This window comes from Phocaeicola sp. RTP21359st1_B8_RTP21360_211022 (assembly GCF_040911965.1).
GTDB lineage: Bacteria > Bacteroidota > Bacteroidia > Bacteroidales > Bacteroidaceae > Phocaeicola > Phocaeicola vulgatus.
Window position 1 is genome coordinate 1 of the sequence record NZ_JBDFXP010000021.1, and the last position, 92,449, is coordinate 92,449.

The following is a 92,449-nucleotide window of genomic DNA, read 5'->3' on the forward strand; positions in this document are numbered from 1 at the left end:
AAATGTATAAAATAAAAAATACGGAACTCGATTTTGAATCCCGTATTTTCCATTTACACAAAATATTTTATAGTGCCAATTTGACGGGGCCTACTTCTTATTTTCCTGTTCATATCTTTCTTTAGATTCAGTATATACCTTCTGCGTGTGAAAAGAGTTGACATGAATTTTTAAACGGTTCGATCTTTCTGCTGCCGTAATAACAACATATCACATTCGTTCCTGTTGCATAAGCCTTTTCTCTTCCCTGATTAAGCCTTTTTATACGGATGTATTCTATCTCCATAGCCTTTGGAGTTGTTTCCATAAGCTTTGGAGTTATCTCCCAAGGCTATGGAGTTAACTCCAAAGGCTTGCGGAGATAAAACAAACAGGAAGAAAACCCTTAACCATAGGGCAGGAAAGGTTTAGAGATATGGATAAGATCTTTTAAGGATGAATCTGATTATAAAGTTACGCATATGTATCAAAAACTTTGCAGGAACATGAAAGAAACGTCCTCTGATCATCTCCCGCAATGGGTGTAATTCCCTTTGGCAGACTTATTTTGGTCTGTCATACAAACCATCCCTAAAAAATGACGAGTGTTTATACAGGGTATCACAAACAACCGCATGAAAAAAATCTCCACTAAGTTTCTACTGCTCCGAAACAAGACTGTTTCAAGACGATAAATAATTAAAAAGCAAAAAACGGACGTACATTCCAATAAGCTTTTTTATCATATCCTTGCAAACAGACTCTATCCCAATTAGGATATTCAGGATCATCAATGTGCCAAAGTAACATCCAGCATCTGTCTTTATCATATTGGGAACTGCAACTGAAGCCAAGTCTGTAGGTATCACTAAACTGCGGTAACGAATTACCTACTTTAGATAACTGTATAGTCAATTTATCCAGTGTTTCTTGTCCCCATCCTGTGTCGTTTAGGCCGTTACTGGTTTCATTTCGAAAATCTCTTGGAGATTTTCCACAAATATTCACCAGCATATCAAACCATTGTCCGATACTCGGTACGAACCATGGACTGCGATTAAGTCCATCAGGAATTTTGTTACTGTTTCTATATTTTCTTATTGATTCAAAAGCACTGTAACTACCCTGTACATTAGCAGTATAATTCTTCAACATTTGTTCTGTTTCAGAATAACCGTTCATATTCTTCTCAATTTCATCATCTTTTGTCATTGGAGTAATCCCTTCTTCGATTCGTTCCATTCCCCCCCAACGACCGGTCCCTAAATTTTCAAACCCCATTACATAAGCATGATTCCAACCGTTTTCATTGCATTTTATATCTGTCATTTTTTTAGAATCGCAAGTAATGACCATTCCAATAGCATTCTGATAATCATATATTTTCCCGTTTTCTTCCAGCATGCCGTCTCCGGGATGTATCTCTATTCGTTTTTCGGTTTCATTCTGAAAGACAAAATCTCCGGGATAAAGTTTTCTTTCTGTGCTTCCTTTGCCGGGTACAGGGCTGATTACTTTCAGAGTATAGCATTTCCCAGAAGCAAAAGTGATGGAACTGCCCGAATAGTTTATCTTTGTATTCGTATTATTTCTGCCGTCGGCGGTCACATAGCTTCCGGTAATTCTAGCATTTTTTTGTGATGGGACAATGGCGCAGAATTTTACAGAATCGATCTGATATGGAGTAATGCCATTCAAGTTCACATTGATAGCTGCTGAGTCTGTTCCTAAAATTCTTGATTCTTTGTGGTAAACAAAACCTGCATTTTCGGGTGCAAAACAACCTATGTATGCTTGTGGTTGCAGCACAAGCAATGTAAATTGGTGTTTAAACTGCAGGTTCAGGATTATTCCGGAAGAATTGCCGGTAGTAGGTACGCCGGTAGCAATCAGCAGGTCGCTCACAGTATGCTTTTCTTTTGTGGATTGGTCTTTCGAAGGTTGCAGTTTTTCATTCCCGGTCAACGAAGCAATAGCTTCATCTGTATCCTTTGAAACATCTAGTGTGATATTCTTCCTATATGGATAGTATGCGATGTAACTCGCTCCATCATACCAATAGAGTGTCTTGCTGTTTTCAACCGGATTCCAACTATCATTTGACACGTTATAAACCAATGGGATATTGTTAATGTCATCCACTATTGTGCCATCTTTTATGGAGAATATACCAATAGAATCACCGTCTACAAATTCTGTTTTAAGATGTTCATCTGTCACAGAAGCACGTGTGGAAGGCTTTTCGGAACCGGGAATGTTTTCAAACCCGGTTGCTGTAGCTCGAACAGTGAGAGGAGTTCCATTGTAGCAGTCCGTTCTTTTTCCATTATTTGTTTCATTTTCGTCGGTGCATGCACTACAAATCAAGAGGATGCTCCAAAAGATTATGCCGGTGAAAGATTTCATTTTTCTTTGTTATTATCTTGTTTAAAATTAGCACCTTGGTACAAGGCTGATTTTTATTTGTCCCATTAATTCGTTATCTGTTTCTCTTCTGTTCCATTTACCGTTTCAGAATCCGTGCCTCCTTCCCATGATGTGATATCATTTTCTGACATCACGGAAATAGTTTTTCTTGAGATACCGATGGTATAACTTACAGAAGCTCCCGGATTCCAAGTGTCAGTAGAAGGTAAAGATTGATTTTCTATGCGGATAGCTTGAGTAATGGCATTATTATTTCCGTCTTTTGCCGCATATTGATAAGTGATGCTGAACTGACTTCCTTTTCCGGCAGGAAGCAGGAAAAAAGTAGCTAACAATTTCTTTTCTTCCGCAATAGTATTCGGTACAGGGAAATTGGTTATGTCAGCGGTAAAAGTTTCTTTCTTGTCAGGTGATGGGAATGCCCACAGCCAGCCTTTGTCGCTATCAGTCGTAGGAGTATGATAGGTCAGTGTTCCGCTTTTTATTCCCGTAATGGAGAAAAAGGTTACGGACTTTCCCTCCGTATTATCATTACTTTTTACGTAAACATTGATCTTGGTTAGTGTATGGCGCAGTTTAAAACTTACATTGCCATTGTTTTGATTCATTACCGGAGTTGCAGCGAGAAAATCTATCTGTTTGTTTTCGGCTGTGGGAACGGTATAACTTAACATCGGAAATCCATTTGAACTCTCTTTGTCTTGAACGAAAAAGTTGCTACCTGTTGTTTCATTTATATAAGGAGCATAAGCAAAGAAACTGATTTTATCTGTTGTTGAATTGTCCGGCCAGAACTTGACCGGACTATAAGACCATGTGCCGTCTGTTTGTTTACCAACAAGCTGGTTATACATGAAATTCGGTGTTGCGGCATCTTCATTGAAATTTCCGTGTGTGAAGTAGGCAAACACACCGATCGTTTCAAGATCACTTGTTGTGCTATACTCTTTAACAGATCTCATTACCGGAACGTTTCCTGAAAAGCTGATAGGGATATTTTCTTGGGGAAATTCGTTCGTACATTCTTCCTGGGTACAAGCTCCCAATAACAAAGTTGCAGCAAGGAAAATGCCATACAATTGTTTCACCCTTATGCTTTCTGTTTTTCGATTCATGCTTCTTTTTCTATTTTATTGTACGTCCGTGCTTTTTTGACCGTAGTGACAGGGAAGAAACATTCAACCCTGTCCGGTCTGTTTTCTTTCCATAGCCAGTATGTATCATGTTTTGGCTGCAAAAGGAAATTATTTCTCTACATTAATATCAGAGTCGCTATCATCAGTCCAACCTTCCATATTATCCTCCACCGTAATCTTAATGGCATTCATCTTGATAGTCAATACGTAGGTATGTTTCGTTCCTTTCTTGAACGTATTTTTCGGTAGTGAAACTTCTTTGTTTGTTATGGTACTTGTCAGATTACTTGTGTCGGTCACTTTGGTCACGATGTCATAATTGATTTTCAGTTTTAAGTCACCTGCGTTGGCTGTACCGTTTTTGTTATTTACCGGAATAAAGTAAAGAGCTTCTGTATCTGAGAATAACGCGGTTGCATTCTGGTCATCACTTACATTGATAGAACTTTTATTATATCCCCATTGGTCGGTGGTTGTTTTATTTAAAAAATCACTCAGGTCTTGTTCTGTTGAAAAATAAGATGCGTCAGGAGATATGGCTTCCCAAGTGTCGTTATCGAATTTATAAACAGCCTTGTTGTAAAGTGTTGTACTTCCTGGATCTAACTTTAATCCCGTTACAAAAATTTTGGTATCAGTACCTAAGTTCACATCTGGCTTCACCTTGATATTGGCTATTTGGGTAAGTACGTGACTAAACTTGAACTGAACCGTTCCCTTATTACTTTCACTAGTTTGGTCTTGTATGGCAGCATGGCAGTCTGTTACCAAATCTATCATATCTTTCCAGTTATTAGAAGTCTTTACCTCAAAGGTGATTGTCGGAGCGCCTTTGGCATTCTGTCCTGATAAGGTTATTTTTTGGTCTGTTCCAACTTCCGGTTTGGATTCATAAGGCGCATAAGCAAAGAATGTTATTTTCTTATCATCTATTGGCCAAAAACGTAAATTAGTATACCCCCAACTATCAGAAGTCCATGTAGCATGTTCATTGTACATGAAATTAGGTGTTGTGTTTCCTTTTTCACTATTCCATCCCGCACTGCTTGTCTGATAGGCAAAAATACCGAAACCGGCATTTGCTTTCAATGTGGACGTTGTAGTTTCCGTTCCTCTGGTCTGTACTTCCGTATATACGTCCAACCCGATTGTCCGGTTCGTATCCGGATTCATTTCTGTCATTTCATTCTGTGAGCAACCAGCTATAGTCAGTGTTGCCATCACCATCAATAAACTTTTCACTTCCATTTTCTACTTTTTTTTAAATTAATATTATAACTACCCATATCTGTCATATATCTATATCGCTGTTCACTTCATCGTCCCATTTATCTACATCGGCGTCAAATCCTGAGCTACCTTCTGTTTTTACATTCGGCACGGTCTTTTCACATGCCATGTCAATAAAAACGCTCATAGTTCCGTCTTCTTCATCCAACCGTCTTATTGCCAAATCGTTAAAACTTTCTTCAAATATGGTCTTCCCGTCTACTAACTTTGCTTTCAGATGTAGGTTGTGTGGAATCTCTACATCGAAGCCGAACACACTAATAGTAGTGCTCAGCGTTCCTTCTGTTACCGAGCCGGAATCATAAACGGGATTGCTTAAGCGTAGCACTTGTGTTACTGTCTTTTCCGAATTTTGTCTCGAAACGAGAAATATGGATTCTGCAATGCCGTCTAGTGTGCAGGTGGCTTTTCGTATGTTGTTCATTCCTTTGATACGGATTTTAACCGTTATTTTTTGAGTCAGTTTTTTGGGGGTGAAGCGTAAGTGACAACTATTTTCGTTCCTGGTGGAATTTCGGTTACTTTGTTGGGTGATGGCTGATGAATAGTTTTCCGGCATATCAGAAGTCACTTCAAAGCCTTCGATATAATCAGCGGCAAGTTCGTCAGGACTTTCCATAATAATTCTTTCAGAGGATGATTCGTTCCTTATTTCCATCTTCTTTACATAGGCTTCTAGCGTCTGGTAGTTTTCTTCTCCTCTGAAACAGAGGTTACCAAAATCATCGAATGAACGGTTGAAAAGGACGACATTGTAACATCCTTCTTTCAAGCATAGGGTCTTGTATGTACGGTCACCCATCAGTGCTAAAAAAGGAGTGCTGCCATCGGTAGGGTAGAATATGGCGGTAGCACCATAATCCTGCTCTTTTTCATTCAGTCCTGACTGACTCCAATCGGCACTGATTGTTATTGTTGCTTCGGGCGAATAAGTCAGTTCGCGTCGGTTACAGGCAACTAACAAGAAAACAAAAAGGTAAAGGATATATAATGTCGGGGATATTCTCATTTTGCATCTCCTTTCTTTGCCTTGTGTTTGAGTAGCCATACCAGTGTATGGTAATTCCTCGAAACGGATGTATAACGATAAGTGGCTATATTTATGGCTTGAAGTACGTTCAATAGGGATATTTGCAATAATGGGCGACTAAATTCATATGAGAAAAGGATTCTTGTTTCTTTGTTTGGTAAAAGGCGGATGAGTTGTACTTTTTCCAGCTTATTAAGTAAATCTTTCCATTCTTCGTTTTGAAGGAGGAATTTGACCGGTTGCAGAACTTTGCTAGAAGAAAGGTCATGCAGTACGGCGATGGCTATTTGTGCACGTGTATATACGGATAACATGATAAACTTACTTTGTTAAGTCATTACTTACCAATAATCATAAAGACATATATAAAATGAAAACAAGTTCCAAATAAATATAGATAAATCATCTATATATCAATAATTTATATACGAGTTTTTATTTTCAGTTGTTTTCTACGTTTTCTGTTGCTTTGCTCTTTTTAGGTGCATTTTTGTTTCTTGTTTGTTTCTTGATTACGTTTTTTATTTGTACCTTTGTGATAGGAAATAACGAATAAAAGGACACAAATATGCCAAGGACCAGAAAGCCAATAAAAGTAAAGGAGCCGATTCGTCTTCGGACGAAGGAGTTGGCCAATGGCAGCAAGAGTTTGTATCTGGATATATACCGAAATGGTAAGCGGACATACGAGTATCTGAAAATGTATCTTATTCCGGAAACGGATCGTAATGCCCGCCAACAGAACGAAACGACAATGGCTGCCGCAAATGCAATCAAATCGAAGCGTATCATAGAGTTGACAAGTGGTGAAGCCGGTATCATGAATCATAAGGATAAGGTTTATCTGCTGGACTGGATGCAACTCTATAAAGAGGAACAGAAGAAACGTGGTAAGAAAAACATAGGCCAGATAAAATCTGTTACCGGTATCTTGAAAGAGTATGCAGGAGAAAGATTCACATTAAATCAGATTGACCTCACTTTTTGCCACGGCTATATCGACTATATGCTGACAAACTACCGTCCCAAAGGAAAACCCATCTCGGCTTCTACGCGTAATACCTATTACCAGATTTTCAACGGTGCGTTAAATGCCGCTGTCCGTGCGAAACGGATCTTAAAGAATCCATTCAACGAAATGGAAAAATCGGAGAAGCCCAAGATGCCGGAAAGTGTGCGTTCGTATATGACTATTGAAGAAGTGAGATCATTAATCGCTACACCAATGCAGAACGAAGGGGTAAAAAGTGCCTACCTGTTCTCCTGCTTCTGTGGACTACGTATCAGTGACATTATCGGATTGCAATGGAAAGATGTGTTTATTGACAACGGCCAATACCGCTTGGCAGTAGCCATGCAGAAGACGAAAGAACCGATTTACCTTCCGCTCTCCAATGAAGCGTTGAAGTGGATGCCGGAACGTGGGGACAAGACAGCAGACGACCATGTGTTCGATTTGCCTTCTGGTATCAACCAGCTTATCAAACCATGGGCCAAAGCCGCCGGAATTTCCAAGCGATTCACCTTTCATACCGCCCGCCACACGTTCGCCACAATGATGCTGACATTGGGGGCCGATTTGTACACTGTATCTAAATTGCTCGGTCATACATCTGTAAAGATGACCCAAGTGTATGCCAAAATCGTCAATAAGAAAAAAGACGATGCAGTAAATCTGACCAACGGTTTATTCGATTGACAATGCAATGAACATCAGATATGTAATCACTTATAAGGGTGTTGTTCCGACAGGATTCTCTTTCGGGAGCAACACTCTTATAATATATCATATAAATCCAATTTAAAATATTTCATCATGAAAAGACCTAACAATGGCCCTCTCTCTTTTTGGAGGGGAAAAACATCTGCACCATTTTGTTGCAGAACAGGATGTAGCGAAAGAATTATTCGCATTGCTCGTTGAAGCAAAAACAATGTATCTCCGTGATGTCGTGACGGGCAATAAGCAGTACTACCGTTACGTGGAGGATTTCGTAAACAGCCACCGGTATATCGACTGTGACCATGCGTTCTGCCGGAACTGCCATGAAATGAACATTCATATCGTCAAGGGGCTATTAAACGATTGCTCCCATCTTATCCGAGCATTTTTTACCGAAGCAGACTTCTCGTTCGAGAAGTGTATGGAACTGAAACGAACGTATGATACGTTTGTGCCACCATCACAGTCCGTCACGTGCTGCAAAGATGGACCGACAAGAATTTATCCTCTTTCTTTTGGATGCAATCTCACTCGTAAACAGATGATAGGTATTACAGCTTGTGCCAATGCTTATCATCTGTTTTGCGTTTCTACCCTACACGTTGAAGATATGGAAGCCCTGCTTTCCTGTAAAGAAGGATTCTGTATTCGTGTAAACAATATCCGCCATGTGGCCATCCTGTTTGATACACTCCTTGAGCACTCGTTTATCCAAGCCAAATGGCAGTCCGTTCTCAGTAATGGGCGGTTCTTGCAAACCAAGGATGGAAAAGGATTCGTTTCAGCTTCAAGCCTTTCATCCGCTCTGTCTGCCTTGCGTAACAACATGACATCAACAGGTTACGGTATCAGACGAGCCATTGGTGAACTGAGAGAGTGGTAAGAAGTGCCAATAAGCGAAGTATGTGAAAGGTAAAAGCGTGACAGTTGCCGTGATACGTGGTTACTATCACGGTACAAACTCACGCTGACCTTTGGGGTTGCCCTATCTTTGACCTCCGTTAGCGCGCTACATAACGGAGGATATACTTCATTGTCTAAATTTATAATAACTCATTTATGCAAAATAATAGATTGACATTCATGGAACGGCTGAGTGAACGGCTTACAAGCGTCGAAGCCATCCTAAAGAAATTAGATCCGATAGAAAGTCTGTTGGAACGCATCGCATTGCTGGAAAAAAATATATATACCACCAAACAGGTGTTTACCTTCCAAGAGGCTTGTATGTATATCGGAATATCCGAGAGTATGCTGTACAAGCTAACATCAGGCAAGGAGATTCCGCACTACAAGCCACGTGGCAAAATGATATATTTCGCCAAAGAAGATCTGGATGAATGGCTTTTACAGAATTATGAACCAACCGTAGATGAAGCAGCACGTATGGCAAACGAGGCCGCTGCCACACAACCTTTCTTTAATCAAAGACGCCATGGAAAACGAAAGAAGAACTGAATATAATGTGGATATGAGGCCGGAGGAGGATTTCTTATCGGATATCCTCTCCGCCTCGCAGATTCGGGCGACGGATACCTATGAAACGCCGCCACAGATTATCTGGATAGACAACTCGACCATTGCTACGCTCGGCAACTTCAGCGCATCAACCGGCAAGGCGAAATCAAAAAAAACATTTAACGTTTCGGCCATTGTCGCTGCATCGCTGGCAGGGAAACAAGTGCTGAACTACCGGGCGCACCTCCCGGAAGGTAAACGCAAGATTCTGTACGTGGACACGGAGCAGAGCCGCTTCCATTGTCATAATGTACTGGAACGCATCTTGCGGCTTGCCGGACTGCCCACTACAACCGACAGTGAAAACCTCGACTTTATTTGCTTGCGCGAATACTCTCCGGCAATACGCATTGGGGTCATCGACTACGCCTTACGTCAAAGAAAAGGATACGGACTTGTTATCATCGACGGTATCCGTGACCTGATGCTTGACATAAACAGTACCGGTGAGTCCGTGGAAGTCATTAACAAGATGATGGAATGGTCATCAAAGTATGACCTGCATATCCACTGTGTGCTACACTTGAATAAAGGAGATAACAATGTGCGCGGGCATATCGGTACGGAAATGAGCAACAAGGCGGAGACTGTACTGGTCATCAGCAAAAACAACGATTGTCCCAACGTCAGCGAAGTTCATGCGTTACACATCCGTGAGAAAGAGTTTAAACCTTTTGCTTTCACTGTCAATGAGGGTGGGCTCCCGGTTCTCGCAGAAGGGCATTTGTTTGAGAATGCCCCACATCAGAAACCGAAACAACGGACGGGTTTTATGGAACTAAGCATCGAACAGCACCGTGAAGCCCTTTCCGCTGCGTTTGGAGACAAACCTATCCGTGGGTTTGAAAATATGCTGCAAGCCATGATGACTGCTTACGAAGCAATCGGATTTAAGCGTGGGAGAAACGTAATGGTCAAACTGCTGCAATATCTGACTGACACCTTAAAACTGGTTATCAAACGAGATAAACTTTTTTATTATGACATGACACAGGCAGAAACCATGCTTTTCGATGAAGAATGAGAGCGGGCGCGGGCCTATATAATTCAGTTTAATTTAGTATTTATATATATAGGGGCGCAAACTAAACTAAACCGTTTTTGTACAAACAAGTGAAAAGAAATTTAATATGACCATAGACGAAGCAAAACGAGTGCGTATCGTGGACTTTTTGGCCCAGCTCGGCCACCGTGCGCAGTATATGAAATCAGAGCAATATTGGTATCTTTCGCCTCTCAGGAAAGAGGTGACGCCATCGTTCAAAGTCAATGACCGGCTGAATGAATGGTATGATTTTGGCGAGGCCACCGGAGGCGACCTTGTGGAACTGGGTAAGTACCTTTGCGGAACTAAAAGTGTGAGTGAAGCATTAGCATACATCAAACGGTATGTCAATGGTGTGTCGCTGCCGAGCCCCCGGGCGTTGCCCGCAACCTCTCGACCAGTGGAAACCGACATGAAGAATTTGATTATCGTGCCGCTGCGACACCACGCACTGCTCTCATATCTCCATTCACGTATGATTGATTCGGATATCGGACGAATGTTCTGCAAGGAAGTCCATTACGAACTGCGCCAGAGACGTTACTTTGCACTGGCCTTTGGCAATATATCCGGTGGATACGAGGTACGAAACCCTTATTACAAAGGATGTATCAAGAACAAGGACATTTCCTTGATACCCCAATCGCGTGGTGAGGCACAGAGCCGTGTCTGCCTATTTGAAGGATTCATGGACTTTCTGTCCTATCTAACCCTAAAACAGACGGACGATAGTGCCATTTGTATTAATGCTCCCTGTGACTACCTTGTTATGAACTCGGTCAGTAATCTGAAAAGGACATTGACGTATTTGCAAAAATACACGTATATTCACTGTTACCTTGACAATGACCTTGCCGGACAAAAGACAGTGGAAACCATAGCCGGGATGTATGGCAGATGCGTCTATAACGAATCAAACTGTTATGCCGGTTACAAGGACCTGAACGACTACTTACGTGGGAAGAAACAATGAACAACCCGCTCCCTAAGCCCTCCTTCATCACGGAGGGCTTTTTTTATATCCCGACTTTTCCTGTTTTCTTATCTAAAATCATATTTGAATATGATTTTGAAATATGATTTTTTAATTTTGAAAAAATATTATATTGAAACGATACGTTTTATAATCAATAATTTTATCTTTCAAATTATCCATTCTTATTTTGCATACACAACCAAATATAAAAAATCATATTATAAAAAATATATGGAATCATATTTTATTTTCACCATTGTCCTGACGGTTGCCTATCTCGTCTATTATGCAGTTATCATCGTGCAGGACCTTTATGGAAAAAAAGGAAATGGTAAGCCGGAAGAAGAGGTATTTGACCTCGGTGCGCCAGAAGATGAACAGAGTGTGTACGTGACGGAGAGCGATACTGGATTCAATGTGGGTAATGAGAAATATGAAACAGATGTTGCCCCTACCGCTTCGCCTGCACCACAGGAGACGGAAACCGCAGACAATAATGGCGAGATAGCCGTGGCGGAGAAGCTAAAACGCCTGAAAGCCCAAGCGGAGGAACAGATGGAAGAAACCGCGACCTACCTGTCGGACGCATACACGGCAGACGAACTGTACAAAGCGATGCTTGCCAAAGGAAAGACGGGCAACTGTCCGGAACTGGTATGGAAACCTCTCAAAGACCGATTGTAAAATGTCGAAAGCAAAAAAAATATTATGTGCACTGTGCTTTGTCCCTTATGCGGCATTCGCCAAAAGTGGCAGCGTAAACTACAGTTGGGGTGCAGACGCACTGGCAACGATGCACGACTTCGTGGTGACGATGATGCTGTACGTGCTGTACATCTGCTACGCTGTCGCCTCGGTTTTCGTAGTCGTTGCCGCGCTCCAGATCTATATCAAAATGAACACAGGCGAAGACGGCGTGGTGAAGTCTATCGTATCACTTGTCGGTGCGTGCCTCTTCATCATTGGAGCTTCAATCGTGTTCCCTGCTTTCTTCGGCTACCGCATATAGGTGGCTGATAGAAGTGTAAAATAAATTCAATAAACAAGAGTACCACAAAAATGTAATAAATATGTTTCAGAAATTCAAAAGAATGTGCCGAAAGGCAAAGAAAACTATCATGCAAGTTTCCACCAAAATAAGAATGTTAATCATTGCCCTGTTGGGAGGCATACCTGCTATGGCTCAAAGTACGGCGGGCGATTACTCGGCCGGTACGACAGCTCTATCAACCGTAGCGGAGGAAATTGTGAAATACGTTCCTGTCATGGTCAAACTCTGCTATGCCATTGCTGGTGTCGTGGCCATCATCGGAGCCATTTCGGTGTATATCGCCATGAACAACGAGGAACAGGATGTCAAGAAGAAGATTATGATGGTGGTTGGAGCGTGCCTTTTCCTGATTGCGGCAGCCCAAGCATTACCTCTATTCTTCGGAATTAACGCATAAACAGTCAGGAAATGATTAATGACGGACGTTATCCGGATTATCCGCTGTTCAAGGGGTTACAACGGCCTTTGGAGCTGATGGGATTACAAGGCCGCTACATCTATTGGGCGGCAGGCGTGGCTGGTGGAGCCATTGTGGGCTTTATCGCCGCCTACTGTCTTATGGGCTTTGTGGCCGGACTGGTCGTATTGGTGACTGTCTTATCTGCGGGAATCGTGCTTATCATCCTCAAACAGCGAAAAGGGCTGCACAGCAAAAATGTAAAACGTGGAGTGTATGTGTATGCCTATTCGCACAAAGTATGACTATAAGAAAAACCATCACGGCAATGTGTGTGGCTGATTGATTGTTGAACGCGGGCGGGTCCGCCTCCAGCCGAGGCAGACCTGCCCCTATTTAATGAACGAATATCGGAATGACCCTATATATCATTTTATTTTTCATCGCCCTATGTACGGGTATGGCCTTGTCAGTCTATACGTTCGGTACGGGTGGCAAGCGCAAGCACATCTTTCAGAATATCTATTTCTCTGTGGAAGATACAGATGGTGTGGGTGTGCTGTACACCAAGACGGGTGAATATTCCGCCGTCTTGAAAATCGAAAATCCAGTACAGAAGTATTCGGCAGACATTGACAGCTATTACGATTTCACGCATCTATTCTCTGCCCTTGCACAAACACTGGGCGAAGGATATGCCTTACACAAACAGGACATCTTCGTGAGAAAACAGTTCGCGAACGAGCCGGAGCATAATCAAGAATTTCTCTCAGCATCGTACTTCCGTTATTTTAATGGGCGTCCGTACACGGACAGCCTTTGCTATCTGACTATCACACAGGAAGCCAAGAAGAGCCGTCTTTTCTCTTACGATAGCAAGAAATGGCGCGATTTCCTCGTGAAGATTTATAAGGTTCGAGACCTACTACGCGACAGCGGTGTACAAGTGAAATTCCTGAACAAAGCCGAGGTAAGCGAATATGTGGACCGTTACTTTGCGATGAACTTCAAAGACCGTATGGTCTCGATGACGAATGTCAAGGCTGACGACGAAACGGTATCTATGGGTGATAAACGCTGTAAGGTGTACAGCCTCGTGGACGTGGACTGCGCTGCACTCCCCTCGCTGATACGTCCCTATACCAATATCGAGGTGAATAATACCGAGATGCCAGTGGATCTTGTCTCGGTGGTGGATAATATTCCGAACGCAGAAACGGTGGTGTACAACCAAATTATTTTCCTGCCCAGTCAGAAGCGTGAACTGGCATTACTCGACAAAAAGAAGAACCGGCACGCAAGCATCCCCAATCCGAGTAACCAAATGGCCGTAGAGGACATCAAGAAGGTACAGGACGTAATAGCCCGTGAAAGCAAACTGCTCGTGTACACGCACTTCAACATGGTGGTGGGCGTGCCTGCCGACACCGACCTTCAAAAATGCACGAATCACTTGGAAAACGCTTTTGGGCGCATGGGCATACATATCAGTAAGCGTGCATACAACCAACTGGAACTGTTCGTCAGTTCGTTTCCGGGCAACTGTTACAGCCTGAACGAGGAATATGACCGTTTTCTGACCCTCTCCGACGCTGCGGTATGCCTGATGTACAAGGAACGGGTGCAGCATAGTGAGGAAACGCCGATAAAAATTTATTATACTGACCGTCAAGGTGTTCCGGTAGCTATCGACATCACGGGAAAAGAGGGAAAGAACAAGCTGACCGACAACTCGAATTTTTTCTGCCTGGGGCCTTCGGGCAGCGGAAAGAGTTTCCACATGAACTCCGTCGTGCGCCAGTTGCATGAACAGGGGACGGACGTGGTAATGGTCGATACGGGTAACTCATACGAGGGGCTATGCGAGTATTTCGGCGGCAAGTATATCAGCTATACCGAGGAACGGCCCATCACGATGAATCCGTTCCGCATCAATCGGGAAGAGATGAACGTAGAAAAAACGGGATTCTTGAAAAACCTCGTCTTGCTCATCTGGAAAGGTACGCAGGGAACGGTCACAAAGACGGAAGACCGTCTGATAGAGCACGTCATCACGGAATATTACGACGCCTACTTCAATGGTTTCGAGGGCTTCACACCCCAACAGCGTGAGGACTTGCGTAAGAGCCTCGTTATTGATGACCGCAACAGCAGTGAGAAGCGGCACGAAAGCGAACGGGAACGCGCGGTCCGCATCGAGGGTATCATTGACGAGATAGAGGGCCGACGCAAGGAACTGAAAGTGGAGGAACTGTCATTCAACTCTTTCTATGAATATTCCGTGCAGCGCATCCCGGATATCTGTGAGGAAAACCGTATCACGGGCATCGACCTCTCGACATACCGCTATATGATGAAGGACTTCTATTTGGGCGGCAACCACGAAAAAACGCTGAACGAGAACATGGACAGCTCGCTGTTCGACGAGACGTTCGTGGTCTTCGAAATCGACAGCATAAAAGATGACCCGCTGCTTTTTCCTTTGGTCACGCTGATTATCATGGATGTTTTCTTGCAAAAAATGCGCATCAAGAAGAACCGCAAAGTCCTTGTCATCGAGGAAGCATGGAAAGCCATCGCCAGCCCGCTGATGGCGGAGTACATCAAATTTATGTACAAAACAGCGCGTAAATTCTGGGCCAGTGTGGGCGTGGTGACACAGGAAATACAAGACATCATCGGCAGCGAAATCGTGAAAGAGGCCATCATCAATAACTCGGATGTGGTGATGCTGCTTGACCAGAGCAAATTCAAGGAACGTTTCGACACCATCAAGACGATTCTTGGCCTAACGGACGTGGACTGTAAGAAAATTTTCACCATTAACCGCCTTGAAAACAAGGAAGGACGCAGCTTCTTCCGCGAGGTGTTTATCCGTCGGGGCACGACCAGCGGTGTTTATGGCGTGGAAGAACCGCGCGAGTGCTACATGACTTACACGACCGAACGAGCGGAGAAAGAGGCTCTGAAGCTTTACAAGCGCGAGTTACAATGCAGCCACCAAGAGGCTATCGAGGCATATTGCCGCGACTGGAATACCAGCGGTATCGGCAAGGCATTGCCGTTTGCGCAGAAAGTTAATGAAGCGGGATGTGTACTGAACTTAACCACTAAAATAACATCATAATGAAAACGAAAAGGATTTTAATCACCCTGTCACTGGGCTACGGGATAAATATGATGGGGTTTGAAAGCAGCTTGACGCGCGAACAAATCTCTGTCAGCAATCCGGAACTCACTGTTTTGTCCCTCCGGGAGTTTTGTATGCTGTCCAAGGAGAACCTGCTCCGCATGGATGACATGACACCGGACAAAGTAGCCGCCATCGAACGGTTGTTGGCAGAGTATTCCCTTCGGTTGGGTATGTCCGATGTAGAACTGGAAGCGTATTTGAACCGGTATTATGAAGAAAACCCCAAAGAAAAGGAGTTTTACGATATGTGCGACAGGCTATGTAACAGCAAACCTGTCTTCGATGAAAACAGGTTTCGAGAAGAACTATTCCGGGAACTGAACAGTAGTCCGATGAGTGAAAAAAGACTAAGTGACTTGGGATGGCTACGTTATCAGACCGTGCGCGAAACTTATCTAAACCAGCCTTTCTTTTTGAGATGGTTCGGCTCCCAAGAAGCCCGGATCAAAAGGGCCATCAAGGATACTACCATCATACATGATATGTTCTGCCGACTTGTCACGGAGAATTGTATCGAATCTGAACGGTGGTATTTCAATCACAAGGAACCGGAATACATAAAAGAGGTCTGAAACGATGAAACGGCTGTTTATCTTTTGGGTTATCCTATTGCCTGCCCTGACACAGCACGTTCACGCACAATATTACAGCGTGAACTATGACGCTCGTACCGTGGCGGCCATGGCCGCAGCATTCGGCACGGAGGCAGTAGCCGAAAGCTACTACCGCGAGCAGGTGGATGATATTCTGAAACACTATACGGCGGCAGAAGTGGCGGCAGCAGGGATATTTTCTTCCAAATTTTTGGAACACAAGGCTCTGTCCGACCTTGGCATCTGGTGCAGCAGCACGGAAAATTACTACTATCGTCGAATTTACCACATGGTGGCAGAAAAAATCATGCCGAAAATATGGGTGGTGGCGAAGCTGATGCTGCGCTCACCACAAACAGCAATCCACTGGGGCAGCTACCTGATGAAGGTGTGCGACGATACGAAGAGCCTGTGTATGCAGTTCGAAAGTGTGGTGACAAACAGCACGCTGTCGTTTTCGGACATCGCTTTTCTGGAAATTGACCGCGACATTGCCACCTTGCTGAACCTCGCGGAACTGGGCGGTACCGATTGGCAACGGATGTTGGACAACTTTACCAAAGTGCCGAGCAATTTCACGATTGAGAACTTAAAGGGCGACATTGACAACCTTTATAACATGGGCGTAGGGCTGGCAACATCAGGTATGGAGAACCTCGGTGACGCTCTACTGCAAAGTAGTGCGTTCCATGACCTGTTGGGTGGCAAAGTCAATGAAATCGGCAACCTGTATGAACACTACGGTACTCTCTTCGAGCAGGCGGAACATGACATCGGCAGTCTGCTAATCAACATGGTGGGCGGTCAGGATAGCGTGGCCGCATTGTTCAATTTCAGCAACTACGACCTCACATCGTGGATGACCGACTATATGGACAATGCTGTCGGGAACTATTACACGCAACGGTGGTATATCGCACGGCGTGATCAAGGAAGCATTTCTCTATGCGACTACTACCCACCGACAGACGACAACAGCATATTGAACGGGGGCGCATGGACACGCTTTAACACGAGTGATCCGGGATTTTATCCGAACGCTTCGCAACGGGAGCAGGCCCTCGCCAATTCAGAACGGTATGCCGGATGGTCAAGAAGCCGAGTGCAACAGCTCAACAATAGCAACGATGGCTACACCTATACTATCAATACCCGACAACAGGCCTATATCATCAGTAAGGGTAACAAGCAGACAAAGAAGGCATACGCCTACGAGATACACGTGACACAGAGTTGGAATCGGACGGAGGTGGTCTATGAGGATGTCTTCGATTCCTATTCGATGGATTTGAATACGTTCAAAGCGCAGCTCAATGCCCGCCTCTCGGAGTTCAATGACAACGAGGAAGGCTATGTCTATTACATAGCATCCGATGCACGGAACTATTATCAGGCGACGGACGCCGCAAAATTGCAGGGATGCGAAAGCGTGACCATCAGTGTAACCTGTTCAGACGGGGCGACGCTGGGGCAAGGCTCGACACAATACAAGTGTCGCAAGTGTGGCGGCTCACTGGATGCCCACTCCAAAGAGTGTGTCATGCAGACCTCGGTAACGGAGAACGAACTGGACCTTTCAGAACTGGACGCACTGATACGGGAAGCGGACAATCAAGTCGCCGTTCTTCAATCTCAGATTAGTGCCTTGGAAAAGGAAAACGCCGACCTTCTGAAAAAAATTGCCGAGGCGAGCGTGGAAGACGCAGCAGCTTACCGGCAACAATATAACTCCAACCGGACACGTATCGAGGAACTGAAAAGCGAACTTGCCGAGTGGCAACAAAAACAGAAGGAGTACGCAGATGCGAAGCAGGAAGCGGAAGCAGAGAACGATGTGCCGACAGATGATTACTACCGCCTACCGGCTATCATGCAGGATTGCAAGACAGCCTATAGCCTCACTTGGCAGGACGGAGGTACATGGAGCGGCTATACGTTCGTCCGTAAGGCGACGATGCCGAACATCAATGGTATCATTACGTTCCGTGCGACTATTTCTATCGCACGGAAGCCGAAATACTTTCTGGGTATCAAGATTCACCGTGCCATTATCCAAATCAGTTGGGAATTGACTTCGGCATACACAGACACGCACGTTGCCGATGTACTGACACTCGATCCGAACCTGTCGAACGAGGAAAAGACTAAAATCGTGAATAATCGCATATCGGAAATCGCACGGGAATATCCCAACTGTAAAATCACTACCGAGTATGCCCGTACAGAACCTATGGAAGAAGTACCGAACAGCGACGTGTACCACCTGCTTTGGTCAAGTGACCGCCTCGAAATCGCACGAGAGGTGGATTCACGTATCACGAAAATATACGCCGACCTCGTATCCTTGGAGAAGATGATGCACTACAAGCGGAACATCATCGACGTACTGAAGGATGTGCTACCGGAACTCGATACGGACGAGGGTCGTAGGCTGACACTCGTGGAAGAGTGCCATGACCGCTGGGTAGAAAACGCACGGACATCCCGAAGTGGCAGAAAGGAGGTACGGCCATGAAACGCACTATACTGATAGCCATTACGTTGCTTGCGCTACTACCCGATGTCGCCAAGGGCCAATGGACATTCGATATCGTGTCGGTGGAAGCGTACATAAATGACCACAAAAAACAACGCAGCCTGTTGCTGGCCCGAAGCACGCTGGAATACAGCAACCAACTGCTGCACGAGTACAGCCGTGAGGAGACGGGCAAATACAAGGAAGTAAATATCGACCTTGACCGCTATACCCGTGCCTTTGATGTCATCGACGTGATGTACCAGTCCCTGCGGACGGTGCTGAACGTGAAGGATACCTACAGCTCGGTAAGTGACCGTATCGGTGACTATAAGACCATGCTGGAGGCTTTCCATGAGAAAATCCTAAAACATGGGAACATCGAGCCGTCAGACGCATTGATTCTGACTATCAATGAAAAAGCAATACGGGACATCGCCAACGAGGGAGAACACCTCTATAAGTCGGTGAGCGACCTCGTGCTGTATGCCACGGGCGCAGCGGCCTGCTCGACCAGCGACCTGCTGATGGTACTGGAGTCCGTGAACAAGTCGCTGGACAGCATTGAGCAACACTTGAACCGGGCATACATCGAGACATGGAGATACATACAGGTACGTATCGGCTACTGGAAATCGAAGATTTACCGGGAACGTACCAAACGGGAAATTATTGACGGTGCTTTCGGACGATGGCGCAATGCGGGACGACTGGATTATTGACGGTAAAAGAGGAAGGAGGTAAATAATGCCATAATGATGATTATGACTTCTATACACCGAAATTGATAAGGAATATCTTAAAACGCGGGAAAAGCGTTTCGTCCTGAATGTTCGGAGAAGTACAAACAGAGAAAGAAACTTTAAGTACAAACAAGTCTATCTGGCCTATAACCAAGAGGCAAATGGACATTTGGATTAATAAAAGATGTAATGAAAAAGATCGTTTTTGAAAAAGACATTACGCTATATAAAGCCGATTGCCTTGAAGTAATGCCTCTTCTCTCAGAATCAAGTATTGATTTAGTTCTATGCGACCCACCTTTCGGAATTACAGCCTCGCAATGGGATAAGATAATACCATTCTCGAAAATGTGGGAGGAGATTAGAAGAGTGAGAAAGGATAATGCGCCTACGGCTTTATTTGGCAGCGAACCGTTCAGCAGCCTTTTACGCTGTGGCAATTTAGCCGAATTTAAATATGACTGGGTATGGGAAAAGTCAAAAGCAAGCAATTTCCTTCTTGCTAAAAAGCAACCTCTAAAAGCGCATGAGCTAATCAGTATCTTTTGTAACGGCAGAACTCCTTATTATCCAATCATGGAGGAAGGTGAGCCTTATGAGAATCGTACAAAGAGAGGAAGTAACTGGACAGGAGTAAACAAGGTACCAAATCCTACATTCAGAAATGAAAACAAAGGAACGAGATACCCACGAAGTGTGAAATATTTTAAAACTGCGGAATCAGAGGGCAAAACGATTCATGTTAATCAAAAACCAGTCGCATTGTTGAAATATCTGATAAAAACATACACGAAAGAGGGTGACACAGTCCTTGATTTTGCCTCTGGAAGCATGAGCACTGCAATCGCCTGTATTCATACGAATAGAAAATGTATTTGTATTGAAAAGGATGATATGCACTTCTTGCGGGGAGAGGAAAGGATTAGAAATGAATATAATATAAAAAGAAATGTGGAATAATCCTGGTGATTAACTGATTGAAGCACATTGAGTATTGAAAGATTAATAACAAATAACCGAAAGTAAATATGGACAGAATACTCTTACTCGTGACGGTTACAATAATTGCAACCACGGCGGCAAAGGCACAATCCGTGACCTATAACCACGATTCGCCGAAACAAAACCAAGTAACAGTAATGGAAACCGGTACGGGAGCACTCTCGCCCGACCTCTACTATTCCATACTGCACAACAAGTATAAAAAGTCGGCAGCAGTCAAGAACAAACTGTCGTTCCGCACACTGGCGGGCGTCAACCTATACAACCAAACGGACGAAGCTGAAGCCATCGACTCGGCATTGGTGAGCCGGGCAAAGATAGAAGCCTTGAACGTGGCTGACCGTCAAGCGGACATCGCATGGGTCGCTGAAGGCGATAAGGTCAACGGACAGATGGTACGGCTCAAACGAAACATAGACCGCATCTTGCCTGTCGGGGGGACATCGGAGGATAAAGACAGATGGACGGAATATTACCATATCTACCAGTGCGCCATTGATGCAACGAAAGATGCCTATATGCCCAACGCACAGCGGAAGAAAGAGTATCTGCGCATCTACGAGGATATAACTCGACAGAACGAAATCCTTGTCGGCTACCTTGCCAAACGGCAGAATACTACGATAACAAGTACGCTACTGAACGCTACCGCTGACCGTACTCTGGATAAGGAGAGTATTGTCCGCGATGCGGTGAACCGATGGCACGAATCGCGCTTTGCCGTGCGCGGCCCGCAATCAGGCAATAACACGGGCGGCAGCGGCAACGGAGATGAAACAGTAAACAAAGGGAACTGAAAAAACAAAAACGTATGGCAGACGGAAATATACTCTCGGATTTCGGTATTAATATCCTTGAAGAAGAAATTGACGATGTGATTTTTCAAACGAACGAGTTCCTGACTGATGCGACTTTTACCGGCTCGCAGGGACCGTTCTGGTGGATACTACAAATGTGCATGGCACTGGCTGCCCTGTTCGCTATTGTGATGGCAGCGGGAATGGCGTACAAGATGATGGTGAAACATGAGCCACTGGATGTGCTGAAGCTGTTCCGTCCTTTGGCTGTTTCAATCATCCTCTGTTGGTGGTATCCGCCAGCAGACACGGGTATGGCTGGCAGTGGGAGCAGTTGGTGTTTCCTTGACTTCCTGTCTTACATCCCGAACTGCATCGGCTCGTACACGCATGACCTGTACGAGGCAGAAGCCACCCAAATAGCGGACAAATTCGAGGAAGTGCAGCAACTTATCCATGTACGTGACACGATGTACCAAAGCTTGCAAGCACAGGCAGATGTCGCTCACACGGGTACCTCCGACCCGAATCTGGTAGAAGCGACCATGGAACAAACCGGAGTGGACGAAGTGACGAAGATGGAGAAAGACGCAGCCGAACTGTGGTTTACCTCACTGACGGCAGGAGTCATCGTAGGTATCGACAAAATCATCATGCTTATCGCTCTGATTGTGTATCGTATCGGATGGTGGGCTACTAACCTACTAAACACATTATCACATTATAAATAAGCGAATTAATTCTTACTTTATTAGAATGGATAACAAAAAAGCAACAATGATATAATTTATTTGTACGTTGTAGCAAATGCTCTCATTTGAATATAAACAAATGTACGCATTAATGGAGATAATGCAGAAAAACCATGAAGCATATACGACTCACTGCCACTCTCCATTTGTAGATGTGTGAAAGTAACAATCCATTAATGGACAATAGGGTATATAAAGGACAGATTTCCCGTATATTCGTCTCCTTATTCCTGAATTATGAGCGTAAGTCACATAATTATGGAGAGATATCCACCCTTTAATGGGGAGAGCTGTCGGCAAATATTTGATGGAAATGCCCCGAAAATCACAGGAGAATAGCCATACAATGGGCTGATACACAATAATTATTGGATAAACGTGGTCTGCTCCTGCAAACAGCAAGTTGTCTTTTCGTTAAACGAAAACAGGACGGTTTAACGGCGGAAACGCCGCCAAACCGCCTCCCCCCAAAAAGCTCCGGAGTCGGCTTTGATTTTCCTTATGCCATCTCTATACATTTACTTTCCAATTACAGGATTTTTCTTGAATATCCCATAAATGAGCATATAATCCCTCATCTTTTAATAATTGTTCATGTGTCCCTTGTTCTATAATATTTCCACCATCTAAAACAATAATTTTATCAGCATCACTTATTGTTTTTAGTTTATGCGCTATAACTATAACAGTTCTACCTTGTATTAAAGAATTGATTGCATACTGTATTTCCACTTCATTTTCTGGATCTAAAGAAGCTGTTGCTTCATCTAATAAAATTACAGGAGCATCTTTTATATAGCACGTGCAATTGAGATTCTCTGTTTTTCTCCTCCAGATAAGGTACATCCACCTTCACCTATCATTGTATCATATCCTTGAGGTAAATGTATTATAAAATCATGACATTGAGCTTTTTTAGCCGCCTCTATTATCTCATTATCTGTAGCATTCTCTTTACCAAATCGAATATTATTCTTTATGGTATCCTGAAATAAATATACGTCCTGAAATACCATTGAAATGCGTTGCATAAGTTTCTCAGGATCAATCTCTCGTATATTTTTGTTACCTAATAATATTACACCTTTATCAGGATCATAAAACCGAGCGCAAAGTTTCATCAATGTACTTTTTCCACTTCCAGAAGGCCCAACTATAGCAGTTAAAGAACCTTGTTTCATTGTAACACTTATATCATGTAGGATATATTTATCATTATACCCAAAAGATACATTTCTAAATATAATATCTCCTTGTTCCGGAGCATCTTGTGTTCCTGACATTTCTGGTTCATTTAGTAAATTCAAAATACGTTCACCTGCAATAGAATAATAACGGAATTCTGCAAGATTGATTAGTGCTAATGTTAGTGGGTCAAAAACTCTGGAGCCAACGATAAGGAACATCACAAAAATAGCAACAGAAAGTTTTCCTCCAATTAAAAGGTATGTACCACATAATATCATCAAAGTAAGTCCCATACGAAGAAGGGTTACAGACAACATGACAATAGGTCCAATCAGAGCTTCTGTTTTGATATTCGCACGTTTGAGATCATTAAATGCTTCCTGTAAACGGATGAACTTTATTCCAGTCATATTATATGCTTTGATAACACGTATACCTTGTAAATATTCTTCCATTCTGCTACTGGCACGTATTTTAGCCAGAATTTGAGTTTGCCCTAGTTTCTTTTGAATACTAGAAGTGAAAATAAGTATTAAAAAAGAAATAGGAAGGGATAAAAACATAGCAATAGACATCTGCCAATCTACGAACAATAAACCTAAAAAAGCAAAAATAGGCATGACCAGTGCACCAAGCAATTGAGGAAGATGGTGCGACATCCCTTGTTCTGTCATAGCAAAATCAGTTATTAACATGGAAGATAATTCTCCAGAATCTTTTTTATAAAGAAAACCTAATGACAACTTGCGTAAATGTTCGGCTAAAGCAATACGACCTTCTGCACTAATATTGTATGCTTCCCGGAAATTTGCATTATAGGATTTCTTTTCTCCAAAAATCATAAAAATTATGTATACAAACATTATCACAATCAGCCCCCATAATTTAGATATGTTTAGAGGAGTTCCAGTTCCATCAAAAGCTTTAAAAAGGGTATTTATAACTTCTATTGAAAGACAAAAGGGAACTATATTTATAAAGTTTGCAAGCATTGTATACCCCACAGGCTTGTATAAACGTTTGGTTTGTCCTATAGTAATATGTTTTATAGCCTTTGTAATCATATTATTTCATTTTTTTAGATTTAACTTCCAGTTATGTGCATTTATATAAGCATTCCACATATTTTTATATATGCCTGTAGTAACATGAAGTTCGTCATGTCTTCCTTTTTGAACTAAACATCCTTCCTTAAAAACAAGAATTTGATGAGCAGAGGTGATAGAAGACAATCTATGAGCTATGATAATAACAGTTTTACCTTTTATTAACTTTTGTAAGGCCTGTTGTATTTTATATTCATTTTCTGGGTCAGCAAAAGCTGTTGCTTCATCTAATACTAAAATAGGAGAATTTCGTAAAATAGCCCTAGCTATACAAATTCGTTGTGCCTCTCCTCCAGAAAGAAAAACGCCTCTCTCTCCGACAATCGTATCATATCCTTTAGGAAGACTTCGAATAAAATCATCACATTGGGCAGCTTGAGCAGCTTGTATAACATCCGATAAACTAGCTTGAGTATTTCCTGCTGTAATATTGGCATATATGGTATCATTGAAAAGAAACGTATCTTGGAATACAAAAGACACGATCTCCAATAATTGGGGTGAGGAAATATTTTTTATGTTTATTCCCCCTATTAAAATCTCTCCAGAGGAAACATCCCAAAAGCGAGGAATGAGATTGGCTATTGTTGACTTCCCTGACCCAGAAGGTCCAACCAGAGCTGTTACTTCACCTTGTCGAGCGATAAAAGAGATATCCTTCAGCGCTTCTGTCTTTGTCATATTTTCTCTATCTTCGTAAGCAAAACTTACATTTCTGAATTCAATATCATACGTCTGAGGTATTTGAGGAACAACTGGTTCACATAGTTTTTTTTCCTCAAATATTTTGTCTATACGTTTTACTCCTTCATTAATTTCTACAGTTCCTGAAGCTAAAAATGCGAGTTTATATACAGGGGAAGCTACTCCGGGCCCCATCACGATGAAAAAAAGATAAATTGCAGCTAATGAGATGTTTTTAGGATCAGAGGTCATTATTAATATTCCTACAGGAAGAATAAACGTGACTATTGAATTCAACAGAATAATAAATGCAATTATACCATTTTGATAGTTATTACAGCATTTTAAAGCAAATGTTTTATACGCTTCGATTTCGGCATTGAACTGCCGAAAAGAACGTATACTTTGTCCAAATATCTTTATAATTGGCATACCTCTCACATATTGAACAGCTGAAGCACTCATGCGTTCTTGGACATCAAAATAGATTTTCGTAAGTGCAGTAGCTCTTTTCCCTACAAAATTAGAAAATTGCATTCCTATACTTAAAAGTATGCATAATAGAGCGGTGAATGCCATCCAACCATTTAAAGAAAAAAAGATAATAAACATAAAAGTTATGGTTGCAAACACATTCACCAAATCGGGAATAGTGTGAGCTATAAAATGCTCTATTTTTTCGACATTTTGTTCCATGATTTTCTTTATACAACCGATAGATGTCGAATTTAAATATCCCAAAGACAACTGACCTATATGCTCTGAAAGTTTTATTTTTAACCCATATAAAATACGAAAGGCGGCTATGTGAGATAACATTAATCCCGCATACAAAAATAGTACACCCACAATCAAAGCAATAAAAGCAAGCCACCCCCAACTGATCATTAGCTCAGAATCTATCGTAGATAAATCAGAAGCATGAACAAGCAATTCCTTTAATATTTCATATATAGACCAAAATGGTATAAGTATACATAATGCACTTATAGCGGAAAATAACCCGGAGAAAAGCAATAAACTTTTTTTTTCTCCCGCAATTTCCAGTAACCTAGATAATCCTTCTTTTTTCTTCATTATTTATTTAAATATATATTGTCGTAGTTAGACAAATATTTGTCACAATAATTACCAAGTAAAAAATAGCAAACAGCCATAATTCCTGATTCATATAAGCTGGAGTTTTTTTAGCATATTCTTCATATTCTTTCTTGAAATGTATACATAATGAATATTTATTTTCTATATATACAATTACAAGATTAATACATATATAAATTATATATAAACATAATGTATGTATGGCTCCAAGCAGAAGAATAAAACTTAAATGACAAAATAGATCTCCCATTATCATCGGATTTCTCACTTTTTTATAGGGACCTTCCGTTATTAACTTTGAAGGATGCAAAAACCTATCTTTGGTTGCTTGCAGATTACAATTTACCACTTTAGTACCCCAAACAGACATAAAATATCCAATTAATGCAATAAGGATAATATTGTAAAGAACATTTTCCAACAGTATTACTTTTATGTCAAACAAAGAAAAAATGTTTAGTTTGAAGCGAGGTTGATTTAAGAAGGGCATAATATACCAAAGAATAGATATAAAAAAGCCCGAATAATACATTAATGTATATCTATTATTGCAAGATAAATCTAGTGTTTTAGACATATATTTACGATTCCCAACCTTAAATGCTATATAATAAGGAATCAACCAAAGAAATGAAATTATGGCCAAAATAATTTGGGTGGCCCAGCTAAAATAAATCATATTATTTTTGTATAATTTAAAAAATTACAAATAACCAACAATGCCATAAATAAAACTATAAATAATAGTTTTTGATCAAGGAGAACAGGGGTTTTCTTTCTATAAACTATAAGTTCTGATTTATAATATGGTTCTAAAGAATACTTAACCTGTATTTTTATCATAAAGAGATCTATAAATACATATATAGGGAATAAAATGCAAGTGTAGATTCCACCTGTTAATAACACCAAAGAAAAATGTCCTAATATATCCCCTATGATCATTGGATGTTGAACTCTTGCATATATTCCTTCTGTTAACAATTTACTTGGGGCATAAAATGCACTTTTAGTAGCTTCAATATTTTGAGAAACAGACTTTTTACCCCAAATGCCAAAGAAATATACAAACAACAGAAAAGAAACTGGAATATACAAAACATTAAAAAAAACAAATTCGCCATTTAACCAGTCATATATTCCATGCATCCTTGGTTGCTCTATAAAGGGTAATACATACCATATGAGTGCTGGATAAGTGCTCATAAAATATAACTTTTCCGGAAGCTTTGATTGTTTTTTTAATTGAGAATTATGTTTTTTGTAACCTAGTAGAAATGCGTAATAATAAACAATTAATCCACTTAATGAGATCAAACTAATTACTATGTGAATTATCAACTTTGTATTCATTGCTGTATTTTATTATTTTTATCTGTATTTAAATAAGTATTTTCTTCTATATCATTTTTCGAAGGCATTTTTACAGCTATAATTCCTGCAAAATTGTGCCATTTAATGAAAGTATCCATACATTGAAAACCGACATCAGATAGTAGACTCAAATTCTCTGTAAGACTCAATGGAATCAAAACGCCTCTCAAACTTTGAGCCTTTTTTATAACTTGTTGTTCATTCAAACCATTTTCTTGCTTAAAATCCCAATACAAGTCATTCCATATATCCTCAAACAGTGAATTTTCCGCCCTTATTTTCTCTACAAATATAAAAGCTCCACCTTCTACTAATCCATTATATATCCGTTGTAAGACTTTTTTTCTTTTCCATAAAGGTAAAAACTGTAACGTATACAATGATAAAACTAAATCTATATTAGCAAATTCATTTATTTCCTCTATATGTTGTTGTAGAAATTGAACTAATTCGCTACTACATTTTTTTCTTGCAATCTCTATCATTGGTAAACTTTCTTCGACTCCGATGAATCTCACATTCTTTTTTCTTGAATGCTTTTGTAATAAAAGAGAAATGGTTTCTCCTGTAGAGGAACCTAAATCATATACAACACTATTGTCTCTAATAAACCATTCACTTATTTCGATAACAGCCTTTTGTACTTCCTCGTACAATGGGACACTTTTTCTTACATGAGTGTCGAAATGTTGTGATACTTGTTCATCAAATTTCCATTCTCCTGGAATTGATGTTATCAAATCATCGACTAGCCCTTCTTTATTTCTCATATATCCTCCTTTTAAATATATAATTAATTCCTACAATATTTAAAATCTCAACTAATACTACATATAAAATAAATAGAGGTTTATACAACTCACTAAAGTTTCCCCACACAAAGAAACCTAAGAAATAAAGAAAAGAGAAAATGAGAATCGCTTTAGATAAATTCATAAAAAAAAGAATCCTATTACTGATATAATATATAATAATAGAAGAGAAAGCAGTAAAACCACTTATCATTCCAAATGTATATTTATCATAAGGTGAAACTGTAGAATAAGAAATATTGAACATTATTTTCCAAGTCTGTTCGGGGACTAAAATATTTACAATGTTCAATAGCAATACTCCTGCCTGCACTTGGAATAAACAACTTAAAACGGGAAGTTTTTGTTTCTTTGGTGCTATACCATTAATACTATGATTTAAATAAAATATGAAACTTCCAATTATAAGCCAAATAAAAGGTTCATAATCTGATGATATATGTACAATCCCTGTTTGAAGTTTTAGCAAGTACATAAAACCACCCATAAATGCGACTAAGAAAGAACAGAAGCTAATAAGTCCTTTATATTTTTCGATATTTCTAAGAAAGAGAAAATAAATACAGAAAAAACCGAAGAACAAACATTCTTCTCGAAACAAGACAATTGTCAAGTCTGATGGTATATCATGGATTCCCATGTAAGAGTGAATTACATCCCATGAGAAAAATATCCAGGGAAAACCAGTGAAACATGCTATGGCACATAACCACAACATACACACAAGAATTTTCTTTTTAATTTTTATGTTCATAATATGAATATTTTATTCCGTAAAAGTCTAAATCCGACATAAAAGATTGGCAATTCAAAGAGTCACAAAGACAATTTAATCCTATTTTTGTTTTACCTTCTAAAATGTATTGAGTAGTAATAACAGCAGGTAATGCAGTATATAATAAATTATTTTTTGTATATAAATAGTAAAAGGTATCTATCTTTCTTTCTGGCTCTATTTTAGAAACTTGACAAATTACACTTCCCCACTTATTCTCTTTCTTAACGAGACGTTGATAATCATCTTGCAACATAAGTGTTGCTTTATTTAAATTATGTTTATAAAAGATCTTTATAAACATAAACTTCCCCATTGAGATATAGTCATTTAGCATAATGAATGTTGATATCTTTCTTATTTGTTTTAAAGAAGTAGCCAATTGAGTTAATTGTTCGTCAAATGATGGCATACATATTTTTTTATGTCCAATGAAAGGAAAAAATTTGTGATGTGTATATCGAAAAGGAGACACCTGTATTTCCTTTCCATGAGAATAAACATAGGAACGTGTTTTTCCCATAGATGATGCTGCCAGATCATAAGTTGAACTATATGACCAATTATCAACAGCACCATAATAGATATTAAAATTAGTATTTTCTGGGCTGTTTAAATGAGTCTCTATAATAGTTTTAGAAAATACGCCTGAAATACCAGGCATCCAACCAACACCTATAATAAAGCAAAGTTTCTGAGCTTCAATGCTTTTTTCATATGGTTTTAATAAATCACGCAAAATGCCATATCCTCCTATATCGATGTAGTGGCAATTATTTCTTAATGCATGTAAGGCAATCTTGTCATTTATTTTAAATGAAGGTCCAACAGCATTAATAACCAACAAACATTGAGAACAAAAATTATCCAATTCTACATCATTGTTATAGTTCATTTGGTTATACTTAAGTCGCTCACTATTATAAAATGTAGACATAGATATTTCTTTTATGGATCTCCTACCACCAATTAAAACATGGAAGTGAGTTTGTAGTTGTAATAAATATTTAACTATAATAGAACCAATTGTTCCAGTTCCACCTATTATTCCTATATATTTATTATAAACCATAATACTATTCCTCTATAGATATATTTATGTTGTTGTTTTTTAATATTTCGTTTAACATGTGCAGATTGATATTTATGTCTTCAAAAGTAAAGATGCCAGGCATAATTGGTATACATCCTTTTATTATCGAGAGCACAATTACCGCACAAAATACTCCTGTTAATCTAAATGAGGAATCTGAGTGCAATAAACATTTTACAATAGAATTTTGATTTCTTACATAAGTACATACTATCACAGATTTCTCGTTTTTCTCATTTTTCTCCAATTGCCCCTGTTGTTTATTGACCATTTTACAAATCAATTTTCTAATAAAAGAGCTCTTTCTTAGTAAGGGAACTATGCCCATAGGAAGATTTTGCAGATGAAAAGCACAATCAAAATTTTGTAGTTCTTCAAATCGACTAGCTCGTTGTATAGTCCTTATTTCAGGACTAGAAAAGAATATTAATGGCATATTGGAATGAAAACGATCAAAAGTAAAAGTTCTATCTGAATGATATTTAGTTGGTTTTATTCTTCGGATTTCCCTTTCTGAAAGGAGCATCAGGTCATCTTTAAAACCCTCAAACATATTGATTATTGAAGCTGTTCCAGAAACAACACCTGCTCCAAAATAGATTCTCAATTCGGCTTCTAAAACAGTTTTTTTTAATTGTTCTGCAGCATATTCTAGCATGAAAGTTGTCAACCCTGGACATAATCCCATTCCTGTAAAAATTGTTCCCCGAAAATTTGTTATGTTCTCATTTTTTATTTCTAGTACACGTCCACTATGTCCATAGTCATCATTAATATCAACACATATTACGTGATTTCTTAAACAAATTGTATAAATATCTGTTCCTACACATGAAAAAGGACCAAGTGCCAAAATTATAATATCAAATTGTTTAATAACAGATTCTATATTTTGGGTATCATGTATGTCCATTTTTATGAACTTTACTTTCTTCTCTGATATCTTATGAATACCTCTTGATGCTATAAATAATTCACAAATATCATGATAATGTAGCAAGTAATCTGTAATAAATTGTCCCGCAATCCCTGTGCCACCAATTACTAAAACTTTCTTTTTAGACATAAATTTCTATCTTTTTTTAAGCTTATCCAACAAATTATATAATACAGAGTGATCCCCAAACTAAAAATGCCTGGTAGTAAGCATTCGGTCTTGGGAATTATCCAAGTGACAATAGATAAAATAATTGTTAGTATAACAGGGTTCACAACTATAGACCATCGAGGAACTATAGCTTTGGATGAAAAGTTACTAAATCCAACAATCAGCCAGGTCACTGGAAGTAGAATAAACATAAAGGGGAAAAAAGGTATATTAGATCCTGTTAATAATTGCCAATCTATATTTGTTTGCATTATCATTTTTGATGTACCAATACTATATATTATGGCATAGCTGTAATGATAAAACCCCAACATCAATAAAGAATAAGATATACAGAATGTATTAATAAGCGCAAGCTTTTTATTAACTTTACACATTGTTGTGTATATGAAGTATGTCCCTAATATCCAAAAAGGAAAAGTAAAAATACATCCAAAAGATGATAAATTTAAAATAGTTTCTTCTAAAGAAAGTAGTCTTGAAACAAAATAATCTGTTTCAACAGTTTTCATCTGTACTAGATAGTCGCAGGTTGTGATAAATAAACCTGAGATTACACTTATAATGATTATACAGTCATAATTACGATTGTTCATTCCATAAAAATTAAAAAGCTGCCGGAATCTTTTAGCTTCCGGCAGTCTTTATTTATTTTAAATATTGAATTTTGAAGGGATTACCTTCTGTTTTTATCTTTAAAGGTTCATACTTATCTTCTTTATAGTTGTAAAGATAATAACCTGTTCCTTGAGTAGAAGCCATCCCGAACACCATATAGTCTCCTGCTTTACATTGACTACATGACCAACCCGTAGTTCCGTCAAAGTTCATTTTTTTGACAGTTTTATTATAAACATCTATTTCAAATGTTTGCATTGATTTGTCATTTACATAATCAGGTGGATTACTAACATATCCCGGAACATTGAAATATCCATATAGCTTACCATTTCCTGTATATGTTTTGCTATAAATATAATTTGCTTTATTACCCTTTATGTCCGGTATACTAATTGTTTCTATTGGGAAATAGTATGACTGATCAAAGTCTGTTTCTCCTTTCTTTATACGCAAGAAACCTTCTGTACAGTTTGCAAAATATCCGAAGCCTCCTACACAATAAATATAAAGATCGCCTTTTTCATCAATGAAAGGATCACCTGAATACTCATAAGCGGTTGCCATTGTAGCTCTATTATCAGATATCATTTTAATAGGCTTGTCTGTCTTTGTATCAATCAAAAGTACATAAGCTCCAGTATTAGGGTTAAACTGGGACTTATCTTGAGCTAATCCTACATATAAAATACCATCTCTAATAACCGAAGCACCAGGTTCAGGATTTTTATCACCACTTTCTTTCCCAATTGCATATTCAGATAAATCTATTTCACCTGTTTTTTGCATTGTCGTAGGATTTATTATATACAATTTTCCCAATCCTACGCATGATATATAAGCTTTTTCTTCTGAATCAAATGTAAGGAATGCAGGAAGAGAACCGGAAGGGAGAATCATCGTTTCTTTTTCTTGAATTAGCAAACCATTCTCGACTCTGTACTTATATAAACGGGCATTCATCGATTCTAAGACATAAATGTTACCCCCATAAGTAAAAAGAAAAGATTCTTTTGCAAAGACCAAAGAATTTTGTGTACTTGTCTGTTCTACATTTAAATCTTTAAATAGACTAACATAAGCATTATCACCCACCGTGACACTATGAACAAAACTCATATCGTCTTCTTCATCTGTTGGAAACGGATCATCTTTACTACATGAAATAAAACTTAAAAAGGTCGCTAATAGCGACAATAAAAACCATTGATTTTTCATTTTTTTTATTTTTTTAGTTAAAATAATTATTTATAATATTACAAACTCATCGCTCCCCCTGAAGATTCATCACCAAACCAATTAAATCGTAATTTAATTTTAAAAGTACGACCTTGTAAAGGCTTTTTAAATTCCATATAGCTCTCCTTGTTGAATATATTTTCAACTTCAAACCCTAATGATACTTTATTTTTCCAAATAGATTGCTGGAATCCTGCCGTAAAAAGATGACTACGAGGAATTAACCATTTCTTTCGCTGTTCTGGTAAGTTACTCATTTGCCAACTCCAATCAAAATCATGAACGTAAGATGCGTCTATATAGATTCTAGATATTTCATGTTTCCCAAGTAATCCCTCTGTATGATACTCTAAACCATAGTTAAAATAAAAACGAGGAATATTGGGTACCTGTTTATCATAAGTCGGGTTTTTCACACTTTGGTCATTAGTAGTCCATTTTAGCTTATCCCGAATATCTTGATAGGTTAAGTTAAAATAACTATAAAGCTGTGGAGTCACATCTATTTTTAAATCAAAATCTCCCCCCATGATCTGAGTCTTACCCAAATTCGTATAAATCATTCGTATATCAGCAGGAAATAAACTTATCATATCTGTTATATACATATAATATAAATTTGTCTCTAACTGAAAACGACTTAACCCCATAAAATTACTTTTATCCATGATTAACCCTAAATTTATATTATTACTTATTTCGGGATTTAAATCAACTGAAGGCTTTACTGTCACTCCGTCTCCAAACAATTCTTCCGTATCAGGAAGCCTCACGTTATGTGATAAGGAAAATTTACCTCTCACCCCTTTGAAAAATTCATAACTGATTCCTTCACTTATTCCATAGTAAAAATTGTTTATTTTTGTTTTTTTCGGTTCTTTCTTAACACTTTCAGATTCATCTACAATTTTATCACTTGTTCTATATATTCCAGAATTTAAATAGTATAGACTGAACATTAAAGAGTTTTGAAGTTTGTTATTACGTGAAGAATACTCATGTGCTAACCCCAAAGTATTTCCCTTCATATTACTGGGAAAACCACTAGGGTCAAAACCAACATATTCTGCTGTATAATCATCCTTAGGTCTATACCTTGAATATGTGAATTGATTGTTAAGATTAAAGGTATGTTGCTTTAACTTGTATTTTAAATTCAATTTATGTCTGATTTCAAATTGTTTGTCATCTGAATAGTTTAATAAATTATCATCAGTTTCTCCCATTGTATTTGTTATGGTTCCATCCCATTGCCGTTTTGTTCTAGCGGTATCAACCAAATGCGTATGAATGATTGGAGTTACTAGACCTGACTTGAATTCAAGGTTTTTAAATAAGAAATTCTTCTTCTCTAAAGTTAAAGTAGGCATAATGTTTGTCCCATGTGTATGAGAAAAACGTGAATCAAAATCTAAGGCCTGAATTCCCTTTTTATTGTTATAAAAAGCACATTCTAATTCAATCTTATCAAACCAGAATTTTGTAAATGTTAAACCTACATTATACATTGTGGACCTATAATAATCATTATTTCTTATTACTTCTTGGTAGGCACTTGAAGGTAAATTTGTTTCAAAAACAGGATAAGTCATTTTATAATTATTATCCGATTTATTATGAAAAAAACCTCCTCCAATTTGAATCCCTGGTTTTTCAAACATTTTTTTTACACTGACTAACGTTTTGGAAGTACCAAATGAAGCAAACTCCTGAGTAAAGCCTACCAAGTCACACTCGTCCTCTCTTGTAACAACATTAATCGCTCCTCCCAGACCATCACTGCCATATTCAGCAGGAACTATTCCTTTATATATCTCAATATATTTAATGGCATCAATAGGTATGTCGTTTATATCAAATGAACCATCGGGGCTATTTAAAGGAAAACCATCTATATAAATAGCTACTCTTTTTCCTTCCAGACCATGTATGGACATTTTAGAAGAGCTACCCAAACCTCCGGATTTTCTAACTTTGATTCCAGAAGTACGAGTAAGTACTTCTTCAATTCCAGTTGAACGACCTCTTAATTTTGCTCCATCAACAACCGTTACAGCCATAGGACTTTTACGTATATGATTTATTTCTGCCTGCTGTGAGGATGCTTTTACCACGACCTCATTCAACACTTCTGTACTTTCTTCCAAAAAGAAATTTTTAGTTGTATTTCTATTTACAGTAACAGACTGTTTTATTGTTTTGTATCCGATAAAAGAAACCTCTACAAGATACGTTCCGTTTTGAGGTAATTTTATTCTGTATAACCCATTATCATTTGCATTATCTCCAACCTGATTTTTTCGTATATATACAGAAGCTCCTACAACAGGTTCATTTGTCTTTTTATCTACGATTCGACCAGAAAGAAAAACTTGTGCCCAAGATATCATAGGGAAACAACATATTCCCATAATGACTAAAATTGTTTTTACTTTTCTACACAACATAGGTTTATAATAAAAATTTTTTTTAACATGCATATTATAGTTACATTGGAAGCTTTAGATACATTTATCGTGTCAATATCAATCCAATTGCATAATTTACTATATGCTGTATAATATGCCTTTAGAATAGCTTCTTTACGTGAAAAAATGTCAATAGGAGAAAATTCTTTCTTATCTATACACGCTATCTCTTGGGGTGTACAAAAAAGAGAATATTCCTTTTTTGATAATATCGTCGTTTGATCTTCAATATCTACTCCAATACCCTTATACCTCTTTTTCTTTCCAACAGCAGCAACTGCTATTGCATCTTTATGAGATATAGAACCAACTATGTCAAATGGCCATATTGGTTCACCATCTCTTCCTTTTAAAATGGGAACTATTTCCTTTTGTAAAGTCTGTAAGGCACGATGTGCGGCACAACGTCCCAAAATATAAGTTTTAAGACGTATTTCAGACCATTCTCTTTTAATGAATATTTTTTCCTCATTAAAGAGATTATCTGAAGTAGCAAAAGGACTATCTTCCACAATTTCTACTGCTATATCGGAAAAGGGTAATACAAGCATATTTATACATGCAATTCTATATAATTCATTATCAACTTAGCTAATTCCGCATGATATTTTGTAATAAGAACATGCCCTCCTGGCAATTGGTGGAAAGAAACTTTCTGAAAGTAATTATTCCATAGATGTTGATTGTTTCGAATTGTAGGCTCATCCTCTCTACCGACGATGGAACATAATGGGGTTTTCAATTTACAATCAAGAAACTTGTAATTTACCATTGCTACAGTATTCATTCTCAACTCATGCAAATATTCATGTTTTTCTTCATCTGATAAAGTTGCGATCAATTCTTCATTCAACAGATCTTTTGCACGTGAATAATCCAAAAGGGCATTATCGTCATTTGAAAAGAATTGCATTAAGTCATCACGCAATGTAGGAGGAGTTCCACCAATCATTATAATACCCTGTATCGGAATATTTTCTTGTTCAAATCGTTTACAGATATCATAAGCAATATAGCAACTGTAAGAATATCCCATGATAAACAAAGGAATCTCTTTATCAGCCTCTTTCAGTTCATTGGCTAATAGCGCACCAACTTCTTCTACAGAGGACTTTATCTCACGTCCATCTCCATGTCCCGGATATTGTACTGTATATAAGTTGATTTCTCCGGTAAAATCCCCAGAAAATGTACTATACATACCAGGGGTTCCTGCTGCATATGGAAGACATATAAGTTTTGCATATGGAGTAGAAACCTTTTTCATACAAATGAGATTCTCAACTTTATTATTCTCTATTTCTTGTTCAAGCAGTTCGGCTATCGTAGGTTTATCGAATAAATCTTTTAATTTGATGTTGGTTAATCCGACCTCCTTTAATTCTTTTATTAACCTTACAGATCGGATAGAGTCGCCTCCTATATCCCAGAAATTATCAAATACACCTACCTCTGGTATCCCTAATACCTTTTCCCAGATTAAGGTTATTTGTTTTTCCCTTTCATTCCTTGGACCTACAATATCCCTTTTAACAAAATTTTGTTTCTGATTCGCAATATTGGGTAATTGCTTCTTGTCTGTTTTTCCATTGGCAGAAATTGGAATCTGCTCTATTCTAGCCATTGCGGAAGGTAACATATAGTGAGGTATCTTCATTTGCAGAACAGACATTATATCCTTGTATTCTAAATCACAATTATTTGCTGTAACATAAAAAGCTACAACTACAGGCTGTTTGTTTACATCATATTGAATCTCTGCACAAGCCTCTGTAATACCTGATACTTTTAATAAAGCATTCTCTATTTCTCCTAATTCAATTCTATACCCTCTGACATTTACTTGAAAATCTTTACGTCCTACAAATACAATATCGCCAGTTACAGTCATCTTTACAACGTCTCCTGTATTATATACAATTCCTTCATGAGTAATAGGATTATTGATAAATACAGATTTCGTTTTCTCTTCTTTATTCAAATAACCACATGACACTCCCTCGCCTCCAATATAAAGGATACCAGGAACTTCTGGTAGTGTATATTCTAAATTATCATTTAATACATATACTTGTGTATTATAAATCGGTTTCCCTATTGGAACTATATTTAAATGACATTTGCCGTCTTCTTCAATCGGGATAGGATAAAAAGTGGAAGCCACCGTTGTTTCTGTAGGGCCGTATTCATTAATAAATTTGTGCAAAGGATAATTTTCTAACCACCTGTTTATATCCGAAACATTGATAATTTCAGCACCCAGCATAATAGTCATATTGGGTGATAGGTTTACAGGTCTCTCCAAAAATCCCAACATATTTACCAACATTGAAAAATGAGAGGGAGTTACATTCAAAAAATTGATTTTTTCTTCATCTATAAAATACAGAAGTTTCTCTATATCTTTAGTTGCATTATCGGAAAGAATGTGTAAAGAAGCTCCGGCAATGAAAGGTAGCCAATTAGAAGTAACAGTCATATCAAAGGAATACGATGTTATTAAAGCAAACCTGTTATTACAGTTTACATTAAACGCTTCTTTCTCATAATTCAAAAAATTGGATACATTTCTATGCCTAAGCATTGTACCTTTAGGTTGTCCTGTTGAACCAGAAGTATAAATCATATAAATCAAATCATCAGGAGTATTACAAGGTACTATATTATCCATAGATTGACTATTTATATCATTTACGGTGTATCGACGATATGTATCAGGTAAAGGAATAGAATCATCATCAAGTAACACACAATGTTTAATGTTGGGGGTATATGAACTATTAATATTGTCTACATGTATTCCTTGAGTTACAAGAACTTCTGCTCCACAGTCATTTATCATATACTGTATTCTATCCGAAGGATAAGAAGGGTCAATTGGCACATACGCCCCACCTGCTAAAAGAATTCCAAGTTGTACTATAGGCAAATCAAGCGTTCTGTTCAGTAATAAAGCAACCTTAGAATTTCGTACCACTCCAAGAGAACGTAAGAAATGCGCCATCTGATTAGCTTTTTTCCAAAACTCTGTATAAGTTAAAGAAACTCCTTGATAAGAGATCGCCTCTCTATTAGGATACAAATCTACAGTATTACTGATCTGTTCATATATTGTTTTAAGAGGATAAGCATGTTCTGTTTTATTTGTTTGCTCCAATAATTTTATATAGAAGAGAGGGAGTATATTTGAACATGAACGCTCTTCGTATCCCTTAGTGTTTGTATCATCTACCAATTGGTTAAGCATAGACGTGAATTGTTCAGAAAGTAGTTGTATGTATTCCGCATCAAATAGCTCACGAACATAATTCCAATCAAAACACCATTTATTTTCCCATGTATACATAACAAGGTCTATATAAGTACCAGGTGCACCTGTCTGTACTTTAGGCGCACCAATTGTCAAATATCTAGATGAATGACTGATACCTTTGGGAAGCATATTGATAGAATTACTAAAAATAATTGCACTCAAAGAGCTTTGTTTTAAGCCTTCCTGTTCTGCGATTTTTCTGGACAATTCTATTGAAGATATTGGATACTCAAGCATGGTTCGTACAAATTGTTCTATCTTACGTGCAATAGAAACAATCGGTTCTTGTGGAGATGTTTGGATACGGACAGGGAAAATATCAAGAAAACTACCTATTATATTTTTTGCATTAGGTAAATGCTGTTCCCTGTTAAATACAGGCATGTTGATAATGAGATCATTTTGTCCAGACCACAAATTCATCAGTTTAAAATAGCATGCCATAAGTAAGGAATTAAGGCATATACCAGAAGTATGAGAACTGATTTCAAGAACTTTATTCATCAATAAAGAATCCAATTCCGTATGTAAGGTATTAAAATGGACTTTATTTATTAAAGATGGCTGACATTTCGTGGGAATAGATATTTTCTCTGGTAAATCTTTAAACACCTTTAGGGCAAAATCCATTGCATTCTGATATCGCTTTGTTTGCCTTCTGAATCTCTCCACAAAAACATAGTCAGAAAAAGTTAGACCTTTTTCTTGTTCAACAGTTATTTCTTTACCAGCGATAAACTGATCATAAGTTGATGTTAATTCTTGAAGGAATTGAAAAAAGCTGAAACCATCAATTATCTGGTGATCAATATGTATAATTAATTCATGTTCATCTTCCCCTGTTTTATAAATATTACAATAGAATAAAGGATACTCTTTAAGGTCAAATCTGTGATCATGATCTTTTTCGTCCTTTTGTAAAAAGAATGTTTCCTGTTGTTCTTTGTTCATTGAAGTTATATCTTCATAAGAACTTTTAAATGTCGGATATTCAGGAAGAGTTATCATCTCAGGTTTATCCGACTCTTCGGAAAGAATAGAATGTAACAATGGATGACAGTTAATAATGTGATTTAACGTCTTGTCCCAACATGCTGGATCAAAAAAACCTTTCAATTGTGTCCGACAAATGATATAACAACTTAATCCTGTCGGTTCATTACGGATAAAACTTTTACTGTGATAGAATAATGTTTCTTGGAAATCCATTAACGGAAAAGAATACCCCTCTGGAGTTGCATAGCGTTCCTTAATGGTTTGTGCTATATCTCGTATACAAGTTTTATCTTTTATATCATCTAATGTTATTTTATCAAAAACTTCAGTTAAGCGCTTCATCATTTGATATACAGCGGCAAAAGAAGTCACTTTAGTTATAATATTTTCTGTATATTGTATTTCTAAAGAGGGAATTCCTATTTCTTCGCTGATAAACTCTCGAACTAACAGTTCATATTCATTTAAAGGAGATTGAAGTTCTTTTAATAAATATTGTTCAAGATAATGTTTTTGAGAGACTAAGGTCGGATATTTATAGAAGAAACTATTTTCTAATTTAATATTTAACAGTTCTTCAAGTTTAGAAACAGCCATCATACTGCGTATTGAGTCTCCTCCTAAAGAAAAGAAGTTATCTTCTATATGAATGAGGTTTGTTTTTAAAACTTCTGACCATATTTTTTTGAGAACCAATAAATAATCCATATTATGAGATTCTTTGTTTAGTTTTACAATTGATTTATTATACTGTCCTTGCTCAAAATACTTTGCCATAGATCGACGTTTTATTTTAGAGCTAGAAGTTCTGAGTATTTCTCCTTTTTTTATCTTTATAGAGTATTCTGGAGCAAATCCAACTTTGTCTGCTAGAAATGCGTTACATTCATTTATTAATTGTCTTATTTGTTCTTCCGACATTTTTCTTGATAATACAAAGAAATGAAGTACAATTTCACGATTTTCTGTAGAAGAATAAAAAGATGTAAATACAGTTTTTTCAATTGAAAGACCAAATTTCTCTAAGACACAATTTTCTAAATCAAAAGGATGAAAGTTTTGTCCATTTACTATAATTGTTTCCTTTTTTCGACCTACTATATAAAGAATATTGTTATAATCAAAAAAGCCCAAATCTCCTGTACTTAACCAACCGTCTTTTAATACTTCATCTGTTGATTGTATGTCATTATAATAACCAGACATGACACAAGCGCCTTTTACTTGAATCTCTCCTAAATTTAAATTATTTTGAGGAATACCGTCTTTAACAATGCGTACTTGTAAGCCTGGTAATATTCTACCTGCACTAACAAATTCACAAAAATCTTGTTGTTTATCGACTAATTTGATAATCCCTTCATAGAACGCCTCTCTATTTATTCTTATATTTTTATTTCCATAACCCGGTAAACAGGAAGAAACAATCAATGTTGTTTCAGCCATTCCATATGAAGGGCGGAATGCATTTCGATTAAACCCAAGTTGAAAAAGGGGGGATAATCGGACGTATAAATTAGATGGAACCATTTCTGCTCCAATTGAAAGAGTCTTCACTTGAGATAAATCCAATTCTTTTATGTCATTAGATTGTTCTAACTTTTGAATTAACAAATCCAATCCTGAAGGTGTCGTACCGCCACAAATACTTACTTGATATTCGGAAATTTTCTTTAGAAAAATCAAAGGATCTCTTAAAAAGGAAAAAGGCTCTATTTTTATTTCTGTAATTTGGTTATACAAACAAACCAAATGATTTCCAAATAGACCATAATCATGAAAATATGGCATCCAGTGAATCAAAGTATCTTCAGTTGTAATTTCATCCGCAAGAGTTTTTATTTTCAAATTAGTTAAAATATTGTTAAAACTAAGCATGACTCCTTTGGGTGCCCCTGTACTTCCTGATGAAAACTGAATAACACATAAATCTTTACTATCTCTTTTAGGTATGTGTAAAGAATAATCTTGCAACAAATCCAATTGTTTCATAATATCTTCAACACACACAGCTTTATGAAATGAAGATTTATAATATTCAAATAGATTAATATCATTTGTTATAAGTGTAACTACACCTAATATATCAATTGCATTCTTTAGGCGTTCAAAAGCAATAGAGTTCTTATTACTGAATTGTACAGAAGGCATTAAAACGGGTATACAACCTGCCATAACACATCCCCAAAATAATAATATAAAATTTTCGGATTTTTCAACAGAGATTATTATCTTACTGACAGGCTTTACTTGATAGTAAGATTTTAAAATAAAAGCTATTTTTCTAGATTTTTCTCGTAACTCTGAATAAGTTAGAAAAAGATCACATTGACTATTATTTACAATAACAATTCCTTTTGTCGGCACTTTATGTGCTGCTTCTTCCAACAATTCATATAGGTTTTCCATCTTGCTTTATTTTTTGCCCGCAAAGTTCGTTTGTTTAGCTAAATCCATCAATACCAATTATTAGGTATTTTTAATAAATTGTTGTATGCATATAATATTACTTAAATTATATATTTCTATTTATTGTGTGTAGCTATCGTATTAGTAGTCAGTTGATATTAATTTATATTAGATTGTTATACATAATCATTTATGATAAGGAAATATTACCTACAAAGGGGTATTATATGTATTTTTACCTTCCTATTTTTTGTAAAATGATAAGTTCTTTATATCTCATAAATAACTATTGCTTCTTTATTAAGACCTAGAAATCATCACATTTAATATATTACTGATACGCAATGCTCTAAAAATATTTAGTTATTTACTATAACAGTCAATGTATATTTCAGGTATACCTGATAATCTTCCATTATCATCTGGTCTATTACTGCCAACGGAACGTCCTTGTTATCCCGGAATCATTTGAAGCTGCCGAGTGCGGTATGGTAGTTCTTGGCCGTACCGATGTGATTTAATTGGCAGAGTCGCTCGATGAGATTCTCCATGAATATAAAAAGGGTATTTTCTTTTTCGGTGCACCGGAACTCCATAATTATATCTTCAGATGAATAACCTCGTCGTAGCAGATCGAATCTTTCAATAATCCTGTTCAGCTTTTCCAAATTCTCCTCCAGTTTTCGGATTATTGTCTGAATAACGGTTATCCGTTCGCCAGCCGGTGCCGAAACAGGTCTTGACTGTTTATCATCCCATTCATGAGAGAACACCTTATAACCGGTTGTGATTTGCCTGACGACACGGCGGTGAGTTACAAAATAAACGATAGTGCCCGGACGGCCTTCGACTGTTGACGGGCGGAATTTCACCTTTACTGTTGTCATACTTATATTTATTTAATTGGTAATGTTTCATTCTCGTCTTAACTTGCGGCATATAAAAATGGTCAACGTGACACAGACAACGAGAAAAGCAGCGGTACAGCCGAGTACTTCCCACAGCAATATGCTATGTATAAGACGAGCGTTCGCGGCGCAGGTACAAACGAAAGCCGCCGCGAGGGAGATGATTGCCTCTACCATACACCAGAAAGCGGTTGCGGAGATAAGCACACGGTCATTCGCCGAGAGGCGTCCGGCTAGCCTTGCGCATTCCCGTTCCATCCTGTCGGCCATCTTCCGGCAGATTTTCTCTCCCTCCTGTTCAAGCGTCTTTCTCGCTTCCTCGCCGAGTGTGACCGTGCTTGCCCCACGCAGGGAAGAAACAGCCCCGTCCATTTTGGGCAGGGCTTCCGAAAGTCTGTTTTCGAGCTTTTCCACGTTGGCACTAAGAATGCGGACAGCTTCATAATTGTTTTTCAGCGCATCGATTATGCGGTCTTGCTCCTGCATTTTTTCGGCAGTCGGAAGTGCCCCGTCTATTTCCGAGAAATCGAATTTTTTATTCATAGGCTGTTATCTTTTTCGTCCTGTCTTCGGTTTCTTTCCGATTACCCTTGCCGCTTCACGGGCGCACCGGCGTGCCCATTCCCGTTCGTCCTCGTCCTCGCGTCTTCCCCAAGGCAGGTCGTTGGAACTGCCGCCACCACCTCCCGAAGGAACCGCCGGAGTATCGAGCATCCCGACGAAAAGTGCCGCAGCCATGTCCGTGAGGTCACGGCTGTTGGCTGTCTCCCGGTAGTCGAACTCGTCATTGAATACGTCCAACGCTTCATCGGGAATGAAGAACCGGCGGCTTTCCCCGTCGATGTCGATATGGTACGGGCTGGTACCGGGACGATAGCCGGTGTATTGCGGAACCGGTGTCGTTCCTTGTGCGTGAACCGGAATCGTCCGGGGTGTAGTCGGTATAGATTTCCCTGCGGCGGGCTGTGTCGAAACAGTCCTTGTCTTGGGAGCCGCGTGCAGCTTTTTCCACGTGCTTTCAAGTTTGGTCGCCATGAGGTTGCGCCCCCTGCCGAGTTCGGAAGCCTTGTATCTGGCGTTGCCTTTCTTCAGCACGTAACCGCGCAATATCTTCTTGTTGTCGCGCAGCTCCCAAAACTCATATCCCTTGCTCCGGAGTCTGGCCACGTACTCGTCCCATGACCAGCTTTCCATGGATTGCAGGGTTTCCATGCAGTCCCGGTTCACCTGCCCGATGTTCGTCTCACGTACTTCGGCGGCAGTCGTCCAGCCCCGTTTCAGGGCCACACGCTCGGCTGCCCGCTGTGCCCGCAGGTGTATGTCATGGTCGTTGTTGATATTCCCCCGTTCGTCGATACGGCAGAACGCACCGTGAAGGTGGGGAATGCCGCTCTTGGATTCCAGATGCAGCCACACCGTGCCCTTGCTGCCTTTGAGGGCGGTTTTCGGGGAATAGGTCTTGCCGTTCTTGTCAAGCAGTTCGATGTTGTCGAACTCATCCGTGAAGTCGTCCCACAACCTTTGCCAGTCGTCGATGGTAAAGTCTTTGGTGTGTTCCGGCGCAGGGCTGACCTCGATGCGGATGACGGAATTTTTGACCCGTTTGGACTTCTCCAGCGTCAGCCGCATAGAATCCCATATACCCGTGGCATCCAGACCGGGCGGCAGCAGATTGTCCCCCACGTGGAAGATGCGTTCGGGATGTTTCTTGTTCCTCGATTCTCCCGTGATGTACCTGATGTCATTTATCCCGTGGGAGATGGATTTCGCTTTCCCTATCATGGCTCGTCCTCCCTGTCTTCACCGTTCCTTGTCCCGTCGGGCAGGCGGTTGGAAAACCGTACCTTGTCGAGCACGTCCGTGACACGCTCGGCCAGCCTGCCGAGTTCCTTGAGCCATTCGAGCATGAAAGGGTAACTGTTAAACATCTGTCTGCGCTTTTCGGGGTTCATGCCACGGAGCGCGGACGTGTAGTTCACGAGGTCGCTGCGGCATCCTATAAGGGTCTCCATGACCGCCTCCTGCCTTGCCGTCAGCCTCGCTTTCGGCCTGTAGTTGAAAGCTCTTGCCAGCACGTAGCTGCTGACGGTCATGCCGCACTCGGCGGCAAGGCGGCGGATGTACTGTTTCTGTTCCACGGTGACTTTGGCTCCGATGTATTCGGTGCGGCTGCCGCCGGACGGAAATGATGTGTCTTGCTTATTGTCTTCTGTCATAACTGTTGTTTTATAAGGGTTAAGCGGTGCGAGCCTGCGAGCGCCGCCACCGGCGAACTGCCAGTGAGCCGCGAGAGCGCCAAGGGATGACTGACCGAAGGGAGGTGATACCTTGGCATATCTCGAAACTGAAAGACGTTTTCACCTCTCCTGCGGCGTGCCTCCGCTGCCGGATAAAATGCCATTCAAAGGCCGTTCAGATGCCGTTCGAATACCATTCAGGGCGGGATTGCAAAGGTTTACGACGTGGAAGTTCTGAAAGTCCGTCCATTCCTCGACACAGGTCATGGAAGCGACGGAAGCGGTTTTGGAAGCGTCCACCGCTATCATGCCCAGCTTTTCCATCGTTGCAAGGAGATTGCGGATTCTTTTTCTCCCTATGTTCCATTCCTCCGCGAGTCTGGTTTCCGAGAACTGGAACTGTCCGGGCTGCAATTCCTGCGGCCTGCGGAATGAATCGCCCCTGCCGGGGGACAGTCGCATCCGTGAGAGCAGGTCATAAAAAAGAGTATGGTTGCCGATTGTATTGCCGTCGTCATCTTTCGTTGTCCCTCCGAGCCATTCGATTGCCTCTGCGGTAAAGTGGATGCGGACTGTACGGAAGCCCTGCGGCTTTTTGAAAAGGGATGTTTCCTTGTTCCTCTTGTTTTCTTGCATAATTCAATAAAAAATAAGGGAATGGAGTATCGGAAAACCTACAACAGTTTCAATGAGATAGTGCGTGCGGGAGTTTCCTTGTCCGTCCGATACCCCGTTCCGGTTTTGACATCAGTTCCGGTTCACGTTGGCGGCGGGTTGGGATTGCAGGTGTCCCCGTGCGTCCTCCACCGCCTTGAAGTCGGAAGAGATTTTCATCAGCACGATGCTGACGCGGCAGAGCTGGCCGATGTCAACGAAATCCTTGACGGCTTCCAACAGTTTTTGCGCACGTTCCTGACGGTGTTTCATCACGGCCTCGTTACTTGTTCCGTTTTCTTTGGCAAGCCCGTGATTGAGAAAGCGGTTGACAGCCAACATGTCCGTCGCCTCAATCGTTGCGGTATCGCCGTTGCCCGTCCCGTAACCGACCATTACCCGTATGGAATCGGCCTCGTAGGGGGAACAGCCGCGAAGAAAGTCCAGAATGGTCTGTACCTTCGCGCTGATTACGGGTCTGCTCTCTTTCTTTCTCTGTTCCTTGTTCGGGGATTCCTGAACCGTGGCATTCCTGATACCCGGTTCCATGTTCTTTGAATTGTCCATAACTGCATTGTTCTAAAAAAGGTTGATGAATCATTTGTTTTTCTCATGTGTTACCAGATAGTGGGATGCCTCGCTGTCGATCTCGACCTGCGATTTCACCCGTACCCGTTTCAGCCATGCGTCGAGGTCTTCCTTGGCGAAGAAGCACAGCTTGCCGCCCGGCTTGTAGTAAGGGATTGCGCGGCGCATCATCATCTTGTAGAGATAGCTTGGCTTCAGTCCGAGGTAACGGGCTGCTTCCGTGGTGGTCATCAAATTACGTTCACTTTCCATATACGTTCATTTTTATTGTTACTTGTACTTTCGTAGAATCGGAATCTGCTGTTTTTTCAGACTTTTCCTTTCTTCTGTTTCCGATGCAAAGTTAAGTTTGCTCCAAGGTGGGCCAATGGGGGACGAATGGGGAAAGTGCATGAAAAGAAAATGCGCCATACCGTTGTGTATGAACGGTATAGCGCATAGCTATAATGGGAAGATACCGGGCTGAATGGGGAAACGACGGGCGGTTATGGGGTACCTTTCAGCCGTCTTGCGTTTTCAACGGCCTTGTCGATGGATTTGCGGAAATCTTGATTCTCTTTGGTGGCAGCATTGTTGCAAACATCGCTGCGGTGCTTGTCGTAGTAGGATTTGGATATGCCGCAGCGTTTCAGGAACTCTTCCGACCAGAGTTTCCCGCGCTCTCGCGGCCTGATGGTACGGGCGATGGAAAACACCATGTAACAGATGCGAAGGTTCTCTTTCGGGCGCACGATGACCTCCCGTTCGGTGGGTTTCAGGTTCAGGAAGTTCACGAAGTCGCTGCCCGACAGATACTCGAACTGGTAGTCGTTGCACACCTCGTAAATGAACAGGCACAGGGCGAGGTCAACGGTATCCATCCATGCGGTGGTCTCTTGCAGCAGGCCTGCACGGTTCATGGGTTGCCCTCCTTCACGCGTCTGATGTCGGAGATGATGCTTCCGGCGATTCCTTGCAGACGCTCCACCAGCACGTCGAGGAATACCGGTTTGAAGCACCAGACACAGAAATTCCGGTCACGCTCCTGCTGCCATTCCTTATATGATAGGTTTGCGTGTGCATGAGCTTGGTCATATTTTGCCTTTGCTACTCCGCACTCCGTGTCGAGCGACCTGTATTCTTCCGAATCCAGAGGCAGGAAATCCAACCGGTTACTCATTGCCGAATACTCGCGCCAAAGTTCTGTGGCGGCTGTTTTCGCTTCCTCGTACCGGTGTTCAAAGGGGCTTAGATATTCCTCGAAAAGGGCTTCAAAGTTCACTGTCTGCAACGGTGTCCTGTCGAGTGAAAGGTATTTGTTCGTTTCCGAAAGAAGGGAAGAAGAAAAGTCCAGAAGTTGTCCGGGGTTCTCCTTTACCAGACAGGCTGCCTCCTTGACAAGAAGGTTCGTGTCGTTGAAATCCTGATAGAACAGGGACGGCGGCAAGGCCTGTTCAAAAGACAAGACGCCTTGTCCGTAAGTTGCAAGAAGCGTGTTCACTTCGTGCAACCGTTGTGTTATTTGCCGTATCATCATAATCGTCAGGAATTGAAAAGGTCGTCCATCGTCACCTCGCTGTGGACGATGCTTCTGTTCTTGCCATTGGCCACACCATACGTCGTGATAAAGGTATGAACCAGTGTCTTGTTGGTCTTGGTAAGTTCCCTGAACAAACCGGAACGGTCACGCAACCGGCGTTCGTATTCGGGCTTGATACGGTATGTGTCCATGCAGAATTTCATCTCGCACAGGTGTATGATCCGGTCAGCCCGCTCTATTATCATGTCTATTTGTCCGCCGGGCATTCCTTCCTCCTTATTGGGCTTGACCTGCCATGTGGACAAGGATGTAGCCATGCCCCTTATTCCCAAAGCCGACTTGATCTGTTTATGATGTCTCATGCAGACAAGCTCGAAACTGCTACCCATCCAGTCGAATACATTTCCGGAATCAAGATGATTGCTCCACCATTCATCATCGTGTGAGAGGTTGTCGGCAAGGAACTTGAAATAGAACAGCGAAAAGAAATCCGTAAGCCTGTAAACGGCTCCGCGACGTTTGTTGCCGTACTGAAGCCATTTCTCTATCATATCGGACCTTTCAAGGTTTTTTATCGCCTTGGTTATGTTGCTGCTCTTCGATGATAGTGACTGGAATATGTCCTTGCTTGTCATTCCCGATTCGTGTTCGCTGAGTAGTTGTACGATTGACGTGTACAGGTCGGCATTGTCGAAAAGGGCGTTGTATAGCTCCTCGAACTCCAGTTTCAAAAGTGCGCCTTCATTGAAAAACAGCCGGTCTATATTCTGGGAAAGGCTCAACGCGGGGTCAAGAAGGCTGTAATAAAACGGAACACCGCCAAGCACCATGTATGTCTGGGTAAGCTGGTAACGATCCCATTCGATGCCTCTGGTAGCGAGATACCGCTCCGTCTCATTCAGGGTGAACGGGGACAGATGCAGGTTACACGTCACTCTGGCATGGAGGCCTCCCTTGTTGGCGACAATCTTGTCTTTCATCCATGAGGTCGCGGACCCCGTGGCGATAAGCATGATGTTCCGCTGTGACATGGCCCAGCCGTTCCAGAAGTTTTCAAGGGCCGACACGAATATGGATTTTCCCGAATCCATCCAAGGCATTTCATCTATGAACACAATCCGTTTACGGTCAGCGGGCAGGGACGACAGGTATTCTTCAAGGGCATAAAAGGCTTCATCCCAGTTGCTTAAATGGGAGAACTTTTTTCCCGAATAACTGTTGAGCACATTCAGGAAGTTGTTCAACTGTCTGCGGGTGGTCATTCCATGCGCACCGACATATTTGAAATCAAACTCCCGGTCGAAAAATTCTTCAATCAGGAATGTCTTTCCGATACGCCGCCTGCCGTAGACTATGACCAGCTCCGATCTGTCCGAGTTCAGGCATCTTTCCAGTTCCGCGTGTTCTTTGTCGCGGCCAATAAGTTTATCCATACTTTCATGTTTTGATGCAAAATTACGCATTTGGAATTGCCCAAGCAAATTTTAGAACCACTTATTTGATATTATCTATGAAATATTACGCTGTAAATTCAGATATAAGGTTTTGTGAGGTTTATGAACTGCGTCCATAAATCTGAAATTATCTATCCAAATCAAGAAGATAAGTTCAGGTTTATGTATCTGATAAACAGATATGCCGAGTTTTGACCTCTTCGGATTGAAATCTGGCCGGAAAGGTCAAAATTCGGCAATTATTCAAATAAGGCTGAAAACGGTGGTAATGGAGTACAACGCAGGATGTCAGCCAAATACGTTATCAACCAGATTCACCGCTTCAACTTTCTTGCTGTCAACGATTTTCGCGTAAATCTGCGTAGTCTTTACGTTGGCATGGCCGAGCAGCTTGCTCGTGGTATAAAGATCCGCACCGAGGGTAAGCATCATTGTGGCGAACGTGTGGCGGCTCGTGTGATAGGTGATTTTTTTATTGATTCCTGCCGTTGCCATCCATTTGGCCAGTACCTTGTTGATATTGGGTTCTGCCGGGAGTCCGGCAAAGACATGCAGCCCGTCTTCCGCACCGTTCCTTTCAGGCAGCCAACGGACGGCATGGCGGGAAAGAGGCAAGTAAATCGGTGTGGTAGTTTTTTGCATCACGGTTGACATCCGGTATTGTTCCCCGTCCTGAACAATATCTTTCCATCGTAAGGCATAAACATCGCTCAACCTCAAACCGCAGTAACAGGCGAAAAGGTAGGCACGTTTCACGTCTTCGCGGGGGCATTCCGTGTCAATCAGAACTTTTATTTCGTCAATGGTCAGGTATTCCCGTTTGGATTCCGGCACCTTGATACGTTCTGTGGCTGCAAGTGTCATTATCGGGTTCTCCGGGATAACCTCGGCACGGACGGCGGCGTTGAGTGCGGTGGAGAAATAACCCACGTAGTCCGCTGCACTCTTGGGTGAAAGCGGCTTGTCCCACCGGGTCTTGTAGGTGTGCTGAATCCAGTCGATGAAACCCAGACACCAGTCCTTGTCAATCTCTCTCATCTTCACCTTTTTCTTGTAAAGGGGAAGTAACCGGCAGACTGTTCGTAACAGTTTCAGTCCTCTCGCGCCTTTTCGTTCCTGTTCGGCAAGATAGGCTTCCATCCAGTCGTCCAGTAGCATTTTGGAACGGACGGATGTCTTTTTCAGTCCGGCCTTCGAGTGAGTCAGTTCGATGATGCGTTTTGATTTGATGGCCTCTACCGCCGCTTTTGTGGCCCGGTTCTGCTCCTTGACCATAGGATTGATTTCGGGCAACAGGTACAGTTTCAAGAACTCGTAACTGCGTTTTCCGTCAACATAGATGTCGAGATAATAGGATTCCGAACCGTCGGCGAGCTTCTTCGTGCGCACCTTTACCGGTTCCTTGAGTCTGGTCGATTTCTTTGTTGTTGCCATATATAATAATGTATTTAGAATGCGTCGTCAACCAAGGTGATTGCATCGTCCTTTTTCTTGTCTACTATTTTTGCATAAACCTGTGTGGCACGCACGGAACGGTGGCCGAGGATTTTGGAAACGGTATAGATGTCCGCTCCGAGCGTCAGCAGCAGCACCGCACATGAATGACGTGCCGTGTGGAATGTCACGTTCTTCTTTACGCCTGCCTTATCAGCCCAGTTCTTGAGACTGACACAAAGGTTGCTTGTATTGGGCAGCCCTCCAAAGACAAGGCCATCCGGTGTACAGCCATTACGTTCCGGCAACCATTTTACCGCTTGGGACGAAAGGGGGATATAAACGGGATTGGTGGTCTTTGTCATTACTACCGACACGAGCCATTGCCCGCCTGATATGGAAATGTCACGCCAACGCAATTTCCGTATGTCACTGATACGAAGTCCGCAAAAACAGGAAAACAGGTATGCCTGCCGTACCTGCTCGTTAAAAAATGGCGTGGCTATCATTTTCTTTATCTCCTCGATGGTCAGAAAATCCCGTTTGCTTTCGGGAACTTTGATTTTCTCGGTCATCTCCAGTTTGTACCAAGGATTTGATTCAATCAGTCTCTCACGTACAGCCTCGTTCAAAGCGGTACGCAAAGTGGTATAATAGGAATGAGCCGTCTTGGGAGTAATCTGTTTTCCCCATGCGGTCTTGCAGGAAGAACGAAGCCAGTCGATATAATCAATGTAAAACTGTCTGTCCACATCACAGAGCCTGACATCTGCACGGAATTTCAGCAAGTTTTTACGGGCGTTGTCGATTCCGTTCAGGTCGCGTGCTTCCCGGTGTTCGTGGTTCTTGCGGACAATGGTCATCCAGTCGGACAGCAGCATATCGGAAGATTTGCTTTCCGGTACTGTTCCCACCTTCGCATTGAGCAGGGCTTCTGTCCGTTCTCGCTGAATATCTTCCGCCTTGCGGAGTGTCTGCGCATTTTGCCGCCTTGCTTTGGCAGATGTTTCCGGCATGAGGTAGAGTTGCAGAAACTCGTACTCATGCCCGCCGTCTACACTACGGTCAAGAAACAGGGATAAACGTCCGTCCGCCAGTTTACGGTGACGTAACTTGAACGGAGATTTCTCTATTAATGATTTCTTTTTTCTTCCCATTGTATATCAATGATTTATATCCATATACAAAGGTAACAAATAATCCGGATATAAGTATCGTTTTAGGTAACAAAAATGTCGAATAATAGAGATTTTTAAGGAATACAACAGAAATCATCATTAGTTAATAATACATTGATAATCAGTATTTATATAGATTTTATCTGTTTTTATTTTCCCTTCGTTTCAATACATTGGCTAATGGGCGACCATCTATTGCCAGCAAATCCTACTGGGCATGTTAACAATATTCGGACCTATACAATGGGCGTTCTCGCTGTTGTCCAAATGGGAAGGTGCATGGGCGAAGTGGCTTATAAGGTATCTGACAGTACATTTCTATGGTGCAATGCTCTACTTCGTCGGCTTCTATGTGCTACTGTTATTCGACATTGTACTGTGCATACAGGTAGAAAACCTGACGGCAATCACAGCAAGCGAACAGACAATGGCGGCCTACTTGCAAAACAGCTTCTTCTCCGCCGGCTACTTGATGGCGGCAAGTATCGTGGCACTGAAATGCCTAAACCTCGTGCCGGACTTGGCAGCATGGATGATACCTGAAGGCGACACGGCCTTCTCTACACGGAACTTTGGAGAAGGTGTGGCGCAGCAGGCCAAAATGACGGCTACGGGCGGTATCGGCTCGATGATGAGATAATGATAAACCTAATATTAAATATCCAAAAGATGAATGTACAACAGAAAATTGAGAAATGGTGCAGGAACGAGCGTTTCGTGCACTATGCAAATGAACGCATAAGCGAAGAGCTCGTTTATGCACCTAACCACCGAATTGATCCGGAATATGAAGAACTGGACGAAGCCATTACATGGGACAACCGATATATTGTCCCTATGATGACTTACCTTACCTATCGTCTGCAACTGGTCAAATTGCAGAAAAATGCCAAGAATCGAAACCGCCGTGTCTGGTGGATATTCGTGCATGTAATCATGCGGGAAGATTACACACAGCTTTTTGACGGGAAGTTCGAAAAATTTCTGACGGAGTTGCATGATACAGTCATGACAATGTTACATGACGAATACACACGATTGTCTAACAAGAAAAAATAAAGGTATATGGTCATCAAACATTTGGAGAATAAAATCCGACTGGTGGGCATCATCTGCACTGCTTTTCTTGCAGGGTGTATCATCATCAGCGTATCAAGTATCTGGACTGCTCGGACAATGGTGACGGACGCGCAGAAAAAGGTGTATGTGCTGGACGGAAATGTACCTATACTCGTAACCCGCACGACGATGGACGAAACACTGGACGTGGAGGCCAAGAGCCACGTAGAAATGTTCCACCATTACTTTTTTACTCTCGCACCGGACGACAAATACATCCGCTATACGATGGAAAAAGCGATGTACCTGGTCGATGAGACGGGACTGGCACAGTACAATACCCTCAAGGAAAAGGGATTTTACTCCAATATATTGGGTACGAGCGCGGTGTTCTCGATTTTCTGTGACAGTATCTCCTTTGATAAAAAGAATATGGAGTTCACCTACTATGGTCGGCAGCGAATCGAACGTCGGAGTAATATCCTGATGCGCGAACTGGTTACGGCAGGGCAACTTAAACGTGTGCCGAGAACGGACAACAATCCGCATGGACTGCTCATAGTAAACTGGCGCACATTGCTGAACAAAGATATCGAGCAAAAAACAAAGAGTAACTATTAAATCACCAAAGATATGAATATCAAAGGATTCAAACGGATGTTGTTCGGCGAGAAGATGCCGGACAAAGATGACCCGCAGTACAAGGAACGCTACGAGCGAGAGGTGCAGGCCGGGCATAAATTCGCCAAGGCGACACGCATCGACCAAGCGGCAGCCAAGGTGCAGGGCTTTGCCAACGCACACCGGACGCTGTTTCTGGTCATCGTCTTTACATTCGTCATCGGAGCTTTCGTATGGAACGCCTACCGCTTGGTAACTGTGTACAGACACACTCCGGCAAGTCGCACGGCGACGGAAATGCAGGATTCTGTGCTTCGGGAACGGCACAAGCTGTTGCAGGAAGTCGAAATAAGGGAACATAAAAACAGAGGGGACAAACCATAGTAAAAAGAGTACTTATGAATACACGGCTTGAAAAATCAGTCCGTTCGTCAGACGAATGGTACACGCCAAAGGAGATACTGGACGCATTGGGCAAATTCGACCTTGACCCTTGCGCTCCCATCCGTCCGTTGTGGCCGACTGCCGAGGTCATGTATGACCAGAACATAGATGGGTTGTCCCAGATATGGGAAGGGCGTGTGTGGCTCAATCCTCCCTATTCGCGTCCTCTTATCGAGCTATTCGTCCGGAAATTGGCAGAACATGGCAACGGCATTGCATTATTATTCAACCGTTGCGATTCCAAAATGTTTCAGGACGTCATCTTCCCCAAAGCGACGGGAATGAAATTCCTACGCCACCGCATCCGATTCTACCGACCAGACGGAGCACGAGGTGACTCTCCCAGTCGCGGTAGCATCCTATTAGCTTTCGGAGAAGACAACGCAGAGATACTGAGAAATTGTGCCATTGAAGGCAAATATGTACAACTCAATTAAAAGATGTATAATGAAGATATTGGAGAAAATCAATTTTCGCCAGCCGAAATATATGCTTCCCGCCATCCTTTATTTCCCCCTGCTCGGCACGTCTTATTTCATCTTCGACCTGTTTCAGACAGAAACGATAGAAATACAAGACAAGGCGTTGCAGACGACGGAGTTCCTGAACCCCGAATTGCCGGGGGCACAGATCAAGGACGATGGCATAGGCAGCAAATACGAGAATATGGCAAAATCATGGGGTAAGATACAGGACTACTCCGCTGTAGATAACATAGACCGGGAAGAACCCGATAAAAACAAGGAAGAGTATGAATCGAAATACACGCAGGACGACATCGACCTGCTCACGGAAGAACAACAGGAAAAAGCTGCGGCAGCGGAAATTGCCTCTGCCAAGACACGAGAACAGGAAGCACTTGCCGAACTGGAAAAAGCACTCGCAGAGGCGAGACTGAGAGGGCAAAACGCGACTGTCCCCCCGGCAGAAACGGACACGGCCAACATTGCTCCACCACAAGGAGCAGCAGCCTCCGGAACCATCAACGAAGAGAGCCGGGCTGTGAAAACGCCATCAGCGGACGAACCGCCCAGCGAGGTGGTACGCAAGGTGAAGACAACCTCGGACTACTTTAACACACTGTCGAAGAATGTCCGTGAACCGAAACTCATCCAAGCCATCATTGACGAGAACATCAAAGCGGTGGACGGCTCGCGCGTGAGGTTGCGCCTGCTTGACGATGTGGAGATTGGCGAGTGTGTGATAGCAAGGGGAACATACCTGTACGCTACGGTAAGCGGATTCTCATCCGGGCGCGTGAAAGGTAATATCAGCAGCATCCTCGTGAATGACGAATTGGTGAAAGTGAGTCTCTCACTCTATGATACAGATGGCATGGAGGGGCTGTATGTGCCCAACAGCCAATTCCGGGAAACGAGCAAGGATGTAGCAAGCGGGGCAATGTCGGGCAATATGAACATGAGTATGGGAAGTACAACAGGAAACAGCCTTGCACAATGGGGGATGCAGGCGGTGAACAATGCCTACCAGAAAACAAGCAATGCCATTAGCAAAGCTATCAAGAAAAACAAAGTCAAGTTGAAATACGGAACTTTCGTGTATTTAGTGAACGGACAGGAAAAAAGGAATTAAAACGATGATGACATGGAAACAGATTTATCAGAATATCACAAAGGTACGGATGGGCTTTATTATGCGGACTATATAGCCCCAAATAAAGCCGAAACATTTATCGGAAAACTTGTGAGTACCGAATGGTGGCATCACAGAGGGCAGTTTGCCCTAATATGCAACTTCCGAACAGAAGACAGACGGAGGATTGCCTTATTCGCTTTTCAAAAACATACCGGTTTTTACGGACCAAGATACGGGAATGTTAATTTCAAAACAGTGGAGAAGGGCACTCTTTGGCAATGTGAAATCCAAATGACCCGGACGGGACGTTGTACTTGGGCGCGTGCCAGGCAGATAAAGAAATGAAGCGAAATAGGGAAAAGAAATCAATATAAATATTTTTAATCATGTGCCTATGAAATCTTCAAACTACTTAAAAAAATTATACGGGAATCCGACAGATGAAAAATATACACCGGGATATGGTGTATTACCCATTATCAAATATATACCCGAAGGCAAGATAGTCTGGTGTCCTTTCGATACGAAGCACAGTGAGTTTGTGCAGAAATTCAAGGATGCCGGTTTCCATGTCGTGTATTCCCATATCTATAACGGACAGGATTTTTTCAACTATGAACCGTCCCAATGGGATATACTCGTATCCAATCCTCCTTTCAGCCGGAAGGTGGAAGTCTTCGAACGCTGTCTGAAACTCGGAAAACCATTCGCCTTGCTGATGTCCAACTATTGGCTGAATAACGTAGCACCCTGCCGACTTTTCCAGAATACTGATCTGGAATTACTCATGTTCGATAAACGTATTCAGTTCGGAAAAGGGAAAAACGTACCGTTCAACAGCAGCTATTTCTGCCATAAAATACTTCCGAAACAAATCATATTCGAACAGATAGATGTTACGGACAAATCTCCAAGTTGTATGCAGGATGACATCCCAGATAAGGCAAATATCAATCCGCAAGAGAATAAAGCAATCATGAATTTTCAATTATAACTCTGTATTTCAATGAAAAGGAATTTATTTGGCATTATGCTTCTATCAGGTATTTCCATTTTACCGAAAGCTAACGCACAAACTACCTACGAAGAAATGGAACAACTGACGGTGAACGAACAGATAACAACTGTCATCACGGCATCGGAACCGGTGCGTTTCGTGGATATTTCCACTGACAAGGTGGCAGGCGATCAGCCCATTGACAACATCATTCGCCTAAAGCCCAAGGAAAGCGGACACGAGGATGGTGAAATACTCGCCATCGTCACCATTGTGACGGAACGATACCGCACACAATACGCACTGATTTATACCACAAGGATGAAAGAGGCAGTAACGGATAAGGAGATATTGCTACAAGAGCGTAATGCGTACAACAATCCGGCAGTCTCAATGTCCACTGCCGACATGACACATCATGCACGGCGCATCTGGAACTCACCTGCAAAAATCCGCAACGTAGCTACCAAAGCACACCGCATGGTGATGCGTCTGAACAATATCTACTCGGTGGGTGACTACTTCTTCATAGACTTTTCCATCGAGAACAAGACGAACATCCGTTTTGACATTGATGAGATACGGATAAAGCTGACAGACAAGAAACTCGCCAAGGCAACCAACGCACAGACTATCGAACTGACACCTGCTCTGGTTCTGGAATCGGGCAAGACATTCAGACACGGCTATCGGAATGTGATTGTCGTGAAAAAGATGACCTTTCCCAATGACAAGCTACTGACCATCGAAATGACGGAGAAACAGATTAGTGGCCGTAACATCAGTCTGAACATCGACTATGAGGATATACTGGCGGCAGATTCGTTCCATGCAGATTTATTGGAGGAGGAATGACTATGAAAAAGACAATCATCGTGATAATTACCTGCGTGTGTATCGCTGCAAGTGCAAATGCACAACAAGGTAGCGGACGCCTCTCGCTTGGCACAGGGCTACTCTACAAGAACGGCATGGATATAACGCTCGCCTACGAACACGAAATGAACTATCGCCATACGTGGGAGTTCTTCGTCAACGGCTATCTACAATGGGCAGAGTGCGCTTCGTGCGGGCATATCTGCTCGGAATCATTTTGGCGAAACTACCGCAGCTACGGTTTTGGCGTGGCCTACAAGCCGTGCATGACGCGGGGACGCAACCACTATGGCAGTCTGCGTATCGGAGCTTCAGCCGGAAGCGACATGAATAAGTTCCTCGGTGGCCTGCACTTCGGTTACGAACACAACTATGTGCTACGGGCCGGATGGACACTGTATTGGCAAGTGAAAAGCGATGTGATGATAAAAGGTGCGGACGTGCTGCGAGCAGGTGTCGTGCTGGGTGTGAAACTACCTATAAAATAGGGAAACAAAAAAGAAAGCAATATGATACGAAAGATACATTTGGTGGCAGCGGCAACGGCTGCCGTGCTTTGCGCTGCCTGTGACACGCATATAGACGTACCCGATACAGCAGTTCGTCCAGGACATATCCTCTGCGAGGATGGAACAGCTTTGCCTTACGCACAATATGAACAATCGGGGAAAAAAGCGATAGCGGTTGTCTTCGATACCGAAAAACGCGGAGATACGGAGGGGGACGGTTATGCAGTTTACCTGTGGGACATTGCTCCACAGGCATTCGCCGACAGCCTCGGCATCGCACAAGGCACATCGGCTGACATCATGGCTTATGATGGCAATGAGAATACATTCGCACTGTATGATACACAAGAAACCGCTTCGCCAATGGCAGAAGCGGTTTTCGACCTATGGCGGTACGGGCAGAGTGCCTATGTACCGTCCGTGGCAGAGATGCGGCTGCTCTACACCATGCGAAAGATAATCAACCCTGTCATCGAACAATGTGGCGGTGAGCCGTTACCACTGGATGAAAACGACTGTTGGTACTGGACATCCACAGAAGTCGAAAAGCAACAGACAGCCAAGGCATGGCTCTATTCCATGGGGAGCGGCGCAATGCAGGAAACACCTAAAGTACAGGCGCACAAAGTACGCCCTATAATTACCATAAACGAATAAAAGATAGAAAGATATGAAAGATACGGATATATTTTTCAGCATAGCATTGATGATATTGGGAATTGTCCTCATGTATAAGTCCATGAAAGGTAATTCATGCCGACAAATACTGGCAAAACTCGCAGATTCCATAGCATTGGATAAAGAAGATATTAATTTTCAAATTAAAAGGTTCGGCTACCTTTTGGACGAAATGACTGCCGATAATGAAAAAAATTCAATCTTGAAGCGTCATGCCGACAGACTGGAGGAACTTGTCACGCAATTAGACCGCACACGAAACGAGCTTGAAACAAGTAATCTGTCAATGGCGGATATTAACGGAGAGTTGAAAAGAAGTAATGCCGAACTTGTAAAGAGAGCAACCCAATTACGCAATGAGATACAGCAAGACGAGCTTGTCATCCAAAAGATGCAAGAACGCCTTGATTCTCTCAAAAGAATCAAAGTGGGGCTTGAAATAGCCCTGAATAACATTCAAGCAGAAGAAGTACACTATCTCTCGGAACCGGTATTCAGTTTGGGTATTACCCCATCCATCAAAAGCCATCTTGAATCTCATGGAATATTATATATCGGAGACCTGATTCATCTTAACGAGCAATATCTCATGGAAATCTGGGGTATCGGTCCGGTAACACTTGATAAGATAAAAACAAAACTGAACGAGAATGGTGCATGGTTCGGTATGGATGTAATCAGAGTAGGTAATCATTGGTATCGTAGAAAACAAGGACTAATAACAGACTGACTTATGGAAGAAAGTAAAGAATTGCAAGGGTTCTATAAAATATTCCGCACAGTGGTATATGTGTCCGTGCTGCTGGAGTTCTTTGAATATGCCATTGACCCTGCAATGCTTGACCACTGGGGCGGCATACTGACCGACATTCACGGACGCATCAAACAATGGATGATTTACCACGACGGCAATCTTGTGTACAGCAAAATCGCAACGGTACTGCTTATCTGCATCACTTGTGTCGGAACGCGGAACAAGAAGCATCTGGAGTTCAACGCACGCCGGCAGGTGGTGTATCCATTGACGAGTGGGTTATTGCTGCTCGTACTCTCCGTATGGCTGTTCGGCCATACGATGGAAACAAGGCTTTATACCTTACCTCTGAATATCATTCTCTATATGATTGCCTCCATTGCTGGCGTAGTACTGGTACATATCGCATTAGACAACATTTCAAAGTTCATCAAGGAGGGACTGATGAAAGACCGTTTCAACTTCGAGAATGAAAGTTTTGAACAATGTGAAGAAAAAGTCGAGAATGAATACAGCGTAAATATCCCCATGCGATACTACTATAAGGGTAAATTCCGTAAGGGGTGGATTTCTGTAAGCAACTGCTTTCGAGGAACATGGGTAGTTGGAACACCGGGATCGGGTAAGACTTTCAGTATCATAGAGCCGTTTATCCGACAGCATTCGGCCAAAGGTTTCGCCATGGTGGTGTATGACTACAAGTTTCCTACATTGGCGACCAAGCTCTACTACCATTACAAGAAGAACGAGAAACTGGGCAGAGTACCCCAAGGGTGCAAGTTCAACATGATTAATTTTGTGGATGTGGAGTACAGCCGTCGGGTGAATCCAATTCAGGCAAAGTACATCAACAATCTTGCGGCGGCCAGCGAAACGGCGGAAACATTATTGGAAAGCCTACAAAAGGGTAAGAAAGAGGGAGGCGGCGGAAGCGACCAGTTCTTCCAAACCTCGGCGGTAAACTTCCTTGCCGCTTGTATCTACTTTTTCGTGAATTATGAACGTGAACCCTACGATGCCAACGGCAAGCCTCTATATGCGGAAAGACAGCAAGATCCGCAGACCAAATTCTGGAAACCGACAGGTATCGTGCGCGACCGTGAAGGCGGCAATATCGTGGAACCTGCCTATTGGCTGGGAAAGTATTCGGACATGCCACATATTCTGTCATTCTTGAATGAAAGTTATCAGACGATTTTCGAGGTACTGGAAACTGACAATGAGGTTGCTCCGCTGCTTGGCCCATTCCAGACAGCCTTCAAAAATAAGGCAATGGAACAATTGGAGGGTATGATTGGCACGTTACGTGTTTATACCTCGCGTCTGGCAACCAAAGAGAGCTACTGGATATTCCACCGGGATGGCGATGACTTCGACCTGAAGGTGAGTGACCCGAAGAATCCGAGTTACCTGCTGATTGCAAATGACCCGGAAATGGAATCCATCATCGGTGCATTGAACGCTCTTATCCTAAACCGTCTCGTTACCCGTGTGAATACCGGGCAGGGGAAAAATATTCCTGTGAGTATTATAGTGGACGAGTTACCGACACTTTACTTTCACAAAATAGACCGCCTGATAGGTACGGCGCGAAGCAATAAGGTGAGTGTAACGCTCGGCTTTCAGGAACTACCGCAACTGGAAGCCGATTATGGTAAGGTAGGTATGCAAAAGATCATTACGACGGTAGGTAATGTGGTAAGCGGCTCGGCACGTGCCAAAGAAACGCTGGAATGGTTGTCCAATGACATCTTCGGCAAGGTGGTCCAGGTCAAAAAAGGCGTGACTATTGACCGGGACAAAACAAGTATCAATCTCAATGAGAATATGGATAACCTTGTGCCTGCCTCGAAAATCTCGGATATGGCAACCGGATGGATATGCGGTCAGACGGCACGGGACTTTGTGAAGACGAAAACAGGTATGGGCGGTTCAATGAATATTCAAGAATCGGAAGAGTTCAAGACTACAAAGTTCTTCTGCAAAACAGATTTTGATATGGCAGAAATCAAGAAAGAAGAAGCGGCGTATGTGCCGCTGCCGAAGTTCTACACTTTCAAGTCGAGAGAGGAACGGGAGCGCATCCTATATAAAAACTTCGTACAAGTGGGGCAAGATGTGAAAGAGATGATAAAAGACGTTCAGAATAAGCGCAACGCGAAATAAAAATCCGGCTGTCTGACATATAATGTAAATAAAAACAACAAAAACCGTCAGTACAATCGTACTGGCGGTTTACTACTAACTAATCTCTTCTTCTGGTTTATCAGGAGAGCTACCTGCTTAATAATTGGGTGAGTTGCTGATGGCATTTTTTTTCGTATTCCTCTTTGTCAGTACCGCATTCAATTGCCCTGTCAATGACATCCCCTAACTCGTTGTAACAAACTTCTTCATTGACACACTCTGCATCTTTGCCTTTCAACAGATATACCTCATAATAGTCCGACCCATTAAGTGCAATAATGACGTATCCGGTGTGTAACAGTCCGTTTACTTTGATACGAAGTGCAGGCAGGCCTTTGAAGATGGTGGCTGCAAACTCTGCGATACCCCATGACATGAGGACGGACATAGGGGTAAGTCCTATCAACTGCTCTTGAATGGTCTGTGCTATTTGTATTACATACTCTTTTTCCATAACTATGCTATTTTTAAGATGATTATTGTTTTTTTATTCGAACCATTCCGGGTTGTCCTTTTTCAGTTCGGCAACCAATTCTACGTCTGTCAGTCGTAGGTTTGCCATGTCGGTAAAGAAGAAAACCTCGTCATAGATTCTTTCGGCTTCCTTGCTTGCGAAGCCTTCGTTTTCATCGTTGAAACTACCGGGCTGAAGGGCATCGAGCAAGGTAATCGAGCCGATAAGGAGTTCTTCACCCTCGTTGGATTCCACCACACGGCAAGGATAGTTATTGCCACCAAATTGTACTTCTTGTGTTTTCATACGCTTGTTATTTTATTATTTTAATGGGATATGCTTTCCATTTGTCTTGAGGTATTCCATAAGACACTTTGCTTCTTCATGTGATGCACGATTGCGGTCATCATAGCGACGTGTCTCATCCGCCATCACAATGATGCACTCCTTAAACAACCTATAGAGGCTCTGTTGCAGTGTGGGGTGCATATCAGGTATAGCGGCTGCAAAACGCTTGGGATTGAAACTAAAACTATTCACTGCCATTTCCCATTCTTTGGCAAGTTTGTACTCTTTGCTTTCTTTGATGTTGTCCATTGTCATGAAATTTTAATGATTTATTTTTCTTCCCTCTGTTCGGTTCTATATTCTGTCTGAACCGCTTGGGATTTACAGATGCTTTACAGGACTGACGAACAAGCTATTTCCAACGCTTTTTTTGGAAAATTACTCTTTCACAGAAAGGAAGAATTTTATAAAAATGCACTTCAAAGCGATGGAATCAAGCGCGGCAGTCCACCTTCGCGTCTGGAAAACCAACCGGCGAGGACAGGAAGGGACCGGAGAAGGAATAAGATGGAAAAGATAAAAAGGAGGAAACTGATAGGTATAAATGGAGACGGGTGGCGGTGGGGTATCGGGAGGTAGCTATAAATGGGATAGAAAAGGCATAATCGCGCGGATGGCGGGTTTGCCCGGCAGACACGCCGCCCGACAACGGTTTGGAGCAGTTGTCCGTGAACATCTTCACCTTAATCTAATTACAAATTAGGAACGAATAGAGGACAGATTACTCCACCCTCTATTCGTTGGTTACTGATTATGGTTAAGCTGCAATATCTTCCTCTTGTGGCTGTTCTTCGGTCTGCATCCCTACTTCGGATTGCTGTTTGTCAGATTGCTCCGCTTCCTGCTTTGCTTGTTCCTGCACCAAAAGAACGGCTTTTTTCTCTTCGATACGTTGGTGACGCTTCTCATACACTTCATTATGTCCGTTCTTGATGTCTGCCAACAGGTCGGGCATATGTTTTTGTGCGAAGTCAAGCAAGAGGGATGCAATGGCATTGTTGCCGTATGCGTTCTTGAAATTAGCAATTAGAAAATCCCTGCGAATAATCGCTTTCTGCTTGCTCGTGAGGTTGGCAATGATGTTTATCTTTTCTTCATCTGTAAGGTAGGAATAAGGCTTTTTTTCCTCGATACCTACCGCTTCGAAATGCTCTTTGCGGAGGGATGATAGCAAGAAGAAATAAATCATCTTGTCCTCGTCTTGCCCAAACTTGCAATCGGACATATCAACCTCCAAAATCTGTTTTTTTGTGTCCTCTACAGTCTTTTCAAGGGCAATTTCCTTGTTGCGTTTGTCTTGCTTTTCCAACTTCTCTACCGGTGAAAGCGTCTGCTCCTGTTTTGTGTCATTGGTAGTACAGGTAACTTTCGGAACATAACAGAGTACGATGTCCTTGCTCTCAATACGGAAATAAAGGATGATTTCACCTGCTTCACTTCGGGTACGGATTTCTTCGCATTCTTCCGTGTAATCGTTCAAATCCTGTTCGAACTCGCTCTGTGCCTGTTCGTATTCTTCGGTGGTGTCGTACTCATCTTTTCGGGGTGCTTCGGGCTGTTCGGGATATGCCTTTGCATAATAGTTAAGGCTTTCCACTTCGTAACCCATGGCGGTAAGACGTTCTACTACGGCTTCATTGCTGTTGAAACTTTCATAGCAGAGGGATACCTCAGGGCGTTCTTCCATAAGGCGCACGGCTTTCTCCGTGAGGTATGCCGCATTCATTTCAGCAAGGCAAGTACGATTGGCGCAATTTCCGCAACCGCCCTCGCAAAATAACATCATATTATTTGTATTGTGAGGACACGACAGACAGAGGGTCTTGTCAAATGCGTATCGCTCCAAGTCGGTGGTATATTGCCGTTCGATGTTCCGTGCAACATCAGAGGCTTTCATTCCTCGCCAACTATTGTACTGCACCCCCTCTTTAAGATGCTTGTTGTACACCTCTTTCTGAATATCTTCCCCATAACGGCAAATTTCGCTCGCTACGCTGATTGTGATTTCGTCCTGTTCCAAAAGCTGTGCGATTTCGGGCATTAAGGAAACGAATTTAAGCCGTGTGCGGATATAGCTTTCGTTTTTACCGAACTGCACCGCCAAAGACTGCACATCGTGGCGACCACTATCAATGAGCTTTTGGTAGGCATTTGCTTCCTCTATCGGGGTAACATCCTTGCGCTGGAGGTTTTCAGTTACCGCCATTTCTTCGGCAACTTCGTCTGAAATTTCCATAACGACAGCCGGAATGTCTTCCAATCCTGCCATGAGGGAGGCACGATATCGACGTTCTCCAAAAACAATCTCAAAGCGGTTGTTTTCTATCGGGCGTACTCCAATAGGCTGTAACACACCCTGCTGACGAATACTCTCGGAAAGTTCTGCAAGGCTCGCTTCGTCAAAATTCTTACGTGGGTTGTAATTGCTCGGCTGCACGTTTGCCAATGCTACCATTGTGATGTTTTTCTCTACTGATTGAATTGCTGTTGCTTCCATAATCATAAAAATTTAATTGGTTTTAATATTTAATTTTTTATTTTCCCTTTGTTCGGTTCTCTTTTCTGCCTGAACCGCTTGGGATTTACAGATGCTTTACAAGGACTGACGAATAAGCGATTTCCGACGCTTTTTCCGGAAAATTACTCTTTCGCAGAAAGGAAGAATTTTATAGGAAATGCACTTCAAAGCGACGGAATCAAGCGCGGCAGTCCACCTTTGCGTCTGGAAAACCAACCGGTGATGGCAGGAATGGACCGGATGAGTGGCATTAAAAGAATATAGAAAAGGAAGAATACGCTGAAAGGCGGATGGTAAAACGGATGGAACTATAAAGGGATGATTAACGATACAACGGGACAAGCGGAAGGACGTAAGACCAGACGGTGTAAAACAGGAATGGAACTTACCAGATAAAAATCCTTTGAGCCATTTCGCTAAATAAATCTGTATCAATTGCCTGTTTTACCAGAAATTTGCATTATTTTTGCAGTAACGAAACAGCCGTTTCGGAAACAGCCGTTTCGGAAACAGCAATAAAAAAGGATAAGGATATGAGATTTTTTGACAGGACAGAAGAAATAGCCTCTCTTCGCAAGATTCGCGAAATGGCCAAAAACAATGCTCAGTTTACAGTGGTAACGGGACGTCGCCGTATCGGTAAGACATCACTCGTGTGGAAGGCATACGAAGACGAACCGATTCTCTATTTCTTTGTTGCCCGGAAAGCCGAAGGCGATTTGTGTGAGGACTACCGGCTTGAAATAGAGAACAAGTTGGGAGTCCCAACCATGGGGCGGGCCGAACACTTTACCGATGTGTTCGAGTACCTGATGAAACTTTCGGCAGAACGTCCCATCACACTCTTTATCGACGAGTTCCAGGAGTTTTTCCGTGTGAACAAATCGGTGTTCAGCGATATGCAGCGCATCTGGGATCTATACAGCCCGAAGTCCCGTATTAACCTGATTGTCTGTGGTTCGATTTATTCCATGATGACAAAGATATTCAAGGATAAGAAAGAGCCGTTGTATAACCGGCAGTCGCGCTTTATGACTGTGCGTCCGTTTACCCCAACTGTTCTGAAAGATATTCTTTCGGAATACAACCCCGGCTACACGGCGGAAGATCTGCTGGCATTGTACGCTTTCACGGGCGGTGTGGCGAAGTATGTACAACTACTCGTGGATGCAGGAGCAACAACCAAAACGACTATGCTCGACCAGATTATAAAGGCCGACTCCATATTTTTGGGCGAGGGTAAAGCGATTCTTATCGAAGAGTTCGGCAAGGATTACGGAATCTATTTCTCCATACTATCGGCCATTGCACGAGGAAAAACATCCCGTTCGGAAATTGAAAACGTGGTAGGCAAGGAAATCGGCGGTTATCTTACCAAGCTGGAAAAAGAATACGAAATCATATCGAAGAAGCAACCGCTGTTCGAGAAGAGTTCCGCCAAGAATGTCCGGTATGTCATCGAGGATAATTTTTTCACGTTCTGGTTCCGCTTCATCTACAAGTACAGCTATATGCTGGAGATAGAGAACTATGGAAGTGTGAAGATGATTATAGGTCGGGATTATGAAACTTTCAGCGGTCTGATGCTTGAACGTTACTTTAAGCGTGTACTGATAGAACGGCAAGTCTATACGCGTATCGGAGGCTGGTGGGACCGCAAGGGTGAGAACGAAATAGACATAGTAGCTGAAAACGAACTGGACGATACGGCGACATTTTTCGAAGTCAAACGCAAGGCCGAAAATATCGACATGGAAAAACTGGAAGCGAAAGCAGCCGCTTTCATGCGTGCAACGGGAGAGTTCAAAGGTTATTCCCTGTCATACAAAGGGTTGTCAATGACTGATATGTAGCAATACATATCGGCATAACGTACTAACAGAAGTCACAGATTTAAAAGAACGGTAAGCGAGGAACATACCCTCACTTACCGTTTTTTTCCAAATACTCCTTCATCGCCTCATTTACAATGTCTCTCAATGACATATTCTTCTCAATAGCAAGGAATTTCATACGCGTATGAACACTCTTGTCGATAACGAAATTGCAATGTACCGCAGGCTCTTTTTCAGTTTTAAGTGGTGTGGCTTCCTTCTTTTGCGGAGATTTCTTCGTGGATGACAGCAATCCGTCCAGTCCGCTTTTCATACTGTCTTTCAATAAATCACTCTTGCCCATATTGTCTTATTTTAATTTCAAAACCTCTTGTGCTAAAGCCATATAATCTTTGGCTCCATTGCAGTTCTTATTGTACTCAAAGACGTTCTTTCCCTTTATAGGAGCTTCGGCCAGTGCCACATTGTCCCGTACAAGCGTTTTGAACACTTTGTCACAGAAAGAGTCATTGATAATTTCAGCTACGCTCTTGTTGAGTGTCTTGCGCTTGTCAAATTGGGTAATAACAATGCCACCAATACTCAGGTTCGGGTTCAGGCGTTCCTTGACAATCTCAATTACGCTTGTAATCTTCGCCATTCCGCGCATGGCGAGGAATTGTGCCTGCACCGGAATAATCAGAAAGTCCGCTGTGGTAAGGGCATTGAGTGTCAGCAAGCCCAGTGAAGGTGGACAATCAATCAGGATGTAGTCAAACTTCCGACTGTCAAGCAACTTCGTAATCAGACCTTTCAGTATCAACTCACGTCCCGGCTCGTTTATCAGTTCGGATTCTGCCGCCGACAGGTCGAGACAGGACGGCACAACAGCAAGTCCGTTCTCCAGTTCGATAACCGGTAAGGGATATTCACCTCTCATTGCCCCATACACCGTTTGTTCTTCCTCAATGGAGAGACCACACGATTCTGTAAGATTTGCTTGCCCGTCCATGTCGATAGCCAGTACACGCTTTTTCTTCTGTCGCAAAGCAGCGGCAAGATTGATGGTGGTAGTTGTCTTGCCAACCCCACCCTTATGATTCAAAACAGCTATAATTTTTGTCATAATTTGATGTCTTTATATGCGATACAAAGATAATACTATTCTTAGTAAATACTATAATTAGTATATACTATTTTACTAAAAAGAGTATTTTAGTATTTACTACTATACTAAAATACTAATAGACTAAATGTAGTAAATACTACTTTCAGTAATAGGTAACTCACTAACTTCCTACTTTACTATAATTAGTAAATACTACATTTAGTATTTATTGTTGTTCAATACTCTATATGCACATCATCAGAACGGCAAGTCTTCCTTGTCCTCTTGCGGCATAGCTACCGGTGGTACAGGTACATTGCTTGCGGCATCTGTCGGACTCTCTGCTTCTGAAGTTGTACCCTCACGCTTTCCGGTATTGATGAACTCCAATGTGTCTGCCGTAATGGATAGTTGAATCTGACAGTTTTCATCCTTATCCTTCCACAGTGAAGCCGAAAGTGTCCCTTCAATGAGCAGTAACCGTCCTTTGGTAAGATATTCGGATAGTCGAATATGGTTCTCTTTCTTACTCCGTACCCTTACCCAAGTAGTGATGCTGTTTCCATGTGAATAGTCATCTACCGCAATATCAAATGCAATGAATGAACCGTGTGCTCCAGTAATAACCTGGCAATCCTTGCCAATGCGACCAATTGTGTGAACGTATAACATAATAAATTCTTTTTGTGGCAGGTGGTTAATCCTACCGTTACCTTAGTTTATAAATATTCTTTATTTCCCTCTGTTTGGCCTGTTTGCGACCTCCGGGATGATTTTTTCTGCATCCAAAGGCGGCAGGAACAATTTGGCAAGGCTGAAGAGGAAAAATACGCTCACCAGCGGAGAGGAAGATTTTTGCGCTTCACTTGCGGCTGAATGCCGGCATTGACACGACTGGGACTGGCGATTACCTTTGCGGAAAAATTCAATCCACGGCAGGTTGCACGGCAGCAGAAAAGCGATAAATAGAAGTATATAAAAAAGGAATAGAAAACGCTAAAGCAGGGAATAATAAAACAGGAGAACGGACATGCAGGACTAAGATCCAAAGACTATCTTGAAACTGTGAATAGTTATATCATTATCCGCAATTTCAAGTCTGTTCGTGTACCCTTTGAAAAATAACTTGACGCACTTTATGTAACGCGCTACACAAAGCGTGTCAGATTTTTCTTGTAGCAGGCTATCAGTCCTTATACAGATGGATATAGAAAAAAATTATAAAAGTAACCGACAATAGCTAATGTCAAATACCCCTTGCTCCAATGGCCTGATTAGACTATTAAGTCCATAATCACTTATATGTACTTTTTAGACTCTTTTGAAAGTTCTCGTGAATTTCTATGGTTATTTTGAAAGCAGTATTCTCAAGTCATTTTTATTGATACCCATATATTTGCATATTTTAAACTCACTTATGCCGTCAGATAACATTTCTTGAGCTGCTTTTCTATTCCTTTCATACGCTTCCAGTTTGTCAAAAATGGTATCTGTTAGATAATCTATCCATTCGAAAAAGACCTTTTCCCCTTCTTGAGTACTAAAATCTATTGTACAGGTTTTCGCACACCTCCTATGAAGTATCAGATAATAAATTCCTCCAATCAGATTCGCCATAATAGCTTTAATATTGATTTTCGCCGGTTTAAACAGATTGTCATAAAACGCAATCAAATTTAAATTCATAATATCCCGTGTTTCTGCTGTTCTCTTTGTCGTTTCATTGATAACCGACATTTCATAAAGTAACAACTTTTGCATTACAGTGTTATCAGACAAGTTCCTATAAAGGGTCTTGAATGTTTCCGCAAAAAACTTTTTAGGTCCCAATATGTTCAGGCTGGAAACGTCAATAGCATCATTGATCCAGAAATCATACTGCTTGGCAAGCCTGTCGTAAAGATTGTCCATCGAGCCGTATCTTCTATAAAACACATTAGCTTCTATGTTTGCAGCTTTCATCAATGCACTCAAATTGACATTACCAAAACCATATTCAGCTACAAGCTTTTCAAGTTCGGATATTACCTCCTTGTCTATTTGTTCATTTGTCCTCCTATTTCGAGCTTTCTTTTCTTTCTGTTTCACTATTATATAGTATGTTATAAAAATAAATCTGCAAAAATCAGTAAAAGGAAATATTTTTATTTTAGCTTTCGATAAACTTCTTCTTTTCTGAATTGACGATAATATCCCAAGGTAGGCTGTAAGTATTTATACAGCTATTCCATTCTCTTTCATTTGTTTTGATATAGAGCAATTGGGTCTGTTGCAAATATACATTTTTATGCTTTACAAACAATAGACAGAATATAAAAACTACGTTGCCAATAAATTTGCATTTCAGAAAGCGACGTATTAATTGCTTATTTATTGCTATATTATGGGAAAAATATCCAATTTGAAAAAAGAACACTTTCTACACGAAGAAAACTTGCTGCACATCTACATCAAATCCCTGATAGTTTCCGATTGCGATAAGAGAAGTCAATTTGAATGAGACCCTAATGATTTCATATAAAGAAAACTTCATGTTAAATTATTCATGTGAGAATTATAAGAATAAAGAAGCATTATATCAACTAATATAACTAATATGGTAGTCAACAAGAAAAGAAAAAAAATATTTTTATATTTTTTTCTTTGTGGAACAGACATCAGTCTAAAGTCATGTTCCAATTTTTGATATTTTTTCTCATCATATATTTTTAAATTGATAAAAGATAATATTATCAACAATATAAGCATGGGAATAGCTATAGGTTCTGGTTTGTCATATATGCAAAGTTGAACTTGGTCATCAAATAGAGTCAACAAAATAGAAACAAAAAGCAACACATAAGAAAATTGACATACCGTAACAACTACAAAAGAACGGTCAGGAAACCCCTTTGACGGTACAGTTGTCCAAATCCAATAAAATATATTATCGAAAAATGAAACTCTATTTTTTTCTTTGAAAGAGGATGTATTACGTTTTATATTCATTGTATTGTGGTATCATTTTCCTTGTCTTAATATATGTTTTTTATGATTGGGCCTGACTCTCATTGGTTCACAATAATAAGGACGGTCAACTCTTGTTGCATCTGCGGGAGTAATAGTACCATGTATTTCTTCATAACTTGGCGGGGAAATATATGGACGTTTTGAAACACTGGTTATGAACCATAAAATACCAAGAGCAATTCCAACTGGAGGGCAATAAGCACCGATAATATAAATACCCGTGTTCACTCCCATATTTAATGCCGCCTCGGAAAAAGTCTGTTTACCAGAAATCCATAGTGCTGTATCAATAATAAGCCCTGCAAAATAGATTTTCCTACCTACACCTTTCGCAACTTCACCTTTTGTTGTATATACTCTATTGGGATTACGAACCAAAGTACCTTGTCTGTTTATCTGAATATACTTTTCTCCAATGACAATAGGTTTTTGAGATAATTGCTCAAAAGAATTTGCAATACCATATAAAGACAAAGCAGTAGTTCCCTTGTCTATCAGCCCCTCTAATGGTTGCAATCCACTTTCAATATTTTTCTCATCCTTTATCACTACCAATTCATAGAAAGGTGTGGAAAATGATTCAGTAGATGTGGTATCAGATGATATGACATAGCGAGACCGCCAAAATACACATCCTAAACCTTCAACATAACCATTATGTAATTGTCGATTTTGGCACATTGCCTCAAATTGCTGCAAAGTAATTTCCATTTCAGACCTTTTTATTATATGAACGAGAAATATTTGTCTAAAGTGGCAAATATACAACTCGTTAATGTTTTACTTATTCTTGATGATATTTACCGTCCAGTATTGTACCTTCATAGCAACCAATCCTTATGACTGGCAAGCTGCATAAATAATGCTTTTTCTGTGAATATGCGATATAGCATGAGGCTAAAAGAGTATGGCTCCTTTGGCTTAACCCTCGTTCACTTTTACATTAAAGTGTGCAAGAGCTTGTCCGATTTCGCCACGCTATTGAGGATACTCATCTGATTACGGACACCTATTCTTATCCAATACTCTTTCTTTTCTTTATTCAAATAAGTGAATAAATAATTTACAGATGGACATACATTATGCCCATCTGTAAATTTAAAATTATTCAATACTATTCTTGATGATATTCGCTTTCCCAAATAGCATCCTCCGGATTATCGCCTTTATGACCGGCAAGCTGTATCACGAAGCTTTTTGCCGGGAAATACGGTGTGATGTGGATGTCAAGAAGCACACGGTCTTTCTGATTCGGGTCTTGTTCAATCTTCATAACCTTGAAGCGTTCGATGAGTTTGTTCGGTCCCATTACACTATCGAGGAATTTCACAACCTGACCACGTAAATCTGCTTCCGTGCGAGTAGTCCAATTTTCAAATGCCCGACGGTTCAGGAAATCAATCAGTACCTTCGTTATATAGTCGAATACACGAACTACGGAGTAGGTCTGCAAGCCAAGATTATCTCCATTAAATAATGTCTTGGCGGAGAAAGCCATAACCTTGCTGTACTCGTTCACCATCGGCACAAGACCCATACGTTCAAGCTCGGAAATCTCGCTCTTGCGAAGGTCGAAGCGTACACTTTCTACTTCATTAAGTCCACCAAATTTCTTTCCGGCTACTACCTGAGACATTAAGGTGTTGTATATTTTTCCGGCAAGTGAAGAAGATGGCGGAATATAAAGATTTTCTTCTTCTCCAACGCTTTCCTCTCTTTGACGACCAAGCAACCAGTTACAGGTCATAATAGTATTCGATTTGAACACATCTCCACTCGTATGATTGGCATTGAAGAATATATCTACTACATCGTCCGGAGTTTCAAGGTCTTGAAAGTCTGTAACAAGAAAAACCTTGTTCTCGTATGCCATTTTAGACCACTTATCCAAAATGGCATTTGAGCCTATATATCCAGGAACGACAAGCAAGGAGTAGTTGCGACGCAGGTCAAGACGGTCAAAATTTTGTTTGAGTTCGTTGCTAATGTGGTCAGCGAAAATGGTATTGTCCAAATCCTGAAGCTGCTCCATGGTCGCATTGACAATGGTGACATTCTTCACCTTATCACTTTCCGTGTTCTTGTAAAAGAACGCAATAGTGCGATATGCGCTTTCAAGTTCCCGTGTCCTGGCAAGAGCATTCTTCAAGTTATGATTAAGAAGGTTCTCGGCGTTTTCTGCGGTTTCTTTGGCCTTGTCCCGCATTTGTTCGGCAGTGTCATTCTCACGTAAGAGTTTGAGCCATACGCTTAAGCGATTAACCAAGGCCTTACGTTCATTTTCCCACTGTTCATCCGTGAGGAAGATGTTGCGACGGGCCTTTCGTGCCGGATTAAGATTGGAATACCCATCTATGATATTTTCAAGAAAAGCGAAGCCACCAAATTCTTTGAGTTTGTCTATTGCCGATGCAGATGACTTTTGCGCCTGTTGTGATACGACTTTCTGTGAGGTTGTCGTACTGGCTGTCTGTTGTTGAGTTTCCTGCTTCATCTTAGTAAAAGATTAAAGTTCTACTTTCTTTTGATTTGCCAGAATCTCCTCGATTGATGATTCAATCACGTCCATAATGGCATTTTTGACTTCCGGATTTTCAAGTGCTTTCTGTAAAGCGCGGTTGGAAGTAAGCTGGCGAGTTATTCTGACGCCCTGCTCTTTCTCAATGTCAAGTTTACTCAAGAAATCACTCTTCTCTTTAATCTTCTTGGCTCCGAAGTCTCCAAGTCCGGTGAATGTCATGATTTCCTTGATTTCATTACCTTCCGCATCCACGTGGCATAAGTCAACTGTTGGTTCAAAACGTTGGAACACATCTTCAATGGTTTCCAAACCATACACGCTTTCCGGAGCCGCAGGAGCTTCATCTGTCAGTTTTTGAACTATCAAAGTTCGGTTGGAGGGGATTTCCGCGATGGATTCGTTCGCATCGACTTTTACTTCGTTGCCTCCAATTCCATAATTGTAGATTGCCATAGAATTTACTTTTTAATATCATACTTTTTTTATAGCTCTCTTTTGGTTTTGTGACCGTGCGCAATATATGAATTATTTCTGAAACCGTCAAATTTTTAGGAGCATTTTATTGGCATCTAACAAGGAAAAGAGTATATTTGCGAAATAGAATAAAATAAAAGAATAGTATGACTTACCTGAAAATGCCATTACAATTGCAATCGGCTGTTGCCAAGAAATTGCAAAGGTGTTCCTATCAGGAATCGATAGCCCAACACATCATGCTACTGATTCTTTCTCACCATGGGGAAGTTATCGGCCGAGAAGACTTTGGTTCCATGATATGGGACCTTGAGTTCAACCAACTTGTGAAAATCAGCGATTGGGAGGAAGGAGTAAAAAACTCCTTAATAAAAACGATAGAGAAATATGAAAAGAGACTACGGAATGTAGATGTGAACGTTACCCTTTTGGAAATAGAAGAAGAAAATATAGATAAAGTATCTCATATCCGAAGAAAGGCACAAATAACCGTGACCGGAATAATGGATAGAACCAACGAGAAATTCAGTTTTAACACCTCATTATATATAAGCCCTTTATCACAATAATCGAACTATGTCAGACAAGAAACAAATTGCAATAAAGGAACGAATATTAAAGCAGGCTATGGAGTTTTGGGGTGTATCCGATATACGCGATATGGACCCCGTGATAGATTTGCTGCTTGAAGTTTTTGCCCATGAGTCCAACAAGCTGCATCAAGAAATAGATCAGTCCGATTCACGGATACTTCACCGCCTGTCCAGAATACTCATAGGAAACAAATGGTCGCTGCCAAAGCCGGCCCATGCGCTTATGACTATTACCCCCAATCATGGGGAATGTTGCGAACTTGATGCCGAAGATCACTTTTATGCAGAGAAAAACATATTTGGCAAAGGGGATATTCAAGTCTTTATAACCCCTTTGTTTTCCTATAAACTGGTTGATGCAAAAGTCAAAGCAATCGCATACAACGATAGTATAAGGCATTCAACCGATAGCTTTAGCACTCCAACACGCTTCCTTGGCCATAAAAACCGGATAGCGGATTATTGCGTCTGGGTCGGGCTGGATGTGTCTAAAGAAGTCCTGCAAAAAATGGACTCTGTAATGTTTTGTATCAAGCCTTCCGATATGGGGTTGCTTCCGTTTATGAATATGGCTTTCTTCTATGACTGCACAGGAAACCGATTGAATACAAAAACAGGCCTTCATGTTGAAGATCCATATAGTAATGCGCACTACTTTGATGAAATCCGCGATTTTTATAGTGACCTATATTTTAATGTGAGTATAAAAGATGCTTCCAAAGAGAAACATACCTACCGGGAAATGTTTCCCGGTTATGTGGCCGACTGTGAGGTCCCGGATGACTCTGAGAATCTCTTTTGGGTCAAGATAGTCTTTCCGGAAATATTCACGAAAGAAAGTCTTGAAAATCTGGAAGTATATTTGAACACATTTCCGGTTGTAAACAGACAAATCGTTTACAAACAGCATAATTTCCGTTCCACCGGACGAATTATACCCCTGAAATGTCCGGGCCGTACACAATTCTTGAACATACGCTCGTTTCAAGACAACAAAGGCCGGGAATATGTAAACCGGCTGAACCAGTATGAGGAAAATCCGACAGGTATATTCAGCCTGTATTTTGGCGACCTTGAACGATTTGATTCGGACAGTGCCCGCTCATTAATTTCAAAAGTGTTACAATTAATGAAAGAAGACGGGAGTGCTTTTGCTTCAATGAATCCGGATGCACTTTCGACGCAGCTCAAAGAGTTGTTCAACAAGATAAATGATATAGAGAAAGGATTGGAGGCCACGCTAAAAGGAGATAACAAAATAAAGGCCTTTGTTTTAAGTGTCCCCCAAAAGGATGCGACCAATGCCGAGATAAAATATTGGGTGACTTCCGGATCTCTGGCGAACGGTTTCAATGAACGCACACTGATACAACAATTCAACATAGAAAAATATGACGCTTCAGGCATCATGTTGCGCACTTGTATGCAAGGAGGAACAACGCATGATAGCGAACAGGAACTTATTAATAGTTTAAGGTACGGTCTGTTGTCCCGGGAACGGATTATATCTAAAGAAGACATCAAAAGCTACTTGTTGCACAAGCTGGGAAAACATGTTGAATCAGTCGAAGTCGGTAATGGCGTGACTATATCTCCTGACAGCAAAAAAGGATTAATCAGAGTGACAGAGGTCAAGATAAAGTTTGGACAATTTGATAAAGATGAAATTCCCAATCTGGAAGAATTGGCCCATTATCTTGAAAAAGATTTGACTGAACGCTCTGTATGTAATTCAAACTATAAAATCAAATTCGTATGAATGATAGCAATTATAGCCCAAGTTTGGTGTCTGCCCTTAAGATAGCAAGAGGAATGGCACTTCAAGACAAGCATAACACGTTCGGCGTGTCACATCTTGTCATGGCCATGTTTGCAGAAAACACGGGTCTAAAGGAAATTTTATCCTCGATGCAGAAGGATGTCGGCTACATAATGGAATGGTTTGACACCCACCGCGAAATGTATAGGTCCAGTGGTACTTCCACAGAAGAAGTGGAACCTGATGAAGAACTGTCAAAGGTCTTGGATGAATCCGAACGGTCTAAAATTAAATTAGGAGCGGATTCCATAGACTCCATCTGTGTGTTTACCGCCATATTGCGTGAAGGTGTCGTGTATTCGCATCAGCAGATAGAGATGCTGGATGTTTCGGAAGATGACATATTGTCCCACTACAATGCCCTTACCCCGTTGCATTCTTATCAAGGAGAGGAAATGCAGATAACAGCAAGCGTTCCTTATGCCGACAACCTGAAAAAGCAAGAAACCATCAATGCCGGTGGCTTTGTCGTCGGTAGGGAAAAAGAGGTCCGTACTATTTTAGAATGCCTCGAACGCTCAGAGAACAAGGGCATACTGATTGTCGGTGAATCCGGTATCGGGAAGAGTTCCATCATCAACGCCTTTGTCAAAGATATCTGTGAGAATGAAGACGAGATGTTAAAGCAAATATCTATTGTCGGACTCAATACGGCAAAACTGCTCGCATCAACCTCGTCTGAAACGGAGATAGCACAAAAAGTTGTCAATCTGATGCACAAGCTCAACCAATTGGAACAAGCTGTGCTGGTGATTGATGATTTACAGGTCCTTTTGGAGAACAGCGTATCAGGCAAAGCATCCACACTTATCAACATATTAAGTGCGCAAATCAGCGAGGGAGCCGCAAATCTTGTTCTCACACTCACGAACGATTCTTACCGGAAGAACATCGAAAAGCATCCGATAGAAGGGCGTCTTGATATTATAAAGATTGAAGAACTGGATACGGCTACGCTTGAAAGTGCCATACAATTACATAAAAAAAGGATTGAAAACTATTACGAGCTGAGAATTTCAGATGCGTGTATTAAAGATTCAATCGCACTCTCCAAACGATATTTTAAGGAACGCAGCCTGCCATCTGCCGCCATCGACCTGCTTGACAGAACCGCTGCTGCCGTCCGGCTATGCAATAAGAATGCACGAGCCAGTGTATCTGATTTGGAAACGGATTTTGAGGAAATAAAGAGTCTCGACGAAAAAATATCTGAAGGGCCGCTTTACTTACTGTACCGTTCTGTATTCAGCAAAATCAGTGTCGTATTGACCACCAAGCTGTCAGACAACTATGTATGGGATAAAGAAGATGACATCGCGATAAAAGCAGGACGTTTGTCGGGCATCATCAAAGAATTAAAGGCACTATCCGACCAGTCTATTGAAGAGATACGCTCTTCGGAAATAGAGGCGATTGTAGCGGAGTGCACCAATATACCTATCGGAAAAATACAAGCCCGCGAGAAGGATCGACTTTTGAGCATCGAGAGCAAATTGCAAGAACGGGTCAAAGGACAGAACCGGGCTATTACGACTTTATCAGATGCCATTATAGAATCACGCAGCGGACTGAGTGACCCCAAGAAGCCTATAGGTTCATTCTTCTTCCTTGGCCCTACCGGAACGGGAAAAACAGAACTCACAAAATCACTGGCCGAGTTACTGTTTGATGACGAATCAGCCATGATCAGATTTGACATGTCCGAGTTCAAGGAAGAACATTCGGCTGCATTGCTGTATGGTGCACCTCCGGGATATGTAGGATATGAGGAAGGTGGTTTACTGGTCACTCAAATCAGACAGAAACCTTATTCGGTAGTGTTATTCGATGAGATTGAGAAAGCCCATAGCAGCGTTTATGATGTTTTCCTGCAAATGATGGATGAAGGCAAAATACATGATAAACTGGGCCGGGAAGGAGATTTTTCAAATTCCATAATCATTTTCACCTCCAATATCGGAAGCCAGTGGATTGTGGAACAAATACAATCCGGACATACTCCTGATTCCGGAAAGCTCATCGAGGTTATGGCACAGTATTTCCGACCTGAATTTTTGGGACGTCTCACCGAGGTGGTTCCGTTTGCGCCAATAGATGAAAATGTCGCCAAACAGATATTCAACCTCCATTTTGGAAGATTGCAAGAACAACTGATGAAACAGAAAAACATCCAGTTGAATTTGTCGGATGAAGCATTGCAACATCTGGCAAACAAAGGGTATTCTCCCAAATACGGCGCACGTCCGATTGCTGGAGTCATAAGAACTTATATCAAGAAGTCCGTATCTCGTCTGATTGTCTCTGAGCAAATCAGGCCGGGTGACAACATCGTCATAAACTATCGAAACGGTGAACTGATATGGGAACAATGTTAACGCAAAAGAAGCCCTTGGAAAGCATCCAACGAAGTCAGGCAATAAATTTTGTCGCAGAAATCTTTTATGATGAACTTCAATTTATTCTTGACCGGCGGCTGTTGGACCATACTATGGTTAATTGCCATGGTATGAACAGTCGTGTGAAATCCAGAGATGTATTAAGCGTTTCGGTACAGCATATCGCGGCGACAAATGCCGACAAAGAATATATATTACTGAATCTGGCAAGAAACAGCATCTACCATCAATTGCCGGAATTACTATTTCATCCATTGGTGCTTAGCACACCGGGCATGAGCAACAAGGAGATAGTTGAAGCCATCCGAGCCAATGAAAAACAGGATAAAGAGCTTATACAATTCTTTGCACCCTTTGATACAGAGTTTTTCAAAGAAAAGGTCCGTATCAATAACCGCCATCTGAATTTCTTTTCAGACCCGGACTCCAAGAAGAACTTCATCAAGATGATTGAAGTAATGGAAAATGTCGAACTATCCATTACTTCCCATCAGAAATATAAGCTGTTCCTATTCCTCTGCAATGCAGAACGGTATAAAGAGAACCTGCCTGCTATCGAGCAACTGCTTCTTATCGTTTTGGGATTGAAGGTGAAACTGCGACTGGAAGTCCATGAGATTGATGAAACGGTTTACCTTTCCGTCGGTTCCGGATGTGTCGGACAGACATTAGGCCTTAATGGTCTAATGATAAGCGAAACCGATGATTTGACGGCGACAATCATCCTTGATACTCCGACAGATGACTATGAGGAGGTAAAAACGCATCTATCCAATGTCCGCCGGATACTTGAATTTTTCATCCTTTCAACAAGAAATATCGAAGTTGATTATCTGGTACGTGGAGAAACGGATTTTATACTCGGAGAAAACCGATTAGGATATAATATGAACTTATGAAAAATCTAATAATATGAAGATATTGCTATATTTCTTTGCACGTTATTTATTGGCTCCATTATTTGTAGCCGTGATGATATTTGTCTTGACCGGAATAAAAACGATCAAGAGCAAACTTAGCCTGAAGAAATTAATCATATTCATTCTTCTGGCTTCCATTGCCGTCGCTTTACCCAGCCTGTTCGGTTTCCTAAAAAACGAATACGTCTGGGGAGGCTTGACATTCACGATATTGTCCTATATCCTCCTTGGAGCATTGTTCTGCAAACTGTCAACCTCCGATTTGTTCGGAGCAATCGGTATTGGCAGTTCCCGAACAGCGGTCATTCTCACTCTAACCACAATATGCGCTTTAGGCGGATGGTGCTATTATCTGCTGTTTGAACTGATAAGCAAGCTACCTTATTCGCTATGGAACACAACAAATATCCTGTGGTTTGCAATCCCATATCTGATTATGTACAGCAGAACCCTGTTCCTGGACATCCCGCATCCGATATATACCCCATGGGAATTGAGTTATGGTACCTTTGACCGGAAATATTGGGACAACATAGACAACTTCGGCTTCCGAACAGTCAAAGTCAAGATCAAACGGAATATAAAAGACCCGACATACGCTTCGTTGGTTGTCCGCCTGCCCAATGAAATATCTCTTGGGAATTGGTTCAATTGGGTTATCGAAGACCAAAACAGGCGTTTCCCCCAAAACAAGATTGAAACAGAGAAGGAAGATATGCAAATCGGATGGATGTTCTATACCTCAAAATGGTTTAACTTCCCGTTGTTCATAAGAATACTTGACCCCACTCTGACGAGTGAGGGCAATAAGATTAAGAATAATCAAACGATATATATCCGGCGTGTACAAGTAGAAACAAAAACATCATAATATATGAAAACACTAACATATTTGCCTGTAAACTGGGTCAATGGTCTGAAGCTGACCAGCCAGCATTTCTTTGCAAACCAGTATTGCCAAACGGAAGCTCTCAACCGCGAAGCAGGAAGGAGTCTGACCAGTTATAACTATGGTCTTGGAGAGGTCCTTGAAGGGATAGGTGACAATCTTGAAATAGAGATTTCAGGTGATACCATGTCCACTCTCTGTGTCCGCCTGAAAAGCTGCAACGCAATCACCAAAGGCGGTCTGCCCATCGTTTATTACGACGGTTTATACGGGGATGAGAAACCCTGTGCAACCATTTCAGAATCCGGTCTGCAAGCCGAGGACAGCGAGTATATGGTACTAATATCCGTAGATCCGTATCACTTGATACCTGTCGGTGAACCGGACCCGGAAGAGGTGCCTTTGCATCACCCGTATGTCTTGCCGAGCATAAAACTCCATATCGTTCCCAAAAACCAAGTCAACAAATCTTTCTACAGCCAGAATTTTTTGCTGGTGGCAGAGGTATGCAGACAAGGGAATACCTATAAAATCAATCACCAATATATTCCACCGGTACAACATTCCGCTTGCCACGATGGGATTAAAACATTCATTTCCCAATTGGCACGTACCCTACAGTCGATAAAAGAAGACGTGAAACTCATTTACAGCAGGAATGTTGCTGACAAGCGTAGAGATACGCTTGCCAATAATACATTTGAGCTGTGTAAGGCTTTCTCGGCCTTTTACAACTCAAGAATCTTCTTTATCGAACAAATCGCCTTAGAGCAACCGCCGATATATCTTGTGCAGGCCGTGAATGAGCTTGCAAACGGTCTGAACTCCGCTCTTCAAAGTCTTTCCGAAACGGAAAGAGAACAATTGCTCCAATATTTCTATGAGTGGACCAATGTCACACCCTCTGAATTTATCACGAAGATAGAGAGCGTAACCAAGCTTATGTATGACCATACCAATATAAACCAGTCATTGCAGACGGCAGGGGCATTTGTGACACTGCTCAGCAATATGTTCCACAAAATGAGTGAACTGGAATACATCGGAATGGTTCGTGAGAATATTATAGTAGGAGACGAAAGTCACGAAACAATAGAGGCTCAAAAGAAACGATCATGGTCGTTTATAGGTTGAGCGATTAAATCATAGCAAGTATGGAAGCAGAAAACAAAATAGCTCGTTTGAAAGCGAAACTCCGATTTACTTTGGTATTCGCTATCGCACTGATTGTTACCACAACCGGAGGTATCGTAACGATTGTGACTGCACAAAAGGGAATATCCCTTCTTGAAAGCAAGAAGGCCGAATATGACAATGTGTTCAAGAAACAGGCAGAACTTAACTTCCAGATAGAAGAATTGTTCCGGGACTTGAACAATCTGAAGACCAAGCGGCGAAATTCGAGTGAACACAAGCACATGCAAAAATTGATAACCAAAAAACGGTTATTAATGGAAAATGACATTGCAATGCAGGCCGATAAAAGCAAGTACGAAGTGTATAAAGCTATGCTTGAACAGATCCGTGTCATCCAATCATCAATGGATGACCTTGACCGCGAAAGCAAAAAGCGTGAAAGCAACATGGAGCAACTTGAAAAGTGTAGAATCAAATATCAGGAATTAACCAAGAATAAACTGACGAAGCCATGACAAAAGACGAAATGCTATGGGGAAACATCCGTTTCCTCCTGCTGCTGATTTTCTCAGTAGCCGCAATTTATATCATACTTTGCCGGTATATACTCAACGTACCGACAGAGGACAGTTCGGAGTTGATAAACGAAATCAACCATTCCGAACGCATTTTTGAAATCCAGCATACACATATGCAGCAGGCGCAGAACATCTGGAATGAGATTGACTCTCTGGACTTCAACATTCATCAGGTACAAAAGATGGACGAGGTGAAGGATGGGATTTACCAATTGCAGCATATATACAAGGAAAACAATATGAATACGAAATTCCTTTTCGGCGTGTTGTCCTCCAGAATGCTTAAATGCCAATTCGACATAAAAGAGGAATTGAACAGTCTGGTACATAACAATGCACTGATTGAACGGGATTTGGAAGAATGTAAAGCCAATTTATAAAACATTCGCAATGGATAATAAGAAAACTATAACAATCATCATATTGGGACTGGTTGCCATGGCAGGTATCCTTTTGTTTTTGTTCCTGCCTTCGAAGTCGCACCTTGCCAATATTGACTTTTATGTATATGACACCAATGATAATTTTCATTATGAGGTCAATGAGCGGTTGGAACTATTAGTCAACGATACGGCAGCGATTAAAGGCAAGCGGCTCATTTGGGAAATGGGAAACGGTGATACACTGATGAGAAATACGGATGTGTCATACACTTACCGTAAGGCCGGCAAATATCTTATTACTTTGAAAATAGACGGAAAACACTCCGTAAACAAGTATATCAAAGTTATCTCAGGGCTGGAGCATGAGGCCATTGATTCCATACCCCGTATAAATGGAGTGTCAGAGGGTTATCAAGGCGAAGAGCTGGTCTTTTCGGCAGAAGGCTATGGTATGGACACATGGCTATGGGAATTTGGAGAAAGCGGTACTGTGGACGCATACGAGCAGCAAGTCGTGTATTCGTATGATATTCCGGGAGAATACACCATCTCATTACAAACCAATACGACGAAATATCCGGTGAAGCACCGTATAACCATTCTCCCACGCTTTGAAAAAGCAGAGGAACTGGTCACGGTGGATTCGTTGGTACTGGTACAGAATGATATTAAAAAACACTTGCAAGCCATAGCTGACGCCAAAGTCTCACAAAGGTCGGTCTATTACGAACATACGAATTATATCCGTAACAAATATTTTTGCATTGATGCAGACCAGGTAGTGGTCGTCATCAATGATGAAAAATACAATGACTTCAACGGCTATTGCCAAGGACTGCATTTTCTTGAAAGCAACAGGAAAAAGCGTGTGAGTATTGATGATGTGAAAATTGACGATTTGAATTGCGTCAAGTCCATCCATGTGACACAAAGTTATATTGAAAAATGAAACAACTGAATCTCATACGAAATCTGTTTTCTGTGGCCGTGATGATTACTCTTGCGTGCAACGTATCTGCCCAAGTGTCCATCCGCGACAGAATACAAATAATGGATAGGGATATATTCAATTATCCGGAATCAACAGACGCTCCTGTCAAAACAAAGAAAAGCAAGACAAACAGAATTGTCTATTCGGACAGGACCGGAAATCAAAGTTATGAAGACCCGTATTTCCAGCGTAAGCGGTCTTCACACGGGATTGGCACACCCTATTACATAGTAGGTGAAAAGAACGGAACCTACAAGCTCGTTCAGGCTGACCCAGACATTACAGGCAAGCCCAAGTCGATAATAGGTTTCCTGTATAACAGCAAGAGACACTTTAAGGAACCCCGTAAAGTCAATTATGCCGGATGGATACCATCAGAAAATGTACTGATGTACGACCATGCCCGCATCAATCCCCGCAACAACCAGCCGATAAGGTACCGTATAGGCATAAACAGCATTAACAAGCTGTTCGATATCCATCAATTCTTCAATGGAGATACCCTGAAAATATACGGAGAGCCGTTTTTGAAAACAACAACGGATGCAGTAGTTGTCAGCGGAGAGGTTGTTTACCTATACAAGTTGGACAAGAGCGGCAAATCCGCATTGATTTCCAATGTTCCCGCATTATCAGACAGTACCAAACGCTTTTTAGGGTGGGTTCCCGCTGACCTTCTTGCAGAAGTCGGCCAAAATGAGGTGTATCATATTGATTATTCACGATACCGTGATTCTTTGTTGTGTGCTGTCAACCTAATGTATCCCGATACGTTGGCATTACATAATGCGAATATTCAGGGTACGATGTTGTTCAACCTGGATGGAAACCCGGCAGGGCCTATAACGAATGGGAATATCCGGCTGAACTATCCTTTGTCCGTCTGGGACAAGAACTGGAATAAAATCATCAATATCAAAGGCGGAGACATCATGGTTTCCGATGTCCGAAAGATGGAAGCGGAAAACAAAAACGTGAACATACATGTACTGTTCAATGATGCCGACCTGCCTTATCTATCCCCATATATCAATGTGCTACAGAACCTAAAGCTGAAAATGAAGCCCGGATATGACTACACTTTCTCAGCAACTTGCATATCCTCCAACGGAGAAAACAGACATTTGGCCCCAACCAAGGACTTTTCAGCCTGGCTCGACTATATCAAACAATCCATTTCTTCCAAACAGAAAAACGAGCAAGAGGAACAATCATCGTTTTACGGTTTTGGCGGGGCTATCAAACAAATCTCCCGTTATGATGACGAAAGCCGTTTCAGCAACAATGTATTTGTCATTTTAGGGTCAAAACAAACTTTATCCTTGCACGAGCAACAACTCTCGTGGCTGGCAACCCAACCGGCAAGGCTTCTGTTTGCCCAGATAGACAGAGCATCAGGCACTTCTTATCAGGACTTCCTATTGCAGGCCAAATCCATTCTGGACAGCCATTCTACGAAATACATAGACCATATATCCAATTATATCGCAGACAGCAGACTGGTAAAGACGGAGCTGTTCAAGAACATAGAAGCTACGGATGCCAACTTATACCTGTACGATGCTCCATACAACAGCCTTACGGTAGGAGGAATCTTATTCCCTAAAGGTAGAAACAGGCTGGAAAGCAACGCTTTGGAAACAGCCTTGGATTCCGTATTATGGCAATCTTTCGAGACGGACAGCCTACTGTTGCACTCACTTAAAGATTATGAGCGAAATATAGGTGTCCTAAGAAGCCGTCCCACATCCGAACTGACGCATATATTCCATCATACGGAAAATCCTGACAGTATGAGCCTTGACGATATAGATAGAAACAGCGTGAATGACACCTACTATATAAAGGCCTCCGTAGCGGACAGTATAATGGACGGGTACGAATATGGATATCTACTCGATGACAAGGAAGTGATGGAACTGCTGCAAAGCTACAGGGGACTGCTCCCGGAGTTCTCAGATAACATAGGGAAAAAGGAGCTAAGAGTGCTTCGCAAGCAATTTAACCGGCAAAAGAAAAGCATAAACAGAAGTTTCTATCGAAAAGTATTGCCCAGAAATCCATATTTGGCTCAAATCTTCTATTGTAAGACGGGAGTCATGGCCAATGACAGCCTTTTAAATTCAACAAAGGTGAAGAAACTAAAGAAAAGAAAGGTTGAACTGACGGACTTTAATAGTGGCTATACAGCCCTGATTTCAAAGATGAAGAGACTGGAAGACATGTATCAACGCAACCTTTTCAGACCTGTATTCATCGCCGGCAAGAAATATTATTTTATTCCGAAACAATTAATACTGTAAATAAAATGGAACCAACAAGAGAACAACTACAGGCAGAGATTCTTGAAATCCTATATCAGAAGTGCCTCCAGAAGCCAATATGGGTATCTTGTGCAGAAATATTTTGGAGCATCAGCAACCTCAAGGTATCAGAACGGAGTGTCAAGGACGTTCTTGACTGGCTGGTAAAAAACGACCTTGTAATTTATCAAGCGGATAAATACCAGATTGCCAAGCGCGAATTTATGGATATATCAAGACGTAAGGCTCTTGAGAAAAAAGAGACCGAAGAAAATGCCGAAGTCCGGACTGTAGAGTATGGAACATCCATTCCGCCTCACACGATGAACCATCATCCATGGCTTGAACGAGAGTACCAACAACCTGTCGCGAAGTCATCAAACACAATGTTTGCCATCATAGCATTAATAGCCTTTCTGATCAGCGGCACACTTGTTGGCATACTCCTGTTCAACAGCTTCGCAACGGAACGGCGCAATAATGCAGAACTGACATACCTTCCGGACAGCATACAAGTTCCCTCGTTACAGGTAAGCACGCCCGGATATATCCGTGACGCATATACGACGAACCGCAACTTCAAGAACATCCAAAATTCGCTGGAGACACAGCAACGGATTAATTCTGAACTTATGGATATCTACAAGGCACAACAATCCCAGATTAATATACTGACAACTTGCTCCAAACAACAAGCGGCAGACATCGAACATTTGGAAAAGGAACGGAAGATCTACACATGGATGATTGCCCTTGCACTCCTGGTATTAAGTTCATTGCTCATCTGCCGATACGGGCGTAAGAATTAGGACATACGCAAACATTCAGACTGCATAGTCAATCTGCTAACGGTATCTGCCACTTTCATGCGGTGGATACCGTTTTTCTGCATTCCGGCAGCAGTTTGCTTTCCGACGGTTTCGTCCGTTCCTGATGAAACTTCTTCTACAAGTGTTATTGTACAATACCGGGAATCAATTTAATAGCGACACATCATCAACGGGGCGTGTTTCTAATCATATAGGACAGTGGCTTTATACACGAACATTAGTTTAAAACGTGTTAAAATGAAAATAACAGCAAAAAAACGCGCTAAAAAATTTGGAAAAAAGAATATAAGCACTTATATTTGCTCACATCAAAGATGATGTTTTATTTTCTTCTCTTTTTCCCACAATAAAACTGAGTCATCCGGAGGCTGAGAGGAAATTTCAAAAAATCGTTTTTGAGGTTTTCTCTTTTTTGCATCTATACCGGTTAGGGCGCAAGGACGGAGAAACCGAAGTAAAATAATTAAGTTTAACCCATTAAATCCAAGTATTATGGCATTTAGAGCATCATTGGAACTTAACAACAAGGAATTTGACGTCCTTTATTCAAACTATGAGTTTAGTCGTAACACAGACCCTAAAGGTATGCCCTCTTCAAGCGTATTGGGCGGTAGAGTAAAAGCAACCATCGAATCAACAGAAGACACTTCTGTCATCGAAGCGATGTTGAACAGTCCTTTCAAACCTGTAGAAGGAAAGATTATCTACAAAAAAACGGAGGAAGATGCCAAGATGAAGGAGATCCAGTTCAAGAACGCATACATCGTTCACTACTCGGAAACTCTGGACGCGAACAACGATGTGCCTATGACAATCACCATTACGTTCTCCGCTGAAGAAATCATCGTCGGCAGCGCAGCTCTTGACAACCGTTGGCCGAAGAAATAAATCGGCGTACATAGGTAAATCCTAAATCAAAACATTTGTCAGGCCGTCCGACGGACTTCCGCCGGGCGGCTTTGGCAATTTGGATATAAACCGTCAAATATAATGCCGCCATGCTGGAACAAAAAAAAGTCACATTGGAAATAGCCGGCATACCCATGCCGTCGTTTGTGCAGTTGATGCTCAAACAGAGTATCAATGAGCATCACTACTTTGAGATAACGCTGGATATCCAAGCCATAGAAGCCTATGGTGTGGAAATCCCGGAGGCGTCAAAAGACTGGGTTGGGAAAAAAGTAATCATGGACTTCGGCGGCACTATTTTTGTCGGCGTGGCCACCATGGTGGGACTTCATCGTTCCGGTGGAACACACGGAAATATAAAAGTGACGGGATATTCGTCAACATTCCTACTGGAGTCAGACCACACTTGTGCCTCATGGTGCAACAAATCCTTGTCTGACATCGTTAAGGAACTTACAGACAAGGCAGGAGTACAAGCTCTTGTCAATCCGGAAACGAAATCGAAGCTGGAATACGAATGCCAGTACGAGGAAACCAACTTCAGATTCATACAACGGCTTGCCCGCCAATATCAGGAATGGCTCTACTACGACGGACAGAACCTTGTATTCGGGAAGCCACAGGCCGGCTTGACGACCAAGCTGACATACGGCGAGGAACTATCCGTGCTCGATGTCTGCTCGCAGACACTTGCCCGACCAATAAAGGGAAGTTCTTACCATTCGGTGAACGACCAGACCTATAACGGTCAATCCCCCGATACCGCAGCCGGACAAAACACATTGGGACAAGCGGCCTTTGACTCGTCATTGGCTTTGTTTACCGCTCCCGCTGTCCAACGGGCGGAACCGCGCATAACCAATAAGGGTGAACTTGACGCCTATTTCCAACGCAGGCAGCAAAGCGACAGCGCCGCATCCAGTTTCATCACCGGGGAAAGCGATTGCCGCATCCTTACGGTGGGCAGTATCATAGATGTTCATACCGCTATCCATACAGGAATAGGTATCCACGTAAAAAATAGCATCGGCACCTATATCATTACGGAAATAACCCACGTAGCCGGTATGGGTGACAGTTACCAGAACTATTTCACCGCACTTCCGTCCTCTATTCCCACCCTTCCATGCCCGGATGTACCTCTGCCTGTCGCTCATACACAGCAGGCCGTGGTTGTCAGCAACGAGGACCCGAAAAAGTTAGGCCGCGTCCAAGTCAAGATGAACTGGCAGACCGGCCCGATGCAAACCTCGTGGATACGGGTACTCACTCCTGACGCAGGTACAAGCGACAAAGTGGCCACAAACAGAGGATTTGTATTCATACCCGAAAAGGGAGACCAAGTCATGGTGGCATTCAGATATGATGACCCGAACCGTCCGTTTGTACTTGGCAGCTTATTCCATGGAAAGTCAGGCACCGGTGGCGGCAGTTCAAACAAAACAAAAAGCCTGACCACCCGCAGCGGTTGTACCATAACGCTTGATGATGAAAAAGGAAGTGTCACCATTGCAGATCCGACCGGAAGCACAATCATCTTGAACGGTGACAATACCATCACCATTGATGCAAAGGACAAAATAACCATCCATTCCAAAGAATTGGAGATACTTGCTGACGAAAAGATAAGAATTGAAGCCGATTCAGAGGTTGAGGTACTTGGTAAGACATCCACTTTTGAAGGTAAGTCCGAGGCAAAAATAAAAAGTGATACGTCCATTAAGGAAGAGGCAGCTACAATCGACATAAAAGCATCTGCAACACTAAAAGCAACGGGAGCAACCGTTGATGTGGATGGTTCTGCGATGACAAATATAAAAGGCGGTTTACTTAATTTTAATCCATGATAAACAACGAACATAATCCGATAGCCATAAGAATCAGCAACGTACAGGACTTATGGATTGAAAGTCGGGAGAAATTTCCCGATGCAAAGATTTATTATCTCGTTTGCGAACCAACCGATTATCAAATTGTAGAAGGATTCATACGGCTTGAAGCCTCCGAACATGGCTGCACGTCGGATATAATTGTTGGTTTCAAAGTTGACTATGATGATAAAACAGACTTTTATAAGTTCTTGATAAAAGCATGGATAGATTCGTTTTCCATGGATGTAGAGAAAAATCCCGATTGGGATTGGGCGGATTTTTCTTCATTCAAGTCAGAGTTGACATCTGTCAGTTCTCTAAGTGCAGATAAACTACGAGACTTGTATATTCGTCTTGTTACAAGTTTCAAGACATTTGTCGGAAACGACAATCTACTCGGCATAACCCTCTTCATATCCCGCATTGGCGATGTGGAAGCTCTGAATGAAGTAATAAAGGACATTGCCGAGCGACTGCCCGCAGGGGTTGCACTTATTCTAATTGACTATAAAAAGAGAGAAGTCTATGATATCCTGCTGTCTGAAATGAAAGGCAAGATATGCCTAATAGACATCCCAAATCAGAATATGACCGGTGCATACAAAGAAATTGCGACCCAAGGTAATCCACAAGATCCGAACGTAAAATATCGGAAATGCCTGTTTGAACTTGGAGAAGCGGCATCGAAAGGAAACAAGGATGAAGCAAAGAAGCTGGGACATGAACTGATAAGGCTAAGCCGTGAAATTGGCGGAACGGCATTTATGGCTTCGTCCTACCTTATGTTTGGGGGATTCATGGTGAAGTTTCATCGCGAAGCCGGGTTCTGCCATGATTTGTTTGACAAAGGGATAGCTTTGGTCCTTCCCAAATACCATGATGAGCAGGATTGCGCACAAATCCTGTTACAACTCTATAATTACAAAGGAACTGTACACAGTTACAATAAAGATATAACAGAAGCCATCAAACAATTTATGACAGCCGTCAAAATAGCCAAGGAGGTCAATATGAAAACCGAGGTTGTAAATGAATACAACTATGCACTACTTATGGCATTGAAAAAAGACAGGCTTACATACGAACCGATCTTAAATGAGGCGTTTGAGTATGGATACTCATTTTCTGACGAAGACTTAAAGATCATCAATCTCTCATTTATTGCCTCTACCTATCTTGACAAAACATACAGCCTTGATTCGTCAAAAAGAGACGAAATCTCAAAACGTATGTCTGACTTATATGGCGAGGACTGGCAGCTTTCCACAAAGGAACTGGCAGCCAAACTCGATGCGGAATACTCACTGAGAAACCAAAAATAGTCTGATTATGTTACTTGCGGACAGTCATATCACTATGGTAGTCGGAGTTGACGTCCATGTGACGACAGCTCCCCCCTTCAATCCCATCCACCCTTACATAGGTATGGTGATGGACCCCGCCGACTACATACCGTTCCTTGGCACGAACGTAAGCGTGAACGGGCTGAAGCGCGGCGTTTCGGACACCGGTGGCATGATTATCCCCCTGGCGCATATCCCGCTTGCCGGGCCTTTCGCCATGGCCTCCATGATTGGCCACGAGAGCATGAACTTCTTCGCCTCGCAGACCGTGTTCTGCGACGGCAGCCGCATGAGTCCGAAAGGTCACATGGTGATGACGTGCAACGACGTGGGCATACCGCTGTCTGCATCATTCAGTAAAAAAGGGAAAAAGACCAAACTTATACCGAGCCTTTTCGCCCCGACCTCCTTTTCCCTTCCTGTTCCCACAGGCAAGCCCGTCATGGTAGGCGGTCCCTATGTCCCCGACTGGGGCGGAATGCTGACGGGACTTGCGGCGAGCATAGGGTTCAGTTCCCTGATGAAATGCGCACGGAACAAGATAAGAAAATTCAACCTGAAAAGACAAATAACCAAAGGGCCTAACAAGCTAAGTCGATTCTTGTGTAAATTAGGCTTTGAGCCGGTGAACCTTGTCAACGGCGCAGTGGTTTACGAGGGTACGGACTTCGGCTTCCCGTCACCGCTTCCATTGGAATGGAGCCGGGCATGGTACTCCGATTCGGAGTACGAGGGCTGGCTGGGCCATGGCGTACACTGCTGCTATGACCGCACGGTGGAAAGTTTCGAGGACGAGGGCGTGACGATGCTCCGCATGGAGGACGGCCGTGCCGTCGCTTTCCCGCCGATAGCACCGGGCGGCGAGTTCTACATGCGCACGGAACGCGTGACGTTGCGCCGCACCGAAAAAGGCTACGAGGCATACAGCCATGACAGCCTGCTCACATACCGCTTCGACATGCGGGACGGCGGCGCGTGGCGCATGACGCGCATAGAAAACCCCGACGGGCTTCACATACAGCTCCGTTTCAGCAACGGCAGGTTCTCCGGAGTGAGCGACCCTGCCGGACGCACGGTACACGCCGCCACCGACACGA

General features: G+C 41.7%; 84 protein-coding genes and 3 pseudogenes. 45 read left to right on the forward strand and 42 right to left on the reverse strand.

The annotated features are described in order from the left end of the window. Positions 1-251: 251 nt before the first annotated feature. The 5 genes from AB5062_RS12110 to AB5062_RS12130 form a co-directional block, all read right to left on the reverse strand. Positions 252-329: a hypothetical protein gene (locus AB5062_RS12110; RefSeq protein WP_229035905.1), complete on the reverse strand. Its 78-nt coding sequence runs from the start codon at positions 327-329 to the stop codon at positions 252-254. Positions 330-678: 349 nt separating this feature from the next. Then, positions 679-2,385: a fimbrillin family protein gene (locus AB5062_RS12115; RefSeq protein WP_368326893.1), complete on the reverse strand. Its 1,707-nt coding sequence runs from the start codon at positions 2,383-2,385 to the stop codon at positions 679-681. Between the two features lie 65 nt (positions 2,386-2,450). Then, entirely contained in the window at positions 2,451-3,521 is a 1,071-nt protein-coding gene (locus tag AB5062_RS12120) for a fimbrillin family protein (protein WP_032952477.1), read from the reverse strand. A gap of 129 nt (positions 3,522-3,650) precedes the next feature. Continuing rightward, a complete protein-coding gene (locus tag AB5062_RS12125; RefSeq protein WP_032952476.1) occupies positions 3,651-4,790 on the reverse strand; it encodes a fimbrillin family protein in 1,140 nt (379 codons plus the stop codon). Between the two features lie 43 nt (positions 4,791-4,833). Then, positions 4,834-5,841 (reverse strand): DUF5119 domain-containing protein, encoded by a 1,008-nt coding sequence (locus AB5062_RS12130; RefSeq protein WP_032952474.1) that lies wholly within the window; start codon positions 5,839-5,841, stop codon positions 4,834-4,836. 589 nt (positions 5,842-6,430) lie between these two features. Here AB5062_RS12130 and AB5062_RS12135 point away from each other — a divergent pair. From AB5062_RS12135 to AB5062_RS12210, 16 genes and pseudogenes are all read left to right on the forward strand, one after another. Next, complete coding sequence (locus AB5062_RS12135; protein ID WP_005777415.1) at positions 6,431-7,561, forward strand: site-specific integrase; 1,131 nt, start codon at positions 6,431-6,433, stop codon at positions 7,559-7,561. 133 nt (positions 7,562-7,694) lie between these two features. After that, positions 7,695-8,468, forward strand: coding sequence for a hypothetical protein (locus AB5062_RS12140; RefSeq protein WP_009041012.1), 774 nt, complete (start codon positions 7,695-7,697; stop codon positions 8,466-8,468). Between the two features lie 176 nt (positions 8,469-8,644). After that, a complete protein-coding gene (locus AB5062_RS12145; protein ID WP_004322056.1) occupies positions 8,645-9,043 on the forward strand; it encodes a helix-turn-helix domain-containing protein in 399 nt (132 codons plus the stop codon). Continuing rightward, positions 9,021-10,127, forward strand: a complete 1,107-nt coding sequence (locus AB5062_RS12150) for an AAA family ATPase (protein ID WP_004310190.1) — start codon at positions 9,021-9,023, stop codon at positions 10,125-10,127. Before AB5062_RS12145 ends, AB5062_RS12150 begins: the two co-directional genes overlap by 23 nt. Before the next feature lie 106 nt (positions 10,128-10,233). After that, complete coding sequence (locus AB5062_RS12155; protein WP_009041013.1) at positions 10,234-11,121, forward strand: toprim domain-containing protein; 888 nt, start codon at positions 10,234-10,236, stop codon at positions 11,119-11,121. A 234-nt stretch (positions 11,122-11,355) separates the two neighbouring features. Then, on the forward strand, positions 11,356-11,808 hold the full coding sequence (locus AB5062_RS12160) for a hypothetical protein (RefSeq protein WP_032497266.1): 453 nt from the start codon (positions 11,356-11,358) through the stop codon (positions 11,806-11,808). A gap of 1 nt (position 11,809) precedes the next feature. After that, positions 11,810-12,133, forward strand: a complete 324-nt coding sequence (locus tag AB5062_RS12165) for a DUF4134 domain-containing protein (RefSeq protein ID WP_004310187.1) — start codon at positions 11,810-11,812, stop codon at positions 12,131-12,133. Positions 12,134-12,194: 61 nt separating this feature from the next. Then, positions 12,195-12,572: a DUF4134 domain-containing protein gene (locus tag AB5062_RS12170; protein WP_009293470.1), complete on the forward strand. Its 378-nt coding sequence runs from the start codon at positions 12,195-12,197 to the stop codon at positions 12,570-12,572. A gap of 11 nt (positions 12,573-12,583) precedes the next feature. Then, the gene (locus AB5062_RS12175; protein WP_009041016.1) at positions 12,584-12,877 is read left to right on the forward strand and encodes a hypothetical protein; all 294 of its coding nucleotides are present in this window, start codon (positions 12,584-12,586) and stop codon (positions 12,875-12,877) included. A 110-nt stretch (positions 12,878-12,987) separates the two neighbouring features. Then, positions 12,988-15,699 carry a DUF87 domain-containing protein gene (locus AB5062_RS12180; RefSeq protein WP_009041017.1) on the forward strand — a complete coding sequence of 904 codons (2,712 nt, stop codon included), beginning with the start codon at positions 12,988-12,990 and terminating at the stop codon, positions 15,697-15,699. After that, positions 15,699-16,337: a hypothetical protein gene (locus tag AB5062_RS12185; protein ID WP_004322062.1), complete on the forward strand. Its 639-nt coding sequence runs from the start codon at positions 15,699-15,701 to the stop codon at positions 16,335-16,337. The genes AB5062_RS12180 and AB5062_RS12185 overlap by 1 nt, the downstream gene beginning before the upstream one ends. A 4-nt stretch (positions 16,338-16,341) precedes the next feature. After that, a complete protein-coding gene (locus AB5062_RS12190) occupies positions 16,342-18,873 on the forward strand; it encodes a hypothetical protein (RefSeq protein WP_009041018.1) in 2,532 nt (843 codons plus the stop codon). Continuing rightward, the gene (locus tag AB5062_RS12195; protein WP_004322064.1) at positions 18,870-19,595 is read left to right on the forward strand and encodes a hypothetical protein; all 726 of its coding nucleotides are present in this window, start codon (positions 18,870-18,872) and stop codon (positions 19,593-19,595) included. The genes AB5062_RS12190 and AB5062_RS12195 overlap by 4 nt, the downstream gene beginning before the upstream one ends. A gap of 210 nt (positions 19,596-19,805) precedes the next feature. Beyond that, positions 19,806-20,576: a site-specific DNA-methyltransferase gene (locus AB5062_RS12200; protein ID WP_009041019.1), complete on the forward strand. Its 771-nt coding sequence runs from the start codon at positions 19,806-19,808 to the stop codon at positions 20,574-20,576. Positions 20,577-20,644: 68 nt separating this feature from the next. Continuing rightward, positions 20,645-21,415, forward strand: coding sequence for a DUF5045 domain-containing protein (locus AB5062_RS12205; RefSeq protein ID WP_009041020.1), 771 nt, complete (start codon positions 20,645-20,647; stop codon positions 21,413-21,415). A gap of 14 nt (positions 21,416-21,429) precedes the next feature. Next, a pseudogene (locus tag AB5062_RS12210) lies at positions 21,430-22,113 on the forward strand (hypothetical protein); the annotation flags it as partial. 564 nt (positions 22,114-22,677) lie between these two features. Here the strand turns inward: AB5062_RS12210 and AB5062_RS12215 are convergent. From AB5062_RS12215 to AB5062_RS12335, 25 genes and pseudogenes are all read right to left on the reverse strand, one after another. Then, positions 22,678-24,419, reverse strand: a pseudogene (locus AB5062_RS12215) (ABC transporter ATP-binding protein). A gap of 6 nt (positions 24,420-24,425) precedes the next feature. After that, a complete protein-coding gene (locus AB5062_RS12220; RefSeq protein ID WP_004292668.1) occupies positions 24,426-26,222 on the reverse strand; it encodes an ABC transporter ATP-binding protein in 1,797 nt (598 codons plus the stop codon). A 7-nt stretch (positions 26,223-26,229) separates the two neighbouring features. Continuing rightward, positions 26,230-26,925 (reverse strand): isoprenylcysteine carboxylmethyltransferase family protein, encoded by a 696-nt coding sequence (locus AB5062_RS12225; RefSeq protein ID WP_004292666.1) that lies wholly within the window; start codon positions 26,923-26,925, stop codon positions 26,230-26,232. Beyond that, entirely contained in the window at positions 26,922-27,599 is a 678-nt protein-coding gene (locus AB5062_RS12230; protein ID WP_004292663.1) for a methyltransferase, read from the reverse strand. Before AB5062_RS12230 ends, AB5062_RS12225 begins: the two co-directional genes overlap by 4 nt. Continuing rightward, positions 27,596-28,390, reverse strand: coding sequence for a methyltransferase domain-containing protein (locus tag AB5062_RS12235; protein ID WP_005942640.1), 795 nt, complete (start codon positions 28,388-28,390; stop codon positions 27,596-27,598). Before AB5062_RS12235 ends, AB5062_RS12230 begins: the two co-directional genes overlap by 4 nt. After that, the gene (locus AB5062_RS12240; RefSeq protein WP_008775151.1) at positions 28,380-29,186 is read right to left on the reverse strand and encodes a hypothetical protein; all 807 of its coding nucleotides are present in this window, start codon (positions 29,184-29,186) and stop codon (positions 28,380-28,382) included. Before AB5062_RS12240 ends, AB5062_RS12235 begins: the two co-directional genes overlap by 11 nt. Beyond that, the gene (locus AB5062_RS12245) at positions 29,170-30,279 is read right to left on the reverse strand and encodes a saccharopine dehydrogenase NADP-binding domain-containing protein (RefSeq protein WP_004292658.1); all 1,110 of its coding nucleotides are present in this window, start codon (positions 30,277-30,279) and stop codon (positions 29,170-29,172) included. Before AB5062_RS12245 ends, AB5062_RS12240 begins: the two co-directional genes overlap by 17 nt. 4 nt (positions 30,280-30,283) lie before the next feature. Then, positions 30,284-31,366, reverse strand: a complete 1,083-nt coding sequence (locus AB5062_RS12250; protein ID WP_004292655.1) for an NAD-dependent epimerase/dehydratase family protein — start codon at positions 31,364-31,366, stop codon at positions 30,284-30,286. Continuing rightward, the gene (locus tag AB5062_RS12255; protein ID WP_008778686.1) at positions 31,345-32,004 is read right to left on the reverse strand and encodes a DUF6796 family protein; all 660 of its coding nucleotides are present in this window, start codon (positions 32,002-32,004) and stop codon (positions 31,345-31,347) included. Before AB5062_RS12255 ends, AB5062_RS12250 begins: the two co-directional genes overlap by 22 nt. Positions 32,005-32,056: 52 nt before the next feature. Beyond that, positions 32,057-33,244: a YncE family protein gene (locus tag AB5062_RS12260; protein ID WP_004292650.1), complete on the reverse strand. Its 1,188-nt coding sequence runs from the start codon at positions 33,242-33,244 to the stop codon at positions 32,057-32,059. A 38-nt stretch (positions 33,245-33,282) separates the two neighbouring features. After that, complete coding sequence (locus AB5062_RS12265) at positions 33,283-35,655, reverse strand: TonB-dependent receptor (protein WP_004292649.1); 2,373 nt, start codon at positions 35,653-35,655, stop codon at positions 33,283-33,285. Positions 35,656-35,693: 38 nt separating this feature from the next. After that, the gene (locus tag AB5062_RS12270) at positions 35,694-36,284 is read right to left on the reverse strand and encodes a 4'-phosphopantetheinyl transferase (protein WP_032589277.1); all 591 of its coding nucleotides are present in this window, start codon (positions 36,282-36,284) and stop codon (positions 35,694-35,696) included. A 2-nt stretch (positions 36,285-36,286) separates the two neighbouring features. Continuing rightward, complete coding sequence (locus AB5062_RS12275) at positions 36,287-42,451, reverse strand: non-ribosomal peptide synthetase (RefSeq protein ID WP_004312211.1); 6,165 nt, start codon at positions 42,449-42,451, stop codon at positions 36,287-36,289. Between the two features lie 464 nt (positions 42,452-42,915). Further along, positions 42,916-43,338, reverse strand: a complete 423-nt coding sequence (locus AB5062_RS12280; protein ID WP_004312210.1) for an integrase — start codon at positions 43,336-43,338, stop codon at positions 42,916-42,918. A gap of 27 nt (positions 43,339-43,365) precedes the next feature. Next, positions 43,366-43,902 carry a hypothetical protein gene (locus AB5062_RS12285; RefSeq protein WP_004292644.1) on the reverse strand — a complete coding sequence of 179 codons (537 nt, stop codon included), beginning with the start codon at positions 43,900-43,902 and terminating at the stop codon, positions 43,366-43,368. A gap of 6 nt (positions 43,903-43,908) precedes the next feature. After that, the gene (locus AB5062_RS12290) at positions 43,909-45,141 is read right to left on the reverse strand and encodes a hypothetical protein (RefSeq protein ID WP_004292643.1); all 1,233 of its coding nucleotides are present in this window, start codon (positions 45,139-45,141) and stop codon (positions 43,909-43,911) included. Continuing rightward, positions 45,138-45,575, reverse strand: a complete 438-nt coding sequence (locus AB5062_RS12295; protein ID WP_004292642.1) for a hypothetical protein — start codon at positions 45,573-45,575, stop codon at positions 45,138-45,140. Before AB5062_RS12295 ends, AB5062_RS12290 begins: the two co-directional genes overlap by 4 nt. 141 nt (positions 45,576-45,716) lie before the next feature. Then, a complete protein-coding gene (locus tag AB5062_RS12300; RefSeq protein ID WP_227035122.1) occupies positions 45,717-46,058 on the reverse strand; it encodes a hypothetical protein in 342 nt (113 codons plus the stop codon). Between the two features lie 285 nt (positions 46,059-46,343). Next, on the reverse strand, positions 46,344-46,817 hold the full coding sequence (locus tag AB5062_RS12305) for a hypothetical protein (protein WP_004312208.1): 474 nt from the start codon (positions 46,815-46,817) through the stop codon (positions 46,344-46,346). 30 nt (positions 46,818-46,847) lie between these two features. Beyond that, positions 46,848-47,090 carry a helix-turn-helix domain-containing protein gene (locus tag AB5062_RS12310; protein ID WP_004292639.1) on the reverse strand — a complete coding sequence of 81 codons (243 nt, stop codon included), beginning with the start codon at positions 47,088-47,090 and terminating at the stop codon, positions 46,848-46,850. Between the two features lie 233 nt (positions 47,091-47,323). Continuing rightward, positions 47,324-47,737, reverse strand: coding sequence for a hypothetical protein (locus tag AB5062_RS12315; RefSeq protein WP_004312207.1), 414 nt, complete (start codon positions 47,735-47,737; stop codon positions 47,324-47,326). After that, positions 47,734-48,354: a hypothetical protein gene (locus AB5062_RS12320; RefSeq protein ID WP_004312206.1), complete on the reverse strand. Its 621-nt coding sequence runs from the start codon at positions 48,352-48,354 to the stop codon at positions 47,734-47,736. The genes AB5062_RS12315 and AB5062_RS12320 overlap by 4 nt, the downstream gene beginning before the upstream one ends. Positions 48,355-48,359: 5 nt before the next feature. Next, positions 48,360-49,790, reverse strand: a complete 1,431-nt coding sequence (locus AB5062_RS12325) for an ATP-binding protein (RefSeq protein WP_004292637.1) — start codon at positions 49,788-49,790, stop codon at positions 48,360-48,362. A gap of 309 nt (positions 49,791-50,099) precedes the next feature. Next, positions 50,100-51,245 (reverse strand): site-specific integrase, encoded by a 1,146-nt coding sequence (locus AB5062_RS12330; RefSeq protein WP_004292636.1) that lies wholly within the window; start codon positions 51,243-51,245, stop codon positions 50,100-50,102. A gap of 14 nt (positions 51,246-51,259) precedes the next feature. Continuing rightward, entirely contained in the window at positions 51,260-52,402 is a 1,143-nt protein-coding gene (locus AB5062_RS12335; RefSeq protein ID WP_004292635.1) for a site-specific integrase, read from the reverse strand. A gap of 151 nt (positions 52,403-52,553) precedes the next feature. On the opposite strand from AB5062_RS12335, the pseudogene AB5062_RS12340 reads away from it, so the two are divergent. The 13 genes and pseudogenes from AB5062_RS12340 to AB5062_RS12400 form a co-directional block, all read left to right on the forward strand. Further along, a pseudogene (locus tag AB5062_RS12340) lies at positions 52,554-53,063 on the forward strand (hypothetical protein); the annotation flags it as partial. A gap of 29 nt (positions 53,064-53,092) precedes the next feature. After that, positions 53,093-53,482: a hypothetical protein gene (locus tag AB5062_RS12345; RefSeq protein ID WP_004310176.1), complete on the forward strand. Its 390-nt coding sequence runs from the start codon at positions 53,093-53,095 to the stop codon at positions 53,480-53,482. A gap of 6 nt (positions 53,483-53,488) precedes the next feature. Continuing rightward, positions 53,489-54,103, forward strand: coding sequence for a conjugative transposon protein TraK (traK, locus tag AB5062_RS12350; protein ID WP_004310175.1), 615 nt, complete (start codon positions 53,489-53,491; stop codon positions 54,101-54,103). Between the two features lie 12 nt (positions 54,104-54,115). Beyond that, positions 54,116-54,487 (forward strand): hypothetical protein, encoded by a 372-nt coding sequence (locus AB5062_RS12355; RefSeq protein ID WP_009041022.1) that lies wholly within the window; start codon positions 54,116-54,118, stop codon positions 54,485-54,487. 14 nt (positions 54,488-54,501) lie between these two features. Then, positions 54,502-54,984, forward strand: a complete 483-nt coding sequence (locus tag AB5062_RS12360; RefSeq protein ID WP_009017608.1) for a DNA N-6-adenine-methyltransferase — start codon at positions 54,502-54,504, stop codon at positions 54,982-54,984. A 10-nt stretch (positions 54,985-54,994) separates the two neighbouring features. Then, positions 54,995-56,140 carry a conjugative transposon protein TraM gene (gene traM / locus AB5062_RS12365; protein WP_004310172.1) on the forward strand — a complete coding sequence of 382 codons (1,146 nt, stop codon included), beginning with the start codon at positions 54,995-54,997 and terminating at the stop codon, positions 56,138-56,140. A gap of 12 nt (positions 56,141-56,152) precedes the next feature. Continuing rightward, on the forward strand, positions 56,153-56,488 hold the full coding sequence (locus AB5062_RS12370; protein ID WP_004322067.1) for a hypothetical protein: 336 nt from the start codon (positions 56,153-56,155) through the stop codon (positions 56,486-56,488). Between the two features lie 49 nt (positions 56,489-56,537). After that, complete coding sequence (locus tag AB5062_RS12375) at positions 56,538-57,137, forward strand: hypothetical protein (protein ID WP_004322068.1); 600 nt, start codon at positions 56,538-56,540, stop codon at positions 57,135-57,137. Positions 57,138-57,149: 12 nt separating this feature from the next. After that, positions 57,150-57,995, forward strand: coding sequence for a conjugative transposon protein TraN (gene traN / locus AB5062_RS12380; RefSeq protein ID WP_007218152.1), 846 nt, complete (start codon positions 57,150-57,152; stop codon positions 57,993-57,995). Then, positions 57,992-58,504, forward strand: coding sequence for a hypothetical protein (locus tag AB5062_RS12385; protein WP_009041023.1), 513 nt, complete (start codon positions 57,992-57,994; stop codon positions 58,502-58,504). The genes traN and AB5062_RS12385 overlap by 4 nt, the downstream gene beginning before the upstream one ends. A 21-nt stretch (positions 58,505-58,525) precedes the next feature. After that, the gene (locus tag AB5062_RS12390) at positions 58,526-59,182 is read left to right on the forward strand and encodes a DUF1566 domain-containing protein (protein WP_004310168.1); all 657 of its coding nucleotides are present in this window, start codon (positions 58,526-58,528) and stop codon (positions 59,180-59,182) included. Between the two features lie 13 nt (positions 59,183-59,195). Then, on the forward strand, positions 59,196-59,933 hold the full coding sequence (locus AB5062_RS12395) for a DNA-directed RNA polymerase subunit alpha C-terminal domain-containing protein (protein ID WP_009041024.1): 738 nt from the start codon (positions 59,196-59,198) through the stop codon (positions 59,931-59,933). 3 nt (positions 59,934-59,936) lie between these two features. Then, on the forward strand, positions 59,937-62,123 hold the full coding sequence (locus AB5062_RS12400) for a type IV secretory system conjugative DNA transfer family protein (RefSeq protein ID WP_004310166.1): 2,187 nt from the start codon (positions 59,937-59,939) through the stop codon (positions 62,121-62,123). Between the two features lie 109 nt (positions 62,124-62,232). On the opposite strand, the gene AB5062_RS12405 is transcribed toward AB5062_RS12400, so the two are convergent. The 4 genes from AB5062_RS12405 to AB5062_RS12420 all read right to left on the reverse strand — a co-directional run bounded on the left by AB5062_RS12405 (position 62,233) and on the right by AB5062_RS12420 (position 65,443). After that, positions 62,233-62,598: a hypothetical protein gene (locus AB5062_RS12405; protein WP_009041025.1), complete on the reverse strand. Its 366-nt coding sequence runs from the start codon at positions 62,596-62,598 to the stop codon at positions 62,233-62,235. Positions 62,599-62,631: 33 nt separating this feature from the next. Further along, positions 62,632-62,904 carry a hypothetical protein gene (locus AB5062_RS12410; RefSeq protein ID WP_004310164.1) on the reverse strand — a complete coding sequence of 91 codons (273 nt, stop codon included), beginning with the start codon at positions 62,902-62,904 and terminating at the stop codon, positions 62,632-62,634. Positions 62,905-62,919: 15 nt separating this feature from the next. Beyond that, positions 62,920-63,195, reverse strand: a complete 276-nt coding sequence (locus tag AB5062_RS12415; protein ID WP_004322070.1) for a hypothetical protein — start codon at positions 63,193-63,195, stop codon at positions 62,920-62,922. Positions 63,196-63,703: 508 nt separating this feature from the next. Continuing rightward, positions 63,704-65,443, reverse strand: coding sequence for a ParB/RepB/Spo0J family partition protein (locus tag AB5062_RS12420; RefSeq protein ID WP_009293454.1), 1,740 nt, complete (start codon positions 65,441-65,443; stop codon positions 63,704-63,706). Positions 65,444-65,997: 554 nt separating this feature from the next. Here AB5062_RS12420 and AB5062_RS12425 point away from each other — a divergent pair. Continuing rightward, positions 65,998-67,317: an ATP-binding protein gene (locus tag AB5062_RS12425; RefSeq protein ID WP_005777343.1), complete on the forward strand. Its 1,320-nt coding sequence runs from the start codon at positions 65,998-66,000 to the stop codon at positions 67,315-67,317. Positions 67,318-67,387: 70 nt separating this feature from the next. Here AB5062_RS12425 and AB5062_RS12430 read toward each other — a convergent pair whose 3' ends face one another. The 8 genes from AB5062_RS12430 to AB5062_RS12465 all read right to left on the reverse strand — a co-directional run bounded on the left by AB5062_RS12430 (position 67,388) and on the right by AB5062_RS12465 (position 74,369). Then, entirely contained in the window at positions 67,388-67,642 is a 255-nt protein-coding gene (locus AB5062_RS12430; protein ID WP_004310159.1) for a hypothetical protein, read from the reverse strand. A 6-nt stretch (positions 67,643-67,648) separates the two neighbouring features. Continuing rightward, positions 67,649-68,404, reverse strand: coding sequence for a ParA family protein (locus AB5062_RS12435; protein WP_009041028.1), 756 nt, complete (start codon positions 68,402-68,404; stop codon positions 67,649-67,651). A 240-nt stretch (positions 68,405-68,644) separates the two neighbouring features. After that, a complete protein-coding gene (locus AB5062_RS12440) occupies positions 68,645-69,058 on the reverse strand; it encodes a single-stranded DNA-binding protein (RefSeq protein ID WP_009041029.1) in 414 nt (137 codons plus the stop codon). A gap of 675 nt (positions 69,059-69,733) precedes the next feature. Further along, complete coding sequence (locus tag AB5062_RS12445; protein WP_008776219.1) at positions 69,734-70,474, reverse strand: TetR/AcrR family transcriptional regulator; 741 nt, start codon at positions 70,472-70,474, stop codon at positions 69,734-69,736. A 441-nt stretch (positions 70,475-70,915) separates the two neighbouring features. Then, entirely contained in the window at positions 70,916-71,374 is a 459-nt protein-coding gene (locus AB5062_RS12450; protein ID WP_008776218.1) for a hypothetical protein, read from the reverse strand. Between the two features lie 12 nt (positions 71,375-71,386). Further along, positions 71,387-72,106 carry a hypothetical protein gene (locus tag AB5062_RS12455; RefSeq protein ID WP_005777329.1) on the reverse strand — a complete coding sequence of 240 codons (720 nt, stop codon included), beginning with the start codon at positions 72,104-72,106 and terminating at the stop codon, positions 71,387-71,389. Between the two features lie 403 nt (positions 72,107-72,509). Beyond that, positions 72,510-73,889: a DUF5458 family protein gene (locus AB5062_RS12460; protein WP_004310152.1), complete on the reverse strand. Its 1,380-nt coding sequence runs from the start codon at positions 73,887-73,889 to the stop codon at positions 72,510-72,512. A gap of 12 nt (positions 73,890-73,901) precedes the next feature. Continuing rightward, positions 73,902-74,369: a hypothetical protein gene (locus AB5062_RS12465; RefSeq protein ID WP_004310151.1), complete on the reverse strand. Its 468-nt coding sequence runs from the start codon at positions 74,367-74,369 to the stop codon at positions 73,902-73,904. 167 nt (positions 74,370-74,536) lie between these two features. On the opposite strand from AB5062_RS12465, the gene AB5062_RS12470 reads away from it, so the two are divergent. The 15 genes from AB5062_RS12470 to AB5062_RS12540 form a co-directional block, all read left to right on the forward strand. Continuing rightward, a complete protein-coding gene (locus AB5062_RS12470; protein WP_004310150.1) occupies positions 74,537-74,959 on the forward strand; it encodes a GPW/gp25 family protein in 423 nt (140 codons plus the stop codon). A gap of 7 nt (positions 74,960-74,966) precedes the next feature. After that, positions 74,967-76,742, forward strand: a complete 1,776-nt coding sequence (locus AB5062_RS12475) for a type VI secretion system baseplate subunit TssF (protein ID WP_009041030.1) — start codon at positions 74,967-74,969, stop codon at positions 76,740-76,742. Continuing rightward, complete coding sequence (locus AB5062_RS12480; RefSeq protein ID WP_009041031.1) at positions 76,739-79,177, forward strand: AAA family ATPase; 2,439 nt, start codon at positions 76,739-76,741, stop codon at positions 79,175-79,177. The genes AB5062_RS12475 and AB5062_RS12480 overlap by 4 nt, the downstream gene beginning before the upstream one ends. Next, entirely contained in the window at positions 79,162-80,097 is a 936-nt protein-coding gene (locus tag AB5062_RS12485) for a hypothetical protein (RefSeq protein WP_009041032.1), read from the forward strand. Before AB5062_RS12480 ends, AB5062_RS12485 begins: the two co-directional genes overlap by 16 nt. A gap of 13 nt (positions 80,098-80,110) precedes the next feature. Continuing rightward, on the forward strand, positions 80,111-80,989 hold the full coding sequence (locus AB5062_RS12490; protein WP_004322089.1) for a TssN family type VI secretion system protein: 879 nt from the start codon (positions 80,111-80,113) through the stop codon (positions 80,987-80,989). 3 nt (positions 80,990-80,992) lie between these two features. Continuing rightward, a complete protein-coding gene (locus AB5062_RS12495; RefSeq protein WP_005777318.1) occupies positions 80,993-82,141 on the forward strand; it encodes a hypothetical protein in 1,149 nt (382 codons plus the stop codon). 20 nt (positions 82,142-82,161) lie between these two features. Continuing rightward, on the forward strand, positions 82,162-82,659 hold the full coding sequence (locus AB5062_RS12500; RefSeq protein WP_005777317.1) for a hypothetical protein: 498 nt from the start codon (positions 82,162-82,164) through the stop codon (positions 82,657-82,659). Next, positions 82,656-83,102 carry a type VI secretion system TssO gene (tssO, locus tag AB5062_RS12505; RefSeq protein ID WP_004310143.1) on the forward strand — a complete coding sequence of 149 codons (447 nt, stop codon included), beginning with the start codon at positions 82,656-82,658 and terminating at the stop codon, positions 83,100-83,102. Before AB5062_RS12500 ends, tssO begins: the two co-directional genes overlap by 4 nt. 10 nt (positions 83,103-83,112) lie before the next feature. Beyond that, on the forward strand, positions 83,113-84,054 hold the full coding sequence (locus AB5062_RS12510; RefSeq protein WP_009041033.1) for a PKD domain-containing protein: 942 nt from the start codon (positions 83,113-83,115) through the stop codon (positions 84,052-84,054). Continuing rightward, positions 84,051-86,399 (forward strand): type VI secretion system protein TssR domain-containing protein, encoded by a 2,349-nt coding sequence (gene tssR, locus AB5062_RS12515; protein ID WP_009041034.1) that lies wholly within the window; start codon positions 84,051-84,053, stop codon positions 86,397-86,399. Before AB5062_RS12510 ends, tssR begins: the two co-directional genes overlap by 4 nt. A gap of 5 nt (positions 86,400-86,404) precedes the next feature. Next, on the forward strand, positions 86,405-87,208 hold the full coding sequence (locus AB5062_RS12520; RefSeq protein WP_009041035.1) for a DUF5457 domain-containing protein: 804 nt from the start codon (positions 86,405-86,407) through the stop codon (positions 87,206-87,208). A gap of 513 nt (positions 87,209-87,721) precedes the next feature. Continuing rightward, entirely contained in the window at positions 87,722-88,117 is a 396-nt protein-coding gene (tssD, locus tag AB5062_RS12525) for a type VI secretion system tube protein TssD (protein WP_004310139.1), read from the forward strand. Positions 88,118-88,227: 110 nt separating this feature from the next. Next, on the forward strand, positions 88,228-89,985 hold the full coding sequence (locus AB5062_RS12530) for a type VI secretion system Vgr family protein (protein ID WP_009041036.1): 1,758 nt from the start codon (positions 88,228-88,230) through the stop codon (positions 89,983-89,985). Next, positions 89,982-91,331, forward strand: a complete 1,350-nt coding sequence (locus AB5062_RS12535) for a hypothetical protein (protein WP_009041037.1) — start codon at positions 89,982-89,984, stop codon at positions 91,329-91,331. The genes AB5062_RS12530 and AB5062_RS12535 overlap by 4 nt, the downstream gene beginning before the upstream one ends. Positions 91,332-91,338: 7 nt before the next feature. Next, on the forward strand, positions 91,339-92,449 hold a 1,111-nt coding region (locus tag AB5062_RS12540), incomplete at its 3' end, for a DUF6531 domain-containing protein (protein WP_368329696.1).

Bases quoted from the DNA above. Each gene is read 5' to 3' on its own strand.
- AB5062_RS12420 (WP_009293454.1), bottom strand. From the start codon at position 65,443: ATGGAAGCAACAGCAATTCAATCAGTAGAGAAAAACATCACAATGGTA.
- AB5062_RS12170 (WP_009293470.1), top strand. From the start codon at position 12,195: ATGTTTCAGAAATTCAAAAGAATGTGCCGAAAGGCAAAGAAAACTATC.
- AB5062_RS12465 (WP_004310151.1), bottom strand. From the start codon at position 74,369: ATGGCAATCTACAATTATGGAATTGGAGGCAACGAAGTAAAAGTCGAT.
- AB5062_RS12330 (WP_004292636.1), bottom strand. From the start codon at position 51,245: ATGGCAACAACAAAGAAATCGACCAGACTCAAGGAACCGGTAAAGGTG.
- AB5062_RS12165 (WP_004310187.1), top strand. From the start codon at position 11,810: ATGTCGAAAGCAAAAAAAATATTATGTGCACTGTGCTTTGTCCCTTAT.
- traN (WP_007218152.1), top strand. From the start codon at position 57,150: ATGAAAAGGAATTTATTTGGCATTATGCTTCTATCAGGTATTTCCATT.
- AB5062_RS12500 (WP_005777317.1), top strand. From the start codon at position 82,162: ATGGAAGCAGAAAACAAAATAGCTCGTTTGAAAGCGAAACTCCGATTT.
- AB5062_RS12355 (WP_009041022.1), top strand. From the start codon at position 54,116: ATGAATATCAAAGGATTCAAACGGATGTTGTTCGGCGAGAAGATGCCG.
- AB5062_RS12155 (WP_009041013.1), top strand. From the start codon at position 10,234: ATGACCATAGACGAAGCAAAACGAGTGCGTATCGTGGACTTTTTGGCC.
- AB5062_RS12120 (WP_032952477.1), bottom strand. From the start codon at position 3,521: ATGAATCGAAAAACAGAAAGCATAAGGGTGAAACAATTGTATGGCATT.
- AB5062_RS12245 (WP_004292658.1), bottom strand. From the start codon at position 30,279: ATGGTTTATAATAAATATATAGGAATAATAGGTGGAACTGGAACAATT.
- AB5062_RS12315 (WP_004312207.1), bottom strand. From the start codon at position 47,737: ATGAACCGTGCAGGCCTGCTGCAAGAGACCACCGCATGGATGGATACC.
- AB5062_RS12290 (WP_004292643.1), bottom strand. From the start codon at position 45,141: ATGATAGGGAAAGCGAAATCCATCTCCCACGGGATAAATGACATCAGG.
- AB5062_RS12305 (WP_004312208.1), bottom strand. From the start codon at position 46,817: ATGGACAATTCAAAGAACATGGAACCGGGTATCAGGAATGCCACGGTT.
- AB5062_RS12460 (WP_004310152.1), bottom strand. From the start codon at position 73,889: ATGAAGCAGGAAACTCAACAACAGACAGCCAGTACGACAACCTCACAG.
- AB5062_RS12510 (WP_009041033.1), top strand. From the start codon at position 83,113: ATGGATAATAAGAAAACTATAACAATCATCATATTGGGACTGGTTGCC.
- AB5062_RS12205 (WP_009041020.1), top strand. From the start codon at position 20,645: ATGGACAGAATACTCTTACTCGTGACGGTTACAATAATTGCAACCACG.
- AB5062_RS12335 (WP_004292635.1), bottom strand. From the start codon at position 52,402: ATGGGAAGAAAAAAGAAATCATTAATAGAGAAATCTCCGTTCAAGTTA.
- AB5062_RS12490 (WP_004322089.1), top strand. From the start codon at position 80,111: ATGAAGATATTGCTATATTTCTTTGCACGTTATTTATTGGCTCCATTA.
- AB5062_RS12130 (WP_032952474.1), bottom strand. From the start codon at position 5,841: ATGAGAATATCCCCGACATTATATATCCTTTACCTTTTTGTTTTCTTG.
- AB5062_RS12230 (WP_004292663.1), bottom strand. From the start codon at position 27,599: ATGAATACAAAGTTGATAATTCACATAGTAATTAGTTTGATCTCATTA.
- AB5062_RS12375 (WP_004322068.1), top strand. From the start codon at position 56,538: ATGAAATCTTCAAACTACTTAAAAAAATTATACGGGAATCCGACAGAT.
- AB5062_RS12535 (WP_009041037.1), top strand. From the start codon at position 89,982: ATGATAAACAACGAACATAATCCGATAGCCATAAGAATCAGCAACGTA.
- AB5062_RS12495 (WP_005777318.1), top strand. From the start codon at position 80,993: ATGAAAACACTAACATATTTGCCTGTAAACTGGGTCAATGGTCTGAAG.
- AB5062_RS12225 (WP_004292666.1), bottom strand. From the start codon at position 26,925: ATGATTTATTTTAGCTGGGCCACCCAAATTATTTTGGCCATAATTTCA.
- AB5062_RS12300 (WP_227035122.1), bottom strand. From the start codon at position 46,058: ATGCGACTGTCCCCCGGCAGGGGCGATTCATTCCGCAGGCCGCAGGAA.
- AB5062_RS12385 (WP_009041023.1), top strand. From the start codon at position 57,992: ATGACTATGAAAAAGACAATCATCGTGATAATTACCTGCGTGTGTATC.
- AB5062_RS12320 (WP_004312206.1), bottom strand. From the start codon at position 48,354: ATGATGATACGGCAAATAACACAACGGTTGCACGAAGTGAACACGCTT.
- AB5062_RS12255 (WP_008778686.1), bottom strand. From the start codon at position 32,004: ATGAACAATCGTAATTATGACTGTATAATCATTATAAGTGTAATCTCA.
- AB5062_RS12200 (WP_009041019.1), top strand. From the start codon at position 19,806: ATGAAAAAGATCGTTTTTGAAAAAGACATTACGCTATATAAAGCCGAT.
- AB5062_RS12395 (WP_009041024.1), top strand. From the start codon at position 59,196: ATGAAAGATACGGATATATTTTTCAGCATAGCATTGATGATATTGGGA.
- traM (WP_004310172.1), top strand. From the start codon at position 54,995: ATGAAGATATTGGAGAAAATCAATTTTCGCCAGCCGAAATATATGCTT.
- AB5062_RS12190 (WP_009041018.1), top strand. From the start codon at position 16,342: ATGAAACGGCTGTTTATCTTTTGGGTTATCCTATTGCCTGCCCTGACA.
- AB5062_RS12410 (WP_004310164.1), bottom strand. From the start codon at position 62,904: ATGAAAACACAAGAAGTACAATTTGGTGGCAATAACTATCCTTGCCGT.
- AB5062_RS12475 (WP_009041030.1), top strand. From the start codon at position 74,967: ATGTCAGACAAGAAACAAATTGCAATAAAGGAACGAATATTAAAGCAG.
- AB5062_RS12295 (WP_004292642.1), bottom strand. From the start codon at position 45,575: ATGACAGAAGACAATAAGCAAGACACATCATTTCCGTCCGGCGGCAGC.
- AB5062_RS12455 (WP_005777329.1), bottom strand. From the start codon at position 72,106: ATGGAAATTACTTTGCAGCAATTTGAGGCAATGTGCCAAAATCGACAA.
- AB5062_RS12520 (WP_009041035.1), top strand. From the start codon at position 86,405: ATGGAACCAACAAGAGAACAACTACAGGCAGAGATTCTTGAAATCCTA.
- AB5062_RS12470 (WP_004310150.1), top strand. From the start codon at position 74,537: ATGACTTACCTGAAAATGCCATTACAATTGCAATCGGCTGTTGCCAAG.
- AB5062_RS12175 (WP_009041016.1), top strand. From the start codon at position 12,584: ATGATTAATGACGGACGTTATCCGGATTATCCGCTGTTCAAGGGGTTA.
- AB5062_RS12435 (WP_009041028.1), bottom strand. From the start codon at position 68,404: ATGACAAAAATTATAGCTGTTTTGAATCATAAGGGTGGGGTTGGCAAG.
- AB5062_RS12325 (WP_004292637.1), bottom strand. From the start codon at position 49,790: ATGGATAAACTTATTGGCCGCGACAAAGAACACGCGGAACTGGAAAGA.
- AB5062_RS12310 (WP_004292639.1), bottom strand. From the start codon at position 47,090: ATGGAAAGTGAACGTAATTTGATGACCACCACGGAAGCAGCCCGTTAC.
- AB5062_RS12450 (WP_008776218.1), bottom strand. From the start codon at position 71,374: ATGAATATAAAACGTAATACATCCTCTTTCAAAGAAAAAAATAGAGTT.
- AB5062_RS12145 (WP_004322056.1), top strand. From the start codon at position 8,645: ATGCAAAATAATAGATTGACATTCATGGAACGGCTGAGTGAACGGCTT.
- AB5062_RS12415 (WP_004322070.1), bottom strand. From the start codon at position 63,195: ATGGACAACATCAAAGAAAGCAAAGAGTACAAACTTGCCAAAGAATGG.
- AB5062_RS12405 (WP_009041025.1), bottom strand. From the start codon at position 62,598: ATGGAAAAAGAGTATGTAATACAAATAGCACAGACCATTCAAGAGCAG.
- AB5062_RS12235 (WP_005942640.1), bottom strand. From the start codon at position 28,390: ATGAGAAATAAAGAAGGGCTAGTCGATGATTTGATAACATCAATTCCA.
- AB5062_RS12195 (WP_004322064.1), top strand. From the start codon at position 18,870: ATGAAACGCACTATACTGATAGCCATTACGTTGCTTGCGCTACTACCC.
- AB5062_RS12425 (WP_005777343.1), top strand. From the start codon at position 65,998: ATGAGATTTTTTGACAGGACAGAAGAAATAGCCTCTCTTCGCAAGATT.
- AB5062_RS12135 (WP_005777415.1), top strand. From the start codon at position 6,431: ATGCCAAGGACCAGAAAGCCAATAAAAGTAAAGGAGCCGATTCGTCTT.
- AB5062_RS12160 (WP_032497266.1), top strand. From the start codon at position 11,356: ATGGAATCATATTTTATTTTCACCATTGTCCTGACGGTTGCCTATCTC.
- AB5062_RS12285 (WP_004292644.1), bottom strand. From the start codon at position 43,902: ATGAATAAAAAATTCGATTTCTCGGAAATAGACGGGGCACTTCCGACT.
- AB5062_RS12390 (WP_004310168.1), top strand. From the start codon at position 58,526: ATGATACGAAAGATACATTTGGTGGCAGCGGCAACGGCTGCCGTGCTT.
- AB5062_RS12250 (WP_004292655.1), bottom strand. From the start codon at position 31,366: ATGTCTAAAAAGAAAGTTTTAGTAATTGGTGGCACAGGGATTGCGGGA.
- tssR (WP_009041034.1), top strand. From the start codon at position 84,051: ATGAAACAACTGAATCTCATACGAAATCTGTTTTCTGTGGCCGTGATG.
- AB5062_RS12150 (WP_004310190.1), top strand. From the start codon at position 9,021: ATGGAAAACGAAAGAAGAACTGAATATAATGTGGATATGAGGCCGGAG.
- AB5062_RS12485 (WP_009041032.1), top strand. From the start codon at position 79,162: ATGGGAACAATGTTAACGCAAAAGAAGCCCTTGGAAAGCATCCAACGA.
- AB5062_RS12125 (WP_032952476.1), bottom strand. From the start codon at position 4,790: ATGGAAGTGAAAAGTTTATTGATGGTGATGGCAACACTGACTATAGCT.
- AB5062_RS12185 (WP_004322062.1), top strand. From the start codon at position 15,699: ATGAAAACGAAAAGGATTTTAATCACCCTGTCACTGGGCTACGGGATA.
- AB5062_RS12240 (WP_008775151.1), bottom strand. From the start codon at position 29,186: ATGAACATAAAAATTAAAAAGAAAATTCTTGTGTGTATGTTGTGGTTA.
- AB5062_RS12220 (WP_004292668.1), bottom strand. From the start codon at position 26,222: ATGAAGAAAAAAGAAGGATTATCTAGGTTACTGGAAATTGCGGGAGAA.
- AB5062_RS12265 (WP_004292649.1), bottom strand. From the start codon at position 35,655: ATGATATCTTGGGCACAAGTTTTTCTTTCTGGTCGAATCGTAGATAAA.
- AB5062_RS12440 (WP_009041029.1), bottom strand. From the start codon at position 69,058: ATGTTATACGTTCACACAATTGGTCGCATTGGCAAGGATTGCCAGGTT.
- tssD (WP_004310139.1), top strand. From the start codon at position 87,722: ATGGCATTTAGAGCATCATTGGAACTTAACAACAAGGAATTTGACGTC.
- AB5062_RS12270 (WP_032589277.1), bottom strand. From the start codon at position 36,284: ATGCTTGTATTACCCTTTTCCGATATAGCAGTAGAAATTGTGGAAGAT.
- AB5062_RS12530 (WP_009041036.1), top strand. From the start codon at position 88,228: ATGCTGGAACAAAAAAAAGTCACATTGGAAATAGCCGGCATACCCATG.
- AB5062_RS12400 (WP_004310166.1), top strand. From the start codon at position 59,937: ATGGAAGAAAGTAAAGAATTGCAAGGGTTCTATAAAATATTCCGCACA.
- AB5062_RS12480 (WP_009041031.1), top strand. From the start codon at position 76,739: ATGAATGATAGCAATTATAGCCCAAGTTTGGTGTCTGCCCTTAAGATA.
- AB5062_RS12260 (WP_004292650.1), bottom strand. From the start codon at position 33,244: ATGAAAAATCAATGGTTTTTATTGTCGCTATTAGCGACCTTTTTAAGT.
- AB5062_RS12360 (WP_009017608.1), top strand. From the start codon at position 54,502: ATGAATACACGGCTTGAAAAATCAGTCCGTTCGTCAGACGAATGGTAC.
- tssO (WP_004310143.1), top strand. From the start codon at position 82,656: ATGACAAAAGACGAAATGCTATGGGGAAACATCCGTTTCCTCCTGCTG.
- AB5062_RS12275 (WP_004312211.1), bottom strand. From the start codon at position 42,451: ATGGAAAACCTATATGAATTGTTGGAAGAAGCAGCACATAAAGTGCCG.
- AB5062_RS12180 (WP_009041017.1), top strand. From the start codon at position 12,988: ATGACCCTATATATCATTTTATTTTTCATCGCCCTATGTACGGGTATG.
- traK (WP_004310175.1), top strand. From the start codon at position 53,489: ATGGTCATCAAACATTTGGAGAATAAAATCCGACTGGTGGGCATCATC.
- AB5062_RS12370 (WP_004322067.1), top strand. From the start codon at position 56,153: ATGGAAACAGATTTATCAGAATATCACAAAGGTACGGATGGGCTTTAT.
- AB5062_RS12345 (WP_004310176.1), top strand. From the start codon at position 53,093: ATGAATGTACAACAGAAAATTGAGAAATGGTGCAGGAACGAGCGTTTC.
- AB5062_RS12140 (WP_009041012.1), top strand. From the start codon at position 7,695: ATGGCCCTCTCTCTTTTTGGAGGGGAAAAACATCTGCACCATTTTGTT.
- AB5062_RS12280 (WP_004312210.1), bottom strand. From the start codon at position 43,338: ATGACAACAGTAAAGGTGAAATTCCGCCCGTCAACAGTCGAAGGCCGT.
- AB5062_RS12115 (WP_368326893.1), bottom strand. From the start codon at position 2,385: ATGAAATCTTTCACCGGCATAATCTTTTGGAGCATCCTCTTGATTTGT.
- AB5062_RS12430 (WP_004310159.1), bottom strand. From the start codon at position 67,642: ATGGGCAAGAGTGATTTATTGAAAGACAGTATGAAAAGCGGACTGGAC.